This window comes from Micromonospora sp. NPDC050980, assembly GCF_040653835.1.
Lineage (GTDB): Bacteria > Actinomycetota > Actinomycetes > Mycobacteriales > Micromonosporaceae > Micromonospora.
Genome location: NZ_JBFAGS010000010.1, coordinates 114,364 through 223,522 on the forward strand (window position 1 = coordinate 114,364; position 109,159 = coordinate 223,522).

Here is a 109,159-nt window from a genome sequence, read left to right on the forward strand (position 1 = left end):
CGATCTGGTCGCTGAGCTTGATCAGGTCGTCCCAGGTGGTCGGGACCGTCCAGCCCTTCTCCTTGAACATCTTCGGCGAATACCACACGAAGGACTTCACGTTGGAGCCGAGCGGGGCGCCGTAGAACTGGCCGTTGACGGTGCTGTACTTCAGCCAGTCGGCGGAGTAGTTCTGCTCCGCCATGGCCTTGGTGTCGGCGCCGACCGGCTTGAGCTTGCCCGAGTCGACGAACCGCTTGAGCAGACCCGGCTGCGGGATGAAGGCGACGTCGGGGGCGTTGCCGCCGTCCACCCGGACGCCGAGCTGGGCCTCGAACTCACCCGAGCCCTCGTGGTCGATCTCGATGCCGGTGCAGTCCTCGAACTCCTTCCAGGACTGCTCGAGGCGGTCGGCCTCGATGTCCCGGATCGAGGAGTAGATCGAGACCTTCTTGCCGTCGTTGCCCTGGTACTTCTCGTATGCCGCGCACTCGGCCGAGCCCGCCTTGTCGCTCTTCTTGTCATCGCCGGTGCCGCAGGCGGCGACGCCGAGCGCGAGCCCCAGCACGCCGGTGACCGCGAGAGCCTGGCGTGATCTGGCAAACGCCATGCCGATCTCCTTCCTTGCCGGCGCGTGGGGATTGTCGAACGCGCGCCGGTCCGATGGTCGTCCCCACATGTAAGCGCTTGCATCCCGGTGCGGTCCACCCCTGGGCGGACACGGCCCGGTAACAATCCGGAAACCCGCTCATCGGCGATGGGCGCGCTCCCACGGTTCTTCCGCCGAACGGAACTTTCTGCCACCCTGTCCGTATCAAATCGAAGACTTTCAACATCGGAGGTAGTGGATGCGCAAGCGGTGGCTCAGTCTCGCGGCCGGAGCGGCGGTCCTGGCCGCGACCCTGGTCCCGGCGGCGCCGGCGATGGCCGCGCCGACGTTCAAGGTGCCGTTCCCGTGCAACCAGTCCTGGTCCGGGCAGACCCGGTCCAACCACAGCCCGGCAAACGCGATCGACTTCAACCGCACCGACGATCTGGGCGACCCGGTGGTGGCCAGCGCGCCCGGCACTGTCGACGTGGTGACCAACCTCGGCGACACCAGCTACGGCAAGTACGTGCGGATCAACCACGGCGGCGGCTGGACCACCTACTACGCGCACCTGAACGCCTTCAACGTCTCGGTCGGGCAGACCGTCGGATACGGCCGGGTGATCGGATACGTCGGCTCCACCGGCGGCTCCACCGGGCCGCACCTGCACTACGAGCAGCGGTCGGGCGGCAGCGCCGTGAAGATCAAGTTCAACGGCGCCCAGGCGTTGTACTGGGGCACGAAGACCTACAAGAGCGACAACGGCTGCTCCGGGGCGAACACCGGCGCCGGCACGGTGAACACCGCGGGCGCGCCGCTGACCGTGCGCTCCGGCCCGGGCACCGGCTACAGCTCGGTCGGCACGGTGGCCGACGGGGCCGGCGTGACGATCCACTGCCAGACCAGCGGCACCTCGGTCACCGGCACCTACGGCACCAGCTCGATCTGGGACCGGATCGGCTCCGGCCGGTTCATCTCCGACGCCTACGTCTACACCGGCTACGACGGCTACATCCCGGGCGTGCCCCGCTGCTGACCGGGCCGGGCGCGGGGGCGGTGGCACCCGCGCCCGGAGCCGGTCAGGCGTCCATCCGCCAGATGGCGAAGTTCAGCGCGGCGGCGAACGTGACCCACGCCCAGTACGGCAGCATCAGCAGCGTCGCCGGCCGGGACACCCGCCAGAACAGGGCCACGGTCAGGCCGATCGCCAGCCACATCAGCACGATCTCGGCGAACGCCAACCCGTAGCGGCCGGCGCCGAAGAAGAGCGGCGTCCAGATCGCGTTGAGCACGAGCTGCCCGACCCAGGCCCAGACCGCCGGGCCGAAGCCGACCCGGCGCCAGACCAGCCAGCCGGCGATCGCGATCAGCGCGTAGAGGACGGTCCAGACCGGGCCGAACAGCCACGACGGCGGAGCCCAGGACGGCTGCTCCAGGCTCTGGTATTCGGCCGAGGTGCCCCGCACGCCCAGCCCGCCGATGGCGGCGGCGGCGAACGTGGCGGCGCCGAAGCCGACGAGCGCCCACCACTTCCGGGCCCCGCCGGTACGCCGACCGGCACGCTGAGAAATCTCCATGGTCGAGATATTGCCGCTCCGCCCGGGGCGCAAACCCGCCCTGGACACGAAAGCGCCGGGATCGTCGGGTCCGGGCGCTCCGGTCCGCGAGGACGGAGCGCCGGGCCCGACGACCCCGGCGGGTCAGGGCTGGCGAGGGGACGTGCTAATTGAAGATGCTGACGCCACCCGGGCCGACCAGCAGGCCGACGACGATGAGGACGATGCCCCAGAGGATCTGCCGACGGAACAGCGCGAGAATTCCGGCGACCACGAGTACGACTGCGATAATCCAGAGAATCAGCTCCATGGCGGCTGGATACCCGGGCCCACGATCTCGGAAACCTGCCGCTCAGTCGAGCTGATCGCCCAGGTGGAACACGCTGTACGCCTGCTTGATCACGGGGTGCGCGACGTTGCGGACCCGCACCCCGCCCGGGGTGGTGCCCCGCTCGGTGCCGTGGTGGGCGTGCCCGTGCAGCGCCAGCGCGGTGGGCGCCGAATCGATCGCCTGACCGAGCTGGTAGCAGCCGAGGAACGGGTAGATCTCCAGCGGCTCGCCGGCGAGCGTGTCCGGTACGGGGGCGTAGTGGGTGAGCGCGACCAGGGCGTCGCAGTCGAGTGCGAGCAGCGCGGAGGCCAGCGAGTCGGCGCTCTCCCGAGTGGTCCGCACGAACGACTTCATCTCCGGCTCGCCGAAGTCGCTGGCGCACCGCCCGGCGAACCCGCCGCCGAACCCCTTCACGCCGGCCACGCCGAGCCGCCCGCCGGCGCACTCCACCACAGTGCCGGTGCCCTCCAGCACGGTGATCCCGGCGTCGGAGAGCACCTTGACCACCTGCGGCACCTGGTCGCACTGGTGGTCGTGGTTACCGAGCACGGTGATCACCGGCACCCCGAGGTCGCCGAACTCGCGCGCCACGCAGCGCGCCTCGGCCTCGGTGCCGTGCCGGGTCAGGTCCCCGGCGAGCAGCAGCACGTCCGCGCAGTCCGGCAGTTCCTCCAGCGCCGGGCGGAACCGACCCACCACGTCCTCGTCCACGTGCACGTCGCCGACGGCGGCGATCCGGATCACCATCGAACCTCCTTCACGGCAGCTCCTCGACCTGGGTGGGCGCCTGGGTGCGGATCACCCCGATGTCGCTGGTCACCGGCGTGTCCGGAAAGCGCTCGGCCACCCGCCGCAGGATCTCCTCCCGGCGGTGCGGGCTCTCCACCTCGCCGTAGAGCACCAGTCCGCGCTCGCGACGCACCACGGTGATGCCCTGTTCGGCCACGGACGGCTCCTCGGCCAGCATGTTCTGGATCTCGGCCTCGACGTACTCGTCGGGGGGCACGTCGCCGGGCTGTCCGGTCACGGGATCTCCCTTCCGCCGGGCGCGCCGCCGGGCAGCACGTCCAGCCGGTCGAGCAGCACCAGGAACGCCTCCGCGTACGGCGAGTGCTGCGTTTCCTTCCGTACCCGTTCCCAGTCGATCTGCTCCCGCAGCGAGCGGGCGAGCGGCAGGGCGCGGGCGAAGTCGCAGTAGTGCTGGGAGAAGCTGAGCAGCTTGTGCACCATGAGCTGGCTGGCCGAGAGCACCGGCATGCGGATCGCGTCGACCGGCCGCACGATCGTGTCGGCGAACGTCTCCTCGGTGACCGGGGTCTCGATCGGCCGGTGGATGAGGTCCACCATCCGTCCCTCGTCGTAGACCTTGACCAGCCAGTCCTCCGGCGGGCGCTCGGCGGTGAAGCCGGCCTCGACCAACGCATCGAGGGCCCGGTCGACGTCGCACTCGCGGAGCAGGAAGTCGACGTCGTGGTCGCTGGAGTGACCGCCGTGTGCGTACACCGCGAAGCTGCCGCCCAGGGCGAACGGGATCTCGGACTGCTTGAGCACGGCGGCGACCTTTTTCAGCGTGTGCACCAGGGTCTCGTCCCCGCGCTCGGCCATCTGGGTCTCCCGTCGTCGTGATGCGGTGGGATCACGTTGCGTACCCGGCAGACGCCTCGGCCACACCTGTTGGGTCCGCTCTGGGAGGAATGCGACAAACGGCATGGGTGAGCGTGGGTCGGATAGCCTCGGGGAGGTGGCCAGCTCACCACGGACGCCGCGGGGCAGGGCCCGGCTGCGCGCCGTCGCCCTGATCGGGATCGACGGCTCGGGCAAGACCACCCAGGCCCACCTGCTGGCCGAGGCGCTCACCGCCGCCGGCCACCGGGCCACCTATCACCGCAACGCCGGCGGCCGTCGCTGGCTCGGCCGGCTCGCCCAGCGGGTCGGCCGCCCCGACGCGCAGCGCCTCGTCGGGCGCGACGGCCTGCTCGCGGTCGAGTCCGTGCTGCGCTGGCTGGCCATCGCGCTCGCGCTGATCGGCTGCCTGTCCACCGGTCGCACCGCGGTGATGGACCGCTGGTCCGCCTGTCAGTACGCGAGCATCCGGGCGCACGGCGGGCAGCGCTGGGAGCGGCTGACCCGGGCCGGCTACCGGGTCTTCCCGCCGCCGGAGGTCACGTTCCTGCTCACCGTCGACCCGGCCGAGGCGTACCGGCGGATCGAGCGGCGCGGCACCGACCACGAGAGCATGCGGTGGCTCACCGCCGCCGACGCCGCGTACCGGTCGCTGCCGGAGTACGCCGGCTTCGTCATGGTGGACGGCAGCGGCCCGCCGGAGGAGGTGTCCCGCCGGATCCGGGCGCACCTGAGCGAGTGGCTGCCGGGCGACCCGGCCACGCCGGCCGGCCCGCTGGCGGCTCAGGCCCGCCCGTAGACCGGGATGCTCGCGCCGCTCGTCGGCGCGGACTCCGCGCCGGCCAGGAAGCGGATCACCGAGGCGATCTCGGCCGGCGGCACCCATCGCCGGTGGTCGGCCTCGGGCTGGGCGGCCCGGTTGGCCGGGGTGTCGATGACGCTGGGCAGCACCGTGTTGCACCGCACCCCAAGGGGGCGGTATTCCACCGCTACCGCGTTGGCGAACGCCTGCACCGCGGCCTTGGCGGTGACGTAGCCGGCCGCACCGGGGAAGGGCGCCACCGCAGCCCGGGCCGAGACGCAGACCACCGCGCCGCCGCCGGCCGCCACCAGGTGCGGCAGCGCCGCGTGGGTGACCAGGTAGGTCGGGCGCAGGTTGAGTCGCAGCAGCCGTTCGAACTCCTCGACCGGGGTCTCGTGCACCAGCCCGCCGCTGGCGTACCCGCCGACGAGGTTGATCACCGCGCGCAGCGGCGCCGCCGGCTCGGTGGTGGCTGCGGCCACCGCCCGCGCGGCCCCCTCGGGGGTGAGCAGGTCCGCCACCACCGGGACCGGACCGGCCGGCTCGGGCGTCTCCGCCGCGCCCTCCCGGCCGGGTACGACCACCCGCCAGCCGTCGCGCCGGAACGCGGCCGTGACCGCGCCGCCCAGCCCACCCGTGCCTCCGGTCACCAGCACCGTGCGATCCGCCATGGGCACACGCTATCCGGGCGTCGGGCCGGCCGACCGGTGACCCGGCCGGGGCCGTCCGGCCGTCGCGCGCGGGCGCGACGGCCGATGGTCGGGGTCCGCCGGCGGGAGCGAGTCGACCGGACCGGGGGAGGTGGCCGGACCGCGGTGGTGGGACCCTGGGCGGGGCGGGCGCGGAAGAGGGTAAATTTTCCGATACGCGGCGTCATGGTTGACGCTCACGCGCTCTGAAAGTAAGTTTCATCCGTGGCGAAGAGTCCGAAGATTTCCGCGAGTCACGAGCCCGGTGGGCTGATCGTCCACATCAGCGGGCTCCTGCCCTCGCTGTCCCCGGCCGAGCAGCGGGTGGCCCGGCTGGTCGTCGCCGATCCGGCGGACGCGGCCCGCCGCACCATCACCGACCTCGCCACCGCCGCCGAGACGTCCGAGGCGACCGTGATCCGGTTCTGCCGCTCGGTCGGCATGGACGGCTACCCCCAGCTGCGGATCCGGCTCGCCGCCGAGGCCGCCCGCCGGGTCGAGCCGCCGGACGCCCGGGTGGTCGGCGGCGACATCCCGCCCGGCGCCGACCTGGCCCAGATCATCGCCACCATCGCGTTCAACGACGCGCGAGCGGTCGAGGAGACCGCCGAGCAACTCGACCCGGCAAGCTGCGAGCAGGTGGTCGAGGCGATCGGCGCGGCCGGCCGGATCGACGTCTACGGCGCCGGCGCGAGCGGCTTCGTCGCCTCCGACTTCCAGCAGAAGCTGCACCGCATCGGCCGCACCGCGTTCTACTTCCCGGACGTGCACACCGCGCTCACCTCCGCCGCGCTGCTGGGCCGGGGCGACGTCGCGATCGGCATCTCGCACACCGGCACCACCTCCGACGTCATCGAGGTCCTGGAGCAGGCCCGGGCACGTGGGGCCACCACGGTGGCCTTGACCAACTTCCCCCGCTCGCCGATCACCGAGGTCGCCGACCACGTGCTCACCACCGCCGCCCGGGAGACGACCTACCGGTCCGGCGCCACGGCGAGCCGGCTGGCCCAGCTCACCGTGGTCGACTGCCTCTTCGTCGGGGTGGCCGCCCGCAGCCGGGCCAGGACCAAGAAGGCTCTGGAGGCCACCGCCGAGGCCGTCCGGTCGCGCCGGGTGGGTCCCGGTCGGAGGCGGGCATGACCGCGGGCCGGGTGGAGCGCGACGAGGTCGCCGCGATGCCTGCCGTGGTGCGCGTCGGCGCGCCGACCGAGCGGCGCAACCCGCAGAGCATCGACCTCGACCTGATGTCGACCCGGGACGTGCTCACCGTCATCAACGAGGCCGACCGGCGGGTGCCGGCCGCGGTGGCGGCCGTGCTCGACGAGATCGCCGAGACCGTCGACCTGGCCGTTGCGGCGCTGCGCGGCGGGCGTCGGGTGCACTACTTCGGCGCCGGCACGTCCGGCCGCCTCGGCGTGCTCGACGCGGCCGAGTTGGCCCCCACGTTCAACTCGCCGCGGCACTGGTTCTGCGCGCACCTGGCGGGCGGCCCGGAGGCCATGTGGCGGGCCGTCGAGGACGCCGAGGACGACGAGCGCGGCGCCGCCGCCGAGGCGGCCGAGTGCGTGCGACCCGGTGACCTGGTGGTCGGTCTGGCGGCCAGCGGACGCACCCCGTACGTCCTCGGTGCGCTCGCCGCGTCCCGGGTCCAGGGCGCCTCGACGGTGCTGCTCTGCGCCAATCCGGAGGCCGAGGCCGCGTCGTCGGTGGACGTGTTCATCGGGGTGGACACCGGACCCGAGGTGGTCACCGGGTCGACCCGGATGAAGGCCGGCACCGCGCAGAAGCTGGTGCTCAACACGTTCTCCACGGCCGTGATGGTGCGTCTCGGCCGGGTCTACTCGAACCTGATGATCGACATGGTGGCCACCAACGCGAAGCTGCGTGGCCGGATGATCTCCATCCTGATGGAGGCCACCGGGTGCGCCGAGGAGGTCTGCCGGGTCGCGCTCCAGCAGGCCGACGGCGACCTCAAGACCGCCCTCGTCGCGCTGGTCTCCGGCGCCGAGGTGCCGGCCGCCCGGGCCGCGCTGGCCCGCTCCGCCGACCAGGTACGCGGCGCGCTGGCCCTGCTCGCCTCCTGACCCCTCGCGTTCCCACCCGCCCGGCGCATCCGCCGGGCGGGTGCGACGCGTATCACGTGGTGGGAGGGGACGTCTCTCCCCGTGCGGATTGTTCAACCAGGCGGAGGGTAATCCTTCCGCAGGGCTGAACCGGCCGGTCCACTCCGCGCGTATCAGGCAGTGACCTCCGCCTCGCGGAGGCGGGGTGACGCGGCTCGCTGCGTTCATGGAAAACGCAATGGTGCCATTCCATGGGTGAACGGCGGATCCGCCTGCTTGCGGACCCCCGTTCACCAGGGCGTCCGCAAGACGTCCGAGCAGGGGTCCTGACAGGAAACATGGACCGGGCTCTCAGCTACTACTCAGGCATTCGTGACAGTTTCGACTCACGACATGGAATCCCCGACACGTCACATCTGTTGTGTAGGTGTCAGCACCTACGGGCACAGCAGGAGTTACGGGGAGGGCTGGTGAACGTGGGGATGGCAAGGAACCGGGCAACCGGCGCGAGCGAGGGGACCGTGGCAATCGTGGACAAGAACATCGGCATGCGTACCGACGAGGTCGCCGAAGAGCGGGACCTGGTCGGCGTCTACCTGCACGAGATCTCCCGGACGCCGCTGCTGGACGCCGCCCGCGAGGTGGATCTCTCCAAGGCGATCGAGGCCGGCCTCTACGCCGAGCACCTGCTCGACACCGAGCGGGTCCCGGACGGGGCCACCCGGGAGGAACTGGAGCGCGTGGTGGTCGAGGGCGAGCGGGCAAAGGACCTGTTCATCCGCGCCAACCTGCGGCTGGTCGTCTCCATCGCCCGGCGCTACGTGCGCTCCGGCATGCCCATGCTGGACCTGATCCAGGAGGGCAACACCGGCCTGGTCCGGGCGGTCGAGAAGTTCGACTACGAGCGGGGCTTCAAATTCTCCACCTACGCGACGTGGTGGATCCGCCAGGCCATCAGCCGGGCGATCGCCCAGCAGGAGCGGACCGTGCGGCTGCCCGTGCACCTGGTGGAGGACGTCAACCGGATGCGCAACGTGGCCCGGCAGCTCACCCGTGAGCTGGGCAGCGACCCGGAGCCGGAGCAGATCGCGACCGCGCTCGGCGTCACCGTCGAGCGGGTCAACGAGCTGCGCCGCTGGTCGCAGGACACCGTGTCGCTGGACACCCCGGTCGGCGACGACGGCGACACCAGCCTCGGTGACCTGGTCGCCGACAGCGACGCGCCGTCGCCGGAGGAGATCGTGCTCACCGGCCTGGAGCGGCAGCGGATCGAGGGTCTGCTCAACCACCTCGACGACCGGTCCGCCGGCATCATGCGGGCTCGCTACGGCTTGGAGGACGGGCGGGAGCACTCGCTGACCGAGGTCGCGTCGCGGTTCTCGCTCTCCCGGGAGCGGATCCGCCAGCTGGAGATCCAGGCGCTCGGCCGGCTCCGCGAGCTGGCCCGCGCCGAAGGGTTGCAGGCAGCCTGACCTGGCAGTGGTGAACGGCGAACGGCCGGCGTCCGACAGCGGACGCCGGCCGTTCGCCGTCGCGATCAGACCCGGCCGTAGCCGGCGATCGGCATGATGCCCATGCTCCGCTTGCTCACGTTGCGGCCCGCGCTGGGCGCGTCGATGATCTGACCCCCACCGACGTAGATCGCCACGTGCCCGAGCCCGGAGTAGAACACCAGGTCGCCCGGTTGCAGCGCGCTGCGGCTGATCCGGGTGGTGGCGTCCCACTGGGCCGCCGCGTTGTGCGGCAACGACTTCTTGGCGGCCCGCCAGGCGGCCAGCGTCAGGCCCGAGCAGTCGTAGCTGCCGGGACCGTCGTCGCCGTACCCGTACGGCTTGCCCACCGCGCCGTAGGCGTACCGCACCGCGATCCCGGCCTTGCCGGAGACCGCCGGCGGCTTGCCCGCCGAGCTCGCCTTGGCCGGCGCCTCGGTGGCCCGCCCGTACGCCTGCCGGCGCATTTCGTAGAGCCGGGACAGGTCCGACTCGATCCGCTTCTTGCCCGCGGCGAGCTGCTTGGCCTGCGCCGCCTCCCGGGCCAGCGTGAGGTCGAGCTGGGTCTTCTGCTCGATCAACCGCCGCTGGTCGGCGGTGAAACCGCTGATGGTGCGCTGCCGCTGGCGGGTGAGCTGGTCGAGCGTGCCCAGCCGCTCCGGCAGCGCGGCCGTGCCGCCCGGCTCCAGCAGCGCCGCCGCGGTGCGCATGCCACCGGTCTTGTACGCCGTGGCGGCCAGCACGCCCACGTCGGCGCGGCTCCGCTCGGCCTGTTCCTGCAACGGGCCGATCCGGGCCGTCAGCGCGGCCGCCTCGGCGTTGTTGGCCTTGATGTCCTCGTTGAGCTTGTTGTAGGACTCGACGATTCGCTCCAGCTCAGTCGAGGACTTCTCGATCTGCTTCGTCAGCTCGGCGGGGGTGGGCTCGGCCCGAGCCACCGACGCCGGGGCGAGCAGCGCGGCCGAGAGGCCGGCCACCGCCAGCGAGCGGAGCAGCATCCGTAAGGACGACAAGAGCGGAAAGCTCCTCTCCGTGGTCGGCGAGCGCGGTTTCGCGACCCGTCGACACCGGCCCGGTGCCGTCCGGACGGACGGCGGTCGACCGGACCGACCTGGACAACCTAACCCGTGATCGGAGTCGGCGGGAGTTCAAGGAGGGGCGAACGTTGGCAAAGTGTCGGAAAGTGACAATGATGACGCTGACGGTCAGTGACCGTTTTCCCGAGTGGCGGACGAGTCACACAATGGATCGCGGAACCGGGAATCCCACCGCGGGATCCGCGGCTCCGGGAGGCCACCGTGCAGACCGATCGCCCCTCCACCCACCCGCCCCGGCCGCCGCGCCCGAGGGCACCCACTCTGCTCTACGCCCGGCCCGGCATCGTCGTCACCGCCGAACGCTTCAGCGTCGGGCGCAACAGCTGGCCGATCGCCGACATCACCCAGCTCCGGACCGCCCGGGGTCCGCACGATCGGCTCGCCGTCCGGGCGGTCGCCGTCTCCGCCGCGCTGATCGCGTCGGTCGGCCTGCTGCTCGGCTTCACCGGCGGCCTGCAGCGGCTCACCGCCGGGGCGTATGTCACGCTCGGCGCGGTGGGGCTGCTGCCGCTGCTGCTCGTGCTGGCCGGGGACCGCTGGCGACCCCCCGCGCACGAACTCTGGGGGCGCGTCCGGGGCACCGAGGTGCTGCTGTTCACCAGCGACGACGAGCGGCAGTTCGGCCAGGTCACCCGCGCCCTGCGCCGGGCCCGGGAGGGCGCGCTGCGCGGCGGCCGGGCCGAGCCGCCGGGCGCCGGCCCGTGGCGGCCGACACGCTGACCGGGGTCAGCCGGCGACCGGCTCCGGGGCCCGGGGCCGGCGCTCGGCGGCCACCCAGTGGCTCACCCGCCGCTCGGCGTAGAACGAGACGAACGGCACGGTGCCGGCCAGCATCACCAGCAGCATCCGCTTCAGCGGCCAGTCGGCCCGGCGGGACAGGTCGAAGGTGAGCGCCAGATAGAGCATGTAGAGCCAGCCGTGCGCGACCCCCACCACCGCCACCACGCTCGGGTTGTCGAAGCCGTACTTCAGCGGCATGCCGACCAGGACCAGCACCACCAGCGCCACGCCCACGATCCAGGCGATCACGCGGTACCGGGTAAGGGCTCCGCCCACCGTCGTCCGTCCTTCCGCACCGGCCTCAGCCGGGATAGTCGCCGGGCCGGGCGCCCGGATTGGCGTTCAACCAGGAAAGATAGCGGTTGTACGCGGCCAGCTCGCCGTCGTCCGCCGCCCCGTCGGCCGGCACCACAGGCGTCCGGGCGACGCGCACCGGCCGGCGTACCGCCCCGGCGGCGCCGACCGGCTCGTCGCCGCCGGGCGCCGGTGACGCCGGAGCACCCGGCGGCCCGGGCTCGGCCCGCAGGGCCTGCCGCACCTCGCGCCACCAGACGAAGACCACGAAGCCGGCGAAGACCGGCCACTCGATCGCGTAGCCGAAGCTCAACGCGTTGCCGCCGGCGGCCCGGGTGACCTGCCACCAGCCCAGCCCGAGGAACCCCACCACCAGCACGACCATGGCCACGTGGCGGACGATCCACGCCGGTGTCCGGAGCCGCTGCATGCCATCGAGGGTACCGGGGCCGCCGGTCGTCTCCGACGCGGCGTCGTAGTGCGCGGGGTTTGGTGACATTCCGGCTGGGCAACCGTCTAGACGCCAGCCCGAACCAGACGAGGGGGCGACGATGACCGAATCGGTACGCGGGGACACCAGCCCGGAGCAGCGCGTCACCGAGTGGGACGGCGACCACGCCCGCACCGGGGCCGCCGACGGCGACCTGCCCGGGGTGGACCCCGCCGAGCTGGGCGACGAGGACCTGATCCGGGAGGTGCAGCGCCTGCACCGGACCCGGCTGGACACCCTGCGGCACGCCACCGACTCGGCGCTCGCCAACCACCTGCGCCGCACGGCCGAGCTGGAGACCGAATACCTGGCCCGGCATCCCGGTCGCGAGGTCGATCCGCACCGGCTGCGGGACGCCTGATGGCCACGCACGCCGAGCGCGGCATGTCCGCGCCGCCCGAGGTGGTCTTCAACACCGCCACCGACCCGCAGCGGTCCTCCGCCTGGCTGCCCGAGGAACTGCGCCACTCCGGCGCCTGCCGGGTCGAGGTGCTCGACGCCGACGACATGCGGGCCCGGTGGAGCAGCGCCGACTGGTCCGCGGAGATCGACGTCGAGCCGGCCGACGCCGGTGGCGCCCGGGTCCGGCTGGACCTGGCCGGCCCCGACCACGGCCTCGCCGGCGAGATCCTGGCCAACCTGGACCGCGCGGTGGCCGACAACCTGACCGCCGGCTGAGCCGGCCGCCATGACGACGAGGGAGGCCGGGTTGACCGGGAGTGGCCTGAAGCAGAAGGTGGCGCGCCTGCGCCAGGCGTACGCGCCGCACGAGCACCGACCGCTGGAGGGCTACCTGAAGGCGATGGGCACCTACGCCGGCGTGACCGCCGCGCTGGTCGGACTGGTCCGGGCGACCGGCCGGCCGGTGCCGGAGCGGCCCACACCCGCCGACGTGGTGCTGCTCTCCGTCGCCACGCACAAGCTGAGCCGGCTGTTGTCCAAGGACGCGATCACCAGCCCGCTGCGGGCGCCGTTCACCCGCTACGACCACCCGATCGGCAGCGGTGAGGTGATGGAGCAGGTCCGGGACGAGGGCAGCGCCACCCGGCACGCGCTCGGCGAGCTGGTCAGCTGCCCGTTCTGCCTGGCGGTGTGGGTGGCCACCGGGCTCACCGGCGGGCTCGTGCTCGCGCCCCGGCTGACCCGGCTGGTGGCGACCGCGCTGACCGCGGTCGCCGCCTCCGACTTCCTCCAGATGGGCTACGCGGTGGCCCAGCGGGCGGCCGAGGGCGGCCACCACGAACAGTGACCCGACGAACGGCGGGGCCGGCGCGTGGCGCCGGCCCCGTTCCGCGTGCCCGCCCGGGTCAGGTGGGGGTGGTGCCGTGGTCCTCGCCGGCCCAGCCGCGCGACGTCTCGGGCTCCCGCTCGTCGTCGCCGGTGATGACGTCGCGGTCCACCGCGGTGCGGTCGTGCTCGTTGGCGAAGTCCGGCTCCGGCAGCGTGTCCACGCCCTCCGGGGGCTGGCCGAGCGCCGGCAGGTGCTCGTGCTCGGGCTCACGGTCGGTCATCTGCGTCCTCTCGTCGGCGGTGCGCTCAGGCGACCGTGCCGCCCAGCAGGTCGGCCACCTCGTCCACCGCGTACTCGCCCTGCGGGAGCGCGGCGATCCGGGTGAGCAGTTCCGCCGGGAGTTCCGCGGCCACCGCCCGGCGGTAGATGTCGGTCTGACTGATCCGCTCCTGGCCGTGGTAGAGGTCGTCGAGCAGGTCGTCGAGCGGCCGGGTGTCCGGCTGCTCGGTCACGGGCGCGTCATCGGTCACGCCGACCACCTACCCGGCGCCGAACCGGTCAAACTCTCCCCAACCCCGCTCAGGCCGGCGTGGGGAGGGCGGCCCGGCGGGCGCGGACCGCCTGGGCCAGGTGGTCGAGCACCTCGGCGGTGGTGTCCCAACCGATGCAGGCGTCGGTGATCGACCGGCCGTACTCCAGCTCCCGGGTCGGGTCCAGGTCCTGCCGGCCGGAGCGCAGGAAGCTCTCCAGCATGATCCCGACGATGCCGCGCCGGCCGGCGGCGAGCTGCCCGGCCACGTCCGCGGCGACCAGCGGCTGGTTGCGGTGGTCCTTGCCGCTGTTGGCGTGGCTGGCGTCGATCACCACCCGCTCGGGCAGCCCCGCGGCGCGCAGCAGGTCCAGCGCCCCGGCCACCGACCGCGCGTCGTAGTTGGGCCGGCCGCCCCCGCCGCGCAGCACCAGGTGGCCGTCGGTGTTGCCGCGGGTGTGCATGATCGCCGGGGTGCCGGAGACGTCGATGCCGGGGAAGACGTGCGGCACGCCGGCCGCCCGGATCGCGTCCACGGCGGTGTCGATGCTGCCGTCGGGGCGGTTCTTCATGCCGATCGGCATGGACAGGCCGGAGGCGAGCTGCCGGTGCACCTGGCTCTCCACCGTCCGGGCCCCGATCGCGCCCCACGCGACCGTGTCCGCGATGTATTGCGGGGTGATCGGGTCGAGGAACTCACAGCCCACCGGCAGGCCCAGCCGCAGCACGTCGAGCAGGAGCGCCCGCGCGGTCCGCAGGCCGGTGTTCACGTCACCCGAGCCGTCCAGCGCCGGGTCGTTGATCAGGCCCTTCCAGCCCACGGTCGAGCGCGGTTTCTCGAAGTAGACCCGCATCACCACCAGCAGGTCGTCGGCGACCCGGTCGGCGGTCTCGCGCAGCCGCCCCGCGTATTCCAGCGCGGCTGCCGGGTCGTGCACGGAACACGGGCCGACCACCACCAGCAGCCGGTCGTCGGCGTGGTCCAGCACCCGGGCGACCGCGCGCCGGCCGGCCACGACGGCCTCGGCCAGGGGCGCGTCGAGCGGCAGGTGGTGGTGCAGCAGGGCCGGGGTGGTCAACGGCACCACGCGATCGATCCGCTGGTCGATCACCCGGCGGGCGTCCGAGGAGGTGGTCACGGTGGGGATCCTTCCGCCGACCGTGCCCCGGGGCCGGCGCCCGGGGGTCGAGCCGGCTGCTCGTGTGCGAAGGGGTGGGGAACCATCCCCGCCCCGGCCGGCTCGAAGAGGAAAGTGACGTCAGCTCACGGTCGAGTCACCGGCTCCTCCAGCCGGCTGCCTAAACCATCGATACGAACGAGTCACGTCGGCCAGCGTACCCGACCCGCCCGGCCACGCCCGGCTCCGTTCCGCGAAGCGGGACGCGGGGTATGGGCACATCCATGAGTCACCACCAGAACGACCAGGACCGGATCTCCTCCCGTGCGCACCTGCTTCCGGAGGAGGCGGCGGCCGGCAGCGACGACGCGCGGGCCCAGGCCGACGCGATCCTCGCCGAATCGGATCTGCGGGAGGAGGACCAGAACGCCGCCCCGGACACCGTGCTGGAGCACCGCACCTCCGCCGAGACCGTCAACCCCGTCGAGCCGCCCGACTGAACCCGACCCGCCGACCCCGACGCGACCCCCGGTAGCCGGCGTCCCGCAACCGGGCCAGCGGGCCGGCCAGCCGCAGGCCCGGCGGCACGTTGCCGATCGGGTCGAAGGCCAGCGCGGCGTCCTCCCGGGCGCCGCGCCGGCCGCTCAGCCGTACCTCACCGAACGGCCGCCACGGCCCCACCGACGAGGCCACCGCGAGCACCAGGCGGGGTTCGTCGCCGACCACCGCCGCGCCCGCCTCGGCCAGGGTGCGTCCCAGGTCCGGTGAGTCCGGGTCGGCCAGCACGGCCAGGAACAGCCGCCGCGCCCCGGCCCGGAACGACATGATCGAGGTGTACGTCCCGGTGAAGCGCCGCCGGGGCAGCGGCAGGTTCCGCAGCACCGGCGCCGCGCCGCTGGAACTCACCAGCAGGTCCACCGGCGGCTCCGGGTCCCGGTGCAGCCGGACCGCCACGCCCAGCACGTCCGGCCAGCCGGCCGGCGTCGGCGTCCCCTTGGACAGGCGGACGGTGGCCGGCCAGCGACCGGGGCGGTCCAGCAGCGGCACCCCGGTCGGCGGCCCCGGCGTACCCCAGATCAGCACGTCGGCGGCGAAGACGCGGCCGGCGGGATGCAGCAGTCGGGCGTGCCGCAGCCGGGCCAGCGCGGCGGCGGCGCGTTCGACGGCGGACGGTGCGGGGGTCATGCCGGGACGGGTACCCCGTCGGGCGGCGACGACGCGGGCGCGCGTCCCCTTTCCGCCCACCGGATCGGATAGCGTCGTGCCATGCCCGACAGCGGTTTCCCCTGGCCGATCGAGACGACCCGACTGGACAACGGCCTGCGTGTGGTGGTGAGCGAGGACCGCACCGCACCGGCCGTGGCGGTCAACCTCTGGTACGACGTGGGTTCCCGCCACGAACCGGCGGGCCAGACCGGCTTCGCCCACCTCTTCGAACACCTGATGTTCGAGGGCTCGGTGAACGTGGCGAAGACCGAACACATGAAGCTGATCCAGGGCGCCGGCGGCTCGCTCAACGCGACCACCAACCCGGACCGGACCAACTACTTCGAGACCGTCCCGGCCGAGCACCTGGAGTTGGCGCTCTGGCTGGAGGCCGACCGGATGGGCGGCCTGGTCCCGGCGCTGACCCAGGAGACGCTGGACAACCAGCGTGACGTGGTGAAGAACGAGCGGCGGCAGCGCTACGAGAACGTCCCCTACGGCGACGCCTGGCTGCGGCTGCTGCCGCTGCTCTATCCGCCCGGCCACCCCTACCATCACGCCACGATCGGGTCGATGGCCGACCTGAACGCCGCCGACCTGGCGACCTTCCAGGCGTTCCACGCCACCTACTACGCGCCGAACAACGCGGTGCTCACCGTGGTCGGCGACACCACCGCCGCGGAGGTGTTCGCGCTGGCCGACAAATACTTCGGCGGCCTGGCCCCGCGCCCGGACATCCCGGCCGCCCCGGACGGGCGCACCGTGCCGGCCACCGGCAGCCCGGCGGTGGAGACGGTCACCGCGGACGTGCCGGCCGCCCGCGTCTACCTCGCGCACCGCACCCACCCGTTCGGCGACCCCGGCTACGACGTGACGACGGTGCTCGCCACGGTGCTCGGCAGCGGCCGGGGCAGCCGGCTCTACCAGCGGCTCGCCGACGGCGAGCGGATCGCCCAGCCGGACCTCGTCGGCGCGTACGGGGTCGACCTGGCGCACGCGCCGGCCCCGCTGATCGCCACCGCCACCGCCCGCCCCGGGGTGACCGCCGACCGGCTGCGTGACGGGCTGGCCGAGGTGGTCGACGAGTTGGCCACCGTGCCGGTGACCGCTGCCGAGCTGGATCGGGCCAAGGCGCTGCTGAGCACCATGTGGTGGCGGCAGAAGTCCACGGTGGACGGCCGCGCCGACACGCTCGGCCGCTACGCCACCCAGTTCGGTGACCCGGCCCGGGCCGCCGACCGGCTGCCCGCCTGGCTGGCCGTCACCGCCGAGCAGATCGCCGACCAGGCCGCCGCACTGTTCGGCGCCGACGACCGGGTGATCCTGACCTACCTGCCCGAGGAGACCTCATGACCCTGATCGCCACCCGTCCCGGTCCCGGCGCCGCCCGCGCCTACCGGTTCCCCCAGGTGGTCCGGCGGACGGTCGCCGGCGGGCAGGTCGTCGCCGCGCACCTGCCCGGGCAGAACCTCGCCGTCGCGCTGCTGCTGCTCGACGGCGGCGCGGGCCGGGAGCCGGTCGGCAAGGAGGGCCTCGGCGCGGTGCTGGCCAAGGCGCTGGAGGAGGGCACCGCGCAGCGGGACGCCACCGCCTACGCGCTGGCCATCGAGGCGCTGGGCACCGAGCTGGTGAGCGGGCTCGACTGGGACTCGTTCCAGGTCAGCGTGCAGGTCCCGGTGGGCCGGTTGAGTGCCGCCGTGGAGCTGATGGCCGAGGCGGTCCGCACGCCGCGCCTCGACCCGGCCGACGTGCTGCGGGTCCGCGACGACGAGGCGACCGCGCTGCGGATGGACTGGGCCAACCCGGGGCCCCGCGCCGACGCGGTGCTGCGCGCCGACCTGTTCGGCGCCGAGCAGCGGTGGGGACGCCCGCTCTACGGCGACCCGGAGAGCGTGGCCGCGCTGGAGTCCGACGACGTCACCGTCTTCCACTCGGAGTGGTTCATCCGCCCCGGCACCCTGGTGGTCGCCGGTGACCTGGACCGGATCGACCTGGACGCGCTCGGCGCGGCGGCGTTCGCCGGCACCGGCGGCGGGCCGGTGGACCGGGGCGGCCCGATCGAGGTGCCGCTGGCCGACCGGCGGCGGATCATCCTGGTCGACCGGCCCGGCTCGGTGCAGTCCACGCTGCGGCTCGGTCACCCGTCGCCGCACCGGGCCCACCCCGACCACGTGCCGATGACGCTGGCCGGCACCGTGCTCGGCGGCGCGTTCACCTCCCGCCTCAACCACCTGATCCGCGAGGTGCGCGGCTACACGTACGGCATCCGCGGCGACTTCGCCTCGTCCCGGCGGTTCGGCCGGTTCGCGGTCAGCTCCGGCGTGCAGACCGCGGTGACCGCGCCGGCGCTCGTCGAGTCCGTCGGCGAGGTCTCGCGTACCCGGTTGACCGGGGTGACCGAGGAGGAGCTGGAGGTGGCCCGCTCGTGGCGGGCCGGGCAGCTCTCGGTCGAGTTGCAGAGCCCGCGTGCCATCGCCTCGGCGCTGACCACGCTCGTGGTGCACGACCTGCCGGACGACTACCACGCCCGGCTGCGCGAGGCGCTGCTCGCGGCCACCGTCGAGGAGGTCTCCGCGGCGGCCGGGGAGCACCTGCACCCGGAGGCGCTGACGCTCGTCGTCGAGGGGGACGCGGCGGTGATCCGGGACGAGCTGGTGGCCGCCGGCCTCGGCGAGGTGGTCGACCACGCCTGACCGGGCGGGGCGGCGGGATCGATGTGATTCCCGTCGCCCCGGCCCGCGCGCTGGGAAAGGCTTCCCGTCCGCGCGTCCCGGCTGGGTAGCCTCGCGGGCATGAGGATCGGCATTGTGGGTGCCACCGGCCAGGTCGGTGGCGTGATGCGGCAGGTGCTGGCGGAGCGCGACTTCCCGGCGGAGCAGGTGCGGTTGTTCGCCTCGGCCCGGTCGGCCGGGCGCGCGCTGCCCTGGCGCGACGGCGAGGTGACCGTCGAGGACGCGGCCACCGCGGACTACCGCGGCCTGGACATCGTGCTCTTCTCGGCCGGCAAGGGCACCGCGAAGGAGTTGGCCCCGCGCGTCGCCGAGGCCGGCGCGGTGGTGATCGACAACTCGTCGGCGTACCGGATGGACCCCGACGTGCCGCTCGTCGTCGCCGAGGTCAACCCGCACGCGATCGCCGACCGGCCCAAGGGCATCGTGGCCAACCCGAACTGCACCACGATGGCCGCCATGCCGGTGCTGCGCCCGCTGCACGTCGAGGCCGAGCTGGTCGGCCTCGTGGTCGCCACCTACCAGGCGGTTTCCGGCGCCGGCCTGGCCGGCGTGGCCGAGTTGGACGAACAGGTCCGCAAGGTGGCCGAGGACGCGAGCGCGCTCGCGTTCGACGGCTCGGCGGTGCAGTTCCCGGCCCCGCGTTCGTTCGCCCGCCCGATCGCCTTCAACGTGCTCCCGCTGGCCGGTTCGATCGTCGACGACGGCTCCTTCGAGACCGACGAGGAGCAGAAGCTGCGCAACGAGAGCCGCAAGATCCTCGGCATTCCCGGGCTCAAGGTCTCCGGCACCTGCGTGCGGGTGCCCGTCTTCACCGGCCACTCGTTGCAGATCAACGCCCGGTTCGCCCGGCCGATCGACCCGGCGCGGGCCCGCGAACTGCTCGACGGCGCGCCGGGGGTGGCGCTGAGCGACGTGCCCACCCCGCTGGAGGCGGCCGGGCAGGATCCGACGTACGTGGGGCGGATCCGGGCCGACGAGACGGTCGAGCACGGCCTGGCGCTGTTCTGTGCCAACGACAACCTGCGCAAGGGCGCGGCGCTCAACGCCGTGCAACTCGCCGAGCTGGTCGCCGCCGAGCGCTGAGCCCCGCGCCGTCGGGGGCGTCCGGAACCGGCGCGGACGCCCCGACGGCGGGTATACCGCCCGGCCGCCACAGACACCGGCGCGTGGGAGGCACGATGCCGGCCGGACCGGACACCGGGGACGTCGACGAGGTCGAGGCGGGGCTCGGCTCTGGCTCTACCACTACCTGAGCCGGCACCGGGAACTCCTGCAGGCGGACGCGACCTCCCGGTTCTTCGGGGTCGAACGGATCCGGGCGGCGCTCGGCGTGGTCGCGTACGCGCTTGCCGGTCTGCTGGGCTGGCTGGGCGTGCCGGCGGGCGTTACCCCGCCTCCGGCGGCGGGTAGACCGCGGTGCCGACACCGAGAGGGGAGCACCATGACAACGGTCGGAGAGTTCATGACGACCCGGTTGGTGACGATGGACGGCAACGACACGCTCGCCGCGGCGGCCCAGGAGATGCGCGACGGCGCCATCGGCGACGTGGTGGTGACCGACGGCGACAACGTGGTGGGCATCGTCACGGACCGGGACATCACGGTCCGCGCCGTGGCCGAGGACCGCAACCCCGCCACCACCCGGCTCAACGAGATCACCAGCAAGGACGTGGTGACGGTGAGCCAGCACGACGACGCGGTGGCCGCCGCCGACCTGATGCGCACGTACGCCGTCCGCCGGCTCCCGGTGACCGAGGACGGTCGGCTGATCGGCCTGGTCTCGATGGGTGACCTGGCCGTCGAGCGGGAACCCCAGTCGGTGCTGGCGGACATCAGCGCCGACGACCCCAACAACTGACCGTCCGCCGCGGTGACGCCGGCCCCCGGTTCGGGGGCCGGCGTCCTGGTCGCGCCGCCCGCCGCGCCGTCACCCGATCCGGGCGAGATTGACCCCGTTCCCGGCGGGGACCCGGTGCCTGTCGACGAGGGGACCGCTGGTATCCCGGGAGGAGTCGCCTTCGATGGACATGACCACGAGATTCTTCGAGGACCTGGATCGGCGCGGGTTCGACCCGCTGCTCGTCAAGACGTCCGGAACGGTCCGGTTCGACCTGCACGAGGGCGCGCAGACCACACACTGGCTGCTGGAGATCGAGCGGGGCAACCTGCGGGTCCGGCAGGCCGACGGCGAGGCGGACACCGTGGTCGGCACCGACCCGCGACTGTTCGGCGCGCTCGTGCACGGCGAGGAGAACACCGTCGCGGCGCTGCTGCGCGGTGACATGACCGTCGTCGGTGACCTGCGGCTCGTCCTGCAGGTCGAACGGGTCTTTCCCGGTCCGCCGGACGCTCGCGGACCGCACCACGCATTCTCCAGGAGGACCGTCTGATGGCCGGGAGCAACACCGTCCGGATCCTGGACGGAAACACGTTCGTGGTCTCCGAGGACACCGGCGACATCGAGGCCACACCGAGCGAGCCGACCGGTCTGTTCTCGCTCGACACCCGCTACCTGTCGAAGTGGGTGCTCACGGTGAACGGGGAACGGCTGAACGCGCTCTCCTACGACGACCTGCAGTACTACGAGGCCCGGTTCTTCCTGGTGCCGGGCCTGGCGACGCACTACGTCGACGCGAAACTGTCGATCATCCGGGAGCGGGTGGTGGGCGGCAGCTTCCGGGAGACGCTGACCATCTTGAACCACGACGAGAAGGCGGTCGATCTGGAGATCCGGATGGACGCCGGCTCCGACTTCGCCGACCTCTTCCAGGTCAAGGACGAGATCCTGAACAAGAAGGGCGAGCTGTACGCCGAGGCGGAGTCGGACCGGCTGCGGCTGGGCTACCGGCGGGGCAACTTCAAACGAGAGACGATCCTCTCCGCGAACCGGCCGACCCGCTACGACAACCGGGGCTTCGGCTGGAGCCTGCACCTGGAACCCAACGAACAGTGGGACGTCCTCATCGACGTGCAGACGTTCGCCATCGGGCCCGGCGGCCGGGACCTGCGGATGGGGTTGCGGGCGCACGGCACCGAGCGGCTCGCGCTCCAGCACGACCTCCAGGAGTGGATCGACCGGGCGCCCAAGGTGAACAGCGAGCACGGCCGGGTCGCCGCGACCTACCGGCGGAGCATGGTCGACCTCGCCGCGCTGCGCTTCTCGCCGCTGTCGCTCGGTGGGCAGACGCTGCCCGCCGCCGGCCTGCCCTGGTTCATGACCATGTTCGGCCGGGACAGCATCCTCACCTGCCTCCAGGTGCTGCCGTTCGCGCCGGAGATGTCGAAGACCACGCTGCGCATCCTCGGCGCCCTGCAGGGCACGCGGTTCGACGACTTCCGGGACGAGGACCCGGGCCGCATCCTGCACGAGATGCGCTACGGCGAGACCGCCGCGTTCGAGGAGCAACCGCACTCGCCCTACTACGGCTCGGTGGACGCGACCCCGCTGTTCGTGGTGCTGCTCGACGAGTACGAGCGGTGGAGCGGCGACGTGGCGCTGGTCAAGGAGCTGGAACGGGAGTGCCGGGCCGCGCTGAAGTGGATCGACGACTACGCCGACCTGGTCGGCAACGGCTACATCTGGTACGAGCGGCGCAACACCGACACCGGTCTGGAGAACCAGTGCTGGAAGGACTCCTGGGACTCCGTCTCGTACGCCGACGGCTCGCTGCCGCCGTTCCCGCGGGCGAGCTGCGAGGTGCAGGGGTACGCGTACGACGCCAAGACGCGGGCCGCCCGGCTGGCCCGGGAGTTCTGGGACGACCCCGCGTACGCCGATCAACTGGAACGCGAGGCGGCGGAGCTGAAGGCGCGGTTCAACCGCGACTTCTGGGTCGCCGACGGCGGCTTCTACGCGCTCGCGTTGGATCCGCAGGGACGGCAGTGCGACGTGCTCAGCTCCAACATCGGCCATCTGCTGTGGAGTGGCATCGTCGACGACGAGCGGGCGCCGGTGATCGCCGAGCACCTGGTGGGTCCGCGGCTCTGGTCGGGCTGGGGGGTGCGGACGCTGGCCGAGGGTGAGGTCCGCTACAACCCGATCGGCTACCACAACGGCGCGGTCTGGCCGTTCGACAACTCGTTCGTCGCGTGGGGGCTGCGCCGGTACGGCTTCGCCGAGGAGGCGGCCTGCGTGGCGAACGGGATCCTGGACGCGGCGACCTACTTCGACGGTCGGCTGCCGGAGGCGTTCGGCGGCTACCAGCGGGAGCTGACGAAGTTCCCGGTGGAGTACCCGACCGCGTGCAGCCCGCAGGCCTGGTCGACCGGCGCGCCGCTGCTGCTGATCCGGACCATGCTGGGGCTGGAGCCGCACGAGGGGCACCTGGCCGTGGACCCGCGGCTGCCGGTGGGCATGGGGCGGATCGAGGTGCTGGACATCCCGGGCCGGTGGGGCCGGGTGGACGCGTTCGCCCGGGGCCGGCTGGACCTGCACAACCCGGCCGACTGACCGGGCCACTGAGCCCGGGCCGGGCTCAGTGGCCGGGCGGCGGCTCGTCGGCGCGCGCCTCGTGCGGGGGCAGCAGGCAGAACTCGTTGCCTTCCGGGTCGGCCAGCACGGTCCACCGGGGCAGCTCGCGGACCACCGTCGCGCCCGCCTCCAGCACCGCGGCCCGCTCCTCGGCATCGCCGACCAGGTCCAGGTGGATCCGCCCGGGTGCGGGCAGGTCACCGGCCGGGCTGATCCACAGGTCCGGCCGGCGTCCGTGCGGGTCGCGCAGCAGCACCGCCTCGGTCGGCCCGAGCGTGCGGTCGGCGAGCTTCGCCCGGTCGGCCTCGGCCACGGGCAGCCCGGTGACCGTGCTCCAGAACGGGGCGAGCAGGTAGGGATCGCGGCAGTGGATGACGATCGCGGCGAGGTCGGGCATGCCTCGAACCTAGTGGGCCGGGACCGCGGGCAGGACGCTGTCCAGGAACGCGGCGGCGACCGCGCGGCACGGGAGCGGCCCTACGGTCGCGTAACCTACCCGGGGTAAAGTTGCCGAATGCCGGAGCTCGTGTACCCGCCCGTGATCACCGCCGCCAAGACGATGTTCCGCGCCCTCGACCTGCGCCTGGACGTGCGGGGCAGCGAGAACGTGCCTGCCACCGGCGGGGCCGTGCTCGCGTCCAACCACGTGAGCTACCTCGATTTCATCTTCTGCGGCTACGGGGCGCACCCGTCCCGCCGGCTGGTCCGCTTCATGGCCAAGGAGAGCGTCTTCCGGCACCGGGTCTCCGGCCCGCTGATGCGCGGCATGAAGCACATCCCGGTCAACCGGGCCGCCGGGGCCGGGTCGTACGCCACCGCGGTCGGCGCTTTGCGCCGGGGCGAGGTGGTGGGCGTCTTCCCGGAGGCGACGATCAGCCGGTCCTTCACCGTCAAGGACCTCAAGAACGGCGCGGCCCGGATGGCGCAGGAGGCCGCCGTGCCGCTGCTGCCGGTGGCGCTGTGGGGCACCCAGCGGCTGTGGACGAAGGGCCGCCCGCGCACGCTGACCCGCCGGCACACCCCGATCACCATCCTGGTGGGCGAGCCGATGGACCCGGGCGCCTACCCGGACGCCACCGTCCTGACCGCCGAGCTGCGGACCCGACTGTCGGCGCTGGTCGACCGCGCTCAGCGGGAATACCCGGACCAGCCCGCCGGCCCGGACGACGCCTGGTGGCAGCCGGCCCACCTGGGCGGCACCGCGCCCACCCCGGAGCAGGCCGTCGAGCTGGACCGTTCCGACCGCCGCTCCCGAAGCGCCTCCTGACCGGCGCCGCCCGCGCGGTCGCGGGTCGTCGCAGCGGGCGTCAGCAGGCGGAGCCGGGCTGGTCCCGGGCCGGGAGCCGCAGCGGCCACGGGGACGCCTCGGCCACCGGCTGGCGGTAGTAGTCGTCCCGGGACAGGAACTCCACCGGAAGCGAACCCGGCAGCGTCACCACGCCCAGCGTCGGGCCGGGGGAGGCGGCGACCCGGGTGGTCAGGGCGTCCCGCTCCGGCGGGGACAGGTCCACCAGGTCGGGGTGGGCCAGCCGGAACCCGGCCACCGAGCGGCGCACCTGCCGGGCCAGCGCGGTCACCACGTCGACCGGGCCGGTGAGCGCGAGCGCCGGCTGCCGGATGGTGCGCAGGGCGTCGCAGACCACCCGCAGTTCCACCGCGTCGTCGCCCACCTCGGCCAACTCCAGCCGGGACGGCCACTGCCAGCGGATCTGGCCGCTGACCAGGCGGGACAGCCGGGCCGAGCGCCGGTGCCGGGCGCCGGTCGGGCTGTCCCGCCCGGGGACCAGGGACAGTTCGGGACCGGTGCAGACGTAGGCCAGCCGCCGGTCGGTGACGGTGACCGAGGCCGGGTCGGGCAGCGCCCAGCAGCGCACGTCCTCGGTCGGGCCGAGCAGGTGGCCGGCGACCAGCAACCGGTGCTGGCCGAGCAGCCGTTCGCCCGGCTCGGGCACCAGCGCGTAGCGCCGGTCGAGCAGGGGACGGGTGGGGTCGTCGTCGGCGTCGAAGCGGTGTGGGCCGATGAAAAATGGTGCGGCGTCCTCCGGCACGGTCAGAACCTCCCGGTGACGGTTGGCGGTATCGGTGAGCCTGACCGATTCCTGGGGTGATTGTCATGACACCCGTTAGGGGGTCGGCCGGTCGGCCGACGCCTGCGACCGGTAGATGCCGATGTCTTCCGGTCGGACGAGGCCGTCCTCGATCGCCCGGGCGAGGAGAGCCGCCTTGGTGGCCGCCGGGCGACCCGCCCGGGTGTACTTGATCCGCGCCCGGTCCACATACTGCTTGACGGTGTGTTCGCTGATCTGCATCCGGCGCGCCACCGACGCCTTGGACATCGACTGGAACCAGAGCAGCAGCGCCTCCCGCTCCTTGTCCGACAGGGCCGGCCGGTCCGGACGGGCGTCGCCGACCATCGCGCCGGCCAGCGCCGGCGGCACGTACGGGCGGTCGCTCGCCGCCGCCAGCACCGTGCCCACGCAGTGCTCCCGCCCCTCGTGCTTGGCCAGGAACGCCACCGCGCCCGCATCCAGCGCGGCCAGCATGGTCGGCGGGTCGGTGTGCTCGGAGTAGACCACCACCCGCCGGCCGGCCGCGCTCAGCTCGGCCAGCTTGTCCAGCACCATCCGCCCGTGCAGCCGCAGGTCGAGCAGCACCACGTCGGCCTCCGGCGCGGCCCGCAGCACCGCGTCCGGGTCGTCGCCGGTCGCCAGCACCCGCAGCCGCGGCTCGGTGGCCAGCCAGGCGCGCACCCCGTCGATCACCACGGGGTGGTCGTCGACGATCGCCACCCCGATCGGGTGCCCGGGGTTCACGTCCGCCGCCAGCGGGTCTGCGTCCACCTGATCTCCCCGTCCCGCTCGTGCAGGTGCTCCACCGGGCCGTCGCCGGCGGGTGGCGCCGCGGAGTCGTCCGGGCCGTCGTGGTCCGGTGTCACCAGGCTGACCACCACCTCGTCCGGGCCGGCGACCACGGTCAGCCGGGCCGAACCGCGGGCGCCGGCGAGCGCCGCGGTGAGCGGGTCGGCAAGCCTCCGGCGCACGTCCACCGGCAGCTCCGGTGGCGTGCCGACCGCGACCAGCTCGATCGGCAGGCCGTTGCGTTCGGCCAGGTCGGCGGCGGCGCGCAGCTCGTGCAGCAGTGGATCCGGCACGTCGTCGGACTCGGCGATCAGCCGGCGCAGCCGGGCGGCGGCCAGCACGGCGCGGCGGCGGACCGCCGGATCTGCGGGGTCGGCGTCGCCGGCCGCCAACGCGGACAGCACCTCCTCGGCGGTGCCGCTGACCAGGGCCAGCCGGGCCTGCCGTTCGCCCTGGGCGCGCTCGGCCGCCGCCCGTTCCGCGGCCACGGCCAGCGCCGCCGCGGCGGTGCCGGCGCCGTCCCGGGCCAGCGCGGTCAGCGCCGCCGCGCCGGCGAACACCGCCACCGGCAGCGTGGAGGTGCCGTAGACGTACATCGCGTAGCGGCTCAGGTCGGCGGGCGTGGTCGCGCCGTGCAGCACCACCGCCACCAGCGCGATCACCGCGTGCGCGGCGAGCAGGACCAGCAGCCAGCGCACCGGCCGCCGCCAGAGCGCCAGCAGGAAGAACCAGGCCAGCCCGCCCCACACCCAGTTGGCGGTGCTGAACAGGAACCGCTCGCCGGCCGCCGCGAACACCGCCGCGTCGACCACCAGCAGCGCCGCGGCCAACCGCCGGGCCGGGGGCAGCCCACCGCGCAGCAGGCGTACGCCGGTGGCGACGCCGGCCAGCGCGGTCACCAGCCAGCCGACCGCCACCACCGCCGGCGCGGCCATCCCGGACCCCGCCGACAGCACCGCCGGCAGCCCCACCACCAGGTGCCAGGCCAGCGCGATGACGACCGCGACGAGCCGGGCGCCCCGGTCCGACGCGTCCGCCACGGCGTGCGCCTCCGGCGGGGGCGCCACCGCCGCGCGGGCGCGCCCGGGCAGCCGGGGCCGGGGCCGCAGCGTCGCGCCGGCGGTCACCGCCGCGGGGGACTCAGTCGCCATCCGACCACTCCAGCCGGACCCGGGTGCCGGCGCCAGGGACGGAGGTCACCACCGCCCGGCCGTCCACAGTGGCCATCCGGCCGTGGATGGACTCGCGCAGCCCGTACCGGTGGGCCGGGACCGTGGCCGGGTCGAAGCCCGGGCCGTCGTCGAGCACCTCGACCACGACGGCGCCACCCGCGCGGTCCAGGCGCAACGCGGTGCGCGCGCCCGGCGCGTGCCGCGCCACGTTGGCCAGCGCGGCGGCGGCGCTCTCGGCGAGCGCCGTGGCGACCTCCGCCGGAATCCGGCACGGCGGCAGCGTGGCGCGCACCGGCAACTCCGGCAGCCCGGCCAGGACGGTGCGCAGCCGTTCGGCCAGGTCCGCCTCGCCGGTCGCGGTCCGCGCGCCGGCCAGGCCGCCGAGGGTACGCAGGTCCGCCGCGCACCGCTCGCGCAACGCGGCCGAGTCGCCGGGCACTGCGCCGAGCCCGACCATGGTCAGCGTGCCGAGGACGGTGTCGTGCAGGTCCCGGTTGTGCCGCCGTTCCGCCGCCCGCGCGGCGCGGGCCACCACCGCCTCGTGGGACAACCGCCGGTAGTCGGCGAACGCGGCGTCGCCCCGGCCGATCCAGCGGCGCATCACCGCGGTCATCACCGCCGTGCAACCGGTCTGCACCACGAGCGTGCCGGCGTGCGCCCGCGCCTCGACCGGGTTGCCGGCCAGCGCGGCGCCGGTCGCGTAGGCGGCGGTGACCAGCAGGCCGGCCGGCACCGACCAGCGGGCCGGCGCGGTGGCCTGCGCGTTGATCACCGTGGTGCTGGCCAACACCGCGACCCAGCTCGCCTCGCCGGGCAGCACCTCCGGCGCGACCAGCCACGGCACGGCCAGCGCGGCGGCGGTGGTGAGCGCCACGTCGCCGGCCACCAGCGCGACGCCGATGCCGTGCCGGAACGCGCGCACGGCGTACCAACCGGACCACGCGGTGAGCGCCACGACGGCCGGGATGAGCACCGCCACCCGCACCGGCGGCGTACGCACCGACAGGGCGACCACCGCGCCGACCAGGCCGCAGGTGAGCCGGAGCAGCGCCGGCAGGGTGGTGAAGATCAGCGTGAACGCGCCGCCCGCGGGACGGTCCAGGGGGGACCGTGGCAGGGTCGTGGCGGCAGCCACCGGCATCGAGGAGGCGTCCTTCCGGCATCGACCCGGCCGGGTCCGCGCGGCATAGATTGACGCCGGAGAATAGCACGCTTTGTCGGAACTGGTCACCCTCGGTGGGCGTTGCGTCGCTTACCCGACCGGAAAAGCGGATCGTCAACGTCCGGTTTCGGCCCGGTGGTGGTGGTCTACGGGACGCGATCAGCGGGCGTCGTGCCTGGCGTAGGCCGCGTGTCGGCTGTCGCGTGCCCGCGGGGTTGACCGGCCGACGTCGGCATCCGTGGCCTGCCGCTGACGCGCCGAGCGCCTCCCCTCCTCCGTCGAGGGCTCCGGCCACAGGTCGTCGATGGTGGCGTTGAACTCGGCGCCGATCAGCACGGCCAACGCGGTGAGGAAGAAGAACAACAGGACCGCGATCGGCGCCGCCGCCGGGCCGGCGTCACCGCCCAGGCCCGAGCCGAGATAGAGGCGTAGACCCACACTGCTCAGCACCCAGATCAGCAGCGCGAGCACCGCACCGGGGAAGTCCTTGCGCCACCGGGTCCGCACCGGCACCGCGAGATGGTAGAGCGAGGTGAGAGCGACCAGGGAGAGCACCACCACCACCGGCCAGTAGGCCGCGCTGACCAGCCAGCTCAGGTCGGATCCGGACACCTGGGCCAGCAGGCGGCCCAGGATGTCGGGGCCGATCACGATCAGCGGCAACAACACCGCGCCGATCACCAGCCCGGCCAGGTACATGGCCAGGCTGAGCAGCCGGGAACGCCAGAAACTGCGCAGGCCGCCCAGGTCGTAGGCGGTGGTGACGGCCGAGACGTAGCTGCTGACCGCCGCCGACCCACTCCACAGGGCGAGCACCACCCCGAGGGACAGCAGGCCGGAATGCCCCTCCCGCAGGGTGTCCCCCACCAGCGGCCGGACGATCTCCTGCATGGTGCGGTCGGTGAAGACGCCGTCCGCCCAGCCCAACAGCGATCGCGCGACCCAGCCGGCGGTGTCGGCGCCGATGACGTCGCCGAGCTGACCGATCAGGGCCAGCAGGGCCAGCAGCAGGGGCGGCATGGACAGCATCGTCCAGAAGCTCGCCTCGGCCGCCAGCCCGTGTATGCGGTCCCGCAACGCCCCCCGGGCGGTGCCGACGCCGACCTGGGCCCCGACCCGTGCGCCGGCCCGCAGGCGCTGCCGCGCCAGCGTGCCGTACCGGTGGAAGTCCCGCATCGTGTCTTGTCTGCCCTGGCCCGCCGGCGTCGAAACCCCGCGCCCGGCGGCTCACGGATCCGCGGCGAACTCCTGCGGCTTGATAGCCAAGGTGCACACCGCTGTCCGTCTCCGGCAGCCGCACACGATGTGATGTTCTCTCCAGATGACTCGGCCCCTCTTGGCAACTCTTCCCCCCGACGTCGAAGCGCGTCTGGCCCGAGAACACAACGTCTGGCTGTGCACCCTGCGCCCCGACGGCTCCCCACACGTGACGCCGGTGTGGTTCGTCCACGCCGACGGCGTCTGGTGGATCGGATGCGAGGGCGGCAGCGTCAAAGCCCGTAACGTGGCGGCGGACCCGCGCGTCTCCCTGGCCCTGGAAGACGGCGTCAACCCGGTCGTCGCCGAGGGCACCGCCCGGCTCCACCGCGCCGAATTCCCAACCGCTGTCGTCAAGGCCTTCGCGCACAAGTACGACGGATGGGACATCCGGCGGCCGGTCACGCCGGACGGGGACCGCGTCCTGCTGGAGATCCCGGTTCGGCGGTGGCTGCTCGCCGGCACGGCACGCTGACCTCGCACGCCTGCCAGGGCGTCATGTCCAGGTGCGGGTAGCGTTGCGCCACGCCGGCGACGGTCGCGGGGGTCCAGTAGGGATGGCCCGGCGGCGGGAACCCGAACAGCGCGAGCTGCGCCGGGGTCGCCCGGCTCACGAAGCGGTACCAGGCGGGCTCGTGGCTCCGCTCGGCCCAGGCGTGCCGGTTGCCCCAGTCCACGGCCGCCGGCCGGAAGCTCAGGTGCATGCTGTAACGCGCGCCCCGGGGCGTGGTCAGGCCGGCGCCCCGGTGGAACGTGCCGGGTTGGAACGCGACCACCGTGCCCGCCGGGCCGGCGCCGGACACCTCCGCCTGGTAGAGATGCGGGCTGCCGGTGGGCGCGACGAACTCGCCGAACCGCGCGCCTTCTGGCTCGACGAGCACTACGACCGTGAGCACGGCGTCGACGGGCGTGGCCGCCACGAGGCCGAGGTGCTCGCACGTACCGACGAGTTCGCCGACGCGTGGGGCGACATCGCGCCGGTCGCCTTCGCCGCGACCGCCTGGCGGATCGCCACCGAGCTGTCACCGGGCTACGTTCGCTGGCACCGGCGGATCGTTTCCGCGACGTGCGCGCCGAGCCCCTGGGACGGCAGCCTGATCTGCGCCGTCACGGTGATCTCCCGGTGGCCGGCCGAACTCACCTGGAGCCGGCAGTGGCAGCGTGACCGGGGCTGGCGGGACTGGCCGCAGTTGTTTGGCCAGTACACGACGCCGACCGAGCAGGACCTGACCCGCAGCCCGCACCTGCGCGCCCTGCTCCAGGTGGACGTGCCCGTCCCGCTCGGCGACCTGCCGCCGGCGCCGGACGGGCCGGACGACTCGGTGGCCGCCACGGCGCGGCGGGCGGTCGTCGTGCTGACGCGGGAACTCAACGACCTGCTCGGCCCGGTGATCGGTCAACTGGAGGCGGGCGTCCCGGCGGACTCCTGACCACCGGACGGCAGCCAGTCCCGCCGGAGCAACCCGAAGACCCACGAGTCGGAGACGTCGCCGTCCACCACGCAGTCCTCCCGTAACGTGCCCTCCCGCAGGAATCCGAGCTTCTCCAGCACCCGGGCGGACGCCAGGTTGCGGGTGTCGGTCTCCGCCTGGACGCGGTTGAGGTCCAGCGTGTCGAACGCCCAACCCAGCAGGGCGCGCGCCGCCTCCGTCGCGTAGCCCTGACCCCAGGCCGCGTCGTCGAAGCAGTAGCCCAGCGACGCGCTCCGGTACTCCGGGTTCCACCGGACCAGGCCGCACCAGCCGAGGAACGCCCCGTCGCAGAGCCGGTCCACGGTCACCCGGGCCCCGGTGCCCTCCTCGGCCATCCGTCGACAGGCGGCGACGAACCGCGCGGCGCGTTCCGGGTCGCGCCACGGCGGCGAGTCCCAGTAGCGCAGGACGCGGGCGCTGCTGTGCAACGCGAAGAGGTCGTCCGCGTCGCTGTCGGCGACGGGACGCAGCCGGAGGCGGGCGGTGCGCAGGGTGGGGGTGGGCAGCGACATGGGTCCGATGATCCCGTTCGGCACGGGTGGCCGGTCAACCGGATATCCGGTGCTGGGCTAGCGTGGAGTGGTGAGTGAGGTGCTGGCGGTCCTGCTGGTCGTCGGCTGCCTGGCGGGCGTCCTGGGGCTGCTCGCCTGGCTGGCGGCCCGGGTTCGCCGCCGCGGGGTCGGCGACAATGTGATGGGCCCGTTCGAGGAGATCTGGCATCCGGGCGCCCACCGATTCCGCGCCGAGATCAAGGTGTACGAGGAACGCGTGGTGCCGCTGCCGCCCGCCGCTGACCCGAAGCGGCGCGAGCGTGGTGGCAGCATCTCCCCGTAGGAACTGCCTTCAAGCGGGAGGGGGTTCGCTGATGACGCTGTCGGCGGACGACAGGCTGGCGGTCCACGAGCTGATCGCCCTGCACGGGCATCTCATGGACGCCGGCGAGTTCGACAGGATGGACGAGCTGTTCACCGCCGACGTGGTGTACGACGTGACGGCCTTCGGAGCCGGCGAGTTGCGCGGCCACGAGGCGATCAAGCGGGCGGCGCTGGCCCTGGGCGACGGGAACCCGGTGGGCCATCACGTCACGAACGTCTGGGTGACCGAGGACGCCGATGGCACCGTCCGGGCCCTGTCGAAAGGGCTCGGCGTCAACGCCGACGGGTCGGTCGGCAGCGTGGTCTACGAGGACACCCTCCGCCGAGAGACTGCCGGGTGGCGGATCGCCCATCGGAACGTGAAACCCCGACGCACGCCACTGCACCCGTGACCGCACCCGCGCACCTGCTGTCAGGCCCGGGCGTCGGCAGCCTCGATCGGCGGTGACTGCATGATCTGCGGCTGGCCACCGCCATGCCGTTGAACTGCGGTATGGAGGTGCGCCCGGCAGGATTCGAACCTGCGGCCTTGGGATTAGAAGTTGAATCCCGTACGGGTTAGCCCATCATCATGAGTTACTAGGGGTGTCTATCTGTCCAGGTAGACACCCCTATTGATGATGATTGGTGCCTGCTCGTGATGCCGGATCCGGAGACATCCGGGCTCACACCGGGCTCACGGAATGCGGGTGCGCCGGGCATGGGGAAGGCCCCCACCTCAGCGGGGGCCTTCGTCGGGGGTCTGGGTCAGTGCTTCTTGGCGAAGTTGACGAACGACTGCCAGACGGTCGGGTCGAACTGGAGGGTGCCCCCGTCTCGGTCCTTGGTGTCGCGCACGAGCACGACGCCGGGCAGGTTGTCGGCCACCTCTACGCACGACCCGCCGTTTGCTCCCGAGCGAGTCGACTTGTGCCACCTGGCACCGGTCATGTCCATGTCTGCGCCGCTTCCTTGATCAGTTTGAGTGACTGCCTGCGCGAGAGTGCTTCACCCCTGACCGCCTCCCACACGCGCTGGAGGGTAGCAAGGTCATCGGTGAGGTTCACTACCTGTGCTCGGACCTGGTGATCGAGGTGAGCGATCACCGAGCCGTCGCCCAGCGTGGCCAGGATGAAGCCTCCTTGCAAGCCAGGGTAGACCCCGGCGTCCTCAGTCACCACGAGTATCTGTACGTGCGGCAGCTCGGCCATCTTGGCGAGGTGCTGTAGCTGCTCCGCCATGACGCCTGGGTGGTCGTTGAGTGGCCTCCGTAGCACCATCACGTCGACTACGGCGACCAGGGGCACGGGTTCCTCACGGGTCAGGATCGACTGTCGATCGAGCCGAGACGCCACGCGCTGATCGATCTCGTCGGGGAGTAGTAGACCGCTGGCTAGGGTGGCGCGGGCGTACGCCTCTGTCTGAAGGATGCCCGGCACGTAAGCAGGTTCGTACCAGCGCAGTAAGGTCGCCTCGCGCTCGAATTCGATCCACTCTCGCAGCCAGGCTGGCGTGTGGTCGAGCTTCGACAGCTCACGCAGCATGCGGGCGAACCGGCCGCCGGTCTTGTACGCCTCGTCGACTGCGTTCATGTATTCACGGGTCGGTGGGCGTCCCCCTGTCTCGACTGCGCTGACATGTGAGCCCGAGTAACCGATGACCTTGCCGAAGTCGTCCTGGCTGAGTTCCTGGGCCGCCCGGAACAGCCGCAGTTCTTCGCGTACGTAGTCGGTGGCGGTCCCCATCGATTCCCCAATCTCTGCTCAGTTCCGTCGGCGGGTCTTTCGTGCCTGCCCAATTGCCCCGTGAGCTGGCACAACATCGGTGACGACGTATCGAAGTCGGCCGCGTCCTTAGCAGACTGTCACACATCGGAGCCGCTCCTATCCAGAGAGGGACGGGGTGGTTTTTGACGGGGCCGTCCCGTTCCCCCGTGCGGGGCGGCCCCTCGGACGACGGAGGAGGTTGACGTGCGCCTGATGCGACGGCTCAGGAGGAGTGGCAAGGTGCCCGCGCCTCCGGTGCCTGAGCCTGTGATGTCGCAAGGGCAGGCTCGCTGCCTTTCGTCGTGGTACTCGGAGCGCACTGAGCCGTTCTTGGTGTGGGGGCGTGCTGGCAACCTGACCCCCGGCCAGGCGTCTCGGTGCTCGATTTCGGGAGGGTCGGCGCGTACCGCTGCGGAGTACGCGCCGGCCTTGCTGAGGCCTCGTCGCTTGGGCGGTGGTCAGCGGTGACCGACTCGCCTGTGGCCGCGTTTATCGCCCCTCGCGGGCTGGATGTGGTCACGCCGGAAGAACTGGCGGCGGCTCGTCGGCTCCTCGGGCTGAGGTTGGCCGCGACGCGCAAGGTCGTCGGTGTCACTCAGGTCCGACTCGCGCTTAAGGTGCAGTGGTCGCGAAGCACGATCGCGAACGTAGAGAGAGCGCGGCAATGGCCTCCCCGAGAGTTCTGGGCCGCGTGTGATGCCGCCTTGGGTGCGGCCGGGCTGCTGGTGGCGGAGTGGGCGCATACCGAGGCTCTATCGCGTCGGCTACAGGATCAGGCGGCGGTGGAGATGATCCGGCGGCAGTTGTCCCAGTCGCCGCCGACGTGCCTGTGCCGTGATCTGCAACGGCTGTTCCGTGATCCCGCCGCGTCGTTGTACCTCGGTGTCCCGCCCGCTGTGCCTGCCCGAGCGAACGGAGGCGGCCATGGACGATGAAGACGCTGACCTGATCCGGCCCCGGCACCGTCCGCACCGATCCCGCCACTTCCCCGGTGGCCGGCCGTGCGCCTGCCCGACGTGCCGCACGGCGCGGAAGCCGAAGCGGCCCTTTCCCGATCCTGCGGTGTGGCCGATCGGCTCGGCTTCCGCTGCTCCCGCTCTGCCTCAAGCTTTGCTGCGGCCGGTGGATGAGCCGACGCAGATCGACTGGACTCGCGCGGCCGAGGTGGTGACCCGAGGCCAGCTCGGCCGCGCGCAAGGAATCGCACGAGTGGAAGGAGCGCACCCCTCCGGCACGTCAGCTCATGGCACCAACGGATCAGCTCTCACACCGAAGGAGACACGGCACCATGACCGACACGATCACTGGTAACCCGACCATCGAGGCGTACACCGGCCCGCTGGATCTGTCCCGTCCGCACTTCGTGGGCGTCGGCGGTTGTGCGATGTCCGGCCTGGCCCGGCTGCTGGCCGAGCTGGGCCACGAGGTCAGCGGCAGCGACCTGCACGACTCGGCCACCCTGGCGGCGCTGCGCACGGCTGGCGTGCGGGTGCAGATCGGGCACGACCCCGCGCACGTCGAGGGCACGTCGTGCGTCGTCTACACCACCGTCGCGCAGAACGCCCCGGAGGTCCACGCGGCCCGCGTCGCCGGCATCCCGGTGGTGCACCGCGCCCAGGTGGTGGACAAGCTGGCCGCCACGCGCCGGCTCGTGTCGGTGTCCGGGTCGCACGGCAAGTCCACCACCACGGCGATGCTCGCACACATCCTGCGCACCCTCGGACAGGACCCGACGTACCTGGTCGGGGCCGACCTGACCGGGCCGGGCTCTGGTGCCCACCTCGGCCGGTCGCGGCTGCTGGTGGCGGAGGCCGACGAGTCGGACCGGTCGTTTCACTTCTTCACCCCGTCGATCGCGGTCATCACCAACGTGACCGACGACCACCCGGAGAACTTCGTCAACCACGCCGACGTGATGCGTGCTTACGTCGGCTTCGGTGCCCGCATCACCGCGTCCGGCGTCTTGGTCGTCAACGCCGACTGCGTGGGCGCGACGGTGGCCGCCGACGTGATCGCCGCCGAGCGACCCGACCTGACCGTCATCCGGTACGGCCGGGACCGGGCGGCCGACGTGCGGCTGCTGGATGTGCACGCCGAGGGCTGGTCGGCGTCGGGCACGGTGCGCCTGCCGGACGGCACGGAGGTGGTGCTGACCCTGCCGACCCCGGCGGCGCACCACCTGGACGACATGGCGGCGGCCCTGGCGTGCGCGGTGGCGCTCGGCCTGGACCCGGTGGAGGTGGCGGGGGCGGCGTGCACGTTCGGCGGGGTGCGTCGCCGGTTCGAGCACATCGACACCCGGGCCGGTGTGGCGCTGATCGACTCCTACGCCGATCATCCGAACGAGATCGCCGCCGACCTGGACGCCGCGCGCACCCTGGCGCGGGGCCGGGTGTTCGTGGTGTTTCAGCCCTCCGGACACGCGCGCGTCCTGGCGTTCGCGGGCCGGATCGGCGGGGTCCTGGCCGACAAGGCCGATCACGTCCTGCTCTTGGACGTGCACGGCACCGTGCCTGCCGGTCGACCGGTGGCGGACTCCCGGGCGATCGTGGCGCGGTTGCGCGAGGGTGACTACTGCCTGCCGCTCGGGCCGGACCACGCCGCCCGGGTCATCGCGCGGATGGCCGGCCGCGGTGACGTGGTGCTGACGATGGGCACCGGTGACGTGAGCGGCTACGGTGCGGCGATCCTGGACGCCCTGAGCAGCCGAAGCGAGGTCGCGCTGTCCGCGTGACCCCTACGCCTGGGCGGTGACAGCGCCGGGCTCCTCGATTAGCCTCTCTGCGAGCGTGAGGAGTCCGGCGCTGTTGGCTGCCTTCACCAACACCACGTCGCCCGGCCGCAACCCGTCGCGCAGCAACTCCCACGCCTCGGTCACGTTCGCCGCGCGGTCCACTGTCGTGCCGGTGCCGGCGGCCCCGTCCGCGTACTGCCCGGCGTCGGCTCCGCCGATGGCCACCAGCCACCCGGCCCCGATCTCGGCCACCTGCTGCCCGATCTCCCGATGCACCTGTGCGGAGTGCTCGCCCAGCTCGGCCATCTCCCCGAGCACAGCCACCGCTCGCCGGCCATCCCCCGTCATCGCCTTCAACGCGCGCAGCGCGGCCCGCATCGCGTCCGGCGCGGCGTTGTAGGCGTCGTTGATGACCGTCACCCCGTCCGCGCGGGTGGTGACCTGCATGCGTCCCGGAGACACCGCCTCAGCCAGCGACAGGGCGTCGGCTACCGCCTCGATCGGATGGCCCAGACCGAGGGCGACCGTTGCGGCGGCGAGCGCGTTAGATGCCTGGTGCAGGCCGTAGAGACGCAACCGCACGTCGGCGGCCTGGCCATCGTGCACGATCCGGAAACCGGCGCGGCCCAGCTCTTCAACGCTCACGCCTTCGGCGCGCACATCGGCCGGGTTGTCGATGCCGTAAGTGAGCACCCGGGCGCTTGTGCGGCTGGCCATGGAGGTGACGAGTAGATCGTCACCGTTGAGCACCGCCAACCCGCCATCCTGTGCCGAGGGCAGCGCTTCCACGATCTCGCCCTTGGCCTGGGCGATGTTTTCCACCGACCCGAACTCGCCAAGGTGCGCGTGCCCGACGCGGGTAACGACGCTGACGGTGGGTGGGGCGATGTGGGTCAGGTACGCGACGTGCCCGATGCCGCGTGCGCCCATCTCCAACACCAGATAGCGGGTGTCGGTGGTGGCGCGGGTGACCGTGTACGGCAACCCAAGCTCGTTGTTGTTCGACGCCCGGTTGGCCACCGTCTCACCCCATGCGGGCAGTACCTGGGCGAGGATGTCCTTGGTCGAGGTCTTGCCGACCGACCCCGTTATGCCGATCACCGTGGTCTGCGGCAGCCGATCCACCACCGCGCGGGCGAGTCGCCCGTAGGCGGTGGGTACGTCCTCGACGACCACGGCGGGTACTCCGACCGGCCTTGACGCGAGCACCGCTGCCGCGCCGGCCTCGACCGCTCGGGCGGCGTAGTCGTGCCCGTCGACGCGCTCACCGGGCAGCGCCACGAACATCCCGCCGGGCTCCACGCGCCGGCTGTCGAACACGACGGGGGCGGTGACGGTGACGCCTTCGGCTGCGTCGTGGACGGCTCCGCCGATCGCGGCCGTGATCTCTTGCAGAGTCATCGAAAGCACGAGATAAACCTACCGTGCCGTGTTCGCCTCGCGCCCGATCCATCGGCGACTGTTGTTAGATGCGATGACGGCGTCGGGCGAACTCGCGGCCCCGTAGGGGCGGTGATGGATTGGGCCGTGCGGGATGAGACAACGTGGTGGCGAGGGAGTGACGGGATGGACGAACTAACGCGGGACGAGTTGCTAGCGCTGCTGCAACTGGTGGCGAGAATTCAAGGTGAGGTGATGCTTGGACTGCTCGGTGACGAGTCCGTGCGGCACCTCGCGAATATCTTCAATGGCTTCGATGAGCTGTCATCGTTGGAGCCCGACGCTGCTCGATTGATTCAAGGTCTAGAGCGGCTAGGCCCTCGCCTGAGGGTGGCGCTCGGGGAAATGGTCCAACCGGACGAGGCCCGGCCACTGGCGTGACCGAGCCTCGCGGGTGCCGGGGGCGGTTACCGCTGGCGGAGTCCTCCGCCGCCACCCGTGGCGGACAGGGTGACACAGGCGTAGTGACTGGCGGTCACCTTCGCGGTGTTGCCGTTCGATGAGACGTAGTAGTACGCGTAGCCGATCGTGTCGACGCAGTACTTCACGGTGCTGCTGGCGGGCCACCGCACGCCGTAGCTCGGACCGGTCCGGTCGCAACTGGTGATCGCACCGGTTGCGCCCGTGCAGGAGGCGCTGCCGGTCTTGACGACCGTCCCACTGTGTTTGCGGATCTTCCACTCCAGGTTGAGCGTGCGGTACGCCTGGTTGCTCGTGGCCCATCCGCTCATCAGGCCGGTCGTGTAGACGGTGGCGTCGCAGATCTTCACGCCGCTCTGGACGGCGCAGGTGGGGGTGCCCTGGTAGATCGTGCCGCGCACGTTACCGGCGGCGGGCGGCGGCCAGGTGCTGAACGGCCCCGGCTTCGGTGCCGCCGACGCCGGGCCGGCCATGAGCGACAACGCGGCGACACACACCGTCATCGTCGTCACGGCCATCTTGATCAATCGAGTCATGCTGTGAGTCCTCCTTGTGCCGACCGAGGGGTTGGCTGGTGCGGACCGGCGGTGCACTCGCCGTAGGTCAACGCAGCGCTGGTAGGAGCAGCGTGGCGCACCACTGGCGCACATTGAAGGCTTTCGACTGTCGGCAAACTCCGACACAACTCCGACAACGAGGCGCGGGCGGGCAACATGGGCTGACGCCGGCTTTCTGAGCGATAGGCCGAACGTTGTCGTTAGGCAAGTTTTCCCTGGTCGTTGACGGGGTAGCGGCTGCTGCCGGTTAGGTGTCTTCCGTCAAGACGTGGGGGCGGCTGAGATGGTACTGACGGCACACCTGGATGTTCCGGCGGATCGTCATGCCCTCGCCGCCGCTCGGGAGGCGGTGCGGACCCTGTTGACCGGGTGGGGGTTCCGCGATGAGGAGTGGCTTTGTGATGCGGTGCTCGTTGCGGATAGGTTGATCGCCAACGCCGTACGGCATGGAGGCGGTTGTTTGGCGCTGCATGTCCGTGCTGAGGGTGATCAGGTGACGATCAGCGCTGTGGACGGCTCCGCTGTTGTTCCGCGTCGCCGTGCCGCTGATGGTAACGGCGGCAGAGGGCTGGTGATCATCGAGGCGTTGTCGCAAGCGTGGAGCTTGTGGACATCAACGGCGAGATCGAAGAGAACGCGCCCAAGAGCGACGCGGGTAACCGCCTGGTGGCGCTCGACGGTGGAACCGTGAAGGTGATCAAGCGCCACAACAAGCGGCAGCGTCAGGCGCGCGAGGAAGCCGGGGCGGCCTGGGTGGAGAGTGGCCGTCTCTTCACGCGGCCCAACGGCGAGTGGGTGGAGCCGACGTGGCTTTCGGACTACTTTGACCGGCTCGTCAAGCGCCTGGGGCTCCCGCCGATCCGCCTGCACGACCTCCGCCACGGCGCGGCCACGATGGCTCTCAAGGCCGGAGCCAAGATGAAGGTGGTACAGAAATGCTCAGACACTCCTCGTACGCGCTCACGGCGGACACGTACACGGCTGTCCTGCCCGAGCTGGCCATGGAGGCAGCCGAAGCCACTGCCCGCCTGATCTCTGGTCGGCCCACCAAGCGCACCCCCGGGCTCACCTCGGGCTCACAAGGAGGTAAGGCATCGAAGGGTGTCGCCAAGAAAGATCGCAATAAGGGCAAGAAACAGCAGGTCAAGCCCGCTGTGTGATGGTGCGCCCGGCAGGATTCGAACCTGCGGCCTTGGGATTAGAAGTCCCCTGCTCTATCCGCTGAGCTACGGGCGCGCGTCGACGATCGTCGCGCCAAGAGGGTACCGCCGGCTCCGGTCCGGCCGGGGGTACGGGTCGGCGCGCCCGCCTCGCCGCCCAGCGTGCCACGCCGGGGCCCGGTCCGGCATCGGAGTTCCGGCGGGTCCGGTCCCGGCGGGCACAGCTCGATCCGTACCCTCTGCGGATGCTGCTCGACCAGGAAACCGAGAACGAGATCGTCTTCGAGCTGTGCCAGCACTTCGGGCGGTCGATCCTGCCCGTCTCCGGGGCGGACCGGCCCGGCGCACCGGCCGACACCCTCGGCACCGCCTTCTTCTACAGCGAGCTGGTCGGCGCCACCGACGACGGGGAGATCGCGCACGAGTGGCTGCTCACCGCCGGGGCGCTCACCGACCGGTCGTACGGAGAGATCGGGCTGCGGCCCAGCGTCACCGACCCGGCCGAGGGGGCGGACGAGCCGATCGAGCTGCCCGGCTTCGCCGACCACTGGCTGCCGCTGCCGGAGCTGGGGGTGGCCGCGATGCCCACCGGCGGGCTGCACGGGCACGCCGACGACCGGGGCTGGCGTTGGCGTACCCAGCAGGTCACCGAGGCGGTGGCCGCGCCGGCCGACGCGGTCGCCCGGGTCGGTGCGGCGCCTGCCTCGGCGTTCGTGCTGGCGCTGGGCGTCGGCGCGGACGGGTCACGGCCGCTGGAGGCGGTGGTCGAGCGGGTCGCGCGGGACGGTGACGAGGTGCGCCTCATCGCCGAGCTGCCCGCCGGGTACGTGGGCGCGCCGGTGTTCACCGTCGAGGCCGGGACGGCGGGCGAGCCGGTCCCGTGGTGCCTGGGCGTGCTGCTGCCGCCGCGCGACGGCGGGCACCCGGTCGCCACGTTCGACCGGATCCGGGCGGCGCTCGCCGGGGTGATCGTGGGCTGACTCAGCTCTCGACTGTGGCGCCGGCCGGTGCGTCGGTCGGACGGCGCGGGGCCGGCGGCGCGGGCTCCGGCTCGGTCGGGCCGGCGCGGAGGAAACCCTCCGCCCACCGCCCGACCTCCGCGAAGACCTTTTCGCGTACGCCGGGGCTGGACAGCGTGAGGTCGTGCAGCCCGCCGTCGAAGCGGGCCAGCGTGACGTGCCGGCCGAGCCGGGGCGCCCAGCGCACCATGTGCTCCACGTCGAGCACCGCGTCGGCCCCGGTGGCGCTCTCGTGCCACTTCGCGCCCCGAAAGCTGCGGGTGGAGCAGGCCAGCAGCACCGGCACCTCGATGTCCAGCCCGGCGCGCAGCCGGCGTTGCCCGGCGCGGATCGCGTTCAGCCAGCCGGCCCGGACCGGAAACCCGGCGAGCGGCTTCCAGGCCAGGTCGTAGCGCCACTCGCCGCGGTGGTCGGCGTGCAGGCTCTCGCCGTACACGGTGCCGAGCCCGAACGGCAGGACACGCTGCGGCGCCCGGCGGCCCAACCGGGCGACGGCGGCGGCGAGGGGTCGACGGACCAACCAGGGAGCGTTGATGTCGAAGAAGGGGCTGTTGAGCACGATGCCGTCGACCAGGCCGGCGTCGCGGCGGGCGTCCGCCCAGAGCGAGATGATCAGGCCGCCGGTGGAGTGGCCCATGGCGAGCAGCGTCTCGTGTCCGTCCTCGGTGCGGATGATCTCGGTGGCGGCGTCCAGCTCGGGGAAGTAGTCGCTGAGGTCGAGGCAGAAGTTCGGGGTCTGGTGCGGGCGCAGGCTGCGGCCGTACTTGCGCAGGTCGAGGGCGTAGAAGTCCCAGCCGCGCGCGGCGAAGAAGTCGGCCACGTGGGTCTGGAAGAAGTAGTCGACGAAGCCGTGCACGTAGAGCACGGCCCGGCCGGTCGGGCGGTCGGCGCGGCGGCGGACCAGTGTCGCGACGACCGGTCCCTCGTCGTCGGTGCCCAGCTCGATCGTGCGCCGCTCGTAGGGCGCTCCCAGCACGTCCGGTTCCACGACCGCGACGGTACGCCGCCGAGCTACCCGACGGTAGGGGTGTAAGGCGGGGCCCCTTGTTAACGCCTGCGGTAGAGAAGGGGCACCTTCTCACAGGTGGGCGCGGGGCCCCCACCCGCCGGCACCGTGCGGGCGGGGGCCTACCGAGGATCAGGTGGTCTCGGCGTCCTCGCGCTCGCCGGCCTGCAGCGGAACGGGGTCGGGCTGCTCGGTCGGGCGCAGGTGCTTGTTGTTGCGCGGCTCCTGCCGGGTCTTCGCGTCGTTGAGCTTGCGGCGCAGGTCGTCCCGGACGTCGTTGAGCGCGGCGTGCAGGTCCTCCTCGGTCGAGGTGGTGACGATCTTCTGCCGGCCGGCCACCCAGCACTCCAGGGTCACCTTCTGGCCCCGGGCCTCGCGGTCCTTGACCGACACCTCCAGCTCGGTGGCGTCGGCGTGGAAGCTGGCGAGCCGGGCGTCCAGCGTCGCGAACTGCTCGGCGATCCAGTTGCGGTCGCCCTGGGAGAACCCGGCACCCACCCGCAGGCACTCGCCCACGGTCGCCGGGTTCGCCACGGCGCTCATCGCCCTGCCTCGCGGACGTCTCGGAGAAGCATCGGCGCTCCCTTTCTCTCGGTTGATCAAGTACTTACCCAACCGGCGCGATTCCGGAACGCCTCCCGCCGGTTACGTTCCGATCATGTGTCGCCGCAGGTCGGCGCCGTAGGGCCCATCGGCCTAGCAGACGGGGACCTTGATCAGGCGGTTGTCCACAGCCGGTCCGTCATCCACAGGCACGCGTCGACGGGGATGCCCGGACGAGGCGGCTCGGGCCACGCTCACCCGGACAACCGATCCCTGGGAGGGGCGATGTTCGATACCTACGTCACGATCGTCGGCAACGTGCTGACCGCGCCGGAGTGGCGCCGGACCACACAGAGCGGAACGCTGGTGGCCAACTTCAAGGTCGCCTCGACCGCTCGCCGCCTCGACCGGGACAGCGGTCGCTGGGTCGACGGCAACAGCCTGCGGGTGCGGGTGAACTGTTGGCGACGGCTGGCCGAGGGGGTGGCGGCCTCGGTGGCGCTGGGTGACCCGGTGATCGTCGCCGGCCGCCTCTACACCCGCGACTGGACCGACGAGGCCGGTAACCACCGCACGCTCTACGAGCTGGAGGCGGTCGCGGTCGGGCACGACCTGTCCCGGGGGCGGTCCCGTTTCCTGCGCAACCAGCCGCGCGCGGCCACCAGCTCGGTCGCTGACGCCGAGGCGGAGCAGCGGGTGCACGGCGAGGCGACCGAGCCGGTGCCCGACGACCAGGCCCCGGCCACGTTCGACGGCCGGCCCTTCGACGACGACGTCGCGGAGTTCGGGCCGGCGCGGGTCGGGCTCGCCGGCACGCTCGACCGGGTCGTCGAACTCGACCCGTTCGACGACCGGCCCGGTGACCCGGGGGCCGGTGACGGGGACGTCCGACCCGGCGGGCCGGTCGCCGGGGAGGGCGTCCGCCGGGACGGGCCGGTCATGGGGGAGGGCGTCCGCCGGAACGGGCCGGTCGCGGAGGACGACGACCTGGCCGCCGAGGAGGGTGACGAGCCGGACACCACCGAGGACGACGAATTGGCCGAGGCCGAGCCGCCGGTCGGCGGTGCTGATGCGGGCGGCGGCGGGGTTGCCGCGGGCAGCGGAGGGGCGGCTTCGGGGCGTCGCAGCCGGCGGCGTACCCCGGTGTCCGCCTGAGCGTCCGGTTCGCGCGACGGGGGCGCGGGGCGGCGACGTCGTCGTCACCCCGCGGTGCGGTCGGGCCGGCGGGTCCGGCCCGGCCGGAACGCCATGGGTGCCGGCGCAGGCCCGAGCCACCCGTGGTGTTCCACTCGCCTTCCGGGACCGCTTCCCGCCGAGGCGCCCGACGGCCCGCCGGCATTCGTCGGGTACGGCTAGGCTGGCCGGCCGGAGGTGGTGACGGGTGCGGCAGGCGACCGCCATGGCGAACGCGACCGGGCTGGTGGCGGGCTACGCGCTCGACGTGCTGCTCGGCGACCCGCGCCGGTGGCACCCGGTGGCCGGCTTCGGCCGCGCAGCCGGTGCCCTCGAGCGGCGGATCTACCGCCCGCGGTGGTCGGCCGGGGCCGCGTTCACCGCGCTGGCGGTCGGTGCGCCGGTCCTGCTCGGCGTCGCCGGCGCGCTCGCCACCCGGCGTCACCCGGTGGCGCGGGCCGCGCTGGTGGCGGCCGGCACCTGGACCGTGCTCGGCGGGCGCACGCTGCGGCACGAGTCCCGGGTGATGGGACGGGCGCTGCGGCGGGCCGACCTGCCAGCCGCCCGGGCCCGTCTCGGCCACCTGTGCGGGCGGGACCCGTCCGCCCTTAACGAGCCGGAGCTGGCCCGGGCCACCGTCGAGTCGGTCGCCGAGAACACCTCCGACGCGGTGGTCGCGCCGCTGATGTGGGGGGCGGTCGCCGGGCTGCCCGGCCTGCTCGGCTACCGGGCGGCGAACACGCTCGACGCCATGGTGGGTCACCGCTCACCCCGGTACGCCCGCTTCGGCGCCCCGGCCGCGCGACTGGACGACCTGCTCAATCTGGTGCCGTCGCGGTTGACCGGGCTGCTCACCGTGGCCGTCGCGCCCGTGGCGCACGGGGAGCGTGCCGCGGCCTGGCACGTCTGGCGGCGGGACCGGGCCGACCATCCGAGCCCGAACGCCGGGCAGTGCGAGGCGGCGATGGCCGGCGCGCTCGGCGTCCGGCTGGGCGGACGCAACGTCTACTTCGGCCGCTCCGAGACGCGGCCGTTCCTCGGTGACGGGCCCCGGCCGGAGGCCCGGCACCTGAAGCGGGCCGCCCGGATCTCCGGCGCGGTCGGCGTGGCCGCGCTCGGGCTGGCCGCGCTCTACCCGGTGACCGTGGGCCGGCTCGCCGGCGTTACCGGCCGCGCCGCGCTGCGCGCGCTCGCTGGCGTCGCCCAACGCCTGTCGACCGGCGCTCTCAGGCGTGGGCCGATCGACGTCGCCGAAGGCGGGCCGACCGGCGTCGCCCAACGCCTGTCGACCGGCGCTCTCAGGCGTGGGCCACGCAGCGGGGCCGCGAGCGGCTCGGGCAGCGGGCGGTGAGCGGCGGCCTGCTGGTCGCCGGTACCACCTCCGACGCCGGCAAGAGCGTGCTCACCGCCGGCATCTGCCGCTGGCTGCGCCGCCGGGGAGTCCGGGTCGCCCCGTTCAAGGCGCAGAACATGTCCAACAACTCGGCAGTGGTGGTCGGCCCGGACGGCCGGGGCGGCGAGATCGGTCGGGCCCAGGCCATGCAGGCCGCCGCCGCCGGGCTCGCGCCGGACCTGCGCTTCAATCCGGTGCTGCTGAAACCGGGCAGCGACCACGCCAGTCAGGTGGTGCTGCTCGGCGAGGCGGTCGACACGGTGACCGCGGGCAACTTCCACTCGCTGCGGCCCCGGCTCGCCGCCACCGCGTACGCGGCGCTCGCCGAGCTGCGGACCGAGTACGACGTGGTGATCTGCGAGGGCGCGGGCAGCCCGGCGGAGATCAACCTGCGGGCCGGCGACTACGTCAACATGGGCCTGGCCCGGCCTGCCGGCCTGCCGGCGATCGTGGTCGGCGACATCGATCGGGGCGGGGTGTTCGCCTCGATGTTCGGCACCGTGGCGCTGCTCGACGCGGCCGACCAGGCACTCGTCGCCGGCTTCGTGATCAACAAGTTTCGGGGGGACCTAGGGTTGCTCCGGCCCGGGCTGGACATGCTGCGCCAGGTCACCGGCCGCCCCACCTTCGGCGTGCTGCCGTGGGCGCTCGACCTGTGGCTGGACGCGGAGGACTCCCTCGCGTACGGGCGGGTGCTCGGCCGGCCCGCCTCGCCGCGCGGCACGGACTGGCTCGACGTGGCAGTGGTCCGGCTGCCCCGAATCTCGAACGCCACCGACGCCGAGGCGCTCGCCACCGAACCGGGGGTGCGGGTGCGGCTGACCGTCGAGCCGGCCGAGCTGGCCGCCGCCGACCTGGTGGTGCTGCCCGGCTCCAAGTCGACAGTCGCCGACCTGGCCTGGCTGCGGGGGACGGGGCTGGCCGACGCGGTGCGGGCGCACGCCGCCGCCGGCCGTCCGCTGCTCGGTGTCTGCGGCGGGTTCCAGATGCTCGGCCGGGCGATCCACGACCCGGTGGAGAGCCGGCGGGGCAGCGTGCCCGGCCTCGGGCTGCTGCCCGTCGAGATCACCTTCGACCCGCGCAAGACGGTCCGCCGGGCCGAGGGCGTCGCGGCCGGGGACGTGCCGGTGCACGGGTACGAGATCCACCACGGCCGGGTCTCCGCCGCCGACCCGGGGCTGCCGCCGCTGCTGCACTACGCCGACGGCACCGGCGAGGGCGCCCAACTCGGCGCGGTGTACGGGACCCACTGGCACGGCGCGTTCGAGTCCGACGCGTTCCGCCGCAGGTTCCTCACCGAGGTCGCCGCGGCGGCCGGTCGGACCGGTTTCACGGTCGCGCCGGACACGTCGTTCGCGGCGGCCCGGGAGCGGACCCTGGACCTGCTCGGCGACCTGGTGGAAGAGCACCTGGACACCGGCGCGCTGTGGCGGCTGATCGAGAGCGGCCCGCCGCCCGGCCTGCCGTTCGTGCCGCCCGGCGCGCCCGGGCGACCGCCCGGCCCGTCCTGACCGAGCGGTCCGGCGGCACCCGGGGCGGAGCGGTCCGGCGGCACCCGAAGCGGAGCGGTCCGGCGGCACCCGGACGGGACGGGTCAGTAGCGCACGTCGGCCGGGCGGTCGGACATCGGCAGCCCGGCCTCACGCCAGCCCTGCACGCCGCCGATCATGTCGGTGGCGTGGCGCAGGCCGAGCGTCTGGAGGCTGGCGGCGGCCAGACTGGAGCTGTAGCCCTGCCGGCACACCACCACGATCTCACGGTCGTAGCCGATCGCCTCCGGGATGCGCCACTCGCTGGCCGGGTCGAGCCGCCACTCCAGCACGGTGCGGTCGATGACGATCGCGCCGGGCAGCTCGCCCTCCTCACGACGCTGCGCCTCGGTGCGCGTGTCGATCAGCAGCGCCCCGTTGCGGACCGCCTCGATCGTCTCGTGCGGGGTGAGCCGGCGGAGACCGGCGCGGGCCTGTTCCAGAAGGGCGTCGACGCCCGGACACATCACGTCATGGAGCACCCCCAGATCATGCCCGCGGGCGGGGACGCCGCCGGGTGAAACGGTCCGCCCGGGTCGCAGGATCCAGCGGACGGGGGAACGTTAGCGTCGGTCGGGTGAACGTCGCCGTTGTCGAGTCGTACGCCGGGTTGGCCCGGCGGGTGCTGGCCGGGCCGCCGCGGTTGGGGCGTACCCGGCTGGTCGCGGTCGACGGGCCGAGCGGCGCGGGCAAGAGCGTCTTCGCCACGCGCCTCGCGGACGCGTTCGCGGCGGCGTCGGACGGGGGTCCACGGCCGCCGCTGGTCCGCACCGACGACCTGCTCGACGGCTGGGACGACCAGCTCACGTTCTGGACGCGCCTGGAGGCATCGGTGCTCGATCCGGTACGGGCCGGCCGGGCGGGCGGCTACCGCCGGTACAGCTGGGTCCGCCACCGGTTCCTGGGTCCGGTGGTGGCGGTGCCGGCGGCACCGGTGCTGATCGTCGAGGGGGTGAGCGCGGCGCGCGCCGCGGTGCGTCCCGAGTTGACGCTGGCCGTGCTGGTCACCGCGCCGGCCGAGCTGCGCCTGTCCCGGGCGTTGGCCCGCGACGGCGCGGGCATGCTGCCCGAGTTGCGCCGTTGGCACGCCGGGGAACGGGCGCACTTCGCCGCCGACGGCACCGCGGCGGCGGTGGACCTGGTCGTCGACGGCGCCCCCGACCTGCCGCACGATCCGGACCGCTACTACGTGCGGCTCGGGCGGCGTCCGGGCTCGGACGGTGTGCCCGGGTAAGGCCGGCATACGATTCCGGTCATGACCACTCCGATCATCTCCGAGTCCGAGGTGCGGGCCGCCGTCGAGCGGGAACTGCCCGGTGTCCGTGCCGACCTCGAACGACTCGTCCGCATCCCGGGCATCGCCTTCGAGGGCTTCGACCACTCGCATGTGGAGCGTTCCGCCGAGGCGGTGGCGGAGCTGCTGCGCGGTTGCGGCCTGGATACCCGGATCGTCCGTTCCGGCGGCCAGCCGGCGGTGATCGGGACGAGGGCGGCCCCGGCCGGCGCGCCCACCGTGCTGCTCTACGCCCACCACGACGTGCAGCCGGTCGGCGACCGGTCGCTGTGGGAGTCCGACCCGTTCGAGCCGGTGGAGCGCGACGGCCGCCTGTACGGCCGGGGCGCGGCCGACGACAAGGCCGGCATCATGGCGCACGTCGCCGCGCTGCGCGCGTTCGGCGACCGGCTCCCGGTCGGGGTGGTGCTGTTCATCGAGGGCGAGGAGGAGTACGGCTCGGACTCGCTGGAGCGGCTGCTCGCCGAATACCGCGACGACCTGGCGTCGGACGTCATCGTGATCGCCGACTCCACCAACTGGGACGTCGGTGTGCCGGCGCTGACCACCTCGCTGCGCGGCATCGTGAACTGCTTCGTGGAGGTGCGCACGCTCGATCACGCGGTGCACAGCGGCATGTTCGGCGGCGCGGTGCCGGACGCGCTGACCGCGTTGGTGAAGCTGCTCGGCACGCTGCACGACGACGCCGGTGACGTCGTGGTGGACGGGCTGGCCGGGCGCGAGGGCGCGAGCGTCGACTATCCGGAGGACCGGTTCCGCGCGGAGGCCGGCCTGGTCGACGGCGCGCGGCTGTTCGGCACCGGCCGGATCACCGACCGGCTCTGGACCAAGCCGGCGCTGGCGATCCTCGGCATCGACGCGCCGGCCACCGGGGAGGCGCCAAACGCGCTGGTCCCGGCCGCGAAGGCGAAGCTGAGCGTACGGCTGGCGCCGGGTGACGATCCGAAGAAGGCGTACGCCGCGCTGACCGCGCACCTTCAGCGGCACGCGCCGTGGGGGGCGCGGGTGACGGTGACGTTCGAGCACGACGGCGCGCCCTGCGTGATCGACGCCAGCGGGCCGATGTTCGACGCGGCGCGGGCGGCGTTCCGGGGTGCCTGGGACGGCACCGAACCGGTCGACATCGGGGTGGGCGGCTCGATCCCGTTCATCGCCACGTTCCAGGAGATGTTCCCGCAGGCGGCGATCCTGGTGACCGGCGTGGAGGACCCGCACGCTCGGGCGCACGGGCCGAACGAGAGCCTGCACCTGGGCGAGTTCGCCCGGGTCTGCCTGGCCGAGGCGCTGCTGCTGGCCCGGGTGGCCGAGGCGGGCCGCCCCTGAGCGGGCGGGCGCTGGGCGGGCCGGGACATACCCGGCAGTCATAATCCTGCCGCTGAGACCGAGCGCCCTGTCGGGTCGCGACAGGGCGCTCGGTGTCGAAACCGTAACTTCGGGCTGGATGTCGGAGTTTCCGGTGTGTCGGCCGGCGGGGTGTTATAGCCTTTCGAACATGCGTACGAACGACGAGATGGCGCGGCTTCAGGCCGCCGTCCGTGCTCTGGGGGACGTCGACGTCTCCGCGTGGCCCGAGGCCACGCTCAAGGAACAGCTCGGTGAGCTCTCGGCCACGCTGGTCACGCTCGACGCGCTGCTCACCCGGGTCGCCGACGGGGTGCGCGGGCGCGGTCTGCGGGTCGAGGAGCCGGTCTCGGCCTGATCTGCGGGCATCGGATAGGCGGCCCGGCGCGCGCAAGCCCGGCGACCGGCACGACGGGCCTCTCGCGTCCGGGCGTCCGGCGGGCCGGCGCACCCGAAACGGTGCGCCGACCCGCCGGAACCGCCCCGGCGTCACAGGGGGCTGGCAGGATGTGGGCGTGCGTTTCGCGGAGCTGGCGGCCACCTCGGCCGCGGTGGGCGCCACCGGCGGCCGGCGGGCCAAGGTGGAGCTGCTGGCCGCCGCGCTGCGGGCGCTCGACCCGGGCGAGATCCCGGCCGGCTCCGGCTACCTCGCCGGTGAGCTGCGTCAGCGGCAGACCGGCGTCGGCTGGGCGGGTCTGCGCGACCTGCCTCCGCCGGCGGCCGAGCCGACCTTGACCGTGGCCGCCGTCGACGCGGCGATCGAGGAGATCTCCCGGGTCGGTGGCGCCGGTTCCCAGACCCGGCGGCGCGAGCTGGTCGGCCGGCTGTTCGCCGCGGCGACCGCCGACGAGCAGCGCCTGCTGGCCGGCCTGTTCCGGGGCGAGCTGCGGCAGGGCGCGCAGGCCGGCCTGCTCGCCGAGGCGGTGGCCCGGGCCGCCGAGGTGCCGGTCACCACCGTCCGGCGGGCCCTGTTGCTCGCCGGTGACCTGCGGGTGGTCGCGGTCGCGGCGCTCACCGGCGGCGCCGCCGCGCTGGCCGGGTTCGGGCTCCAGGTGGGCCGTCCGCTCGCGCCGATGCTGGCGCAGAGCGCGCCCACCGTCGACGAGGCGCTCACCGCCACCGGCGTGCCGGCAGTGGTCGACGTCAAGCTCGACGGCATCCGCATCCAGGTGCACCGTTCCGGGGCGGACATCGCGGTGTTCACCCGCAGCCTCGACGAGATCACCGGCCGGCTGCCCGAGGTGGTGGCCGCCGTCCGCGCGCTGCCCGCTCGCGAGTTGGTGCTCGACGGCGAGGCGATCGGGCTGGACGCGACGGGCCGCCCGCTGCCGTTCCAGCAGACGTCGAGTCACGCGGCGCGGCGCACCACGCCCAGCACCACCGGGCGCGCCCCGGTCGCGCCCGCCGTGCTGGCCGCCGCCGAGCGGGCCGGCGCGCCGGTGCTCACCCCGTACTTCTTCGACCTGCTGCACCTCGACGGCGCCGACCTGATCGACCAGCCGGGCCGGGAACGGTGGGCGGCGCTGGCCCGGGCGGTCGACCCGGCGCTGCTGGTCGGCCGGGTGGAGGTGGACGACGCGACGCAGGCCGGCGCGGCGTTCGCCGCGGCGGTCGACGCCGGCCAGGAGGGGGTGGTGGTCAAGGATCCGGCCGCGCCCTACGACGCCGGGCGGCGCGGCGCGGCCTGGGTCAAGGTCAAGCCCCGGCACACGCTCGACCTGGTGGTGCTCGCGGTGGAGTGGGGCAGCGGTCGGCGTCAGGGGTGGCTGTCCAACCTGCACCTCGGCGCGCGCGACCCGGGCAGCGGCGAGTTCGTCATGCTCGGCAAGACGTTCAAGGGGCTCACCGACGAGTTGCTGCGCTGGCAGACCGAGCGCTTCCTGTCGCTGGCCGTGGAGAAGGGCGACTGGGTGGTGCGGGTCCGCCCGGAACAGGTGGTCGAGATCGCCTTCGACGGGGTGCAGACGAGCAGCCGCTACCCGGGCGGGGTGGCGCTGCGTTTCGCCCGGGTGGTGCGTTACCGCGACGACAAGACCGCCGCCGAGGCGGACACCATCGACGCGGTGCGGGCGATCCACGCCGGCCGGGTCACCGGCTGACCCGGCGGCCCGGGCTCAGGAGGCGGCGGGGCCGGCGGCAGCCGGCTCGGCGGCCCGGTCCACCGGCACGCGCGGGCCGTCCAGACCGGCCCGGCGGCGGGCCTCCCGGCGGGCCACCCAGCCGTAGCCGACCAGGCTCATCACCGCGAAGATCCACCACTGCCACACGTAGCCGAAGTTCTGCCAGTTGTTGGTGTGCCCGATCGGCACCGCCCGGAACACCGGGTCGGCGGCCGGTGTCTGCCCGTCCAGCAGCACGTAACCGCCGGTCACCGGGTAGGGGAGCTGCTTCGCCAGGCGGGCGATGTCGATCCGCCGTGCCTCCAGCTTGCCGGCGCGGCGGGCGACCGCGCCGCCGCCGCTCTCGCTGCCGACCACCCGGCCGGTGACGGTCACCTCGCCGGTCGGCGCGGCCGGCACCGGCGGCTGCGCCATCGCGCCACCACCCGGGACGGGCGGGAGCCAACCGCGGTCGACGAGCACCGCGCTGCCGTCGGCCAGCACCAGCGGGGTGAGCACCTCGAAGCCGACAGTGCTGTCGACGGTCCGCCCGCGGATCAGGACGTCGTTCGCGCTGTCGTAGCGGCCGGTGGCGGTGACCCGGCTCCAGGTGACCTGCTCGGCCGGGGCCGGGCCGACGCTGCCCGCGGCGCCGCTCGGCTCGGGCAGGGCGTCACGCAGCGGCGCGGGGGTCATCGTGGCGCCGGCGTCGATCCGTTCGTTGATCGCGGTGCGGCCGTGGTAGCGGTCGAGCTGCCAGTTGCCCAGGAACACCATCACCGCGGCGGCCACCAGGGTCAGCGCGAGGTAGCCGAGCCAGCGCGGGGTCAGCAGGAACCGGTACACGTTGGCAAAGGCTACCCGTATGAGCGGGGCCACTCGTGGCGCCCGCCGGATCCCGGCGTCCGGGCGGACCTCGCGCTCCGGCCCGGACGGGTATGGTCACGCGGGCGGAAATCCCCCGGATCCAGGAGTCGATGATGACCGACGTGCCGCGCGTCGTGCTGAGCGCGCCCTCCTCGGGGCACGGCACCGGCGCCCTCTCCCTCGGCCTGCTCGCGGCCCTGGCCGACCGGGAGCTGCCGGTGGCCGGGTTCAAGGTCGGCCCGGACCAGGTGGACGCGGCATACCTGGGGCTGGCCGCCGGCCGGCCGGGGCGCACGCTCGACCCGCGGCTGGTCGGCCCGGAGCGGATCGCCCCGCTCTTCGCGCACGGGGCCGCCGGAGCCGGGTTCGCGCTGGTCCAGGGCAGCATGGGGCTCTACGACTCGGTGGCCGGCCGGCCGGAGAGCGAGTCGACGGCCGCGGTCGCCACCGCGTTGCGCAGCCCGGTGGTGCTGGTGGTGGACGTGGCCGCGATGGGCCAGTCGGTGGCCGCGCTGGTGCACGGCTTCCGGGCCTACGACGAGCAGCTCTGGCTGGCCGGCGTGATCCTCAACCGGGTGGCCTCGCCCCGGCACGAGACGCTGCTGCGCGAGGCGCTTGACGACGTGGGGGTGCCGGTCTACGGCGCGTTGCGCCGGCACGAGCTGCCGCCGGTGCTGCCCGCCCGCCGGCACGGCGCCGCGCCGGTGGTGCGCGGTGACGCCGAGGCCGAGCGCGGGGTGCGCCGGCTCGGTGAGGCGGTGACCGCCACCGTCGACCTGGACCGGCTGCTGACGCTGGCCCGGTCCGCGCCCGCGCTGACCGTCGAGCCGTGGTCGGCGGAGCCGGCGGACGCCTCGCCCGCCTCCGACCGCCGGCCGGTGCTCGCGTTGGCCGGTGGTCCGGCCGGCAGCTACAGCCACCCGGAGACCGCCGAGCTGCTGCGCGCCGCCGGCGCCGAGGTGGTCACGTTCGATCCGCTGCGCGACGAGGCGCTGCCCGCCGGGGCCCGCGCGCTCGTCGTCGGCGGCGGCCTTCCCGAGACGTACGCGGAGCAGCTCTCCGCCAACCGCCGGCTCTGCATCGCGGTGGCCGAGCTGGCCCGCTCCGGCCGCCCGGTGGTCGCCGAGGGCGCCGGCCTGCTCTGGCTGGCCCGTGAGCTGGACGGCCTGCCGATGTGCGGGGTGCTCGACGCGGTCGGGACGGTGCGCGACGGCCTGGTCGTCGGCTACCGGGAGGCCACCGCGGTCACCGACAGCCCGGTGGCGCCGGCCGGCGTCACGGTGACCGGGCACAAGCAGCACGCGGCGGTGCTCACCCCGCGCGCCGGCGACCGACCGGCCTGGCGGTGGGGCGGGGGCACCCCGGAAGGGTTCGTCCACCACGGCGTGCACGCCTCGCAGCTCGTGCCGCACTGGGCCGCGCTGCCCGGGGTCGCCGAGCGCCTGGTGGCCGCCGCCCGGGTGCCCACTGCCGCGTCCGCCTGACCGGCGCCCGCCGAACGCTCACCCTGCCGTCGGCGTCGGTCAAGGAGTTCGCGTCGGGGATCACCCGATCCCGGACACGAACTCCTTGATCAACCGGCCCGGGCGCACCCCCGGGACGCAGCGTGGGGGACGGTCAGCCGACGATCTGGTCGGACGGTGGGGTGAACTGGCGGGTCGGTTGGCCCTTCAGCGCGTCGCGCAGCGTCTGCGCCACCGCGTTGACCGGGACCTGCGACTGCCCGTCACCCACCGCGTTGAAGGGGTTGTCCGGATCGGCGATGAAGCTCGCCGCGGCCAGCTCCGGCGTGTAGCCGACGAACCAGGCCGACCGGGTGCTGTCCGTGGTGCCCGTCTTGCCGGCCACCGGGCGGCCCACCGTCTTGCGGACGCTGTCGGCCGTCGACCAGCCACCGCAGCTTCCCTTGGCCGGGGTGTCGCCGGTCGGGCAGCGGGCCGCGTCGGTGGCGGCCCGGGCCGCGTCCGCATTGACCACCTGCCGGCACCTCGGCTTGGCCACCTCGCGCTGCACCCCGCCCGGGGTGGACCAGGTGGCCGGCGTGCCGTCCCGGTTCATGATCGCGTTGACCGGGATCGCCTCGCAGTACCGCCCGTCGGCGGCGACGGCCGCGTAGGCGTTCGCCATCTCCAGCGGGGTGGCGTCGGAGACGCCGAGCGTGAACGCGCCCCACTTCTTCGCCTTGCCGGGTGACGCCTGCTCCTTGTCGACGTCGGTGCGCCAGCGCAGCCCCAGCTGCTCGGCCAGGCGCACCCCGGCGTCCGCGCCGATCTTCTCCTCCAGTTGGACGAAGTAGGTGTTCACCGACTTGCCGAAGCCGGACCACATGGTCTGCCGGCCGGTCATCGCGGCGCTGGCGTTCGACGGCGCCCAACCGTCGTAGATCGCCGACTGGTACCGGTACGGCGAGTCGAACGCGGTGGACAGCGGCATCCCGGCGTTGAGCGCGGCGAGCATCGGGAACATCTTGAACGTCGATCCGGCCTGGTAGCCGGGGAGTGTCCCGCCGCCGAGCAGCGGCGCCACCGTGTTCGGGTAGTTCGCCTTGACCTTCGGGCCGGCCTCCGGGTTCGAGCTGTTCGGGTTCTCGGCCAGGTCGAGCGAGTAGTTGCGGTTCACCGCCATCGCCTTGATCCGTCCGGTGCCGGGTTCGGCGACGACGATGCCGTTGGCGAACGGGCTGCCGGTGTTGTCCTTGGCGCCGACGTTCCTCTCGGCCGCGGCCTGCGTCTTCGGGTCGAGCGCGAGCACGATCCGGTAGCCGCCGCGGCGCAGCTTGTCCATCCGTTCCAGCCGGTTCTCGCCGAACGCGGGCTGCGCGCTCCACCAGTTCTTCAGGTAGTCGCAGTAGAAGCCCCAGCTACGATGTGCGCCGTCGATCGCGGCGCAGTCGTTCGGCGGGTCGGTCAGCTTCAGCTTGATCGGCTGTCCCTTGGCCGCCGCGGCGGCGTCCGGCGACAGGTAGCCGAGGCGGGCCATGTTGTCCAGCACGTAGTTGCGCCGGCCGGTGGCGTCCTTCTGGTCGGAGGTGATCGGGTCGTACTCGGAGGGGGACTTGACCAGCCCGGCGAGCGTGGCCGCCTCGACCGGGTCGAGCGTGGCCGGGGTCTTGGAGAAGAAGATCTGCGAGGCGGCGTAGATCCCGTACGCCCGGTGGCCGAAGTAGGCCGAGTTGAGATAGCGCTCGAGGATCTGATCCTTGGTCAGGTGCTTCTCGATGTCGAGCGCCATGCGCATCTCCTTGACCTTGCGCAGGCTGGTCTGCTGGGTGGCCTCCTGGACCTCCCTGGGCGTGCTCGCGCTGTCCCGCAGCGCCATCCGCACGTACTGCATGGTGAGCGTGGAGGCGCCCTGGGAGACGCCGCCGGAGCGGGCGTTGGAGACGAACGCCCGCGCCACGCCCTTCGGGTCGACGCCGTGGTGCTGGTAGAAGCGGTTGTCCTCGGCGGCGACGATCGCCTGCTGGATGTTCGGCGACATGTTCTCGATCTTGGTGTACTGCCGGTACTCCTCGTAGAACATGGTCAGCACGGTCTTGCCGTCGGGCGCGTAGACGTACGAGGTCTCGGCCGGCAGCGCGGTCTTGAGGATGTTCGTCTTCTGCTGCACCGCGTGCGCGGTGGCCTTGGCGCCGATGCCGGTGACGGCGGCCACCGGATAGAGCACGGCGGCGACGACGATGCCGGCGATCAGCCCGGCGCGGAGCAGGGGCACGGCACGACCGGCGGAGGCGAGGGATCGGTTGCTCACGGGGCCAAGCTATGACATTTCCGATTCGGAAATGAGAAGAATTCGTAAACGGGCGGGCCGTGACGCGCCCCACGCCGGGATGCGCTGTCCCCGACGGCGGCTTCCCGGCAGGATCGCGGTCATGCCCGCCGCACCGACCGCCGCGCCCGCCGAACCCGACCTGGGACACCACGGCGACGCCGAGGCCACGCCCGGCCTGGTCGACCTGGCGGTCAACGTGCGCCGCGCCGCGATGCCCGACTGGCTGGCCGACCCGATCACCGCCGCGCTCGGCGACCTGGCCGCCTACCCGGACCCGGCGCCCGCCCGCGCCGCCGTCGGTCACCGGCACGGCCGAGGACCGGACGAGGTGCTCCTCACCGCCGGCGCCGCCGAGGGCTTCGTGCTGATCGCCCGCGCGCTGCGCGACGCCCGTCACCCGGTGGTGGTGCACCCGCAGTTCACCGAGCCGGAGGCGGCCCTGCGCGCGGCCGGCCACCGGGTGGACCGGGTGCTGCTCGACCCGGCCGACGGGTTCCGGCTCGACCCGGCCCGGGTCCCCGCCGACGCCGACCTGGTCGTGGTCGGCAATCCCACAAACCCGACCTCGGTGCTGCACCCCGCGGAAACGATCGCCGCGCTGGCCCGCCCCGGCCGGGTGCTGGTGGTCGACGAGGCGTTCGCCGACACCACGGTCACCCCCGGGGCCGACGGCGAACCCGAGTCGCTCGCCGCCCGCCGCGACCTGCCCGGCCTCCTGGTGATCCGCAGCCTCACCAAGACCTGGGGGCTGGCCGGGCTGCGGATCGGCTACCTGCTCGGCGACGCCGGGCTGCTGGCCCACCTCGCCGCCGCCCAGCCGCTGTGGGCGGTCTCCACCCCGGCGCTGGCCGCCGCCACCGCCTGCGCCACGCCGGTCGCCGTCGCGGCCGAGCGCGCGATCGCCGCCGAACTCGCCACCGACCGCGACCACCTGGTGACCCGCCTGTCCGGCCTGCCCGGCGTACGCGTCGCGGGGCAGCCGGCCAGCGCCTTCGTCCTGATCCACCGACCCGGCGCCGCCGAGGTGCGTCAGCGGCTGCGCGAGCACGGCTGGGCGGTACGCCGGGGCGACACGTTCCCCGGGCTCGGCCCGGACTGGCTGCGGATCGCGGTGCGCGACCGGGCCACCACCGACGCGTTCGTCGAAACGCTGGCGCGAATTCTGGAGGCATGATGCTGGAGTCCACCGTCGCGGCGATCCGGCCGCTGGACGAGGCCGCCATGGCGGCGGCCCGCGAACTCCACGGCCGGCTCACCAAGCCCGCCGGCTCGCTCGGCGCGCTGGAGCCGCTCTCGGTGCGCCTGGCCGGACTGGCCGGGGCCTGCCCGCCGCCGCTGCCCGAGCCGGCCGCGGTGGCGATCTTCGCGGGCGACCACGGCGTCCACGCGCAGGGCGTCAGCCCGTGGCCGCAGGAGGTCACCGCCCAGATGATCGGCAACTTCCTGGCCGGCGGCGCGGTGGTCAACGCGTTCGCCCGGCAGGCCGGCGCCTCGGTCACCGTGGTGGACGTCGGCGTGGCCACCCCGGTCGCGGCCACCCCGACCGGCCCGGCGGCACCCGACGGCGACCCGGCCGCGCCCTCCGCCGGTCCGGTCGGCCCGGCCGCGCTCTCCGCCGCCGTCGTCGCGACGCCCGCCGACCCGGCCGGGCCGCGCCTGGTGGCGGCGAACGTGCGCGCCGGCACCCGGGACATGACGGTCACCGCCGCGCTCACCCGGGACGAGGCGCGGGCGGCGGTGGAGATCGGCATCCGGGTCGCCGACGAGCTGATCGACACCGGCGCCGGCATGCTGCTCACCGGCGACATGGGCATCGGCAACACCACCCCGGCGGCCACGCTTGTCGCCGCGTTCACCGGCGTGGACGCGGCGGCGGCGACCGGCCGGGGCACCGGCGTGGACGACACCACGTACGCCCACAAGGTCGACGTGGTCCGGGCTGCGCTGGCCCGGCACGCGCCCGACCCGGCGGACCCGCTGGGCGTGCTCGCCGCGGTCGGCGGGCTGGAACACGCCGCGCTGGCCGGGCTGATCCTCGGCGCCGCCGCGCGCCGGGTGCCGGTGCTGCTCGACGGCGTGATCGCGGTCAGCGCCGCGCTGGCCGCCGCCGCGTTCGCACCGGACGCCGTGGGCGCCATGGTCGCCGGGCACCGCAGCGCCGAGCCGGGCGCCACGGCGGCGCTGCGGCACCTCGGGCTCGACCCGCTGGTCGACCTCGGGCTGCGGCTCGGCGAGGGCACCGGGGCGTTGCTCGCGCTGCCGGTGGTCACCGGCGCGGTCCGGGTGCTGCACGAGGTGGCCACGTTCGACGCGGCCGGGGTGGCCGAGAAGTGAGCGACCCCAGCCCGTACCCCCTGGGGTTGCGGTTGGCCGGCCGGCGGGTGGTCGTGGTCGGTGGGGGAGCGGTCGCCACCCGGCGGGTGCCGGCGCTGCTCGACGCCGGCGCGGACGTCCTGCTGGTGTCGCCCGAGCTGACCCCGGCGCTGCGCGCGCGCGCCGACGCCGGGCGGCTGCGGTGGGAGCCGCGCCGGTTCGCCGCCGGTGACCTGGACGGCGCCTGGCTGGTCCATCTGGCGGTGGACGACCGGGTGGCCGCCGCCGCGGTCAGCGCCGCCGCGGCCGAGCGGCGGATCTTCTGCGTGCGGGCCGACGACCGGGCCGCCGCGACCGCCTGGACGCCCGCGGTGACCCGCCACGGCCCGGTGACGGTGGCGGTCCTCGGCGGCGGCGACCCGCGCCGCGCGCGGGCCGTCCGCGACGCCGTCCGCACCCTCCTGAGCGCAAGGAAGGGCCCCCTGTTAACGCCTCAGGTAGAGCAACGCGCCCCGCTTGACGCCTCCGGCGGGCGCGTGGCACTGGTCGGGGCGGGGCCGGGGGATCCGGAGCTGATCACGGTGAAGGGGTGGCGGCTGCTCACCGAGGCCGAGGTGGTGGTCGCCGACCGGCTCGTCCCCGGGCTGCTGCTGGACGAGTTGCGGCCGGACGTGGAGCTGGTCGACGCGTCGAAGATCCCGTACGGGCCGTCGCGCGGCCAGGAGGAGATCAACCGGATCCTGGTGGAGCGCGCCCGGGCCGGCAAGGTGGTGGTCCGGCTCAAGGGCGGTGACCCGTACGTCTTCGGCCGGGGCGGGGAGGAGTTGCTGGCGTGCGCGGAGGCGGGCGTGCCGGTGACCGTGGTGCCGGGAGTGACAAGCGCGGTCGCGGTGCCCGGGGTGGCCGGAGTGCCGGTGACGCACCGGGCGGTGGCGCACGAGTTCACCGTGGTCTCCGGGCACGTCGCGCCGGACGCCCCGGCTTCGCTGGTGCGCTGGGAGTCGCTGGCCGGGCTGCGCGGCACGCTGGTGATCCTGATGGGCCTGAAGAACCTGGCCGCGATCGCCGCCGCCCTGATCGCCCACGGCAGACCGCCGACCACCCCGGCCGCGGTCATCCAGGAGGGCACCACCACGGCCCAGCGCACGCTGCGCTCCACGCTCGCCGCGGTCGCCGCGGACGTCGAGGCCGCCGCGCTCCGCCCGCCCGCAATCGTGGTCGTCGGCGACGTCGTCGACGCCCTGCGCTTCCCGTCCCCCGACTGACGCGGTCGATGCCGCGGGCGGCGGGAGGATCGACCGGCTGACTGCGGGTCGGACACGACGCGGCCCGGGACCACCGGGTCCCGGGCCGCGTCGTCCGACCGGGTTACTGCTTGAGCAAGTTGTCCAGCAGGAGGGCGCAGCGGATCAGGCCGAGATGGCTGTACGCCTGGGGATGGTTGCCCAGCCCGCGCTCGGCGAGCGGGTCGTACTGCTCCGGGAGCAGCCCGGTCGGCCCGGCCGTGTCGATCATCTGGGTGAACAGCTCCTCGGCGTCGGTGCGGCGGCCGGTGCGAAGGTAGGCCTCGATCAGCCACGCCGTGCAGATGTGGAAGCCGCCCTCCCGGCCGGGCAGGCCGTCGTCCCAGTGGTAGCGGTAGACCACCGGGCCGCTGCGCAGGTCCGCCTCGATCTTCAGCACGGTGGAGAGGAAGCGCGGGTCGTCGCCGGGAAGCAGCCCGGACAGGCCGATCCAGAGCGACGAGGCGTCCATCTCGTCGTGCCCGTACGCCACGCTGTACGCCTCGGCCTCCGGGTGCCAGCCGTGCTCCAGCACGTTGGCGCCGATCCGGTCGCGCAGGTCGACCCACTCCGGCCGGTCCTGCCCGCCGTGCTGCCGCACCACGTGCAGCGCCCGGTCGACGGTCATCCAGAGCATGACCTTGGAGAAGATGTGGTGCCGTGGTGGGAGGCGGGCCTCCCAGATGCCGTGGTCGGGCTCGTGCCAGCGGCGGCGTACCGCCTCGACCATGTTCTCCAGCACCCGCCACTCGTCGTCGCGGACCGAGCCCCGGGCGTCGGCGACCGCGGCGATCAGGTCGGCCACCGGGCCGAAGACGTCGAGCTGGAGCTGGTGGTTGGCGAGGTTGCCGACCCGGACCGGCCGGGAGCCGGCATAGCCGGGCAGCGTGTCGATGACCGCCTCGGCGCCCAGCTCGAAGCCGTCGACGGTGTAGAGCGGGTGCAGCCGCTCCGGGTGCCCGCCGGTGCGCTCCACCACGCCGTCGATCCAGCGCAGCAGCCCTTCGGCCTCCTCGGTGGAGCCGAGGTCGACGAGCGACCGCGCGGTCATCGCCGCGTCCCGCAGCCAGCAGTAGCGGTAGTCCCAGTTGCGGACGCCGCCCAGTTCCTCCGGCAGTGAGGTGGTGGCGGCGGCGAGGATCGAGCCGGTCGGTTCGTGGCAGAGGCCGCGCAGCGTCAGCGCGCTGCGGGCGACCAGCTCCCGGGCGGTGGCGGGCAGCCGCAGCGAGGCCACCCAGTCCTTCCAGGGCTGCTCGGCGGCAGCCTGCCGTTCGTGCACCGGCACCCGGTGCGGCTCCAGGCTCTGCGTGCCGAAGCGCAGCTCCAGCACCACCTGCCCACCGAGGGCGGACAGGTCCGCCACCGCCTTCGCGGTCTCGTAACCGGCGTCGTTGGTGACCTCCCAGTCGAGGCCGGGGGAGTGCAGCGCGACCGGCTCGTTGGAGCCGAGCACGAGCAGCCCGTCGTCGAGCGGCTGGAGTTGCACCGCCACCTGGCCGAACTCGGGGCGCGGGGCGAACTCGACGCGGGCCCGTCCGGTGCCGCTGAGCACCCGGACCAGGATCGAGTCGCCGCTGACCACGGCCGGGTCGTCCGGCGTGGTCTGCGGGGCGGGCAGGTCCAGCCAGTCGGTGACGGTCAGGCCGGACCAACGGGTCTCCACCGTCATGGTGTTGCTGCGGTAGCGCTGCCCCAGCGGGATGCCGCCGCGCTCGGGGCCGACCGTGAAGTGCCCGGCCGGGCTGCCGCCGACCAGGTCGGCGAAGATCGCCGCCGAGTCCGGCTTCGGGTGGCACAGCCAGGTGATCTTTGCTTCCGGTGTGACAAGCGCGACAGTGCGCCCGTTGGCGAGCATCGAGTGCCGCTCGATCGGCACCGCCCGTTCACCGAAGAGCCAGTGCCGCCGGGTCTCCAGCAGCAGGCCCAGCGCCCGGGCCGCCTCGATCGGCTCGGCCACCCGGTAGTCGGCCTGGGTCTCCCCGGGGCCGATCTTGATGCCGACGTCCGGCCCCTGCAGGTTGCCGAACGCGTTCTCGTCGGTGACGTCGTCGCCGAGGAAGAGCACCGCGCCGGCCGCGAGCTGGGTGCGGAGCTGGTCGACGGCGGTGCCCTTGTGGGTGGCGACCACCGACAGCTCGATGACCTCCTTGCCCTGGGTGACGGTGACGTCGTCCCAGGTGGCGGGCCCGTTGCGGACCGCTTCCACGGCCGCCGCGGCGACCTGCGGGTCGACCCCGCGGGTGTGCACGGCGACGCTTGCCGGCTTGCGTTCCAGCCGGACGCCGGGATGCGCGGCGGCGATCTCCCGCAGCTCCTGGCGGAGCCGGTGCCGGACCGCGATCAGCTCGGGGGTGAGGCGCTCGACGAAGCCGATGTCGAACTCCGAGCCGTGGCTGCCGACCAGGTGCACCTCGCTGGGCAGCCGGGAGAGGGTGGCCAGGTCGCGCAGCGCGCGGCCGGAGACCACCGCGACGCTCGTCTGCGGCAGCGAGGCCAGCGCGCGGATCGCGGCCACCGACTCGGGCAGCGGCACGGCCTTTGTCGGGTCCTCCACGATCGGGGCCAGTGTGCCGTCGTAGTCGCAGGCGACGAGGAGCTGGGGGATCCGGGCGATGCGGCCGATCGCGGCGCGCAGTTCCGGGTCGAGCACACCACCGGTCGAGGTGGCGGCGGCGGGCGAGGTCACGCAGCCTCCGTATCGGGGACGCCGAGCTCGCTGAGGAACGACTTGGCCCAGTGGCCTACGTCGTGGCTGCGCAGATGGCGCTGCATGACGCGCATCCGGCGGCGGGCTTCGGGCTTTTCGATGTGCACGGCCCGCAGCAACGCGTCCTTGACCGCGTCCGGGTCGTGCGGATTACACAGGAACGCCTGGCGCAGCTCGGTGGCGGCGCCGGCGAACTCACTGAGCACGAGCGCGCCGCCCTGGTCGGCGCGCGATGCGACGTACTCCTTGGCCACCAGATTCATTCCGTCTCGCAGCGGGGTCACCATCATCACGTCGGCCGCGACGTACATCGCGGCCAGTTCGGAGCGACTGTACGACTGATGCAGATAATGCACCGCCGGCACGCCGACCCGGCCGAATTCACCATTGATCCGGCCAACCTCGCGTTCCACCTTCACCCGAAGTGCCTGGTAGTGCTCCACGCGCTCCCGGCTGGGCGTGGCCACCTGCACCATAACCGCGTCCGGAACTGTCAACTTTCCGTCAGCAAGGAGTTCCCGGAAGGCCTTGAGTCGAAGTTCGATGCCCTTGGTGTAGTCGAGCCGGTCGACCCCGAGGATGATCGTCTTCGGGTTGCCCAACTCCTCACGGATCTGCTTGGCCCGGGCCTGGATCGCCGGGTCCTCGGCCAGCCGCTCCATCTCCCGGGTCTCGATCGAGATGGGGAAGGCGCCGGCCTTCACCTGCCGGCCGTCGACCTGGATCATCTGCCCCTCGTAGCGCAGACCGAGCAGGTGCCGGGCCAGCCGGACGAAGTTCTGCGCCGCCAGCCGCTGCTGGAAACCGACCAGGTCCGCGCCGAGCAGGCCGCGCAGGATCTCGGCCCGGAACGGCATCTGCATGAACAGCTCGATCGGCGGGAACGGGATGTGCAGGAAGAACCCGATCCTGAGGTCGGGGCGCAACTCGCGCAACATCGCCGGGACGAGCTGGAGCTGGTAGTCCTGCACCCAGACCGTGGCGCCCTCGGCCGCGACGTCCGCCGCGGCCTCCGCGAACCGGGCGTTGACCAGGCGGTACGCCTCGCGCCAGCGCCGCTTGTAGGCGGGTGTCTCCACCGCGTCGTGGTAGAGCGGCCAGATCGTCGCGTTGGACTGGCCCTCGTAGTAGCGCTCCAGTTCCTCGGCGCTCAACGGCACCGGGTGCAGCCGGATGCCTTCCAGGTCGAACGGCTCGGGCGCGGGGCCGGTGCCACCGGCCCAGCCCACCCAGGTGCCCTGGTGTTCGGCGAGCACCGGGTGCAGCGCGGTCACCAGGCCGCCGGGGCTGCGCCGCCACTGCCGCCCCTCGGGGGTGCTGACCTCGTCGACCGGCAGTCGGTTGGCCACTACGACAAAGGAGCTACGGACGGTCACGATCGGCCACCTCCGGGTGCTGACGGGTCCACCGCGCTGAGCGTACTGAGCGTAGCTGCGGCGTCTGATCCCCCGTGCCGGACTCCTCTACCCGCCCGGGGCTCGCCGAATCCTCCTGGTGATCTTGTCGACACCGGCGTTTCTACAGGTCGATGATCGGCCACTCCTTCGGCAGCACCTCGCCGAGCAGTTCCCGCCGGTCCGTCATGATCGGCGTGGTGGCCCGTGCGGCCTCCAGCGCCGTCTGGGCCAGGTCCATGCCGCCCAGCGTGCGTGACCAGCCGCCCAGGAACATGCACATGTCGTGCGCGACGGGCGCGACGACCACCTGGTCGAGGTCGCCGAGGATGTCGAGGAGGCGCCAGCCGTCGGTGCTCACCCGGCGGTACGCCTCGGCGAGGCAGAGCGCGGGGACGATCACGGACTGCTGGCGGTCCGCCACCTGGACGATCTGCTCGCCGACCGCCTCGGCGCCGTCGGAGTAGGCCAGCAGGCACGCGGTGTCGAGGACCAGGCCGGCGTCAGTCACGAACGGTCAGCCTTCCCCGGGACGACTCGCTCAGCAGGCTCGCCGCCCGGGCGCGCAGTTCCGGCGTGATCTTCGCCTGTGCCTCGTCGAGCGCTCGGCCGGCCTCGGCGAGCCGGTCCTCGGCGAGTCGGAAACCGACCTGTCGCAGGGTCCGCCGGGTGCGCTCACCCGCCATCCGCTGTCGCACGCTCTCGGCGACGAAGGCGGAGACGTTCGGCTCCTGGGCCAGCCGTTCCGCGACGTCGTCCGGCAGGCTCACGGCGATCTTCTTGGTCATACAAGAACGCTAGCCAGTCATACCGAGCCGGCGCAACGCGCCACGCCGTACCTCTGCTGGGGTGGGGTGATGTGGGCGCGGCGGTCCGTACCTGTCAGGATTGACGGCGGCGTGCGCGCGGCCGGCTCCCGGCCGGCGGCGGGCGGACATCGGAGCCCGCGCCCCGCACCCCGAAAGCCCGCGATCGCAACCGACGGAGGTAGCCCGCACCGTGGCCCAGTTCATCTACGTCCTGGACAAGGCGCGCAAGGCGCACGGCGACAAGGTCGTGCTCGACAACGTGACGCTGAACTTCCTGCCGGGCGCCAAGATCGGTGTGGTCGGCCCGAACGGCGCCGGCAAGTCCAGCCTCCTCAAGATCATGGCCGGCTGGGACCAACCGAGCAACGGCGAGGCCCGGCTCATGCCCGGCTTCACCGTCGGCATGCTCGCCCAGGAGCCGCCGCTCAACGACGCCAAGACCGTCCTCGGCAACGTCGAGGAGGCGGTCGCCGAGACCAAGACGAAGCTGGAACGGTTCAACAAGATCGCCGAGCAGATGGCGACCGACTACTCCGACGAGCTGATGGAGGAGATGGGCCGGCTCCAGGAGGAGTTGGACAACGCCGACGCGTGGGACCTCGACTCGAAGCTCGAGCTGGCCATGGACGCGCTGCGCTGCCCGCCACCGGACGCCGACGTGACCCAGCTCTCCGGCGGTGAGCGCCGCCGGGTCGCGCTGTGCAAGCTGCTGCTGGAGGCGCCCGACCTGCTGCTGCTCGACGAGCCCACCAACCACCTCGACGCGGAGAGCGTGCAGTGGCTGGAGCAGCACCTGGCCAAGTACGCCGGCACCGTCATCGCCATCACCCACGACCGGTACTTCCTGGACAACGTGGCGAACTGGATCCTGGAGCTGGACCGCGGCCGGGCCTACCCGTACGAGGGCAACTACTCCACCTACCTGGAGAAGAAGGCCGCCCGGCTGGCCGTCGAGGGGCGCCGTGACGCCAAGATGAAGAAGCGCCTCTCCGAGGAACTGGAGTGGGTCCGGTCGAACGCCAAGGCCCGGCAGACCAAGTCCAAGGCCCGCCTCGACCGCTACGACGAGATGGCCGCCGAGGCGGAGAAGACCCGGAAGCTGGACTTCGAGGAGATCCAGATCCCGCCGGGTCCGCGCCTGGGCAGCACCGTCATCGAGGCGCACGGCCTGAGCAAGGGGTTCGGCGACCGGGTGCTGATCGACAACCTGTCGTTCTCGCTGCCGCGCAACGGCATCGTCGGCATCATCGGGCCGAACGGCGTCGGCAAGACCACGCTGTTCAAGACCATCGTCGGGTTGGAGCAGCCGACCGGCGGCGAGGTCAAGGTCGGCCCCACCGTCTCGCTGTCGTACGTCGACCAGAACCGGCAGGGCCTGGCCGGCGACAAGACCGTGTGGGAGGTCGTCTCCGACGGGCTGGACCACCTCATGGTGGGCAAGGTCGAGATGCCGTCCCGCGCCTACATCGCCGCGTTCGGCTTCAAGGGGCCGGACCAGCAGAAGCCGACGAAGGTGCTCTCCGGCGGCGAGCGGAACCGGCTCAACCTGGCGCTGACGCTCAAGATCGGCGGCAACGTCATCCTGCTCGACGAGCCCACCAACGACCTGGACGTGGAGACGCTCTCCAGCCTGGAGAACGCGCTGCTGGAGTTCCCCGGCTGCGCCGTGGTCATCTCCCACGACCGGATGTTCCTGGACCGGGTCGCCACGCACATCCTGGCCTGGGAGGGCACCGACGAGGACCCGTCGCGGTGGTTCTGGTTCGAGGGGAACTTCGAGGCGTACGAGAAGAACAAGATCGACCGGCTCGGCGTCGAGGCGGCCCGCCCGCACCGGGTGACCTATCGCAAGCTCACCCGTGACTGACCGGTGCTGACCCTTGTCTGACCGGTTCGTCTACCACTGCGCGCTGCGCTGGTCCGACTTGGACGCGTACGGCCATGTCAACAACGCCCGCTTCCTCACCCTCTACGAGGAGGCCCGGGTGGCGATGATGTTCGCCGGCGGCCGGGCGTGGGGCGTGGGCTCGTTCGCCGACGGGGTGGTCATCCGCCGGCACGAGGTCGACTACCTGCGCCCGGTCGACTACGCGCTCGGCCGGTCCAGCGCGGAGGCGGCGCCGACCGTGCGGATCGAGCTGTGGGTCGACGAGATCCGGGCCGCGTCCTTCTCGGTCGCCTACGAGCTGTACGACGGCGACACGCTGGCCGGCGCCGCCCGCTCGGTGCTGGTGCCGTTCGACCTGTCGGTGCAGCGACCGCGCCGGATCTCGACCGAGGAGCGGGCGTTCCTGCTCCGCTACGCGCCGGGGCTGGCCGGATGACCGGGCCGGCGGCCGGGCACGGGCTGACCGGGGTGGCGGACGCGGGCGCCTTCCTGGCCCGGCTGGTCCGGCTCGACCCGGCCGGCCTGGTCCGGCTCCGGCCGGTGCCCGCCGCCGGTCGTACCGCCCTGTGGGCCCGCCTGCCCTGGGGGGTGCTCGTGGTGCGCACCGTGCCGGGCACGGCGCCCGGCGACGTCACGGTCGCCGCGGGGGACCTGCTGGCCGAGCTCTCCGCGGGCGCCGCGGCGCTGCCCCGGCGACGGGACGACGGCTGGCGCTGGCCGCTGCCGCCGCCGGTCAGCCGGCCGGTGGAGGTGCTCCCCGGCGTGGAGCTGCGCCGGATCGCGGACGCGGCGGCCGGCACGCTGCGCGCGGCGGCCACCCACGGGGTGGCGGGCCGGGCGGTCGGTCAGCGGGTGCTGCGCGACGCGTTGCTGGACCACGTCGCGGTGGTGGTCACCCCGGACGACCCACCGGCGGCGCCGGTGCAGGTGTCGCAGCGGTTGGTGCAGGGCGTGGTGCGGATGGGCTTCCTCGGCACCGGCGACGTTCAGGTGCGGATCGCAGGTCATTGGGTCGGGTTGGTCGGCCCGTACGGGGCGGTGTGGTCGCGGACGGTGGCGGACCTTGCACTCACGCCTACCCGGGTTCATCCGAACGGATGACCCGGCATCATTCTTCCGGGCCGGGGCGGTCGTTGGGGGGATGCCTCCTGCCGGCTGTCCGGGTACCGTCCATCCTCGGATCCAACGCACTGTAGGCGGCTGGATCCGCTGGGGAGTGAGGTGCGCGAGCGATGCCGTGGTGGTCATGGCGCCCCGGTCCCGCCGGTGGCGGCGATCCGGAAACCCGAAGCGGGACCACAGTGGACGACAGTGTCCGGGTCGGGCCACCGGCCCCGCGCCGGCCGGGCGACGACGCGCCGCCGGCGCCCGAGCGGCCGGTCATCGCGGACATGCCGGCCACCGTCGCCCCGGTCACCCTCGGCCGGGTCTGTGACGCGCTCGACCTGCTCGACGTGCGTTACCTGGCCGACGGCGACGGCAACCTGCTGGCCATGTGGGAACGGCACGCCGTGCTGGTCGCGCTGGAGGGCCCGGAGGACGAGATCCTCGTGATGCGGGCCCGTCCACACGCGACGGTGCCGCCGGACTGGGCCGACCGGGCCTACCGGGTGGTCAACGAGTGGAACCACACCCGGCGGTTCTGCAAGGCATACATCGGCGACCCGACCGAGCGTGGCCAACTGCCGATCTACGCCGAGTTGCAGGTGCCGCTCGGCGCCGGCACCCACGACGCGCTCCTGGTCGAGATGCTCGACTGCGGGGCGGCGGTGGCGACCACGTTCGTCGACTGGCTGCACGACGAGGGCGCCCTGCTCTGAGCCGCGCCGGCGGGCCGGTCAGCCCGCGGCCGGGTCGTCGTCGGTGTTCACCATGAAATAGGCGGCCCGCTCCAGATAGTCCCAGAGCACGCCGGCGAGCTGCGGCGGCAGGTCCAGGGCATCCACCGCCTGCCGCATGTGGCGCAGCCAGGCGTCCCGCTCGGCGGCACCGACCCGGAACGGGGCGTGGCGCATCCGCAGGCGCGGATGCCCGCGCTGCTCCGAGTAGGTCCGCGGACCGCCCCAGTATTGGATCAGGAAGAGGGTCAGCCGGTCCGCCGCCGGGGCCAGGTCCTCCTCCGGATACATCGGCCGCAACAGCGGGTCGTCGGCGACGCCGGCATAGAACACGTCCACCAGCTTGCGGAAGGCGGGCTCACCGCCGATCGCCTCGAACAGCGTCATCGACTCGCCTGGGGAAGTCACGTTTCCATCCTGCCAGGTGCGACCCGGCGCCCGCGCCCGCCCGTCGGGCGTCGCGCGTCACGTCACCGCGTGCCGGTGCCGGCTGTGCTCCCGCCCCCGGTCGCCGGCGGCCGGCCCCCGCTGCGGCAGGGGCCCGCTCCCGACGGCCGACTCCGCCCGGGCGGTCTCGACGGCCGCCTCGATCGTCGCCGGGCGGGGCCAGGTGACCGCCGTGACGAGCATGAGGAGCACGCCCGCCGCGCTCCAGACCCCGACCACCGCCGGGATGGTGAACCGCTCGGCCAGCGCGCCGGTGGCCAGCACCGAGGCGCCCTGGATGACCTGCGTGCCGCTCGCCATCACCCCGAACGCCCGGGCCCGGTAGCCGTCCGGCAGCGCCTGCACGAACAGACCGTTGGCGACCGGGACGAGCCCGCCGACCGCGAAGCCGCACGCGCCGGCCAGCAGGGCCACCACACCCGGCGGCGGGTCGAACAGCGAGGGCACGAGCACCGCCGGCGCGACGACCGCCAGCACCGGCATCAGGGTCAGCCGGCGGGCCGGCCCGGCCAGCCGGGCGAGGAGCAGGCCGCCGAGGACGTATCCCACCGGGTTGGCGGCCATGATGAGCGCCTGGGCGGTGCCGGCGTCCATGCCGCCGCCGGTCCGGTCGGCGGCCCAGCCGGCGGCGAGCCCTTCGGGGACGATCGAGAAGAGCATGGCGCTGAACACCAGCACCGCGATGGCCCGCAGCACCGGCCGCTCGAAGACGATCCGGAAGCCCTGGGCGGTCTCGCGCAGCAGGTGGCTGCGGTGCGCCTCGGTCATCGCCGGGGGCCGGTCCCGCAGGCCGAACCGGACCAGCGTGGCCGACACGGCGAACGTGCCCGCGTTGATCAGCAGGGCGGTGCTCGGGTCCAGCACCGCGATGGCCGCGCCGGCCAGGTATCCGACGACCTGGGCGGCCTGCGCCGCGCTGGTGGAGACGGTGAGGCCCACCACCAGCCGGTCGCCGGCGAGGATGTGCGGCAGCAGCGCCGAGCGCGCCGCCTGGCTCGGCGGGTTGGCCAACGTCGCCACGAAGACCAGGGCGAGGATCGACCAGGCCGGCATGAACGGCATGGCGACCAGCACCATCAGCGCCATCCGGAGCAGGTCGCAGAGCACCATCACCTGGCGGTAGCGGTGCCGTTCGGCGAGCGCCGAGAGCAGCGGGCCGCCGATCAACCAGGGCAGGTAGCTGGCCGCGAAGGCGGCGGCGGAGAGCGCGACCGACTGGGTCTCGCGCAGCACCAGCACGGTGACCGCGGCCTTGGCGAGATAGTCGCCGACCCAGGACAGGACGTTGGCCGCGAAGAGCGCGCGGAACTCCGACTGACCGAAGACGTCGCGGAAGGTGGCCGGGCTCTCGTGGGCGGGCCGCTGGTCGGACACCGTCGCCTCCATCGTTCCGGGCCGGCCACTTGTGATGGCGCGACCGGGAACTGTCGTCAGGTCAACCGATCGGCGAGGACACGAACACACTCCCCGGTGGAGGGTGTTCACCGGATTCTGCCCGATCGTCTGACAACTGACTAGGGCGAACGGATAGATCGTCGCATCTCCGACTGAACGAACGGACGATACCCGAGGGGCCACGCGACGCGCGACCCCCCGAAATCGTCCGACGACGCCCGACCTCAGGTGGCCCCGCCGGTGCCCGTCGCCTCGTTCCGCGGCGGCGACGACGCCTGCGGTGGCAACCCGGGAAAGAGCCGGGTCGCGGCGATCTGGGCGGTGATGCCGGAGTTCTCCAGCGCCTCCGCGAGCCGGCGGCGCAGCTCGCGGCCGACCGCGAACTGTCCGTCGGCGGTGGTCTTGACGACGATACGGATCACCGCGCCGTCGACGGTCATCTGCTCGACGCCGAGCACCTCCGGTTCGGTCACGATCTGCGGGGCCAGCTCGGGGTCCAGCGTGGCCGACGCCGCCGCGGTACGCAGCACCGCGAGAGCCTCCTCGGTGCCGGCGAAGCCGATCGGCAGGTCCACCACGACCAGCGCCCAGCCCTGGCTCTTGTTGCCCACCCGGACGATCTCGCCGTTGCGGATGTACCAGAGCACGCCCCGGGCGTCGCGGACGTTCGTCACCCGCAGGCCCACCGCCTCCACCACGCCGCTGGCCTCGCCGAGGTCGACCATGTCGCCCACGCCGTACTGGTCCTCGATCAGCATGAACAGGCCGGCGATCAGGTCCTTGACCAGGCTCTGCGCGCCGAAGCCGAGCGCCACGCCGGCGATGCCGGCGCTCGCCAGCAGCGGAGCCAGGTCGAAGCTGAACTCCTTGAGCACCATCAGCAGCGCGATGCCGAAGACGAACGCGGTGACCATGCTGCGCAGCACCGACCCGATCGCCTCGGCCCGCTGCCGCCGCCGCTCCGGCACGAACTGCTGCGGGTCGAGCGTGGCGCTGGGGATCCGCTCGCGCAGCGGGCGGAGCATTGTCGGCACCGCGCCCTGGGTGGTGGTGCGTACCAGCCGGTTGATGGTCCGGTGCAGCGCCCAGCGCGCGGCCACGGCGATCAGCAGGATCAAGGCCACCCGCAGCGGCTTGAGCAGCACCCAGTAGCTGCTCTCGGCGAACCAGGCGGAGCCGGTCAGCCGATAGAGGAACTCGCAGGAGGTGCTGCCCTGGCAGTCCGGGCGCCGGTCGGAGAGCGCGGACAGCAGCGCGGCGATCAGGTCGGAGACGTTCACCGTGCTTTCGTACCGCACCGGCGGCGCCGGACCCGCACGGACCCGCCCGGCGGGGCGGCCGGGTCCGACGATCGTCGCGGACGGAACCGGTCATCCTGGCACGCCGGGATCAGTCCCGACGGGGGTACCCCGGATTAGTGCGTGCATTCCGGGGCGCGATCAGGGACTATTGGCCCAACGGACGTCGGTGATCCCGGCCGGCGCCAGGGCCGCTCGACGCCGTGTGCGCGGGCGGTCCCGGCACCTGCGGCGGCGGGAGCGGCTGGACCGGGAGGGTGAGCGCGATGCCTGACATACGACCCACGGCGGGCTCCGGTGCGCTCGTTCTCAACGCCACCTACGAGCCCCTGTGCGTCGTGTCGGTGCGTCGGGCCGCCATCCTGGTGCTCTCCGCCAAGGCGGTCTGCGTGGCCGACGGCGAGGGCATCCTGCACAGCGCGCGCAACGCGCTCCCGATCCCGTCCGTGGTGCGGCTGACCCGCTACGTCCGGGTGCCCTACCGCACCCATGTGGGGCTCTCCCGCCGGGCGATCTTCGCCCGGGACGGGTGGCGGTGCGCCTACTGCCGGGGGCCGGCGGAAACCATCGACCACGTCTTCCCGCGCAGCCGGGGCGGCCGGCACGCCTGGGAGAACGTGGTCGCCGCGTGCGCCCGCTGCAACCACACCAAGGGCGACAAGACCCCGGCCGAGCTGGGCTGGCGGCTGCACCGTCCGCCGGTGGCGCCGAAGGGCAACGCCTGGCGGGTGCTGGGCCACCGCGCCCCCGACCCACGCTGGGCGGACTGGCTCGACCTGCGCGAACCGGAGCCCGAGGCGGCCTGAGCCGGCCGGGCGCTCAGCGCGTCTTCACCAGCGAGGCGTAGACGACCAGGTTGTCGGCGTAGCCGGTCTCGCCGCCCACCCAACGCCCACCACAGGTGATCAGGCGCAGGTTGGGGCGGCTGAAGTCGCCGTAGACCTCCTGCACCGGCAGCTTCTCCTTGCCGTACCGCTCGATCGACGTGACCTCGAAGACCGCCACCGAGCGGTCCTGCCGGGTCACCTCGATCCGGTCGCCGTCGTCGAGCTCCCGCAGCCCATGGAAGACGGCCGGTCCGGTGGTGGTGTCGACGTGCCCGACGAGCACCGCCGGGCCGTACTGGCCGGGGGTCGGGCCCTGGTCGTACCAGCCGACCTCGCCGGCGCGGCCCACGTCCGGCACCGCGATGCTGCCGTCGGGAGCGATGCCCACCCGGTGCACCGGCGCGCGCAGGTCGAGCTTGCCGATGGTCAGGTCGGTCGGTGGGCTGGCCGGCAGCACCGGGAACTTCTTCGGCGGCGGGCGCAGGCCGGCGACGAACCGGTCGGGCAGCACGCTGACGCCGGTCACCCGCTCCACCCCGAGCATCACCACGATCATCGCCATCAGGGCGGCCACCACCAGCACCGGGACGCCGGGGCCCCGCCCCGGAGCGTACCGGCGGGTGGTGGTCCGGCCGGGACGGACGGCGACCGGGTGGGCGTGCGGGTCGGCGGTGGCGAGGCTTGCCGAGAAGGCGTGCCCGGCGGTGTGCGCGAACCGGCGGGTGGCGCGGGACGTCAGTCGCAGCGCGGCCCGCAGCCGCCGTCGCCCGCCGCCCGTCTCGGCGGCGACGGCGCGGCGCGGGTGCGCGGCGCCACGACGTCCGGTGCCGCCGGGGCGGCCCCGGTCCGGGCGCGGTCCGGCGCGGGTGTGGCGTCGCGGTGCGCGGGCCATGGCCGCACCCCGGTCAGACGCGGCTGCCGGACCTGCGGCGGGCACCCACGCCGGCCACCACGGCCACCGCCACCAGACCGCCGACCAGCAGCAGCGAGCCGGTGCCCCGACCGCCGCCCGCGGTGCCGCCGCCGCCGGTCGCCGGGCCCTTGCTCGGCTGCGACATGTTCAGCACGGTGAGCATGGTCGAGGCGGTGGCGCCGTTGGCGCAGTCCAGATTCACCGGGTAGTCGCCCGCCGCCTTGTTGCCGGGCACGGTGACCGAGCCGGTGAGGAAGCCGTTGTTCGAGCGCAACACCACCCGGCCGAACGCGTCCGAGGTGACCTGCGCCTGACGGTCGTTGTTGTTGTCGCAGCCGGCCCGGAGGTTCACCCGGGAGCCGGCCTGGACGCTGTTCGGCGTCACCTCGATGAACACGCTCTCCCCGGCCCGGGCCGGTGGGGCGGTGGTCAGGACGAACGCCGCGACCAGGCCGAGCAGGCCCAGTACGGACGACAGCGCGCGATGTGACAGAAGCCCTCGCATGGTTCCCCCCTCCCGGTGCGGCGTCGCACCGGACCCGCTGACGGGCAGCGGGGGCTGCCTTCCCGGTCAGCGGGGCTGTTAACAGGGGCCCCCTCCTCTACCGGAGGCGTTAAGCGGGGGCCCCTCCTTTCTCCACCGGGTGCCAGGCCAGCGGCGTGGACAGGACCATGGTGCTGGCGGGCTGGCCGTACGGGGCGAGCCGGTCGATCACCGCCTCGAACTCGCCCATCGACGCGGCGGCGACCTTGAGCATGCTGCACGCGTCGCCGGTGATCCGGTGGATCTCCATGATCTGCGGCCAGCGCGCCACGTCCGGGTCGTTGAGGATGCAGCGGGCGCCATAGCAGGACATCCGGATCAGCGCGAGCACGGTGCGCCCGGCCCGGGTCAGGTCCACGTGCGCGTGGTAGCCGGTGATCACCCCCGACTCCTCCAGCCGGCGCACCCGTTCCGCGACCGCCGGCGGCGACAGGTGCACCCGGCGGGACAGCTCACTGTAGGAGAGCCGGGCGTCGGCCTGGAGCTCGCGCAGCAGCGCCCAGTCCATGTCGTCCACGCGGCGACCTTTCTTCCGTCAAGTCAATGATGCGAGATGCTTTCAGTTCGTGAAGTCACCCCAGCCTACCGCCGTTGAACAGGCATTCCATCCGCGCGTCCACCAGCGGGATCATGGCGTTTACCCCGCGCACGGACGGAGAAGACGGTGGAACACACGACGGCGGTGCGCCCGGTGACCGGTCAGCAGCGGGCGGCCCGGGCGGCACGCAACGGCGGCGAGCCGACGCTGGAGTTCGCCGAGCGCGTGCCCTACGACGCGTACGTCCACGCGAGCACGCTGCACCGGCTCCAGCAGCCGCTCAGCGACGATCCGGGTGAGATGTCCTTCCTGATGGTCAGCCAGATCATGGAGCTGTACTTCAAGCTGACCTGTCACGAGCTGCGACACGCCCAGCGGGAGGTGCGAGCCAACCGGGTCTGGGAGGCGCTGCCGCCGTTGCGCCGCGCCGCCCTGCACCTGGAGGGGCTCAACGCGGCCTGGCAGGGGCTGCGGTGGATGACCCCGGCCGACTTCAACCGCTTCCGCGACCGCCTCGGCGAGGGCTCCGGCTTCCAGTCGGCGATGTACCGGCAGTTGGAGTTCCTGCTCGGTCTCCGGGACCCGGCGCTGATCCGCCCGTTCCGCCGGCAGGCCGACGTGCACGCCGAGCTGACCGCCGCGCTGGCCACGCCGAGCCTCTGGGACGACGTGGTGGCGCTGCTCGCCCGGCGCGGCTTCGCCCTGCCGGCGGAGTTGCTGGAGCGGGACGTCACGGCGGAGCACGAGGCGCACCCAGGCGTCGAGGCGGCCTGGGTGCGCGTCTACGGTGACGGCGGGCCGGACAACCACCTGCGGATGCTCGGCGACGCGCTGACCGAGGTGGCCGAGCGGTTCGGCGACTGGCGCTGGAACCATGTCAAGGCGGTGCAACGCACCATGGGCGCGAAGGTCGGCAGTGGCGGCTCGGCCGGCCTGGCATGGTTGCAGCGCAGCATGGCCCGGGTGGTCTTCCCGGAGCTGTGGTCGGCCCGTACCGCGATGTGACCGGAGAACCCTCGATGATCACCCCCGAGAGCGAAGCCCACCGGCTCGACACCGCCGACCCCGGCCACCGACACCTGTTCCACGTGCCGCCGGCCGAGGGCGGGCGGCATCCCGACGTGGCGTACCTGGCCGGCAACTCGCTGGGCCTGCAACCGCGGGCCACCGCCGGCGAACTCGTCGCCGACCTGGACGCCTGGCGGCGGCTCGGCGTGGAGGGGCACCTGGAGGCGGAGCGGCCCTGGCTGCCCTACCACGAGCTGTTGACCGGGCCGGCCGCGCGCCTGGTCGGCGCGCGGGCCACCGAGACCGTGGTGATGAACTCGCTGACGGTCAACCTGCACCTGTTGATGGTCAGCTTCTACCGCCCCGCGGGGGAGCGGACGAAGATCGTCATCGAGGACAGCGCGTTCCCGTCGGACAGCTACGCGGTGCGCAGCCAGGCCCGCTTCCACGGCCTCGACCCGGACACCGCAGTGGTGCGACTGCGGCCCCGCGCCGGTGAGGACACCCTGCGCACGTCCGACGTCACCGACTTCCTGGCGGCCGAGGGGCGGACGGTGGCGCTGCTGCTGCTCGGCGGCGTCAACTACCTGACCGGCGAGCTGATGGACATCCCGGCGGTCACCGCCGCCGGGCGGGCCGCCGGCGCGGTGGTCGGGTGGGACCTGGCGCACGCCGCCGGCAACGTGCCGCTGGCGCTGCACGACTGGGACGTCGACTTCGCCGCCTGGTGCTCCTACAAATACCTCAACGCCGGCCCGGGCGCGCTGGCCGGCGCCTTCGTCCACGAGCGGCACCACACCGACCCGTCGCTGCCCCGGTTCGAGGGCTGGTGGAGCACCGAGGCGGCGACCCGATTCGAGATGACACCGGTGTCCCGCCCACCGGCCACCGTGGAGGCGTGGCAGATCTCCAACCCGCCGATCTTCGCGATGGGCCCGGTGCGCACCTCGCTGGAGCTGTTCGACGCCGTCGGCATGCCGGCGCTGCGGGAGCGCAGTCTGCGGCTCACCGGCTGGCTGGCGCGCCTGCTCGACGAGGTGACGCCCGGCCGGCCGCTGACCGTCATCACGCCGCGCGACCCGGCCCGGCGCGGCTGCCAGCTCTCGGTCCGGGTCGGCAGCGGCGGCGGTGGCGCCGGCGAGCTGACCAAGCGGCTGCGGCACGAGCACGGCGTGATCGCCGACGCCCGGGAACCGGACGTGGTGCGGTTCGCCCCGGTGCCGCTCTATTCGACGTACCACGACTGCTGGCGGGTCGCCGACGCGCTGGCCTCGGTGGTCGGCAGGGAGGGCTGATGCGGGCACGGGACGAGATCGCGGTGGTCGGGGCCGGGCTGGCCGGCTGCCTGCTGGCCTGCTTCCTGGCCCGGCGCGGCTACCCGGTGGCCCTCTACGAGCGGCGGGGCGACCCGCGCACCGGCACGGTCGAGCGCGGGCGCTCGATCAACCTGGCGCTGTCCGAACGCGGGCTGGACGCGCTGCGCCGGATCGGCCTGGACGAGCAGGTGATGGCGGACGCGCTGCCGATGCGCGGGCGGATGATCCACCCGGTCGGGGGCGAGCCGCAGTTCCAGCCGTACAGCGTCTCCGGGGACCGGGCGATCAACTCGATCAGCCGGGGCGCGCTGAACAACGCGCTGCTCGACGCCGCCGCCGCGCTGCCGGGCGTGCGGATCGCGTTCGACCACCGGCTGGTCGGCCTCGACCCGGTCGGCGGCGAGATGACGTTCGAGACGCCGCAGGGCAAGGTCAACGCCGCCGCGTCGGTCGTCCTGGGCGCCGACGGCGCCGGCTCCGCGGTGCGCGGGCAACTGCTGGCGTACGGGGGTCTGACCGAGAGCCTGGACTTCCTCGACTACGGCTACAAGGAGCTGACCATCCCGCCGATCGGTGGGGAGTTCGCGCTGGACCCGGGCGCGCTGCACATCTGGCCGCGCGGCACCTCGATGATGATCGCGCTGCCCAACCCGGACCGCTCGTTCACCTGCACGCTGTTCTGGCCCACCCACGGCAGGAGCAGCTTCGCGTCGCTGAGCAGCCCGGCCGCGATCGAGCGGTTCTTCCCCACCCACTACCCGGACCTGGTCCCACTGGCGCCGAACCTGGTCGATGACTACCAGCACAACCCGGTCGGGGTGCTCGGCACGGTGCGCTGCACGCCCTGGCAGGTGGCCGGCCGGGTCGGCCTGCTCGGCGACGCCGCGCACGCCATCGTGCCGTTCTACGGCCAGGGCGCGAACTGCGCGTTCGAGGACGTGGTCGCACTCGACCGCTGCCTGGACGAGTGCGACGACGAGTGGGCCGCCGCGCTGCCGCTGTTCCAGCAGCGCCGCCAGGACGACGCCGAGGCGATCGCCCGGATGGCGCTGGCCAACTTCGTGGAGATGCGGGACAAGGTGGCCTCGCCGGTGTTCCGCGCCCGCAAGCAGGTCGAGCACGCGCTGGAGCGGGCGCTGCCCGGCCGCTACGTCTCCCAGTACGAGCTGGTCTCCTTCTCCACCACCCCGTACGCGCAGGTCCGTCGCCGGGTCCGCCGCCAGTACGCGGCCGTCGGCGCGGTCGTGGCCGGCGCGGTGGCGCTGCTGGCCGGCGGGGTCGGCGCGGTGCTGGGGCGGCGGCGGTGACGCGCTGGGACCCCCGGCTGATGACCGGGCACGCGCCGGACGGGCCCGCCCTGCTGCGCAACTTTGTCGGCGGCGCGTTCGTCGACGCCGGTTCCCGGTTCACCAAGCGCAGCCCGGTCACCGGTGAACCGGTCTTCGAGGTGGTCGAGGCGTCGAGGTCCACGGTGGACGACGCGGTCACCGCCGCCCGGGCCGCGCTGCGCGGCCCGTGGGGCCGGATGGGGGAGCGGGACCGCGCCGAGGTGCTGCGCCGCGTCGCCGACGAGCTGGAACGCCGCTTCGACGACCTGGTCGCCGCCGAGGTGGCGGACACCGGCAAGGCGATCTCGCAGGCCCGCACGCTGGACATCCCGCGCGGTGCGGCGAACTTCCGGGCGTTCGCCGAGATCGTCGCGACCGCGCCCACCGAGTCGTTCACCACTGTCACCCCGACCGGTGGCCGGGCGCTCAACTACGCGGTCCGCAAGCCGGTCGGCGTGGTCGCGGTCATCGTGCCGTGGAACCTGCCGCTGCTGCTGCTCACCTGGAAGGTCGCCCCGGCCCTGGCCTGCGGCAACGCGGTGGTGGTCAAGCCCAGCGAGGAGACGCCGGCCTCGGCGACGCTGCTGGCCGAGGTGATGGCCGCGGCCGGCGTGCCGGACGGCGTGTTCAACCTGGTGCACGGCTTCGGCCCCGGCTCGGCCGGCGAGCACCTGACCCGGCACCCCGGCGTGGACGCGATCACCTTCACCGGCGAGTCGGCCACCGGCAGCGCCATCATGCGCGCCGCCGCCGACGGGGTGAAGGCGGTCAGCTTCGAGCTGGGCGGCAAGAACGCCGGCCTGGTCTTCGCCGACGCCGACCTGGACACGGCGGTCGCCGGTTCGGTGCGGTCCAGCTTCACCAACGGCGGCCAGGTCTGCCTGTGCACCGAGCGCATCTACGTGCAGCGGCCGGTGTTCGAGGAGTTCACCGCGCGGCTGGCGAAGCGCGCCGACGAACTGGCGTACGGCTGGCCGGCCGACGAGGCGACGGTGAACATGCCGCTGATCTCGCCCGCCCACCGGGACAAGGTGCTCGGCCACTACGCGCTGGCCCGCACCGAGGGCGCCGAGGTGCGCGCCGGTGGCGGGACGCCACGCTTCGGCGACGCCCGCGACGGTGGCGCGTACGTGCAGCCGACGGTGCTCACCGGGCTCGGGCCGGACGCCCGGACCAACCGCGAGGAGATCTTCGGCCCGGTCGTGCACGTGGCGCCGTTCGACTCCGAGGACGAGGCGTACGCGCTGGCCAACGGCACCGACTACGGCCTGGCGGCGACCGTCTGGACCCGGGACGTGGGCCGGGCGCACCGGGCCGGGGTGCGGCTGGACGCCGGCATCGTCTGGGTCAACACCTGGTTCCTGCGCGACCTGCGCACCCCGTTCGGCGGGGTGAAGGCGTCCGGCGTCGGCCGGGAGGGCGGCGCGCACTCGCTGGCCTTCTACTCCGAACTGACGAACGTCTGCGTGGACCTGTCGTGAGCGCGAGGAGTGAGCCGGGTTTGCGAGCCCCGCAGTCGCGAACGGAGGCTGACCCTGTCGTGAGCGCGAGGAGTGAGCCGGGTTTGCGAGCCCCGCAGTCGCGAACGGAGGCTGACCCTGTCGTGAGCGCGAGCGAGGAGCGGATATGACCGTGGACATCGAGGCCGCCAACCGGGAGTTGGCGGTGGCCCGGCAGGAGGGGAAACCCTGCCCGCCGCTGCGCGGCCGGCTGCTGCCCGAGGGCGACGTCGAGGCGGCCTACCAGGCGCAGCGGGTCCACACCCGGCAGCGCCTGGGCAAGGGCCACCGCCGGGTCGGCGCGAAGATCGGCCTGACCTCCCGGGCGGTGCAGGAGAGCTTCGGCGTCTTCCAGCCCGACTTCGGGGTGCTCTTCGACGACATGGCCGTCGGCGACGGCGAGGAGGTGCCGCTCCGCCGGCTGCTCCAGCCGCGGGTGGAGGCGGAGATCGCCTTCGTGCTCGGCGCGGACCTGCCGGACGAGCGGGTCACCACCGTCGACCTGGTCCGGGCCGTGGACCACGTGCTGCCGGCCATCGAGATCGTCGACTCGCGGATCGCCGACTGGGACATCTCCATCGTGGACACGGTGGCGGACAACGCCTCCAGCGGGCTGTTCGTGCTCGGCACCGCGCCGCGCCGGCTCGCCGAGGTGGACCTGCGGCTGTGCGGGATGGTGCTGGAGCAGGCGGGCGAGCCGGTGTCGGTCGGCGCGGGCGCGGCCTGCCTCGGCAACCCGCTGCACGCGTTGCGGTGGCTGGCCGGCACGATGGCCCGCGCCGGCGATCCGTTGAAGGCCGGCGACGTGGTGCTGTCCGGCGCGCTCGGCCCGATGGTGCCGGTCACGCCGGGCGCCGCCTACGAGGCGCGGATCTCCGGGCTCGGCTCGGTGCGTACCTGCTTCTCCGGGGAGGAGAACTCATGACCGTCGGGGTGGCGGTGCTCGGGTCGGGCAACATCGGCACCGACCTGATGGTCAAGGTGCTGCGGCTCAGCACCGGATTGCGGATGGTGGCGATGGCCGGCATCGACCCGGCCTCGGACGGCCTGGCCCGGGCCCGCCGGCTCGGCGTGGCCATCACCGCCGAGGGCGTCGACGGGCTGGTCGCGATGGAAGAGTTCGCCGACGTGGAGCTGGTCTTCGACGCCACCTCGGCCGGCGCGCACCGCCGCCACGACGAGGTGCTGCGCGCGCACGGCCGCACCGTGGTCGACCTGACCCCGGCCGCGCTCGGCCCGTACGTGGTGCCCCCGGTGAACCTGGACGAGCACCTGGGCGAGCCGAACGTCAACATGGTCACCTGCGGCGGGCAGGCCACCGTGCCGATCGTGCACGCGGTCGGCCGGGTCACCCCGGTCGCCTACGGGGAGATCGTCGCCTCGATCGCCTCGAAGTCGGCCGGGCCGGGCACCCGGGCCAACATCGACGAGTTCACCGAGACCACCGCCCGGGCCATCGAGGTCGTCGGTGGGGCCGAGCGCGGCAAGGCCATCATCGTGCTGAATCCGGCCGACCCGCCGCTGCTGATGCGGGACACCGTCTACTGCCTCTGCGCCGACGCCGACGCCGACCGGGCCGCGATCGCCGCCTCGGTGGCCGACATGGTGGCCGCCGTGCAGGAGTACGTGCCCGGTTACCGGCTCAAGCAGCAGGTGCAGTTCGACCCGGTCGACACGTACGCGCCGGTGCTCGGCCGGCACTTCCGCGGCCTTCAGGTGTCGGTGTTCCTGGAGGTCTCCGGCGCCGGGCACTACCTGCCCGCGTACGCCGGGAACCTGGACATCATGACGTCGGCCGCGCTGCGCACCGCCGAGCGGCTGGTGGCCCTGCGGGAGGTGGCACCGCGATGACCGACCTCTACATCCAGGACGTGACGCTGCGCGACGGCATGCATGCCATCGCCCACCGCTACACCACCGACCAGGTCCGCGCCGTCGCCGCGGCGCTCGACGCGGCCGGGGTGGCCGCGATCGAGGTGGCGCACGGTGACGGGCTGGCCGGCTCCAGCGTCAACTACGGCCACGGCGCGGCCTCCGACGCCGAGTGGATCTCGGCCGTCGCCGAGGTGCTGACCACCGCCCGGCTGACCACGCTGCTGCTGCCCGGCATCGGCACCATCGCCGACCTGCGGGCGGCGAAGGCGCTCGGGGTGACAAGCGTGCGGATCGCCACGCACTGCACCGAGGCGGACATCTCCGCCCAGCACATCGCGTGGGCCCGGGAGAACGGCATGGACGTCTCCGGGTTCCTGATGATGTCGCACCTGAACGACCCGGCCGGGCTGGCCGCCCAGGCCAAGCTGATGGAGTCGTACGGCGCGCACTGCGTCTACGTCACCGACTCCGGCGGCCGGCTGCTGATGTCCGACGTGGCGCAGCGCGTCGACGCGTACCGGCAGGTGCTGGCGCCGGAGACGCAGATCGGCATCCACGCGCACCACAACCTGTCGCTGGGCGTGGCGAACAGCGTGCTGGCGGTCGAGCACGGCCGGATCCTCGGCGACGGCCCGCTCGGCTCGCCGTCCGGCCGGACCGTCCGGGTGGACGCCTCCCTGGCCGGGATGGGCGCGGGCGCCGGCAACGCCCCGCTGGAGGTCTTCGTCGCGGTCGCGGAGCTGCACGGCTGGAAGCACGGCTGCGACGTGTTCGCGCTGATGGACGCCGCCGACGACCTGGTCCGCCCGATGCAGGACCGGCCGGTCCAGGTGGACCGGGAGACGCTCTCCCTCGGGTACGCGGGTGTCTACTCCAGCTTCCTGCGCCACGCCGAACGGGCGTCGGCGAAGTACGGGGTGGACGTCCGCTCGATCCTGGTCGAGCTGGGTCGCCGCCGGATGGTCGGCGGCCAGGAGGACATGATCGTGGACGTGGCACTGGACCTGGCCGGTAAGGAGAACCCATGATCGGGCCGGACGTCGCGGGGATCGCCGAGAAGCTGGGCGCGGCGGCGGATTCCGCCACCGCCATCCCGCAGCTCGCCGCCGAGACCGGCCTCGACCGCGACGCCGCGTACGCGGTGCAGGCGGCGCTGGTGCGGCGCCGCCTCGACCGCGGCGAGCGGCTGGTCGGGCTGAAAATGGGGCTGACCAGCAGGGCCAAGATGGCCCAGGTCGGCGTGGACGAGGTGATCTGGGGTCGGCTGACCGACGTGATGCGGGTGCCCGACGGCGGCACCGTCGACGTCGGCGGCTTCATCCATCCCCGGGTCGAACCGGAGGTGGCGTTCCTGCTGGACCGGCTGCCCGCCCCGGGTGAGCCGGTCGGCTCGTTCACCCGGGCGGTCCGCGCGGTCGCCCCGGCGATCGAGCTGATCGACTCCCGGTACGCGAACTTCACCTTCTCGCTGCCGGACGTGATCGCCGACAACACCTCGGCCGCCGCGTTCACGATCGGCGCCTGGTCGCCGGTGCCCGACGGGCTCGACAACCTGGGTGTGCTGCTGGAGATCGACGGGCGGGTGGCGCAGGTCGGTTCGACCGCGGCCATCCTCGGCGACCCGCGCCGCGCGCTCGACGAGGGCCTGCGGCTGGCCGGCCGGCACGGCGTCCGGCTGCGCAAGGGGTGGGTGTTCCTGGCCGGCGCGGCCACCGCCGCGGTGCCGTTGCGGCCCGGCGCACACGTCCGGGCCGTGGTGGAGAAGCTCGGGTCCGCCTCGTTGAAGGCGCTCCCATGACCGCCCGGGTGGTGGCCGGCAAGGCCGTGCCGCGCGGGGCGTTCCCGCACGTCAAGGTCGCGGGCGGCTTCGTCTTCGTCTCCGGTACGTCGTCGCGCCGGCCGGACAACACGTTCGCCGGCGTCGCGGTGGACGAGTTCGGCACCACCGACCTCGACATCCGGGCGCAGACCCGGGCCGTGATCGACAACATCCGCGACCTGCTCCGCTCGGTCGGCGCCGAGCTGACCGACCTGGTGCAGGTCACCAGCTACCTGGTCAACATGAACGACTTCGGTGGCTACAACGAGGTGTGGGCGGAGTTCTTCGACGCCACCGGTCCGACCCGGACCACGGTGGCCGTGCACCAGCTTCCGCACCCGCACCTGCTGATCGAGATGCAGGCCGTGGCCCTACTGCCGTCGGGAGGTCCGTCATGAGTGAGATCGCCGAGCCGTTCAGCTTCGCCGGCTGGATCGGGGAGAACCAGCACCTGCTCAAGCCGCCGGTGGGCAACAAGGAGATGCTGCCCGGCAGCGACGACTTCATCGTCATGGTGGTGGGCGGGCCGAACCAGCGCACCGACTTCCACGTCGACCCGTACGAGGAGTTCTTCTATCAGGTCAAGGGCAACATGCACATCAACCTGATGACGCCCGAGGGCCCGCGCACGGTGCACGTGCGCGAGGGGCAGATGTGGATGCTGCCGCGTAACACCCCGCACTCGCCGCAGCGCCCGGAGGCCGGCTCGATCGGCATGGTGATCGAGCGGGTCCGCGAGGAGGGCACGCTGGAGAAGTTCCAGTGGTACTGCGCCGAGTGCAGCCACCAGGTGCACGAGGTCGAATTGCAGGTGCGCGACATCGCCGCCGACCTGCCCCCGGTCTTCCAGGCGTTCTACGCCGACGAGAAGGCCCGCACCTGTGACAACTGCGGCACGCTGCACCCGGGCAAGGGCTGATGCCGGTGCCGGTCGTGGACGTGCACACGCACGTCGTGCCGAAGGGGTGGCCGGACCTCGCCGTGGCCTGCGGCGGGTCCGGCTGGCCGTGGCTGCGGGTGGACTCCGAGCGCGCCGCGATGATCATGGTGGGGGAGACGGAGTTCCGGCCGGTCGGCGCCCAGTGCTGGGACGCCGACACCCGACTCGCCGACATGACCGCCGACGGCGTCGACGTGCAGGTCGTCTCACCCACCCCGGTCTTCTTCGGCTACGACCGCCCGGCCGACCAGGCGGTCCGGGTGGCCCGGATCTTCAACGACCTCACTTTGGAGGTCACCAACGCCGGCGGTGACCGGTTGGTGCCGTTCTGCCAGGTGCCGTTGCAGGACGCCGACCTGGCCTGCGCCGAGCTGGACCGCTGCCTCGCCGCCGGGCACGCCGGCGTCGAGATCGGCAACCACGTCGGCGACCGGGACCTCGACGACGCGGGCGTCGTGGCGTTCCTGACCCACTGCGCCGAGGTCGGCGCGCCGGTGTTCGTGCACCCGTGGGACATGCCCGGCGGCCCCCGGCTGAACCGGTGGATGGCCCGCTGGCTGACCGGCATGCCGGCCGAGACGCACCTGTCGGTGCTGGCGCTGATCCTCGGTGGCGTCTTCGACCGGGTGCCGGAGACGCTGCGGATCTGCTTCGCCCACGGCGGCGGCAGCTTCCCGTTCTGGCTGGGCCGCGCCGACAACGCCTGGCGCCGCCGCGGCGACCTGGTGCGCGGGGCGTCCCTCGCCCCGCCCAGCTCCTACGTCGACCGGTTCCACGTCGACTCGGTGGTGTTCGAACCGGCCGCGCTGCGGCTGCTGGTGGACACCATGGGCGCGGAGCGGGTGCTGCTCGGCAGCGACTACCCGTACCCGCTGGGCGAGCGGCCGGTCGGGCAGGTGGTGCACCGGTCCGACTTCCTCACCGACGCCCAGCGGGCCGCGCTGCTCGGCGGCAACGCCCTGCGCTTCCTCGGCCGGGGCGTGGCCACCGATCGGAGCGAGGCGGTCCGGGAACTCCTGTCGATCGACCGTGACTGGACGGGCATCGTCGACGACGACGAGCCGGCTCCGTCCTGACCGCACGGCTCGGGGCACCCGAAGGTTGCCAGCCGGGCGGACGTGTCGGCCGGCCGGCCCGCCGCCGAGCGGGCAGGATGGTGGCATGGCCGAGCCGCACGACCTGACCGCGCTGGAGCAGGCCGCCGCGATCCGCCGGGGCGAACTGTCCAGCCTGGAGCTGGTCGAGCACCATCTGCGCCGGGTCGACGCGCTCGGCGACACCGTCGGCGCGTTCGTCACGGTCACCGCCGACCGGGCCCGGGCCGCCGCGCGGGCCGCCGACGCCGTCCCTGCCGCGGACCGCGGGCCGCTGCACGGCGTGCCGACCGCGATCAAGGACCTGACGCTTACCGCCGGCGTGCGCACCACGTTCGGCTCGGCCGCCTTCGCCGACTTCGTGCCACCGGTCGACGCCGACGTGGTCCGCTTCCTGAGCGAGGCGGGGCTGATCGGCCTCGGCAAGACCACCACCTCCGAGCTGGGCTGCTCGCTCTACTCCGAGGGGCTCGTCGCGCCGCCGGCCCGCAACCCGTGGGACCTCGCCTACACCGCCGGCGGCTCCAGCGGCGGCGCGGCAGCCGCGGTCGCCGCCGGCCTGGTGCCGGTCGCGCAGGGCTCCGACGGCGGCGGCTCGCTGCGCATCCCCGCGTCACTGTGCGGCCTGGTCGGCCACAAACCCAGCCGGGGACTGGTCTCCGGCGGCCCGCTCGGCTTCGGCGCGTTCGGGCTGCCCACCAACGGGCCGATCGGCCGCACCGTCGCCGACGTGGCGGCGCTGCTCGACGTCCTGGCCCGGCCGGCGCCCGGCGAGCCCTACCTGCCGCCGGCCGCGCCCACCGGCGGCTACCTCGGCGCCGCCCGCGCCGCCGGCCCCGGCCGGCTGCGGATCGGCCGCTTCACCACGCCGATGCTCGCCGACGAGCCGGTGCACCCCGACTGCGTGGCCGCCGTCGACCGGGCCGCCGCGCTGCTCGCCGACGCCGGGCACGAGGTGGTCGAGGTTCCCGCGCCGCTCGGCCCGGAGGTCTGGCCGATGTTCGAGACCGTCTGGTACGCGCTGGCGCTCGCCCCGGTGCCGGCCGACCGGGAGGCCGAGCTGCTGCCGCTGACCCGGTTCCTGCGCGAGCGCGGCGAGGCGGTCGGCGCGGCCCGGCTGATGGCCGCGCTCGGTGAACTGCAGGCCCAGGTACGCCGCGGAGTGCGCCGCACCGCCGGCTGTCACCTGCTGCTCTGCCCCACGCTGGCCGCCCCGCAGGCGCCGGTCGGCGCGTTCGCCGCCCTCGACCCGGCGGAGGACTTCGACCGGCAGCGGCGCTTCTCGCCGTACTGCGCGGTCTTCAACGTCACCGGCGACCCGTCCGTTTCGCTGCCGGTCGGCCGCACGGCCGCGGGCCTGCCGGTCGGGGTGCTGCTCACCGGCCGCTACGGCGACGACGCGACATTGATCGCGACTGCCGCGCAACTGGAGCACTGGTGTGGCGGGTGGGATCAGCACCCCGCAATCTGGCGGGCCGTCGACTCCGCTAACGTGAACATCACAAGCGAGGTCGGGCGCGGCCCGTCGTGACCGTCCACCCGACCCGGAACATTCCTGGTCTCTTTCCGCCTGGGGGCGTTGGGATTGTCTGTTACCGAGACGTTGGTGTTCTTCGTCGGCATCCCGGCCGCCGCGGTGCTGGTGATCGCCGGCCTGGCGGCCGCCGGCAGCCGCGGCAGCGGTGGCGGCGCCAAGCGCTACCGGCCGGGGCGGCCCTTCGACTTCACTCCGGTCTGGTTCCTGGGCCGGCCGGAGCAGCTGGCCGACTCGGCCGGCACCGCGCTGACCGCCGGCGCGCAGGCGTCGGCGCTGACCAGCCGCAAGCAGGAGCAGGCCGGCCGGGAGGCGCCGGCCAGTGGAACCGGAGGCGCAAGTGACCGTTGGTGAAGCGCGGCCCGAGACCGGGACGGGCACCCCGCCCGACGTGCTGGACGGGCCGTTCTCGACCCGGCAGCTGCTCCGCATCGACGAGGCGCTTCGCCTGGCCGACCAGGGCACCGGCCTGGTCTTCTCGGTCTACGTGGGCGGCCTCGACGAGCCGGTTCGGGAACACGCCGAGCGGCTGCACCGGCAGCTCGCCGAGCCGGACCGGTCGGTGCTGATCGCGGTGTCGCCCAACCAGCGGCAACTGGAGATCGTCACCGGCAAGTACGCGCGCAAGCGCATCCCGGACACGTACGTCAAGCTGGCCGCGCTCTCCATGGTGGCGTCCTTCGGCGGCGGCGACCTGGCCGGCGGCGTCATCCAGGGCCTCGACCAGCTCGCCAGCCACGCCGGCAAGGGCTGAGCACCGGCCCACGGACACGACGAAGCCCGGCCCGCAAACGCGGGCCGGGCTTTCTCGTGCGCTCAGCGGGGCCAGCCGGAGGGATCCAGCCGCATCGGCCACGGCTCGTCGAGCTGGACGGGATCGTCCGGCCCGAGCGTGCCGGCCATGTTGTGGTGCACGCCCCTGACCAAGTGGTAGCGGTAGATCACCGGGCCGAAGTCGCCGCGCTCCACCCGCCAGTAGTGGGGGATACCCGCCTCGGCGTAGAGCACCGGTTTTTGACGAGCCGGTCGTACCGGCGGCTGCTCGGGGATTCGATCTCGACGACGAGCGCCACGTCCGTCGCGTGCAGCCACAGGCCGTCGCGGGGGGCGTCGGGCTTGACCACGCTGACGTCCGGAATGAGATTACCGCCGGGGGCGCGCAGGCCGGCTTCCCGGCTCCGTACACGATAAACGGCCGGGGTCGGCGCGGGCTTCCACCCACGCCGGCCCCGGCCGACGCCCTCCTGCTCAGTCGCTGCGGGTGTCCCGCTCGCGGGCCTTCAGCGCGCGGACGACCCCGTCGCGGCCCTCGGCCACCAGGCGGCGCAGCGACGCCGGCCGGCCGTCGCGGGCCAGCCACTCGTCGGTAGCCGCGACGGTGTCCTCGTCGACCAGGTACGACGGGTAGGCGAGCTGCACGAACTCCTGCGCCGGCTCGCTGTCCCGCTGCGCCCAGATCTGGTCCACGGTGGCGAAGTAACGCTCCCGGTAGGGTGCGGTCAGCTCCACCTGCGCCGGGTGGGTGAGACCCTGCAACAGCGCCCGGTTGCGCCAGTTGGGCAGCGCGTCCGGGCCGGTGAGCTGCGCCCACACCGCGGCCTTGTTCGCCTCGGTCGGCACCAGCGCGTACGCGTACGCCGCCTCCCGCTCGCCGCTGGCGGTGCGGTCGCCCGCCAGCTCGGCGTCCACCTCGGCGGTCCCGGCCGCGCCGTTGGCGACGAGCGACTGGAGCACGGTCCAGCGCAGCTCGGTGTCGACGGTCAGCCCGTCCGGCACCCCGGTGCCGTCCAGCCAGCCGCGCAGCGTCGCCAGGTCCTCGCTGGAGCGGGCCGACGAGGCGTACGCCCGGGCCCAGGCGAGCTGGAAACCACTGCCCGGCTCCGCCGCGGCCAGCGCGGTGCGCGCGGTGCGGGACAGGTCCGCCCAGCCGGTCGGCGCCCACGCCGGGTCGGCATAGAAGGTGAGCGCCGTGGTCGCCTGCCGCAGCGTGGCGGTCACCAGGTTGATGTCGGTCTCGGCGGTCAGCCCGGCCAGCACCAGCGCCACGTAGTCGCGGGCCGCCAGCTCGGCGTCGCGGGTCATGTCCCAGGCGGCCGTCCAGCACAGCGCCCGGGCCAGCGACGAGTCGAAGCCGGAGATGTGCTGCACCACAGTCGACATGGACCGCTCGTCCAGCCGAAGCTTGGTGTAGGTGAGGTCCTCGTCGTTGAGCAGCAGCACGTCCGCGGCCGGCCTGCCGTGCAAGGCGGACAGCTCGGTCGACTCGCCGGTCACGTCCACCTCGACCAGCTCACGGCGGACCAGCCGCCCGTCGGTCAGGTCGTAGAGACCCACCCCGATCCGGTGCGTGCGCAGCGTCGGGTGCCCGGCCGGCGCCTCCTGCCGGACCACCACCCGCTCGTACGCGCCGTCGGCGCCGATGGTCACCTCCGGTCGCAGCGTGTTTACCTGCGCGGTCTCCAACCACTGGGCGGCGAACTTGCGCAGCTCCCGGCCGGAGGCAGCCTCCAGCTCGGAGAGCAGGTCGTCGAAGGTGGCGTTGCCCCAGGCGTGCTTGCCGAAGTAGGCCCGCAGCCCGGCCAGGAACGGCTCCTCGCCCACGTACGCGACGAGCTGCTTGAGCACGCTGGCGCCCTTGGCGTACGTGATGCCGTCGAAGTTGACCTCGACGGCCTCCAGGTCCGGCATCTCGCAGTAGACCGGGTGGGTGGAGGAGAGCTGGTCCTGCCGGTAGCCCCAGTTCTTCCGGATGGACAGGAACGTCGTCCAGGCGTCGGTGAAGCGGGTGGCGTGGGTGTTGCACCAGTGGCTGGCCCACTCGGCGAACGACTCGTTCAGCCACAGGTCGTTCCACCAGCGCATGGTGACCAGGTCACCGAACCACATGTGCGCCAGCTCGTGCAGGATCGTGTTGGCGCGCTGCTCGTACTCGAAGTCGGTGACCTGGGAGCGGAAGATGTAGTGCGACTCGGCGTGCGTGACGCAGCCGAAGTTCTCCATCGCGCCGGCGTTGAAGTCCGGCACCCAGAGCTGGTCGTACTTGGGCAGCGGGTAGCGCACGCCGAACTTCTCCTGGAAGAAGTCGAAACCCTGCGTGGTGATCAGGTGCAGGTCGTCGGCGTCGAGGTGGGGTGCCATGCTGGCCCGGCAGAAGTAGCCCATGTCGATGCCGTCGTGGGTGTGCCGCACCTCGTGGTAGGGCCCGGCGCAGAGCGCGGTGATGTAGGTGCTCATCCGCTCGGAGACGGTGAAGTGCAGCGTCTTCATGCCCTCCCCGGCGGCCTCCTCGCGGGCCACCGGCATGTTCGACACGACCTTCCAGTGGTCCGGGACGGTGGCGTGCCAGGTGTAGACGCTCTTCAGGTCGGGCTGGTCGAAGCAGGCGAAGACCTTCTGCGCGTCGGCAGTCTCGAACTGGCTGTAGAGGTAGGTCTCGCCGTCGACCGGGTCGACGGTGCGGTGCAGACCCTGGCCGCTGTTCGAATAGCCGAAGTCGGCGTCGACCACGAGCACGTTCTCGGCGGCCAGGCCGGGCAGTGTGAGGCCCTTCTCGGCGGACCAGTCGGACAGGTCGACCGGGTCGCCGTTGAGGGTGGCCGAGCGCACCGAGTCGGCGGCGGTCTCGATGAAGGTGCTCGCTCCCGGCTCGGCACAACGGAACCGGACCTCGGTCACCGAGCGGAACGTGCGACCGGTGGGCTGCACCGCGGTCGACAGGTCAAGGCTGATGTCGTACCCGGTCACCTCGAGCAGGCGGGCCCGCTCGGTCGCCTCGACCTGGGTCAGGTTGCGCACTCCCGGCACTGTTCGTCTCCATCCCACTCGTGTCGCCGCCCCGCGGCACCGGTGTCTGCCCGGCCCGCTCGTGACGGCCGGCGCAGCACCGAGTCTTCCATGCACCCACCGCTTCGGTGGGCGAGGTCACGCTCTCATTCCGGTACCGATCGATGGTGCCCGGGGTGAGGATCGGAAGGTGACGGCGCCGGAGCCCCGGCGCCGGGGAAGACGTGAAGGGACGACACCGTGACCGAACGTGTCACCGCGGACATGTGGTTCGACCCGCTGTGCCCGTGGGCGTGGATCACCTCCCGCTGGCTGCTGGAGGTCGAGCAGGTCCGGGACGTGGACATCCGGTTCCACGTGATGAGCCTGGCCGTGCTCAACGAGGGCCGGGACCTGCCGGCGGAGTACCAGGAGCTGATGCGCAAGGGCTGGGGCCCGGTGCGGGTGTGCATCGCCGTCGAGCAGGCGCACGGGGCCGAGGCGCTGGCGAAGCTCTACACCGCCATGGGCACCCGGATCCACCTGGGCAAGGCGGAACTGGACCGGGACATGCTGGTCGGCGCGCTCACCGAGGTCGGGCTGGACCCGGCGTTGGCCGACGCCGCCGAGTCCACCCAGTACGACGACGCGCTGCGGGCCAGCCACGAGGCCGGCATGCGGCCGGTCGGCACCGAGGTGGGCACGCCCGTGGTCCACGCACCCGGCCCGGACGGCACCGGGCAGGTCGCGTTCTTCGGCCCGGTGATCACCCCGGCGCCGAAGGGCGAGGCGGCCGGCCGGCTGTGGGACGGCGTGCTGCTGGTCAGCGCCACCCCCGGCTTCTACGAGCTGAAGCGCACCCGCACCCAGCCCCCCATCTTCGACTGAGGTGTAAGGAGGGGCCCCTTGTTAACGCCTCAGGTATAGCAGGGGGCCCCGCTTAACACCGCGTCGAGCGTCACCGGGCCGGTGTGGGGCTCGTTTCACCGGGTGTCCCAGCCGGCGGCCCGATCGCCGCCGCACCCCGGCAGCTCCTGGAGGCGTTCCGCATATGGGTAAGCACCGCCGCCTGTCCGACGACGCGCCGCAGCCGGCGACCGGGGACTCCGGTGCGACGTACTGGTCGGTGGCCGAGGGCGACTGGCCCGCCGGTCCGGCCGAGCTGGCCGACCTGCTGGCCCCGCCGATCGTGGTCGGGGTGGCCCGGGTGGTGGCCACCTCCCGGATCAGTCCGCCCGAGGCGGGCCGCCCCGGCCGCGTCCCGACCCGGTCCGGCGCCGCCGGCCACCCGACCGCCGCGGGGGCGACGACGGTACGCCTCAACGCCGGCTCCCGCCCGTCCGCGCCGCCCCGTCGCCCGGCCGGTCCCGGCCGCCACCGCGACCCCGTCGCCTGAGCGGGGGTGTTAACAAGGGGCCCCGCCTCTACCGGAGGCGTTAAGCGGGGGCCCCTCCTTTCACCTGGTGGAAGGAGGGGAGTCCGGCGGCGGGGGAGATGCGGGCGCGGGTAGCGTCAGCGGGCATGACGGTCGTGCATCCGATCGCCCGGGCCTGGATCACCACTGGCGGCACCGGCGCGCAGAACTACGACGAGTTCGCCGACGACGCGGAGATCACCGCCATCGTGGCGGCCAACCCGCACAGCGCCCTGGGCATCGAGATGCCCCACCGGGCGCCGGACAGCGTCGGGAAGTCGTTCCTCGACGCCCTCCCGGACGCGGTGGCACGCTTCGCCGAGGCCAAGGCGGACGGCAGCTACACCCCGGCCGAGCAGGTGGTGGTGCTCTACCGGATCAGCGCGCCGGGCGAGGAGAGCGCGTACGGGCTGTGGGCCATGGTCGACACCGATCAGATCTCCACCCGGGCCGACGAGCCCGGCCTGGTGATCCGCAACGAGGACGTGTTCATCGCCAAGGTGCGCGAGCGCGTCGCGTTGGCCGAGGCGCTCGGCCACCTGCTCTCGCCCGTACTCCTGCTGCAGACCGGTCGCGGCGACGAGCTGCACGCGGCGCTCGCGGCGGCGACCGAGTCGGCCGGCGCGCCCGCCGCGACCGACGTCGACCAGTCCGGCCGGACGCACGCGATCTGGCTGGTCGGTCCGGGCCCGGCGCAGGACGAGCTGACCGCGCTGGCCGGCGGCGGCGACCTGGTGGTCGCGGACGGCAACCACCGCAGCCTGGCCGCGCAGACCGGCGGCTTCCCGCGCTTCCTCTCGGTGATCACCACACCCGCGTCGGTCGCCATCCAGCCCTACAACCGGCTGGTCGGCGAGTTGACCACCACGCCGGACGAGCTGCTCGACCGGCTCCGGGCCGCCGGCGCCGAGGTCACCGAGGCCGCCGGCCCGGTCGGCGTCCCGGCCACCGGCGGCACCGTGCACCTGCACCTCGCCGGCCGGGGGTACGCGGTGACGCTGCCGCACGTCGGCGCCGGCCGGTTGGAGAACCTGGACCACGCGCTGGTCGAGCGGCTGCTGTTGCGCGACGCGCTGGGCCTCGACCCGGGCGACAAGCGGATCACGTACGTGGGCGGCGACTACCCGGCGAGCTGGCTGACCGGTGAGGTGGACGCCGGTCGGGCCGAGCTGGCGGTGCTGGTGGCGCCGGTGACCGTCGACGACTTCGTCGCGGTCAACCTGGCCCGGGAGAAGATGCCCCGCAAGAGCACCTGGTTCACGCCGAAGGCGCGGGCCGGCCTGGTGGTGGCGGAGCTGCCCCGCTGACCGGCGTGTGACGAACCGCCTCCGGGCCGCCGCCCGGGCGACGATTCGCCGGGCGCGCCTGTCAGACTGCGCGGTATGCGCGTCTACCTGGGATCCGACCACGCCGGTTTCGAGCTGAAGGTGCACCTGGCCAATCACCTGGCCAAGCAGGGCTTCGAGGTGGTGGACGTGGGGCCGCACGCCTTCGACCCGGACGACGACTACCCGGCGTTCTGCCTGCACACCGGTGACCGGGTGGTGGGCGACCCGGGCAGCCTCGGCGTGGTGATCGGCGGCTCGGGCAACGGCGAGCAGATCGCCGCCAACAAGGTGTCCGGCGTCCGGGCGGCGCTCGCCTGGAACGTCGACACCGCCCAGCTCTCCCGGGAGCACAACGACGCCAACGTCGTCGCGATCGGCGCGCGGCAGCACACGCTCGACGAGGCGACCGCCCTGGTCGAGGCGTTCCTGACCACCGCCTTCTCCGGCAATCCCCGGCACAGTCGGCGGATCGCCCAGGTGGCCGACTACGAGCAGAGCCGCCGGCTGCCGGACCTGCCCGCCTGACGGTCCGTCGCACCGGGCGCGGGCTGGCCGGATGGCCCGGTTCGGTCGGGTGGCGTCGGGTCGGGTGCCCGGAGTGGGCCGTTCAGCGTCCGCCGCGGGGCAGTTCCTCGCGGGGCACCCAGTTGCGGCGGACCAGCACCACCCGCGCCTCGGCCTCGGCCAGGTCGTCGTCGGTGGGGCGGGCGGCGTCCCGCGCCCGCATCGCAGCGGTCACGCTCACCTGCGACGACCCGGAGCCGACGAGGCCACGCAGCCCGCGTTCGCCCTCGTCTGCGGCGGGGGCGCCGCGCCGGCCCCGGGGCTCCGACTCCGACTCGCCACGTCGGGAGCCACGCGACGGCCGCGAACCGTCGTCCGGGGAATCGGCCCGTCGGGGAACGTGCGGGGGGCGGGGCGCGACGTCGTCGTGCACTCCGGCCGTGCTCGCGCTCGTCTCCCCGGCCACGTTCGCCGTGCCGGCCGTGTCCGTCTCCCCGGCCGCGTTCGCCGTGCCGGCCGTGTCCGTCTCCCCGGCCACGTTCGCCGTGCCGGCCGTGTCCGTCTCCCCGGCCACGCCTGCCGTGCCGGCCGTGCTCGTGGCCGCCTCGCCCTGATGCCGCAGTCGCCGTCGCCGTCGCTCCGCCTCACCCACCCTCCGACCGTACCGTCCGGACCGGCCGCGATCGACCACTCCGCGATCATGCGCTCGGGGCGCCTGCGATGTCGGATTCACCCGGGTGGCAACGGTGCCACCGCGGAAAGATCGACGGGAGCGCGACGGGATGGGGCGCGGATCAGAAGACGTCCATGGGGGTTGGGGAGCGGTGCCAGGTGAAGGCGGGGGTGAGCGCCGGCAGGGTGCCGGGGATCAGCTCGCGCACGCGGCCGGTGGCGGCCAGCGCGGCCGGGGTCACGCCGCCCAGGTAGAGCTCGCCGAGCGCGCGGACGTCACAGGCCAGCCCGGCCGGCGCGGTGGTGGCCGTGCACTCCGCGCCGGCCGCCCCGCCGACCAGCCGCCACCGGCCGGTGTTCTCCGGCAGCAGCGGGTCGGTGACCTCGACCACCACGTCGACGTCGGCGGCATAGCGGCGGGCGGCGAGCGCGACCGGCACGTCCACCACCCGCACCCAGAGCCCGTCGGCGAGCTTCGCGGCGAGCTGGCGGGGCTCGTCCACGAGGCGCAGCAGCGGCTCGTCCACGGCAGCGATCGGGAAGGACAGCCGCCGGGTCAGGTCGACCGAGAGCAGCAGCCGCCAGAGCGCCAGGTACGCCTCCGGCGTGTCCGCCACCACCTCGCCGACCTGCACCTCGCTGCCGGGGACGTCGCCGTGCCACTCGTCCCTGGTCCGGTAGAGCGCGTATCCGTCGAGCCCGTCCGGCCCGTGGTGCAGCAGCACCCGCCGCTCGGTGGCGCCGCCCCGGCGGCTCTTCACGTCCGCCAGCACGTACGCCCACCAGCGCTCGTCGCGGCGGGACCAGCCGGGGCGGTCGGCGCGCACCCGCTCGTACAGCCGGGCCAGCTCGCCGGCGTGCGGGGCCGGCCGGTCCAGGCGCAGCGTGCCCTCGGCGGGGGTGGGCTCGGGCAGCCGCAGCCCGGTGGTGTCGGCGGCGATCACCAGCCGCTGGGCTGCGGAGCCGTAGCCGAACCTGGGGTAGATCCGGCCCTCGCTGGCCCAGAGCACCGCGATCGGCTCCCGGCGGGTGTCGAGGATCTGGCGAAGCTGCCGGCGCATCAGCGCGGTGAGCAGGCCGCGGCGGCGATGGGTGGGTGCGACCGCCACCATGGAGACGTGCGCGGCCGGCACGTCCGCCCCGGGTACGGCCAGGTCGCGGCTGAATGCGGCGGCGTGCGCCACGGCCGTGCCGGCGTCGCGGACCAGCAGCGCGCGTTCCGGCTCGAAGAGGGGCCGTTCGAGCTGCTGCACCTCGGGGTCGAGATCGTTGTGGAAGGCCAACGCCAGCAGCGCGGCGATCTCGTCGAAGTCTTCGGCCCGGGGCACCACCACGTCGGTCATCGCCCGTGTGTACCCGATCACCGTGGGGGTCGGCACCCTATTTGCCGGGTGGCTACCCTCGGAACCGGAGGCCGACGTGGGCCGAGGGGGAGGACGGAAGATGGCGGACCAGACACAGCCGTGGGCGGAGCGCACCGTGGAGGTGCCGCCCCAGCCGGTGCCCGAGCAGCGGGATCCGTTCCGGCGCGGAGTGGCGGCGGTCGGCCGGCCCCGCACGCCCCGCACCGAGCCGTTCCCCACCGTGGAGCACGGCGACTGGGCCGCCGAGCCGGCGCCCCGCCGGCCGATGAGCTGGCACCTGGCCCAGGCGCGCCGGGGCGGGGAGTGGAGCGCGGCCGGCGCCCTGTTCGCCTTTGTCTGCTGGGGCATCTGGGCGATCTCCGGCCGGGGGAATCTGGTCGCCCCGCTGCTCACGTTCGTGCTCAGCCTGCTCACCGCCGTCGGCCTGTTCGCGTTGGCCCGGCTGCTCGGCCGGCTGATCCTGGAGCGGCAGCTCGGCCGGGTGCGGCGCAGCGCCCGCGGCGCGCACATGATCACCGCGCTCTTCCTGGCCGGGGTGGGGGTCGCCTACCTTCAGCAGACCGAGTGGGTGGTCTCGGCCTGGAACTGGGTGACCGGCAACTGAGCCCGCCGGTGCGGGCGGGTCGCCGCCCACCCGCGCCGGTTCGTCCCGGGCCGCGGGGCGGTCAGAACGTGGTCGTGACGCCGACCGCCTCGCAGGCGGCGTTGAGGTCCGCGCCGGCCTTCTCCATGGCGGGGCTGTCGGCGGCGGCGCTCGGGTCGGCGGCCTTCGCCGCCTTGATGTTCTCCGCGCCGAACTTCTTCAGGGCGGTGCCCGCGGCGCTGTCGCCCCCGGTCGAGGCCAGCGCGGTGGCGGTTCGGCCCATCTCGGTCAGGATCTTGGTGACCTCGGCGTCCGGGTCGCCGCCGTTCTGCACGGCGGAGACGAGTCGTGCCCGCATCTCGTCGCCCGACTTCTTGACGGACTGGCAGAGCTGCTTGTCGCCGGCCGTGCCCGGCGCGGCCGGCGCGGACGCGGCCGGTGAGGACACCGCCGGGGCGGGGGTCGTGGCGGCGGACGTCGTCGCGGCGGGCGCCGAGGCGGACGTGGCCGCCGCGCCCGCCTCGGTGTCGGGGTCCTCGCCGCCGCAGGCGGTGAGCGTCGCCAGGGCGCAGGCCAGCACGATCGGAGCGATACGAATCGTTTTCACGGGAGCGCACGCTAGCCGACGCCGGCGACCCGGCCAACCGCTGTCGACCGGCGGCGGGCCGGGCGTCGGCGGCGGGCGGTCGGCGTGGTGCCGCCCGCCCGCACGCCCGGTCGCGGTACGCCGCGACGCCGGTCGTCACTCCTCCAGGACGGCGCTCGCATTACCCGGCCCCGCGCGGTTCATCCGTCGCCCGTCGGGATGAGCGGTCAGGGCCTGGCCGATGCGGCGGCGTGGTCACGGGCCACCCGCACCAGCTCGATCAGGCCGCCGGCATACTCCTGGGACTCGCCGTGCGCCTCGTCGAAGGGCGGCTGGAAGCCGACGCCCTCCCACTGCCCGGTGGCCTCGTTCCACCTGTCGTTGCCCACCTCGAAGTCCCAGGCGAAGATGCCCAGCTCGTAGTAGAGCTGGTCGGCCGAGTTGCCGGCCGCCGAGTAGAGCACGTCGGCGACCGGGCCGGTCTGCGACGGCCAGGTGACGGTGCCGCGTTCGGCCGCGATGGCGCCAACGATCCGGCGGGCGCTGGCGAGGAACAGCGTCGACTCGTCGATCGACGGGCGCGGCAGGGTGACCCGCCCGTCGGCCCGGTACGCCCCGGGCGGCCACATGAAATAGCCGCCGTAGGAGTGCACGTTCATCGCGAACCTGATGTTGGGGTGCGCCTTGGCCAGGTCGATGACGTTGCGGCTCTCCGGCTCGGACAGCTCCGCCGTGCCGGCGTAGTTGCCGGAGAGGCAGTTGGCGCTGGCGCCGACGTAGCCGTCGAACAACGACCCGACGGTGTAGTTGCGGTTGACGTCCACTCCCCAGCTGGTGCGGTACCTCGGGTCGCGGGCGGTGCCGGCGCAGTGGTTGACCAGGTTCTTGCGCTGGAAGTTGTAGTCGTGGAACGAGTAGTTCGCGCCGTCCGGGTTCACCGTCGGGATCACGAACACGTCCACCTGCTCCAGCAGGTCGCGGGTCGCCGCGTCGGTGCGCGCGTTGGCCAGCAGCCGCTCCGCGAACTCCAGCGTGACCAGCGGCGTCGCCCACTCCCGGGCGTGCTCCTGCGAGTACGCGAGCACCCCGATCCGGGAGCCGTCGCGGTGCTTGCCGATGCGCAGCGCCTGCACGGTCCACGGGCGGGCCGGCACCTCGGTGCCCTGCAACCCGTCGTCGAGGCGTACCGGTCCGGCGACCGCCATGGGCAGTCCGGTCGAGCCGTCCTCGACGGTGGCCCGCAGGCGCGCGCCCTGCCGGGCGTTGATCGCGGCGGCGACGTCGTCGGTGGTGCTGCTGATCTTGCCGGCGGTGTCGGTGGCCAGCGACACGGTGAGCACCCGGTCGCGGTAGCGGACGGTCAGCGGGCGGTTCGGCCGGCCCGGGTCGACGGTGCGCGCCTGCACGCCGTTCATGCCCTGGTCGCCGAAGCGGACCGACTCCACGACCACGGCGGCGGCGGCCGGGTCACCGAGGTACGCGGCGGCGGTGCGCCGGTAGCCCTGGGTGCGGTTCGGCAGGTCGATGACGTCGACCAGGTCGCGGTACTGGCGGCCGAGTCGGGCGATGCGGGCCTTGATGTCGACGGGCGTCAGGTAGGCGTCGATGAAGTCCTTCTGGTAGCCGGCCGGCTGCGCCGGCGGGGTGGCGTCCGGCCAGCGCGTGAGGGTGACCGGCCGGCTCGCCCCGCCGAGGCTGGAGGTGGCGGTGAGCTGCACCGGCCGGCCGGGCACCGGCTGCGGCAGCGCGTAGTGGTACTGGTATTCGCCCGAGTCCTCGAACCGGTAGAGCGGAAGGAGCCGGTGGCGCCGTCGGCGGTGCGCCAGCTCACCGTGATCTCCACGTCCGGGTCGTCGGTCGCGGTGGTGGCCACCTGGGCCTGGAGGAACGTCTGCCCACCGGTGACCCACCAGTAGGACTGGAGGAACTGGAGCGTGTCGGCTCCGTCGGCGGCGCGCAATCCGCTGCGGCTGCGGGCCTGGGCGGCGCGGCGGCTCTCGGCGAGGCGCCGGGCGCCGTCGTCGGCGCGTTGCACGATCTGCACCGCGTCCGCGCCCTGCCGGGTGAGATCGGCGAGCTGCCGGCCGGTGAGGACGAGGTCGGCGACCGGGTGGCCGTCGCGGGACCGGGGCCGGTTGGCCAGGTCCGCGCCGCCGGCGACCAGGCGGGCGAGCTGCGCCTCGTCGGCCAGTCGCACCCGGACCAGAGCGGTCTCGGCGGGCGCCAGGGTGATCGGGTCAGCGGCCGGCGCGGCCGTGCCGGGGGTGGGCTGGAGGAGGCCGGCGGTGATCAGGATGCTGGTGGTGGCGAGCGCGGTCCACCGTCGTCGGACGAACACGTGATCTCCTGACGGACGTCGATGTCTCGAACGTCCAGACCAACCGAGACATCGATGACTGTCAAGCCCGCTTTCGGTCTCGCGCTCAGCCGGCGAAGCGGTACAGCCGGAACTCCTTCTCCGCGCCGCACACCAGCATCTCGGTGTTCCAGGAGCAGGATTCGCTGCGGATCTGCTTCACCTGCCCCATCTCGACCGGCTTCCCGTCCACCGCGAAACCGGCCAGGACGCGGTCGTCCTCGTAGCCGCTCGGCTCCTTGTCGAACAGCAGCAGGTTGCCCGCGTCCAACCGGACCGCCACCCCGTCGCGCCCGCGCAGCACCGGTTCGCCGTCCGGCGCGAACACCGTCACCGAGTCCCGGGGCAGGGTCCGCTGGGCCAGCAGATGCTCGCCGAGCGGGACCAGCCGGGTCGCCTGCGGGGCCGCCCAGCGCCGACTGCCCTCACCCTCGGTCGCGACCACCACCTGCGTGCCGTCGGCGCCCGCGCCGGGCACCTCCAGCAGGCAGGCGCGGTGCTTCCCGCAGGTGACCAGCGCCTTCACCCGGCTGTCCCGGGCGGTGGCCTCGTAGCGCACGTCGGGGGTGCCGAGACTGCCCAGGTCGTAGGAGACCAGCCGCAGGCCCCGGTCGCTCTCCGCCACGTACAGCCGGTCGTCGCGGGCGGCCACCGGGTCGTCGAGGTCGGCCACGTTGCCCCGGCTGCGCAGCACCCTTCCGGTCGTGACGTCCAGCACCCGCACCGAGCGGTCCGCGCCCACCTGCACCAGCCGGTCGGCCTCGCCCGACCACGGCGCGCGCGGCGTGCCGTCCGGGTGGGCCGCGCCGTCCAGCGCCTCAGCGGTGGCGACCGGCACCACCACCGTGCGGGCGTCGCCGTACTCGGTGCGCGGGTTGGTCCGCGTCCACCGCTCCCGGCCGTCGTCCAGCCGCAACCCGACCAGCCGGTCGCCGGCGCGGTCCAGCCGGACCAGCGTGTCGGCACCGAGGAAGATCTCGTCGTCACCGGCGATGCTGGTGTCCCACCGCTGCTCGCCGGTGTCGCCGTCGAGCACCACGAGCGGCCGGGGTGTGCTCGAGCCGGAGGCGTCGGCGAGCACCGCGACGCCGTCGGGCAGCGCCCGGATGCCGGCCCACCGCTCGGCGCTCACCCCGGTCCGCGCCGCCCAGATCTGCCGGCCGGTGGCGGCCTGCACCGCCCGCACCGCGAGCCGGTCGTCCGGCAGCGACCAGGCCAGGTAGGCGCGGTCGCCGACCGTCGCGGTGAACATCGCGCCGGGCCGTTCGTCGCCCACGGCCACTGTTTCGACCAGCACCGGGGTCTGGAAGTCGAGCGCCGGGTGCCGGTCCCGGAACACCCACAGCAGCGTCGCCGCCGCCACCGCGACGACGACCAGGCCGGCACCGGCCGCGAGCCAGCGGCCCCGCCGGGCACCGCCGCGCGTCGCACCGTCCGCCGGGGCGGAGGACCACGGTCCGGGTACGCCGGCCGCCCCGTGCCCCGACCCGCCGGGCGGCGACGTCGGGCCGCGGCCGGGCGGGGGGTACGCCGTCGCGCCGGGCGGCGGCGACGTCGGGGCGTACCCGGACGGGGGGTAGGCGGTCGCGCCGGGTGGTCCCGAGGTCGGGACGTAGCCGGACGGGGGGTAGGCGGTCGCGCCGGGTGGTCCCGACGTGGGGGCGTACCCGGGCGGGGTGGGGCCGGCCGGGTCGGCGACGAGCGTGCCGTGCGGGCCGGCGGCTGCCGCGGTCGTGGCGTCGGCGGCCGGCGTGCCGTGCGGGCCGACCGGCGCGGTGGTCGCCGACTCGACGACAGTGCCGTGCGGTCCGGCCGCCGCCGTCCGCTCGGTGGCCGCCGGCACGGTGCTACCCGGCCCCACCGCGCCGTTCGCGGCCGGATCGGGTGCCGGCGGCCCCACCGGCACCGGCTGGGCGGGCGCGGGGGGACGGGCGGCCCGGCGGGGCGGCGGCAGGTCGGTCAGCGCGCCCTCGGCGACCGGCAGTTCCGGCTGCTCCAGCACGGTCGGCGCGATGCCCAGCTCGGCGTGCAGCAGCCGGGCCACCAGCGGCACCCGGGTCGAGCCGCCGACCAGGAACAGCCCGGAGAGCTGCTCCGGGCGCAGCCCGGTTGCGGCGGTCACGTGCCGGGTCTCGGCGACCGCGCGGGCGAGCAGCGGCGCGGCGAGGCGCTCGAAGTCCGCCCGGGTCAACGGGACGGCCGCCTCGACCCCGGGCACGGCCACCGGCGCGACGATGGCCCGGGAGAGCATCTCCTTGGCGCCGCGCACGTTTTCCCAGAGCTGCTGCCGGTCGCGCCGATCGGCCGTGGTCGCCGGCGCGGTCAACCGGGCCCACGCCGCGGGATGGACCGGCCGCACCAGCTCGCCGAGCCGCCCGAGCAGGGCCGCGTCCAGGTCGAGCCCGCCGAGGTCGGCGAGCCCACCGGTGGCGACGAGCTGGAACCCGGAGTCGCCCCACGGGTCGGCGCCCTCGTTGCGCAGCACCGCCACGTCGAGCGTGCCGCCGCCGAAGTCGAACACCGCCACCGTGCCGCCCACCGGCACCGGCCGGCGCAGCACCTGCGTGTAGTAGCGGGCCGCGGCCACCGGCTCGCGCAGCAGGCGGGTGCCGGGCGCGATCGGTCCGGCCAGCGTGTGCTCGGCCGCCGCCGGCCAGCCGGCGAGTTCCACCGCGTCGTGCAGCACCTGCCGTCGGGGCGGAGCCCAGGCGGCCGGGTGCGTCACCACCGCCGGGGGCAGGTGGCCGGCCGCGGCCACCGCCGCGTCCGCGACCGCCCGCAGCGTGGCGGCCAGCAGCTCCGCCGGCCGGTACGCCCGCCCGCGCAGCTCGACGGTCTCCTCGTCGATCCGCCGCTTCGGGTTCGGCTCGTAGCCGGCCGGGTCGGCCTGGGCCAGGCGCTGGGCGTCCCGCCCGACGTGCAGGTGACCGTCGGCGTCGGCGTAGACCCCGGACGGCAGGATCGGGTGCCCGTCGACGAGCACCGGCCGGGTGGTCCCGTCCGGGCGGCGCAGCACCGCCACCGTGTTCGAGGTGCCGAGGTCCACGCCGAGGGCGAAACCGTCCTGCTGGCCTGCCATCCGCGGCTACCTCCACCACCCGACGAGGATGTCCGGCCCGCATCGTACGCAGCCCGCGCCGCCCACCCGGTGCGGGGAACGGACTGGCCGGTACGGCCTCCGACCGCATACCGTCGCCGGCATGAGGGTGATCTCCGTCAACGTGGGCCGACCGCAGCCGAACCCCTGGAAGGGGATCGGGGCCACCGGCATCGACAAGCGGCCGGTCGACGGCCCCGTCTCGGTCACCGCGCCCGGACCCAAGGGCGCCGGCGACGTCGGGCTGGCCGGCGACCGCGTCTACGACGTCGCCCACCACGGCGGCACCGACCAGGCCGTCTACGCGTACGCGCGGGAGGATCTCGACCACTGGGAGGCCGAACTGGGCCGTCCGCTCGGCGACGGCAGCTTCGGCGAGAACCTGACCACCGGCGGCCTCGACGTCAACGGCGCGCTCATCGGTGAGCGGTGGCGGATCGGTGCGGAGCTGGTGCTGGAGGTCTCCTGCCCGCGCATCCCCTGCGGCACGTTCCAGGGGTGGCTGGGGGAGCGGGGATGGATCAAGCGGTTCACCCGGGCGGCGCGGCCCGGGACGTACCTGCGGGTGATCACGCCCGGTAGCGTCGCCGCCGGGGACCCGGTGCAGGTCGCGCACCGGCCCGACCACGACGTGACGGTGGCGACGGTGTTCCGGGCGACGACGCTGGAGCCGGAACTGCTGCCCCGGCTGCTGGTGGCCGACGCGCTGCCCGCCGAGGACATGGCGCAGATCCGTCGCCGCCTGCCGTGAACCTTGAGATCGGACGGAGGGTGCTGAGCCCGCTTCTCGACGAGGCGTACGGGCGGGTGTGTCACACCGGCCCCCGAGCCGATGGCGACGCCGTTGACCTGGGCCGGAAGGCGTGGAGCGGGCGACGGGAATCGAACCCGCGTAGTCAGTTTGGAAGACTGAAGCTCTACCATTGAGCTACGCCCGCGAGCACCCCACCGGGTGGGATGCGCCCGCCCAGCTTAGCGAATCCCGGAACCGGACGCGCGGCGCGTACCGAGCGCCCCGCAGGAGATCCACACCACCTCGCCGAGGTGGCGTCTTCCCGCCGGCCCAACCCCGCCACCTCGCCGAGGTGGCGACGCGGCACGGGGGTTGGGCGCGGCGCGGACGGCCGGGCGCGCCCCGGTCACCCGCGCGGGTGCCCGGACGGCATACACTCTTCGTCGCCACGGGGTGTGGCGCAGCTTGGTAGCGCACTCGCTTTGGGAGCGAGGGGCCGTGGGTTCAAATCCCGCCACCCCGACTGTCGTACGCGACCGGATCGTCCCGGGAACCGCCGGTTTCTCCGCGCGGTGCCCGGGCCCTGCCGACGCGGCAGGCCGACTCGCCTACACTCGATGCGCGCAATCACGCCCCAGAATCGACACCCAGATCCGTCAAGGAGTACGCCTGTGAAGAGCACCGTCGAGACTCTGAGCCCGACGCGCGTGCGGCTCGCCATCGAGGTGCCGTTCGTCGAGCTCGAGCCGAGCCTCAAGAAGGCGTACCGGGAGATCGGCCAGCAGGTCCAGGTTCCCGGCTTCCGCCGGGGCAAGGTTCCCAGCGCGGTGATCGACCAGCGGGTGGGCCGGGGAGCCGTCCTCAACGAGGCGATCCAGGAGGCCATCCCGCAGAACATCCTCGCGGCGGTGCGCGAGCACGACCTGAAGACGCTCGGTCGCCCCGAGGTCGACATCACCGAGTTCAACGACGGTGACTCGCTCAACTTCACCGCCGAGGTCGACGTCCGGCCGGAGATCACCCTGCCGGACCCGGCGACCATCGAGGTGACCGTCGACGAGATCGAGATCGCCGATAGCGAGATCGACGAGCAGATCGGCGGCCTCCGCGAGCGCTTCGCCACGCTGAAGACCGTCGAGCGGGCCGCCCAGGAGGGCGACTTCGTCCAGATCGACCTGAACGCCACTGTCGACGGCGAGGAGGTCCCCGGCGGTTCGGCGAGCAACATCTCGCACGAGGTCGGCAGCAAGCAGCTCCTGCCGGGTCTGGACGAGGCGCTCGTCGGCCTGGCCGCCGGCGACAGCACCACCTTCACCACCCAACTCGTGGGCGGCGACTACGCCGGCCGCGACGCCGACGTGGCGGTGACCGTCCGCACGGTCAAGGAGAAGGAGCTCCCCGAGCTCGACGACGACTTCGCGCAGATGGCCAGCGAGTTCGACACCATCGAGGAGCTGCGCGGCGACCTGCGTGAGCGGGTCACCCGGGGCAAGCAGGTCGAGCAGATCTACGCCGCCCGCGACAAGGCGCTGGAGCAGATGGTGGCCGCCGCCGAGGTGCCGGCGCCGGAGGGTGTCGTCAAGGAGGAGGTCGAGAGCCGCAAGGCCGCGATGGTCGACCAGCTCGAGCGCATCGGCGCCTCCATGGAGGAATACCTCGCCGCGGAGGAGAAGACCGAGGAGCAGATCGACGCCGAGCTGACCGAGGCGGCGACCGACGGCGTCAAGATCCAGCTCCTGCTGGACACGCTTGCCGACGCCGAGGACGTGCAGGTCTCCGACGACGAGTTCGGGCACGAGATCGTGCACCGGGCGCAGCGCGCCGGCATGGCCCCGCAGCAGTACTACGACCAGCTCGCCCGCTCCGGCGCCGCCGCCGCCGTCTTCGGCGACGTCCGCCGGGGCAAGGCGCTCGCCGCGGTGATGGAGAAGATCAAGATCAAGGACTCGGCGGGCAACGAGGTCTCCCTCGACGCGCTGCGGGCCCAGAACGAGGCCGAGCACGACCACCAGCACTGATCGTCAGGCGACGGCCGCCGTCCCGCGCTGCGCGCCGGGGCGGCGGCCGAAACCCTTTCCGGGGTACGCCGAGCGGGTGACTGCGCTGAGAGCGAACAGTGCCCCGACCGGGAGTGCGCCCGGAGGCGAAGCGGTTAGTGTCGGACAGGACGGTACGGAGAGCGAAGGGCTGCCATGACCGACATGCACATCCCCAAGAAGTCGCTCCGGGCGATCGAGGCCCGCGGTGGCGACTCCATTGGCAACCTCGACGACTCGGTCTACAACCGGTTGCTCAAGGAACGGATCATCTTCCTGGGCAGCGAGGTGAACGACCAGGTGGCCAACCGCATCTGCGCGCAGCTGCTGCTGCTCGCCGCGGAGGACCCGGACCGCGACATCTTCCTCTGGATCAACTCGCCGGGTGGCTCGGTCTACTCCGGCATGGCGATCTACGACACCATGCAGTACATCGACAACGACGTGTCCACCGTCGCCATGGGCATGGCCGCATCCATGGGCCAGCTGCTGCTCTGCGCGGGCACCAAGGGCAAGCGTTACGCCCTGCCGCACGCGCGGATCATGATGCACCAGCCCTCGGGTGGCCTCGGCGGCACCGCGTCGGACATCGCGATCCAGGCCGAGCAGATGCTCTACACCAAGCGGATGTTCCAGGAGCGGGTGGCGCACCACACCGGCCAGTCCCAGGCCCAGATCGAGGCGGACTCGGACCGCGACCGCTGGTTCACCGCCCAGGAGGCCATGGACTACGGCTTCATCGACAAGGTGATCATCGGGGCCGCGCAGGTTCCGGATGGCGCCGGGACCCTGAGCTGACCGAGGAGCTGACGATGACCGACCTGAGCCTGCCGCCCCAGTTCGCGGCCGTGCACAACCGCTACGTCCTGCCGTCGTTCGTCGAGCGCACGTCGTACGGGATGAAGGAGTCGAATCCCTACAACAAGCTCTTCGAGGACCGGATCATCTTCCTCGGGGTCCAGGTGGACGACGCGTCCGCCAACGACGTGATGGCCCAGTTGCTGACGCTCGAGGGCACCGACCCGGACCGCGACATCATCATGTACATCAACTCGCCCGGCGGTTCCTTCACCGCCATGACGGCGATCTACGACACCATGCAGTACGTCCGGCCGGACATCCAGACCGTCTGCCTGGGTCAGGCGGCCAGCGCGGCGGCGGTGCTGCTCTCGGCCGGCACCCCGGGCAAGCGGATGGCGCTGCCCAACTCCCGGATCATCATCCACCAGCCGGCCACCGAGGGCGGCTACGGCCAGGGCTCGGACATCGAGATCCAGGCGCGGGAGATCCTGCGGATGCGCACGCAGTTGGAGGACATGCTGTCGCGCCACTGCAACCGCCCGATCGAGCAGGTCCGTAAGGACATCGACCGCGACAAGATCATGACGGCCGAGGAGTCCAAGGACTACGGGCTGGTCGATACCATCCTGACCAGCCGCAAGAAGGGTCTGCTGGCGTCGCACGCCGCGGGCTGAGCACGTGCGGGGGTCAGAGGTCGGCCCGGGGTGCTCCCGGCCGACCTCTGACACACCCGTTTTGGGGGTCGGAGAAAACCCGGCCACCGGGTAACGTCGGGTCTGTACCGCTCCGGGTCGGATCGGGTGGGCCGACAGCACAGTGGGACGACAGGGACGGACGGGCGCCGCGGCGCCCGCAGGTCAGGGCCGGCGCTCCGGCCGATGAGTGCAGGGAGAACGTAGGTGGCACGGATCGGTGACGGCGGCGACCTACTGAAGTGCTCCTTCTGTGGCAAGTCACAGAAGCAGGTCAAGAAACTCATCGCGGGCCCCGGTGTCTACATCTGCGACGAGTGCATCGATCTCTGCAACGAGATCATCGAGGAGGAGCTGGCCGAGTCCGGCGAGGTGAAGTGGGAAGAGCTTCCCAAGCCGATGGAGATCTGCCAGTTCCTCGACAACTACGTCGTCGGTCAGGAGCAGGCCAAGAAGGCGCTCGCCGTCGCGGTCTACAACCACTACAAGCGGATCCAGGCCGAGGCCGCCGGCGCCCCCGGGTCGGGGAGCGACGGTGTCGAGCTGGCCAAGTCAAACATCCTGCTGTTGGGTCCGACCGGCTGCGGCAAGACCCACCTGGCGCAGACCCTGGCCCGGATGCTCAACGTCCCGTTCGCGATCGCCGACGCCACCGCGCTCACCGAGGCGGGCTACGTCGGAGAGGACGTGGAGAACATCCTCCTCAAGCTGATCCAGGCCGCCGACTACGACATCAAGCGCGCCGAGACCGGCATCATCTACATCGACGAGGTCGACAAGATCGCCCGCAAGTCGGAGAACCCGTCGATCACCCGCGACGTCTCCGGCGAGGGCGTGCAGCAGGCGCTGCTCAAGATGTTGGAGGGCACGGTCGCCAACGTGCCGCCGCAGGGCGGCCGGAAGCACCCGCACCAGGAGTTCATCCAGATCGACACCACGAACGTGCTGTTCATCTGTGGTGGCGCGTTCGCCGGCCTCGACCAGATCATCGAGGCCCGCACCGGCTCCGGCGGCACCGGCTTCGGCGCCCGGCTCCGGTCGGTGTCGGAGCGGTCGACCGACGACATCTTCAGCCAGGTCATGCCGGAAGACATGTTGAAGTTCGGGCTGATCCCCGAGTTCATCGGCCGGCTCCCGGTGATCACCAACGTGCGCAGCCTCGACCGGAGCGCCCTGGTGCAGATCCTCACCGAGCCGCGCAACGCGCTGGTCCGGCAATACCAGCGCCTGTTCGAGCTCGACGGCGTCGAGCTGGAGTTCGAGCAGCCGGCGCTGGAGGCCATCGCCGACCAGGCCATGCTCCGCGGCACCGGTGCCCGTGGCCTGCGAGCCATCATGGAGGAGGTGCTCCTCTCCGTGATGTACGAGGTGCCGAGCAACCCCGACGCCGCCCGGGTGCTGATCACCCGCGAGGCCGTCCTGGAGAACGTCAACCCGACCATCGTGCCCCGCGAGTTCACCGGCCGACGCCGCCGGGACCGCGAGGAGAAGTCGGCCTGAGCCGTCGTCGTGACCGCGCCCGGGTCAGCTCGGGCGCGGTTCGCGTGACCGGGTCCGCCGGTCCCACTCGCCCGACGGGGTGACCACCACCATCATCAGGCGGACGGGCGCGTCGCCGGCGGCCCGGTAGCCGTGTTCCCGGTCGGCGTGGAACTCCACCGTCTCGCCGGTCCCCACCTCGTGCTCGACGCCGTCGACGGTGACCGTGGCGGCGCCGTCCAGCACGTGCAGGATCTCCCGGGTGCCGTGTGCGTGGTCGGGGGAGCGCAGCGTCTCGCCGGGGTGCATCCGCCAGTCCCAGAGTTCGACCAGGTCGGGCTCGCCGAAACCGCTGAGCAGACGCGCGGCGCCGCCGTGCGGGCCGCGCCACAGCACCGGCGTCTGCTCCGCCGGGGTCACCCGTACGGTGCTCTCTGCGGCCGGTTCGAGCAGCCGGGCGATGCTGACGCCGAACGCGTCGGCGACCCGGCAGAGCGTGCCGATGCTCGGGTTGGTTCGGCCGCCCTCGATCTGCACCAGCATGCCCTTGCTGACGCCGGACCGGCCGGCCAGTTCGTCGAAGGACCAGCCTCGGGCGGCCCGCAACTCGCGTACCTGCCGGGCGACCGCGGCGGTCACCGCGCCCACCCGCCCACCGGCGTCGGTCATCATACTGTCCTTCACGGTCACTATTATGGTACGACTGTCGGATGCTCCCCATTGTGCTCGCCGCGGTGTCCGCGATCGCGTTCGGCACGGCCGACTTCTCCGGCGGCAAGGCGTCGCGCCACGCGGACCCGATCGCCGTGACAGTGGTGTCCCAACTTCTCAGCCTGCCGCTGCTGGTCGTGCTGGTGCTCGTCGTGCCCGGCACACCCCGCGCCGTCGACCTGGCCTGGGGCCTGCTTGCCGGCGTGGCCGGCGCGGCCGGCGTGATGCTGCTCTACCGGGCGCTGGCCACCGGGGTCATGGCCGTCGTCGCGCCGGTCACCGCCATCACCGCGGCGGTGGTGCCGATCGTCGCCGGACTGGTCGTGGCCGATTCCCCGGGCGGGGTGGCGCTCGGTGGCGCCGGGCTCGCGGTGGTGGCGATCGCGCTGGTCAGCCTCGGTGAGCCCGGTGGCGCCGGCCGCGTCTCCGGCCGGGTCGTCGGCACCGCGCTCGCCGCGGGCCTGCTCTTCGGCATCT

Annotated in this window: 114 protein-coding genes, 3 tRNA genes and 4 pseudogenes (2 of these 121 running past the window's edge); 69 read left to right on the top strand and 52 right to left on the bottom strand. The window is 73.3% G+C overall.

Going from position 1 to position 109,159, the window contains the following annotated elements; genetic code table 11:
- On the bottom strand, positions 1–589 hold the 5' portion of the coding sequence (locus AB0H28_RS17345; RefSeq protein WP_358040555.1) for an ABC transporter substrate-binding protein. 752 nt of this gene lie to the left of the window's left edge; only the first 589 of its 1,341 coding nucleotides appear in the window; it begins with the start codon at positions 587–589; its stop codon lies beyond the left edge, outside the window.
- A 238-nt stretch (positions 590–827) separates the two neighbouring features.
- Here AB0H28_RS17345 and AB0H28_RS17350 point away from each other — a divergent pair, with 238 nt between their 5' ends.
- The gene (locus tag AB0H28_RS17350; protein WP_358040558.1) at positions 828–1,604 is read left to right on the top strand and encodes a peptidoglycan DD-metalloendopeptidase family protein; all 777 of its coding nucleotides are present in this window, start codon (positions 828–830) and stop codon (positions 1,602–1,604) included.
- A gap of 43 nt (positions 1,605–1,647) precedes the next feature.
- Here AB0H28_RS17350 and AB0H28_RS17355 read toward each other — a convergent pair whose 3' ends face one another.
- From AB0H28_RS17355 to AB0H28_RS17375, 5 genes are all read right to left on the bottom strand, one after another.
- Positions 1,648–2,145, bottom strand: coding sequence for a TspO/MBR family protein (locus AB0H28_RS17355; RefSeq protein ID WP_358040561.1), 498 nt, complete (start codon positions 2,143–2,145; stop codon positions 1,648–1,650).
- 145 nt (positions 2,146–2,290) lie between these two features.
- Positions 2,291–2,434: a GPGG-motif small membrane protein gene (locus AB0H28_RS17360; protein ID WP_358040564.1), complete on the bottom strand. Its 144-nt coding sequence runs from the start codon at positions 2,432–2,434 to the stop codon at positions 2,291–2,293.
- A gap of 42 nt (positions 2,435–2,476) precedes the next feature.
- Positions 2,477–3,202, bottom strand: a complete 726-nt coding sequence (locus AB0H28_RS17365) for a metallophosphoesterase (RefSeq protein ID WP_358040567.1) — start codon at positions 3,200–3,202, stop codon at positions 2,477–2,479.
- Between the two features lie 10 nt (positions 3,203–3,212).
- Positions 3,213–3,422 carry a hypothetical protein gene (locus AB0H28_RS17370; protein WP_358040862.1) on the bottom strand — a complete coding sequence of 70 codons (210 nt, stop codon included), beginning with the start codon at positions 3,420–3,422 and terminating at the stop codon, positions 3,213–3,215.
- 56 nt (positions 3,423–3,478) lie between these two features.
- Positions 3,479–4,165 (bottom strand): nucleotidyltransferase, encoded by a 687-nt coding sequence (locus AB0H28_RS17375; RefSeq protein WP_358040570.1) that lies wholly within the window; start codon positions 4,163–4,165, stop codon positions 3,479–3,481.
- Positions 4,166–4,196: 31 nt separating this feature from the next.
- Here AB0H28_RS17375 and AB0H28_RS17380 point away from each other — a divergent pair, with 31 nt between their 5' ends.
- Complete coding sequence (locus AB0H28_RS17380) at positions 4,197–4,877, top strand: dTMP kinase (RefSeq protein WP_358040573.1); 681 nt, start codon at positions 4,197–4,199, stop codon at positions 4,875–4,877.
- On the opposite strand, the gene AB0H28_RS17385 is transcribed toward AB0H28_RS17380, so the two are convergent.
- The gene (locus AB0H28_RS17385; protein ID WP_358040576.1) at positions 4,862–5,551 is read right to left on the bottom strand and encodes an SDR family NAD(P)-dependent oxidoreductase; all 690 of its coding nucleotides are present in this window, start codon (positions 5,549–5,551) and stop codon (positions 4,862–4,864) included. The two genes, AB0H28_RS17380 and AB0H28_RS17385, sit on opposite strands and share 16 nt — an antisense overlap.
- Positions 5,552–5,794: 243 nt before the next feature.
- On the opposite strand from AB0H28_RS17385, the gene AB0H28_RS17390 reads away from it, so the two are divergent.
- The 3 genes from AB0H28_RS17390 (at position 5,795) to AB0H28_RS17400 (ending at position 9,104) form a co-directional block, all read left to right on the top strand.
- Entirely contained in the window at positions 5,795–6,709 is a 915-nt protein-coding gene (locus tag AB0H28_RS17390; protein WP_358040579.1) for a MurR/RpiR family transcriptional regulator, read from the top strand.
- Entirely contained in the window at positions 6,706–7,653 is a 948-nt protein-coding gene (gene murQ, locus AB0H28_RS17395; protein ID WP_358040582.1) for an N-acetylmuramic acid 6-phosphate etherase, read from the top strand. The genes AB0H28_RS17390 and murQ overlap by 4 nt, the downstream gene beginning before the upstream one ends.
- A gap of 461 nt (positions 7,654–8,114) precedes the next feature.
- Positions 8,115–9,104: a sigma-70 family RNA polymerase sigma factor gene (locus AB0H28_RS17400; protein WP_358040865.1), complete on the top strand. Its 990-nt coding sequence runs from the start codon at positions 8,115–8,117 to the stop codon at positions 9,102–9,104.
- Positions 9,105–9,169: 65 nt separating this feature from the next.
- On the opposite strand, the gene AB0H28_RS17405 is transcribed toward AB0H28_RS17400, so the two are convergent.
- On the bottom strand, positions 9,170–10,135 hold the full coding sequence (locus AB0H28_RS17405; RefSeq protein ID WP_358040585.1) for an NlpC/P60 family protein: 966 nt from the start codon (positions 10,133–10,135) through the stop codon (positions 9,170–9,172).
- A gap of 285 nt (positions 10,136–10,420) precedes the next feature.
- Here AB0H28_RS17405 and AB0H28_RS17410 point away from each other — a divergent pair, with 285 nt between their 5' ends.
- Positions 10,421–10,939, top strand: a complete 519-nt coding sequence (locus AB0H28_RS17410; protein WP_358040588.1) for a DUF6232 family protein — start codon at positions 10,421–10,423, stop codon at positions 10,937–10,939.
- Positions 10,940–10,945: 6 nt separating this feature from the next.
- Here AB0H28_RS17410 and AB0H28_RS17415 read toward each other — a convergent pair whose 3' ends face one another.
- Positions 10,946–11,275 (bottom strand): DUF3817 domain-containing protein, encoded by a 330-nt coding sequence (locus AB0H28_RS17415; RefSeq protein WP_358040591.1) that lies wholly within the window; start codon positions 11,273–11,275, stop codon positions 10,946–10,948.
- Between the two features lie 25 nt (positions 11,276–11,300).
- Positions 11,301–11,723, bottom strand: a complete 423-nt coding sequence (locus AB0H28_RS17420) for a hypothetical protein (RefSeq protein ID WP_358040594.1) — start codon at positions 11,721–11,723, stop codon at positions 11,301–11,303.
- A 121-nt stretch (positions 11,724–11,844) separates the two neighbouring features.
- On the opposite strand from AB0H28_RS17420, the gene AB0H28_RS17425 reads away from it, so the two are divergent.
- The 3 genes from AB0H28_RS17425 to AB0H28_RS17435 are packed head-to-tail and all read left to right on the top strand — an operon-like array spanning position 11,845 to position 13,032.
- Positions 11,845–12,144, top strand: a complete 300-nt coding sequence (locus AB0H28_RS17425) for a DUF6158 family protein (protein ID WP_358040597.1) — start codon at positions 11,845–11,847, stop codon at positions 12,142–12,144.
- Complete coding sequence (locus AB0H28_RS17430) at positions 12,144–12,461, top strand: SRPBCC family protein (protein WP_358040600.1); 318 nt, start codon at positions 12,144–12,146, stop codon at positions 12,459–12,461. Before AB0H28_RS17425 ends, AB0H28_RS17430 begins: the two co-directional genes overlap by 1 nt.
- Before the next feature lie 10 nt (positions 12,462–12,471).
- Positions 12,472–13,032, top strand: a complete 561-nt coding sequence (locus tag AB0H28_RS17435; protein WP_358040603.1) for a DUF1360 domain-containing protein — start codon at positions 12,472–12,474, stop codon at positions 13,030–13,032.
- A 58-nt stretch (positions 13,033–13,090) separates the two neighbouring features.
- Here AB0H28_RS17435 and AB0H28_RS17440 read toward each other — a convergent pair whose 3' ends face one another.
- The 3 genes from AB0H28_RS17440 to AB0H28_RS17450 are packed head-to-tail and all read right to left on the bottom strand — an operon-like array spanning position 13,091 to position 14,691.
- A complete protein-coding gene (locus tag AB0H28_RS17440; protein ID WP_358040606.1) occupies positions 13,091–13,294 on the bottom strand; it encodes a hypothetical protein in 204 nt (67 codons plus the stop codon).
- Between the two features lie 25 nt (positions 13,295–13,319).
- Complete coding sequence (locus tag AB0H28_RS17445) at positions 13,320–13,544, bottom strand: hypothetical protein (RefSeq protein WP_091069627.1); 225 nt, start codon at positions 13,542–13,544, stop codon at positions 13,320–13,322.
- A 49-nt stretch (positions 13,545–13,593) separates the two neighbouring features.
- Positions 13,594–14,691 (bottom strand): 3-deoxy-7-phosphoheptulonate synthase, encoded by a 1,098-nt coding sequence (locus AB0H28_RS17450; RefSeq protein WP_358040868.1) that lies wholly within the window; start codon positions 14,689–14,691, stop codon positions 13,594–13,596.
- Between the two features lie 254 nt (positions 14,692–14,945).
- Here AB0H28_RS17450 and AB0H28_RS17455 point away from each other — a divergent pair, with 254 nt between their 5' ends.
- Positions 14,946–15,161 (top strand): hypothetical protein, encoded by a 216-nt coding sequence (locus AB0H28_RS17455; RefSeq protein ID WP_358040609.1) that lies wholly within the window; start codon positions 14,946–14,948, stop codon positions 15,159–15,161.
- Here the strand turns inward: AB0H28_RS17455 and AB0H28_RS17460 are convergent.
- Positions 15,136–15,846 carry a phosphodiesterase gene (locus AB0H28_RS17460; RefSeq protein ID WP_358040612.1) on the bottom strand — a complete coding sequence of 237 codons (711 nt, stop codon included), beginning with the start codon at positions 15,844–15,846 and terminating at the stop codon, positions 15,136–15,138. The genes AB0H28_RS17455 and AB0H28_RS17460 overlap by 26 nt on opposite strands.
- Before the next feature lie 81 nt (positions 15,847–15,927).
- Here AB0H28_RS17460 and AB0H28_RS17465 point away from each other — a divergent pair, with 81 nt between their 5' ends.
- From AB0H28_RS17465 to AB0H28_RS17490, 6 genes are all read left to right on the top strand, one after another.
- The gene (locus tag AB0H28_RS17465) at positions 15,928–17,220 is read left to right on the top strand and encodes a pitrilysin family protein (RefSeq protein WP_358040615.1); all 1,293 of its coding nucleotides are present in this window, start codon (positions 15,928–15,930) and stop codon (positions 17,218–17,220) included.
- Entirely contained in the window at positions 17,217–18,560 is a 1,344-nt protein-coding gene (locus AB0H28_RS17470) for a pitrilysin family protein (protein ID WP_358040617.1), read from the top strand. The genes AB0H28_RS17465 and AB0H28_RS17470 overlap by 4 nt, the downstream gene beginning before the upstream one ends.
- A gap of 99 nt (positions 18,561–18,659) precedes the next feature.
- A complete protein-coding gene (locus AB0H28_RS17475; protein WP_358040620.1) occupies positions 18,660–19,682 on the top strand; it encodes an aspartate-semialdehyde dehydrogenase in 1,023 nt (340 codons plus the stop codon).
- 358 nt (positions 19,683–20,040) lie between these two features.
- Complete coding sequence (locus AB0H28_RS17480) at positions 20,041–20,457, top strand: CBS domain-containing protein (RefSeq protein WP_358040623.1); 417 nt, start codon at positions 20,041–20,043, stop codon at positions 20,455–20,457.
- Between the two features lie 163 nt (positions 20,458–20,620).
- Positions 20,621–20,989 carry an SCP2 sterol-binding domain-containing protein gene (locus tag AB0H28_RS17485; RefSeq protein ID WP_358040626.1) on the top strand — a complete coding sequence of 123 codons (369 nt, stop codon included), beginning with the start codon at positions 20,621–20,623 and terminating at the stop codon, positions 20,987–20,989.
- Positions 20,989–23,049: a glycogen debranching N-terminal domain-containing protein gene (locus tag AB0H28_RS17490; RefSeq protein WP_358040628.1), complete on the top strand. Its 2,061-nt coding sequence runs from the start codon at positions 20,989–20,991 to the stop codon at positions 23,047–23,049. The genes AB0H28_RS17485 and AB0H28_RS17490 overlap by 1 nt, the downstream gene beginning before the upstream one ends.
- Positions 23,050–23,074: 25 nt before the next feature.
- Here the strand turns inward: AB0H28_RS17490 and AB0H28_RS17495 are convergent, their stop codons facing one another.
- Positions 23,075–23,467: a VOC family protein gene (locus tag AB0H28_RS17495; RefSeq protein WP_358040631.1), complete on the bottom strand. Its 393-nt coding sequence runs from the start codon at positions 23,465–23,467 to the stop codon at positions 23,075–23,077.
- 117 nt (positions 23,468–23,584) lie between these two features.
- On the opposite strand from AB0H28_RS17495, the gene AB0H28_RS17500 reads away from it, so the two are divergent.
- The gene (locus tag AB0H28_RS17500; RefSeq protein WP_358040634.1) at positions 23,585–24,337 is read left to right on the top strand and encodes a lysophospholipid acyltransferase family protein; all 753 of its coding nucleotides are present in this window, start codon (positions 23,585–23,587) and stop codon (positions 24,335–24,337) included.
- A 40-nt stretch (positions 24,338–24,377) separates the two neighbouring features.
- Here the strand turns inward: AB0H28_RS17500 and AB0H28_RS17505 are convergent, their stop codons facing one another.
- The 5 genes from AB0H28_RS17505 to AB0H28_RS17525 form a co-directional block, all read right to left on the bottom strand.
- A complete protein-coding gene (locus tag AB0H28_RS17505; RefSeq protein WP_358040637.1) occupies positions 24,378–25,118 on the bottom strand; it encodes a hypothetical protein in 741 nt (246 codons plus the stop codon).
- Positions 25,119–25,193: 75 nt separating this feature from the next.
- Positions 25,194–25,910, bottom strand: coding sequence for a response regulator transcription factor (locus AB0H28_RS17510; RefSeq protein ID WP_358040640.1), 717 nt, complete (start codon positions 25,908–25,910; stop codon positions 25,194–25,196).
- Positions 25,880–27,079: a hypothetical protein gene (locus tag AB0H28_RS17515; RefSeq protein WP_358040643.1), complete on the bottom strand. Its 1,200-nt coding sequence runs from the start codon at positions 27,077–27,079 to the stop codon at positions 25,880–25,882. The genes AB0H28_RS17510 and AB0H28_RS17515 overlap by 31 nt, the downstream gene beginning before the upstream one ends.
- Positions 27,069–28,241 carry an ATP-binding protein gene (locus AB0H28_RS17520; protein WP_358040646.1) on the bottom strand — a complete coding sequence of 391 codons (1,173 nt, stop codon included), beginning with the start codon at positions 28,239–28,241 and terminating at the stop codon, positions 27,069–27,071. The genes AB0H28_RS17515 and AB0H28_RS17520 overlap by 11 nt, the downstream gene beginning before the upstream one ends.
- A gap of 180 nt (positions 28,242–28,421) precedes the next feature.
- Entirely contained in the window at positions 28,422–29,438 is a 1,017-nt protein-coding gene (locus AB0H28_RS17525) for a YihY/virulence factor BrkB family protein (RefSeq protein ID WP_358040649.1), read from the bottom strand.
- A gap of 145 nt (positions 29,439–29,583) precedes the next feature.
- On the opposite strand from AB0H28_RS17525, the gene AB0H28_RS17530 reads away from it, so the two are divergent.
- Positions 29,584–29,994, top strand: coding sequence for a TIGR03618 family F420-dependent PPOX class oxidoreductase (locus tag AB0H28_RS17530; protein ID WP_358040652.1), 411 nt, complete (start codon positions 29,584–29,586; stop codon positions 29,992–29,994).
- Here AB0H28_RS17530 and AB0H28_RS17535 read toward each other — a convergent pair.
- Positions 29,921–30,415, bottom strand: coding sequence for a hypothetical protein (locus AB0H28_RS17535; protein ID WP_358040655.1), 495 nt, complete (start codon positions 30,413–30,415; stop codon positions 29,921–29,923). The two genes, AB0H28_RS17530 and AB0H28_RS17535, sit on opposite strands and share 74 nt — an antisense overlap.
- Positions 30,416–30,448: 33 nt before the next feature.
- Between AB0H28_RS17535 and AB0H28_RS17540 the strand changes: the two genes are divergently transcribed.
- Positions 30,449–30,949: a hypothetical protein gene (locus AB0H28_RS17540; RefSeq protein ID WP_358040658.1), complete on the top strand. Its 501-nt coding sequence runs from the start codon at positions 30,449–30,451 to the stop codon at positions 30,947–30,949.
- Here AB0H28_RS17540 and AB0H28_RS17545 read toward each other — a convergent pair.
- Positions 30,916–31,503 carry a GNAT family protein gene (locus AB0H28_RS17545; protein ID WP_358040661.1) on the bottom strand — a complete coding sequence of 196 codons (588 nt, stop codon included), beginning with the start codon at positions 31,501–31,503 and terminating at the stop codon, positions 30,916–30,918. The genes AB0H28_RS17540 and AB0H28_RS17545 overlap by 34 nt on opposite strands.
- Before the next feature lie 70 nt (positions 31,504–31,573).
- Here AB0H28_RS17545 and AB0H28_RS17550 point away from each other — a divergent pair, with 70 nt between their 5' ends.
- Both AB0H28_RS17550 and AB0H28_RS17555 read left to right on the top strand, forming a co-directional pair.
- A complete protein-coding gene (locus tag AB0H28_RS17550) occupies positions 31,574–31,825 on the top strand; it encodes a hypothetical protein (protein ID WP_358040663.1) in 252 nt (83 codons plus the stop codon).
- Between the two features lie 31 nt (positions 31,826–31,856).
- Entirely contained in the window at positions 31,857–32,258 is a 402-nt protein-coding gene (locus AB0H28_RS17555; protein ID WP_358040666.1) for a nuclear transport factor 2 family protein, read from the top strand.
- A 355-nt stretch (positions 32,259–32,613) separates the two neighbouring features.
- On the opposite strand, the gene AB0H28_RS17560 is transcribed toward AB0H28_RS17555, so the two are convergent.
- Positions 32,614–32,796, bottom strand: coding sequence for a DUF397 domain-containing protein (locus AB0H28_RS17560; RefSeq protein WP_358040871.1), 183 nt, complete (start codon positions 32,794–32,796; stop codon positions 32,614–32,616).
- Positions 32,793–33,590 (bottom strand): helix-turn-helix transcriptional regulator, encoded by a 798-nt coding sequence (locus tag AB0H28_RS17565; protein WP_358040668.1) that lies wholly within the window; start codon positions 33,588–33,590, stop codon positions 32,793–32,795. Before AB0H28_RS17565 ends, AB0H28_RS17560 begins: the two co-directional genes overlap by 4 nt.
- 533 nt (positions 33,591–34,123) lie before the next feature.
- On the opposite strand from AB0H28_RS17565, the gene AB0H28_RS17570 reads away from it, so the two are divergent.
- Both AB0H28_RS17570 and AB0H28_RS17575 read left to right on the top strand, forming a co-directional pair.
- Positions 34,124–34,546 carry a helix-turn-helix transcriptional regulator gene (locus AB0H28_RS17570; RefSeq protein WP_358040874.1) on the top strand — a complete coding sequence of 141 codons (423 nt, stop codon included), beginning with the start codon at positions 34,124–34,126 and terminating at the stop codon, positions 34,544–34,546.
- Between the two features lie 353 nt (positions 34,547–34,899).
- A complete protein-coding gene (locus AB0H28_RS17575) occupies positions 34,900–36,345 on the top strand; it encodes a Mur ligase domain-containing protein (protein WP_358040671.1) in 1,446 nt (481 codons plus the stop codon).
- Positions 36,346–36,348: 3 nt separating this feature from the next.
- Here the strand turns inward: AB0H28_RS17575 and murF are convergent, their stop codons facing one another.
- Positions 36,349–37,746 (bottom strand): UDP-N-acetylmuramoyl-tripeptide--D-alanyl-D-alanine ligase, encoded by a 1,398-nt coding sequence (gene murF / locus AB0H28_RS17580; protein ID WP_358040674.1) that lies wholly within the window; start codon positions 37,744–37,746, stop codon positions 36,349–36,351.
- Positions 37,747–37,911: 165 nt separating this feature from the next.
- Between murF and AB0H28_RS17585 the strand changes: the two genes are divergently transcribed.
- Complete coding sequence (locus AB0H28_RS17585) at positions 37,912–38,166, top strand: hypothetical protein (protein WP_358040676.1); 255 nt, start codon at positions 37,912–37,914, stop codon at positions 38,164–38,166.
- Between the two features lie 26 nt (positions 38,167–38,192).
- On the opposite strand, the gene AB0H28_RS17590 is transcribed toward AB0H28_RS17585, so the two are convergent.
- Complete coding sequence (locus AB0H28_RS17590) at positions 38,193–38,741, bottom strand: hypothetical protein (RefSeq protein ID WP_358040679.1); 549 nt, start codon at positions 38,739–38,741, stop codon at positions 38,193–38,195.
- Positions 38,742–39,359: 618 nt separating this feature from the next.
- Between AB0H28_RS17590 and AB0H28_RS17595 the strand changes: the two genes are divergently transcribed.
- Complete coding sequence (locus AB0H28_RS17595; RefSeq protein WP_358040682.1) at positions 39,360–39,794, top strand: hypothetical protein; 435 nt, start codon at positions 39,360–39,362, stop codon at positions 39,792–39,794.
- Positions 39,795–39,922: 128 nt separating this feature from the next.
- On the opposite strand, the gene AB0H28_RS17600 is transcribed toward AB0H28_RS17595, so the two are convergent.
- Positions 39,923–39,998 (bottom strand) — tRNA-Arg (locus AB0H28_RS17600).
- Positions 39,999–40,167: 169 nt separating this feature from the next.
- On the opposite strand from AB0H28_RS17600, the gene AB0H28_RS17605 reads away from it, so the two are divergent.
- Positions 40,168–40,902 (top strand): hypothetical protein, encoded by a 735-nt coding sequence (locus AB0H28_RS17605; RefSeq protein ID WP_358040685.1) that lies wholly within the window; start codon positions 40,168–40,170, stop codon positions 40,900–40,902.
- Position 40,903: 1 nt separating this feature from the next.
- On the opposite strand, the gene AB0H28_RS17610 is transcribed toward AB0H28_RS17605, so the two are convergent.
- Positions 40,904–41,929, bottom strand: a complete 1,026-nt coding sequence (locus AB0H28_RS17610; RefSeq protein WP_358040688.1) for an alpha/beta hydrolase — start codon at positions 41,927–41,929, stop codon at positions 40,904–40,906.
- Positions 41,930–42,079: 150 nt separating this feature from the next.
- The gene (locus tag AB0H28_RS17615; RefSeq protein WP_358040691.1) at positions 42,080–42,490 is read right to left on the bottom strand and encodes an HPF/RaiA family ribosome-associated protein; all 411 of its coding nucleotides are present in this window, start codon (positions 42,488–42,490) and stop codon (positions 42,080–42,082) included.
- Between the two features lie 285 nt (positions 42,491–42,775).
- Here AB0H28_RS17615 and ssb point away from each other — a divergent pair, with 285 nt between their 5' ends.
- The 3 genes and pseudogenes from ssb to AB0H28_RS17630 form a co-directional block, all read left to right on the top strand.
- Entirely contained in the window at positions 42,776–43,645 is an 870-nt protein-coding gene (ssb, locus tag AB0H28_RS17620) for a single-stranded DNA-binding protein (protein WP_358040694.1), read from the top strand.
- Between the two features lie 244 nt (positions 43,646–43,889).
- Positions 43,890–44,819, top strand: a pseudogene (locus AB0H28_RS17625) (cobalamin biosynthesis protein); the annotation flags it as partial.
- Between the two features lie 191 nt (positions 44,820–45,010).
- Positions 45,011–46,752 (top strand): annotated as a pseudogene (locus AB0H28_RS17630) (cobyric acid synthase); the annotation flags it as partial.
- On the opposite strand, the gene AB0H28_RS17635 reads toward AB0H28_RS17630, so the two are convergent.
- On the bottom strand, positions 46,651–47,052 hold the full coding sequence (locus AB0H28_RS17635; RefSeq protein WP_358040876.1) for a rhodanese-like domain-containing protein: 402 nt from the start codon (positions 47,050–47,052) through the stop codon (positions 46,651–46,653). The pseudogene AB0H28_RS17630 and the gene AB0H28_RS17635 sit on opposite strands and share 102 nt — an antisense overlap.
- A gap of 110 nt (positions 47,053–47,162) precedes the next feature.
- Here AB0H28_RS17635 and AB0H28_RS17640 point away from each other — a divergent pair, with 110 nt between their 5' ends.
- The 4 genes from AB0H28_RS17640 to AB0H28_RS17655 all read left to right on the top strand — a co-directional run bounded on the left by AB0H28_RS17640 (position 47,163) and on the right by AB0H28_RS17655 (position 51,319).
- Positions 47,163–47,819 carry a hypothetical protein gene (locus tag AB0H28_RS17640; RefSeq protein WP_358040697.1) on the top strand — a complete coding sequence of 219 codons (657 nt, stop codon included), beginning with the start codon at positions 47,163–47,165 and terminating at the stop codon, positions 47,817–47,819.
- Positions 47,820–47,840: 21 nt separating this feature from the next.
- On the top strand, positions 47,841–49,202 hold the full coding sequence (locus AB0H28_RS17645) for a dipeptidase (RefSeq protein ID WP_358040700.1): 1,362 nt from the start codon (positions 47,841–47,843) through the stop codon (positions 49,200–49,202).
- Positions 49,203–49,371: 169 nt separating this feature from the next.
- Positions 49,372–49,578 carry a hypothetical protein gene (locus AB0H28_RS17650; RefSeq protein WP_091571646.1) on the top strand — a complete coding sequence of 69 codons (207 nt, stop codon included), beginning with the start codon at positions 49,372–49,374 and terminating at the stop codon, positions 49,576–49,578.
- A gap of 157 nt (positions 49,579–49,735) precedes the next feature.
- Positions 49,736–51,319, top strand: coding sequence for an ATP-dependent DNA ligase (locus AB0H28_RS17655; RefSeq protein ID WP_358040703.1), 1,584 nt, complete (start codon positions 49,736–49,738; stop codon positions 51,317–51,319).
- A gap of 15 nt (positions 51,320–51,334) precedes the next feature.
- Here the strand turns inward: AB0H28_RS17655 and AB0H28_RS17660 are convergent, their stop codons facing one another.
- Positions 51,335–52,165 carry an SURF1 family protein gene (locus tag AB0H28_RS17660; RefSeq protein WP_358040706.1) on the bottom strand — a complete coding sequence of 277 codons (831 nt, stop codon included), beginning with the start codon at positions 52,163–52,165 and terminating at the stop codon, positions 51,335–51,337.
- Positions 52,166–52,299: 134 nt separating this feature from the next.
- Between AB0H28_RS17660 and AB0H28_RS17665 the strand changes: the two genes are divergently transcribed.
- Entirely contained in the window at positions 52,300–53,670 is a 1,371-nt protein-coding gene (locus AB0H28_RS17665; RefSeq protein WP_358040709.1) for a cobyrinate a,c-diamide synthase, read from the top strand.
- A 133-nt stretch (positions 53,671–53,803) separates the two neighbouring features.
- Here the strand turns inward: AB0H28_RS17665 and AB0H28_RS17670 are convergent, their stop codons facing one another.
- Entirely contained in the window at positions 53,804–55,936 is a 2,133-nt protein-coding gene (locus AB0H28_RS17670) for a transglycosylase domain-containing protein (protein WP_358040712.1), read from the bottom strand.
- A gap of 121 nt (positions 55,937–56,057) precedes the next feature.
- Between AB0H28_RS17670 and cobC the strand changes: the two genes are divergently transcribed.
- The 3 genes from cobC to cobA are packed head-to-tail and all read left to right on the top strand — an operon-like array spanning position 56,058 to position 59,535.
- On the top strand, positions 56,058–57,131 hold the full coding sequence (gene cobC, locus AB0H28_RS17675; RefSeq protein WP_358040715.1) for an Rv2231c family pyridoxal phosphate-dependent protein CobC: 1,074 nt from the start codon (positions 56,058–56,060) through the stop codon (positions 57,129–57,131).
- On the top strand, positions 57,131–58,291 hold the full coding sequence (locus tag AB0H28_RS17680; protein ID WP_358040879.1) for a nicotinate-nucleotide--dimethylbenzimidazole phosphoribosyltransferase: 1,161 nt from the start codon (positions 57,131–57,133) through the stop codon (positions 58,289–58,291). The genes cobC and AB0H28_RS17680 overlap by 1 nt, the downstream gene beginning before the upstream one ends.
- Complete coding sequence (gene cobA, locus AB0H28_RS17685; protein ID WP_358040717.1) at positions 58,288–59,535, top strand: uroporphyrinogen-III C-methyltransferase; 1,248 nt, start codon at positions 58,288–58,290, stop codon at positions 59,533–59,535. The genes AB0H28_RS17680 and cobA overlap by 4 nt, the downstream gene beginning before the upstream one ends.
- 103 nt (positions 59,536–59,638) lie before the next feature.
- Here cobA and otsB read toward each other — a convergent pair whose 3' ends face one another.
- The 4 genes from otsB to AB0H28_RS17705 all read right to left on the bottom strand — a co-directional run bounded on the left by otsB (position 59,639) and on the right by AB0H28_RS17705 (position 64,442).
- Positions 59,639–62,239, bottom strand: a complete 2,601-nt coding sequence (gene otsB / locus AB0H28_RS17690; RefSeq protein ID WP_358040720.1) for a trehalose-phosphatase — start codon at positions 62,237–62,239, stop codon at positions 59,639–59,641.
- Entirely contained in the window at positions 62,236–63,636 is a 1,401-nt protein-coding gene (locus tag AB0H28_RS17695) for a trehalose-6-phosphate synthase (RefSeq protein WP_358040723.1), read from the bottom strand. Before AB0H28_RS17695 ends, otsB begins: the two co-directional genes overlap by 4 nt.
- Before the next feature lie 142 nt (positions 63,637–63,778).
- The gene (locus tag AB0H28_RS17700; RefSeq protein ID WP_358040726.1) at positions 63,779–64,165 is read right to left on the bottom strand and encodes a hypothetical protein; all 387 of its coding nucleotides are present in this window, start codon (positions 64,163–64,165) and stop codon (positions 63,779–63,781) included.
- A complete protein-coding gene (locus tag AB0H28_RS17705) occupies positions 64,158–64,442 on the bottom strand; it encodes a hypothetical protein (protein WP_358040728.1) in 285 nt (94 codons plus the stop codon). Before AB0H28_RS17705 ends, AB0H28_RS17700 begins: the two co-directional genes overlap by 8 nt.
- Before the next feature lie 211 nt (positions 64,443–64,653).
- On the opposite strand from AB0H28_RS17705, the gene ettA reads away from it, so the two are divergent.
- The 4 genes from ettA (at position 64,654) to AB0H28_RS17725 (ending at position 68,171) form a co-directional block, all read left to right on the top strand.
- On the top strand, positions 64,654–66,330 hold the full coding sequence (gene ettA / locus AB0H28_RS17710; RefSeq protein ID WP_358040731.1) for an energy-dependent translational throttle protein EttA: 1,677 nt from the start codon (positions 64,654–64,656) through the stop codon (positions 66,328–66,330).
- A gap of 13 nt (positions 66,331–66,343) precedes the next feature.
- Positions 66,344–66,787 carry a thioesterase family protein gene (locus AB0H28_RS17715; RefSeq protein WP_358040734.1) on the top strand — a complete coding sequence of 148 codons (444 nt, stop codon included), beginning with the start codon at positions 66,344–66,346 and terminating at the stop codon, positions 66,785–66,787.
- Entirely contained in the window at positions 66,784–67,452 is a 669-nt protein-coding gene (locus AB0H28_RS17720) for a hypothetical protein (RefSeq protein ID WP_358040737.1), read from the top strand. Before AB0H28_RS17715 ends, AB0H28_RS17720 begins: the two co-directional genes overlap by 4 nt.
- A gap of 131 nt (positions 67,453–67,583) precedes the next feature.
- Complete coding sequence (locus tag AB0H28_RS17725) at positions 67,584–68,171, top strand: YbjN domain-containing protein (RefSeq protein WP_358040739.1); 588 nt, start codon at positions 67,584–67,586, stop codon at positions 68,169–68,171.
- 18 nt (positions 68,172–68,189) lie between these two features.
- On the opposite strand, the gene AB0H28_RS17730 is transcribed toward AB0H28_RS17725, so the two are convergent.
- From AB0H28_RS17730 to AB0H28_RS17740, 3 genes are all read right to left on the bottom strand, one after another.
- Positions 68,190–68,576 (bottom strand): globin, encoded by a 387-nt coding sequence (locus AB0H28_RS17730; RefSeq protein WP_358040882.1) that lies wholly within the window; start codon positions 68,574–68,576, stop codon positions 68,190–68,192.
- A gap of 78 nt (positions 68,577–68,654) precedes the next feature.
- The gene (locus tag AB0H28_RS17735; RefSeq protein ID WP_358040741.1) at positions 68,655–70,022 is read right to left on the bottom strand and encodes an MFS transporter; all 1,368 of its coding nucleotides are present in this window, start codon (positions 70,020–70,022) and stop codon (positions 68,655–68,657) included.
- Positions 70,023–70,255: 233 nt separating this feature from the next.
- The gene (locus AB0H28_RS17740) at positions 70,256–71,329 is read right to left on the bottom strand and encodes a mechanosensitive ion channel domain-containing protein (protein WP_358040743.1); all 1,074 of its coding nucleotides are present in this window, start codon (positions 71,327–71,329) and stop codon (positions 70,256–70,258) included.
- 266 nt (positions 71,330–71,595) lie between these two features.
- On the opposite strand from AB0H28_RS17740, the gene AB0H28_RS17745 reads away from it, so the two are divergent.
- On the top strand, positions 71,596–72,135 hold the full coding sequence (locus AB0H28_RS17745) for an HNH endonuclease (RefSeq protein ID WP_358040746.1): 540 nt from the start codon (positions 71,596–71,598) through the stop codon (positions 72,133–72,135).
- Between the two features lie 13 nt (positions 72,136–72,148).
- Here AB0H28_RS17745 and AB0H28_RS17750 read toward each other — a convergent pair whose 3' ends face one another.
- The 3 genes from AB0H28_RS17750 to AB0H28_RS17760 all read right to left on the bottom strand — a co-directional run bounded on the left by AB0H28_RS17750 (position 72,149) and on the right by AB0H28_RS17760 (position 74,130).
- Positions 72,149–73,048, bottom strand: a complete 900-nt coding sequence (locus AB0H28_RS17750) for a class F sortase (RefSeq protein ID WP_358040749.1) — start codon at positions 73,046–73,048, stop codon at positions 72,149–72,151.
- A gap of 13 nt (positions 73,049–73,061) precedes the next feature.
- On the bottom strand, positions 73,062–73,574 hold the full coding sequence (locus tag AB0H28_RS17755) for a hypothetical protein (RefSeq protein WP_358040752.1): 513 nt from the start codon (positions 73,572–73,574) through the stop codon (positions 73,062–73,064).
- A 109-nt stretch (positions 73,575–73,683) separates the two neighbouring features.
- The gene (locus AB0H28_RS17760) at positions 73,684–74,130 is read right to left on the bottom strand and encodes an Lrp/AsnC family transcriptional regulator (protein ID WP_278104040.1); all 447 of its coding nucleotides are present in this window, start codon (positions 74,128–74,130) and stop codon (positions 73,684–73,686) included.
- Positions 74,131–74,277: 147 nt separating this feature from the next.
- Here AB0H28_RS17760 and AB0H28_RS17765 point away from each other — a divergent pair, with 147 nt between their 5' ends.
- The 14 genes from AB0H28_RS17765 (at position 74,278) to AB0H28_RS17830 (ending at position 87,318) form a co-directional block, all read left to right on the top strand.
- Positions 74,278–75,156: a tryptophan 2,3-dioxygenase family protein gene (locus tag AB0H28_RS17765; RefSeq protein WP_358040756.1), complete on the top strand. Its 879-nt coding sequence runs from the start codon at positions 74,278–74,280 to the stop codon at positions 75,154–75,156.
- A 14-nt stretch (positions 75,157–75,170) separates the two neighbouring features.
- A complete protein-coding gene (kynU, locus tag AB0H28_RS17770; protein ID WP_358040759.1) occupies positions 75,171–76,454 on the top strand; it encodes a kynureninase in 1,284 nt (427 codons plus the stop codon).
- Positions 76,454–77,782, top strand: coding sequence for an NAD(P)/FAD-dependent oxidoreductase (locus AB0H28_RS17775; RefSeq protein ID WP_358040762.1), 1,329 nt, complete (start codon positions 76,454–76,456; stop codon positions 77,780–77,782). The genes kynU and AB0H28_RS17775 overlap by 1 nt, the downstream gene beginning before the upstream one ends.
- Positions 77,783–77,802: 20 nt before the next feature.
- On the top strand, positions 77,803–79,284 hold the full coding sequence (locus AB0H28_RS17780; RefSeq protein WP_358040884.1) for a 2-hydroxymuconic semialdehyde dehydrogenase: 1,482 nt from the start codon (positions 77,803–77,805) through the stop codon (positions 79,282–79,284).
- Between the two features lie 145 nt (positions 79,285–79,429).
- A complete protein-coding gene (locus AB0H28_RS17785; protein WP_358040765.1) occupies positions 79,430–80,227 on the top strand; it encodes a fumarylacetoacetate hydrolase family protein in 798 nt (265 codons plus the stop codon).
- Positions 80,224–81,153 carry an acetaldehyde dehydrogenase (acetylating) gene (locus AB0H28_RS17790; protein ID WP_358040768.1) on the top strand — a complete coding sequence of 310 codons (930 nt, stop codon included), beginning with the start codon at positions 80,224–80,226 and terminating at the stop codon, positions 81,151–81,153. Before AB0H28_RS17785 ends, AB0H28_RS17790 begins: the two co-directional genes overlap by 4 nt.
- On the top strand, positions 81,150–82,205 hold the full coding sequence (dmpG, locus tag AB0H28_RS17795) for a 4-hydroxy-2-oxovalerate aldolase (RefSeq protein WP_358040770.1): 1,056 nt from the start codon (positions 81,150–81,152) through the stop codon (positions 82,203–82,205). Before AB0H28_RS17790 ends, dmpG begins: the two co-directional genes overlap by 4 nt.
- Positions 82,202–82,975, top strand: a complete 774-nt coding sequence (locus AB0H28_RS17800) for a 4-oxalocrotonate decarboxylase (protein ID WP_358040773.1) — start codon at positions 82,202–82,204, stop codon at positions 82,973–82,975. Before dmpG ends, AB0H28_RS17800 begins: the two co-directional genes overlap by 4 nt.
- Complete coding sequence (locus AB0H28_RS17805) at positions 82,972–83,394, top strand: RidA family protein (protein WP_358040776.1); 423 nt, start codon at positions 82,972–82,974, stop codon at positions 83,392–83,394. The genes AB0H28_RS17800 and AB0H28_RS17805 overlap by 4 nt, the downstream gene beginning before the upstream one ends.
- Entirely contained in the window at positions 83,391–83,915 is a 525-nt protein-coding gene (locus AB0H28_RS17810; RefSeq protein ID WP_358040779.1) for a 3-hydroxyanthranilate 3,4-dioxygenase, read from the top strand. Before AB0H28_RS17805 ends, AB0H28_RS17810 begins: the two co-directional genes overlap by 4 nt.
- Entirely contained in the window at positions 83,915–85,012 is a 1,098-nt protein-coding gene (locus AB0H28_RS17815) for an amidohydrolase family protein (protein ID WP_358040782.1), read from the top strand. Before AB0H28_RS17810 ends, AB0H28_RS17815 begins: the two co-directional genes overlap by 1 nt.
- Positions 85,013–85,097: 85 nt before the next feature.
- Complete coding sequence (locus AB0H28_RS17820) at positions 85,098–86,561, top strand: amidase (RefSeq protein ID WP_358040785.1); 1,464 nt, start codon at positions 85,098–85,100, stop codon at positions 86,559–86,561.
- A gap of 72 nt (positions 86,562–86,633) precedes the next feature.
- Positions 86,634–86,918: a hypothetical protein gene (locus AB0H28_RS17825; protein WP_358040887.1), complete on the top strand. Its 285-nt coding sequence runs from the start codon at positions 86,634–86,636 to the stop codon at positions 86,916–86,918.
- Positions 86,905–87,318, top strand: coding sequence for a DUF5130 family protein (locus AB0H28_RS17830; RefSeq protein ID WP_358040787.1), 414 nt, complete (start codon positions 86,905–86,907; stop codon positions 87,316–87,318). Before AB0H28_RS17825 ends, AB0H28_RS17830 begins: the two co-directional genes overlap by 14 nt.
- 62 nt (positions 87,319–87,380) lie before the next feature.
- On the opposite strand, the gene AB0H28_RS17835 is transcribed toward AB0H28_RS17830, so the two are convergent.
- The 3 genes from AB0H28_RS17835 to pepN form a co-directional block, all read right to left on the bottom strand.
- Positions 87,381–87,572 (bottom strand): hypothetical protein, encoded by a 192-nt coding sequence (locus tag AB0H28_RS17835; RefSeq protein WP_358040789.1) that lies wholly within the window; start codon positions 87,570–87,572, stop codon positions 87,381–87,383.
- Positions 87,506–87,688, bottom strand: coding sequence for a hypothetical protein (locus AB0H28_RS17840; RefSeq protein WP_358040793.1), 183 nt, complete (start codon positions 87,686–87,688; stop codon positions 87,506–87,508). The genes AB0H28_RS17835 and AB0H28_RS17840 overlap by 67 nt, the downstream gene beginning before the upstream one ends.
- Before the next feature lie 124 nt (positions 87,689–87,812).
- The gene (gene pepN, locus AB0H28_RS17845) at positions 87,813–90,359 is read right to left on the bottom strand and encodes an aminopeptidase N (RefSeq protein ID WP_358040796.1); all 2,547 of its coding nucleotides are present in this window, start codon (positions 90,357–90,359) and stop codon (positions 87,813–87,815) included.
- A gap of 228 nt (positions 90,360–90,587) precedes the next feature.
- Here pepN and AB0H28_RS17850 point away from each other — a divergent pair, with 228 nt between their 5' ends.
- From AB0H28_RS17850 to AB0H28_RS17865, 4 genes are all read left to right on the top strand, one after another.
- Positions 90,588–91,214, top strand: a complete 627-nt coding sequence (locus AB0H28_RS17850) for a disulfide bond formation protein DsbA (RefSeq protein WP_358040799.1) — start codon at positions 90,588–90,590, stop codon at positions 91,212–91,214.
- A 163-nt stretch (positions 91,215–91,377) separates the two neighbouring features.
- Positions 91,378–91,722 carry a hypothetical protein gene (locus AB0H28_RS17855; RefSeq protein WP_358040802.1) on the top strand — a complete coding sequence of 115 codons (345 nt, stop codon included), beginning with the start codon at positions 91,378–91,380 and terminating at the stop codon, positions 91,720–91,722.
- Positions 91,723–91,847: 125 nt separating this feature from the next.
- Positions 91,848–93,047, top strand: coding sequence for a DUF1015 family protein (locus AB0H28_RS17860; protein WP_358040805.1), 1,200 nt, complete (start codon positions 91,848–91,850; stop codon positions 93,045–93,047).
- A 75-nt stretch (positions 93,048–93,122) separates the two neighbouring features.
- Complete coding sequence (locus AB0H28_RS17865; RefSeq protein WP_358040808.1) at positions 93,123–93,593, top strand: ribose-5-phosphate isomerase; 471 nt, start codon at positions 93,123–93,125, stop codon at positions 93,591–93,593.
- An 82-nt stretch (positions 93,594–93,675) separates the two neighbouring features.
- Here AB0H28_RS17865 and AB0H28_RS17870 read toward each other — a convergent pair.
- Positions 93,676–93,891, bottom strand: a pseudogene (locus tag AB0H28_RS17870) (hypothetical protein); the annotation flags it as partial.
- 121 nt (positions 93,892–94,012) lie between these two features.
- On the opposite strand from AB0H28_RS17870, the gene AB0H28_RS17875 reads away from it, so the two are divergent.
- On the top strand, positions 94,013–94,186 hold the full coding sequence (locus AB0H28_RS17875; RefSeq protein ID WP_358040890.1) for a hypothetical protein: 174 nt from the start codon (positions 94,013–94,015) through the stop codon (positions 94,184–94,186).
- Between the two features lie 180 nt (positions 94,187–94,366).
- Here AB0H28_RS17875 and AB0H28_RS17880 read toward each other — a convergent pair whose 3' ends face one another.
- Complete coding sequence (locus tag AB0H28_RS17880) at positions 94,367–95,587, bottom strand: GNAT family N-acetyltransferase (protein ID WP_358040811.1); 1,221 nt, start codon at positions 95,585–95,587, stop codon at positions 94,367–94,369.
- Positions 95,588–95,687: 100 nt separating this feature from the next.
- Between AB0H28_RS17880 and AB0H28_RS17885 the strand changes: the two genes are divergently transcribed.
- Positions 95,688–96,212, top strand: a complete 525-nt coding sequence (locus AB0H28_RS17885; RefSeq protein WP_358040814.1) for a hypothetical protein — start codon at positions 95,688–95,690, stop codon at positions 96,210–96,212.
- A gap of 61 nt (positions 96,213–96,273) precedes the next feature.
- Here AB0H28_RS17885 and AB0H28_RS17890 read toward each other — a convergent pair whose 3' ends face one another.
- From AB0H28_RS17890 to AB0H28_RS17900, 3 genes and pseudogenes are all read right to left on the bottom strand, one after another.
- Positions 96,274–96,798 carry a hypothetical protein gene (locus AB0H28_RS17890; RefSeq protein WP_358040817.1) on the bottom strand — a complete coding sequence of 175 codons (525 nt, stop codon included), beginning with the start codon at positions 96,796–96,798 and terminating at the stop codon, positions 96,274–96,276.
- Between the two features lie 206 nt (positions 96,799–97,004).
- A pseudogene (locus tag AB0H28_RS17895) lies at positions 97,005–99,115 on the bottom strand (M14 family zinc carboxypeptidase).
- 85 nt (positions 99,116–99,200) lie between these two features.
- Positions 99,201–102,212 carry an Hsp70 family protein gene (locus AB0H28_RS17900; protein ID WP_358040820.1) on the bottom strand — a complete coding sequence of 1,004 codons (3,012 nt, stop codon included), beginning with the start codon at positions 102,210–102,212 and terminating at the stop codon, positions 99,201–99,203.
- A gap of 121 nt (positions 102,213–102,333) precedes the next feature.
- Between AB0H28_RS17900 and AB0H28_RS17905 the strand changes: the two genes are divergently transcribed.
- Entirely contained in the window at positions 102,334–102,981 is a 648-nt protein-coding gene (locus AB0H28_RS17905; RefSeq protein ID WP_358040823.1) for an MOSC domain-containing protein, read from the top strand.
- Positions 102,982–103,094: 113 nt separating this feature from the next.
- Here AB0H28_RS17905 and AB0H28_RS17910 read toward each other — a convergent pair.
- Positions 103,095–103,168 (bottom strand) — tRNA-Gly (locus tag AB0H28_RS17910).
- 244 nt (positions 103,169–103,412) lie between these two features.
- Here AB0H28_RS17910 and AB0H28_RS17915 point away from each other — a divergent pair.
- The 5 genes from AB0H28_RS17915 (at position 103,413) to clpX (ending at position 107,992) form a co-directional block, all read left to right on the top strand.
- A tRNA-Pro gene (locus AB0H28_RS17915) sits at positions 103,413–103,486 on the top strand.
- Positions 103,487–103,634: 148 nt separating this feature from the next.
- Positions 103,635–104,981 carry a trigger factor gene (tig, locus tag AB0H28_RS17920; RefSeq protein ID WP_358040826.1) on the top strand — a complete coding sequence of 449 codons (1,347 nt, stop codon included), beginning with the start codon at positions 103,635–103,637 and terminating at the stop codon, positions 104,979–104,981.
- A gap of 174 nt (positions 104,982–105,155) precedes the next feature.
- A complete protein-coding gene (locus AB0H28_RS17925) occupies positions 105,156–105,797 on the top strand; it encodes an ATP-dependent Clp protease proteolytic subunit (protein ID WP_089158260.1) in 642 nt (213 codons plus the stop codon).
- A gap of 14 nt (positions 105,798–105,811) precedes the next feature.
- Complete coding sequence (locus AB0H28_RS17930) at positions 105,812–106,474, top strand: ATP-dependent Clp protease proteolytic subunit (protein ID WP_281593684.1); 663 nt, start codon at positions 105,812–105,814, stop codon at positions 106,472–106,474.
- A gap of 225 nt (positions 106,475–106,699) precedes the next feature.
- Positions 106,700–107,992 (top strand): ATP-dependent Clp protease ATP-binding subunit ClpX, encoded by a 1,293-nt coding sequence (gene clpX, locus AB0H28_RS17935; RefSeq protein ID WP_358040830.1) that lies wholly within the window; start codon positions 106,700–106,702, stop codon positions 107,990–107,992.
- Positions 107,993–108,016: 24 nt separating this feature from the next.
- Here the strand turns inward: clpX and AB0H28_RS17940 are convergent, their stop codons facing one another.
- Positions 108,017–108,655, bottom strand: coding sequence for an XRE family transcriptional regulator (locus tag AB0H28_RS17940; RefSeq protein WP_358040833.1), 639 nt, complete (start codon positions 108,653–108,655; stop codon positions 108,017–108,019).
- A gap of 26 nt (positions 108,656–108,681) precedes the next feature.
- On the opposite strand from AB0H28_RS17940, the gene AB0H28_RS17945 reads away from it, so the two are divergent.
- Positions 108,682–109,159: the 5' portion of an EamA family transporter gene (locus AB0H28_RS17945; protein WP_358040836.1), read on the top strand. Its footprint extends 356 nt past the window's final position; only the first 478 of its 834 coding nucleotides appear in the window; it begins with the start codon at positions 108,682–108,684; its stop codon lies beyond the right edge, outside the window.

Coding starts and splice junctions, on each gene's coding strand:
- murF (WP_358040674.1), bottom strand. CDS start 37,746: ATGACTCTGCAAGAGATCACGGCCGCGATCGGCGGAGCCGTCCACGAC.
- AB0H28_RS17780 (WP_358040884.1), top strand. CDS start 77,803: ATGACCGGGCACGCGCCGGACGGGCCCGCCCTGCTGCGCAACTTTGTC.
- AB0H28_RS17790 (WP_358040768.1), top strand. CDS start 80,224: ATGACCGTCGGGGTGGCGGTGCTCGGGTCGGGCAACATCGGCACCGAC.
- AB0H28_RS17885 (WP_358040814.1), top strand. CDS start 95,688: ATGGCGGACCAGACACAGCCGTGGGCGGAGCGCACCGTGGAGGTGCCG.
- AB0H28_RS17565 (WP_358040668.1), bottom strand. CDS start 33,590: ATGGGGACCGCCACCGACTACGTACGCGAAGAACTGCGGCTGTTCCGG.
- AB0H28_RS17725 (WP_358040739.1), top strand. CDS start 67,584: ATGCCGTGGTGGTCATGGCGCCCCGGTCCCGCCGGTGGCGGCGATCCG.
- AB0H28_RS17905 (WP_358040823.1), top strand. CDS start 102,334: ATGAGGGTGATCTCCGTCAACGTGGGCCGACCGCAGCCGAACCCCTGG.
- AB0H28_RS17460 (WP_358040612.1), bottom strand. CDS start 15,846: ATGACCCCCGCACCGTCCGCCGTCGAACGCGCCGCCGCCGCGCTGGCC.
- AB0H28_RS17455 (WP_358040609.1), top strand. CDS start 14,946: ATGAGTCACCACCAGAACGACCAGGACCGGATCTCCTCCCGTGCGCAC.
- AB0H28_RS17650 (WP_091571646.1), top strand. CDS start 49,372: ATGCGTACGAACGACGAGATGGCGCGGCTTCAGGCCGCCGTCCGTGCT.
- AB0H28_RS17860 (WP_358040805.1), top strand. CDS start 91,848: ATGACGGTCGTGCATCCGATCGCCCGGGCCTGGATCACCACTGGCGGC.
- AB0H28_RS17705 (WP_358040728.1), bottom strand. CDS start 64,442: ATGACCAAGAAGATCGCCGTGAGCCTGCCGGACGACGTCGCGGAACGG.
- AB0H28_RS17435 (WP_358040603.1), top strand. CDS start 12,472: ATGACGACGAGGGAGGCCGGGTTGACCGGGAGTGGCCTGAAGCAGAAG.
- AB0H28_RS17635 (WP_358040876.1), bottom strand. CDS start 47,052: ATGTGTCCGGGCGTCGACGCCCTTCTGGAACAGGCCCGCGCCGGTCTC.
- AB0H28_RS17720 (WP_358040737.1), top strand. CDS start 66,784: ATGACCGGGCCGGCGGCCGGGCACGGGCTGACCGGGGTGGCGGACGCG.
- AB0H28_RS17480 (WP_358040623.1), top strand. CDS start 20,041: ATGACAACGGTCGGAGAGTTCATGACGACCCGGTTGGTGACGATGGAC.
- AB0H28_RS17485 (WP_358040626.1), top strand. CDS start 20,621: ATGGACATGACCACGAGATTCTTCGAGGACCTGGATCGGCGCGGGTTC.
- AB0H28_RS17775 (WP_358040762.1), top strand. CDS start 76,454: ATGCGGGCACGGGACGAGATCGCGGTGGTCGGGGCCGGGCTGGCCGGC.
- AB0H28_RS17880 (WP_358040811.1), bottom strand. CDS start 95,587: ATGACCGACGTGGTGGTGCCCCGGGCCGAAGACTTCGACGAGATCGCC.
- AB0H28_RS17735 (WP_358040741.1), bottom strand. CDS start 70,022: ATGGAGGCGACGGTGTCCGACCAGCGGCCCGCCCACGAGAGCCCGGCC.
- AB0H28_RS17545 (WP_358040661.1), bottom strand. CDS start 31,503: ATGTCGCTGCCCACCCCCACCCTGCGCACCGCCCGCCTCCGGCTGCGT.
- AB0H28_RS17385 (WP_358040576.1), bottom strand. CDS start 5,551: ATGGCGGATCGCACGGTGCTGGTGACCGGAGGCACGGGTGGGCTGGGC.
- AB0H28_RS17925 (WP_089158260.1), top strand. CDS start 105,156: ATGACCGACATGCACATCCCCAAGAAGTCGCTCCGGGCGATCGAGGCC.
- AB0H28_RS17530 (WP_358040652.1), top strand. CDS start 29,584: ATGACTCGGCCCCTCTTGGCAACTCTTCCCCCCGACGTCGAAGCGCGT.
- AB0H28_RS17810 (WP_358040779.1), top strand. CDS start 83,391: ATGAGTGAGATCGCCGAGCCGTTCAGCTTCGCCGGCTGGATCGGGGAG.
- AB0H28_RS17555 (WP_358040666.1), top strand. CDS start 31,857: ATGACGCTGTCGGCGGACGACAGGCTGGCGGTCCACGAGCTGATCGCC.
- AB0H28_RS17560 (WP_358040871.1), bottom strand. CDS start 32,796: ATGACCGGTGCCAGGTGGCACAAGTCGACTCGCTCGGGAGCAAACGGC.
- AB0H28_RS17520 (WP_358040646.1), bottom strand. CDS start 28,241: ATGCCGGTGGCTGCCGCCACGACCCTGCCACGGTCCCCCCTGGACCGT.
- AB0H28_RS17440 (WP_358040606.1), bottom strand. CDS start 13,294: ATGACCGACCGTGAGCCCGAGCACGAGCACCTGCCGGCGCTCGGCCAG.
- AB0H28_RS17730 (WP_358040882.1), bottom strand. CDS start 68,576: ATGACGCTGTTCGAGGCGATCGGCGGTGAGCCCGCCTTCCGCAAGCTG.
- AB0H28_RS17430 (WP_358040600.1), top strand. CDS start 12,144: ATGGCCACGCACGCCGAGCGCGGCATGTCCGCGCCGCCCGAGGTGGTC.
- AB0H28_RS17515 (WP_358040643.1), bottom strand. CDS start 27,079: ATGGCGACTGAGTCCCCCGCGGCGGTGACCGCCGGCGCGACGCTGCGG.
- AB0H28_RS17820 (WP_358040785.1), top strand. CDS start 85,098: ATGGCCGAGCCGCACGACCTGACCGCGCTGGAGCAGGCCGCCGCGATC.
- AB0H28_RS17350 (WP_358040558.1), top strand. CDS start 828: ATGCGCAAGCGGTGGCTCAGTCTCGCGGCCGGAGCGGCGGTCCTGGCC.
- AB0H28_RS17900 (WP_358040820.1), bottom strand. CDS start 102,212: ATGGCAGGCCAGCAGGACGGTTTCGCCCTCGGCGTGGACCTCGGCACC.
- AB0H28_RS17865 (WP_358040808.1), top strand. CDS start 93,123: ATGCGCGTCTACCTGGGATCCGACCACGCCGGTTTCGAGCTGAAGGTG.
- AB0H28_RS17360 (WP_358040564.1), bottom strand. CDS start 2,434: ATGGAGCTGATTCTCTGGATTATCGCAGTCGTACTCGTGGTCGCCGGA.
- AB0H28_RS17615 (WP_358040691.1), bottom strand. CDS start 42,490: ATGAGCGCCGTGGCGAACCCGGCGACCGTGGGCGAGTGCCTGCGGGTG.
- AB0H28_RS17400 (WP_358040865.1), top strand. CDS start 8,115: ATGGCAAGGAACCGGGCAACCGGCGCGAGCGAGGGGACCGTGGCAATC.
- AB0H28_RS17500 (WP_358040634.1), top strand. CDS start 23,585: ATGCCGGAGCTCGTGTACCCGCCCGTGATCACCGCCGCCAAGACGATG.
- cobC (WP_358040715.1), top strand. CDS start 56,058: ATGCCCGCCGCACCGACCGCCGCGCCCGCCGAACCCGACCTGGGACAC.
- AB0H28_RS17755 (WP_358040752.1), bottom strand. CDS start 73,574: ATGCGAGGGCTTCTGTCACATCGCGCGCTGTCGTCCGTACTGGGCCTG.
- AB0H28_RS17525 (WP_358040649.1), bottom strand. CDS start 29,438: ATGCGGGACTTCCACCGGTACGGCACGCTGGCGCGGCAGCGCCTGCGG.
- AB0H28_RS17370 (WP_358040862.1), bottom strand. CDS start 3,422: ATGCTGGCCGAGGAGCCGTCCGTGGCCGAACAGGGCATCACCGTGGTG.
- AB0H28_RS17785 (WP_358040765.1), top strand. CDS start 79,430: ATGACCGTGGACATCGAGGCCGCCAACCGGGAGTTGGCGGTGGCCCGG.
- AB0H28_RS17745 (WP_358040746.1), top strand. CDS start 71,596: ATGCCTGACATACGACCCACGGCGGGCTCCGGTGCGCTCGTTCTCAAC.
- murQ (WP_358040582.1), top strand. CDS start 6,706: ATGACCGCGGGCCGGGTGGAGCGCGACGAGGTCGCCGCGATGCCTGCC.
- AB0H28_RS17665 (WP_358040709.1), top strand. CDS start 52,300: ATGACCGACGTGCCGCGCGTCGTGCTGAGCGCGCCCTCCTCGGGGCAC.
- kynU (WP_358040759.1), top strand. CDS start 75,171: ATGATCACCCCCGAGAGCGAAGCCCACCGGCTCGACACCGCCGACCCC.
- AB0H28_RS17490 (WP_358040628.1), top strand. CDS start 20,989: ATGGCCGGGAGCAACACCGTCCGGATCCTGGACGGAAACACGTTCGTG.
- AB0H28_RS17465 (WP_358040615.1), top strand. CDS start 15,928: ATGCCCGACAGCGGTTTCCCCTGGCCGATCGAGACGACCCGACTGGAC.
- AB0H28_RS17475 (WP_358040620.1), top strand. CDS start 18,660: ATGAGGATCGGCATTGTGGGTGCCACCGGCCAGGTCGGTGGCGTGATG.
- AB0H28_RS17930 (WP_281593684.1), top strand. CDS start 105,812: ATGACCGACCTGAGCCTGCCGCCCCAGTTCGCGGCCGTGCACAACCGC.
- AB0H28_RS17365 (WP_358040567.1), bottom strand. CDS start 3,202: ATGGTGATCCGGATCGCCGCCGTCGGCGACGTGCACGTGGACGAGGAC.
- AB0H28_RS17355 (WP_358040561.1), bottom strand. CDS start 2,145: ATGGAGATTTCTCAGCGTGCCGGTCGGCGTACCGGCGGGGCCCGGAAG.
- AB0H28_RS17815 (WP_358040782.1), top strand. CDS start 83,915: ATGCCGGTGCCGGTCGTGGACGTGCACACGCACGTCGTGCCGAAGGGG.
- AB0H28_RS17495 (WP_358040631.1), bottom strand. CDS start 23,467: ATGCCCGACCTCGCCGCGATCGTCATCCACTGCCGCGATCCCTACCTG.
- AB0H28_RS17645 (WP_358040700.1), top strand. CDS start 47,841: ATGACCACTCCGATCATCTCCGAGTCCGAGGTGCGGGCCGCCGTCGAG.
- AB0H28_RS17805 (WP_358040776.1), top strand. CDS start 82,972: ATGACCGCCCGGGTGGTGGCCGGCAAGGCCGTGCCGCGCGGGGCGTTC.
- dmpG (WP_358040770.1), top strand. CDS start 81,150: ATGACCGACCTCTACATCCAGGACGTGACGCTGCGCGACGGCATGCAT.
- AB0H28_RS17585 (WP_358040676.1), top strand. CDS start 37,912: ATGGACGAACTAACGCGGGACGAGTTGCTAGCGCTGCTGCAACTGGTG.
- AB0H28_RS17855 (WP_358040802.1), top strand. CDS start 91,378: ATGGGTAAGCACCGCCGCCTGTCCGACGACGCGCCGCAGCCGGCGACC.
- AB0H28_RS17425 (WP_358040597.1), top strand. CDS start 11,845: ATGACCGAATCGGTACGCGGGGACACCAGCCCGGAGCAGCGCGTCACC.
- AB0H28_RS17750 (WP_358040749.1), bottom strand. CDS start 73,048: ATGGCCCGCGCACCGCGACGCCACACCCGCGCCGGACCGCGCCCGGAC.
- AB0H28_RS17375 (WP_358040570.1), bottom strand. CDS start 4,165: ATGCCGTTTGTCGCATTCCTCCCAGAGCGGACCCAACAGGTGTGGCCG.
- AB0H28_RS17605 (WP_358040685.1), top strand. CDS start 40,168: ATGCTGCTCGACCAGGAAACCGAGAACGAGATCGTCTTCGAGCTGTGC.
- AB0H28_RS17575 (WP_358040671.1), top strand. CDS start 34,900: ATGACCGACACGATCACTGGTAACCCGACCATCGAGGCGTACACCGGC.
- AB0H28_RS17420 (WP_358040594.1), bottom strand. CDS start 11,723: ATGCAGCGGCTCCGGACACCGGCGTGGATCGTCCGCCACGTGGCCATG.
- ssb (WP_358040694.1), top strand. CDS start 42,776: ATGTTCGATACCTACGTCACGATCGTCGGCAACGTGCTGACCGCGCCG.
- AB0H28_RS17470 (WP_358040617.1), top strand. CDS start 17,217: ATGACCCTGATCGCCACCCGTCCCGGTCCCGGCGCCGCCCGCGCCTAC.
- AB0H28_RS17590 (WP_358040679.1), bottom strand. CDS start 38,741: ATGACTCGATTGATCAAGATGGCCGTGACGACGATGACGGTGTGTGTC.
- AB0H28_RS17800 (WP_358040773.1), top strand. CDS start 82,202: ATGATCGGGCCGGACGTCGCGGGGATCGCCGAGAAGCTGGGCGCGGCG.
- AB0H28_RS17680 (WP_358040879.1), top strand. CDS start 57,131: ATGCTGGAGTCCACCGTCGCGGCGATCCGGCCGCTGGACGAGGCCGCC.